The sequence below is a fragment of the Rhodococcus sp. IEGM 1409 genome (assembly GCF_030056735.1).
In the GTDB taxonomy this organism is placed as follows: domain Bacteria; phylum Actinomycetota; class Actinomycetes; order Mycobacteriales; family Mycobacteriaceae; genus Rhodococcus_F.
This window is the reverse complement of sequence record NZ_JASHKN010000005.1, coordinates 1-100,012: the sequence shown is the minus strand read 5'-3', so window position 1 is coordinate 100,012 and position 100,012 is coordinate 1. Positions and strand designations below refer to the sequence as shown.

The following is a 100,012-nucleotide window of genomic DNA, read 5'->3' as shown; positions in this document are numbered from 1 at the left end:
CTGGGGGGGGGGGGGGGGGTTGTTGGTGGGGCGCGGGCCGGCCGGCTGGCGGTTGCTGGGGGGGGTGGGGGGGGGCCCCCCCCCCCCCCCCCCCACCACACTTAGTGCGTTGCTGCCTTTTTCGACTGGCGGGAGGCAACCCACCCGGGCAGGCCGAGTGCCGCAACCAACCAGATGCCCAGAACGAGCGGGTGCGGTCCGGCGCCGTTGCCACCGAAGTAGATGACGGAGCGGATGGGCTCCATGGCCGCCGATCCGAGCCAGAACGAATGAATGTGCTGCCAGAATCCCGGCAGGAACGACACCGGGATGGCACCGCCCGAACTCGGGAAGTTGACGAAGACCAGCACCGTCAACACTGCAAAGATCGCCGCAAAACTCTGCGGTCTGGCGATGCAGACACTGATCGATCAGTACTGAGCGATGACCTCGTCGGCGAACCGTCGAAGCGAATCGCGATCACGAACACCCGTCGGCGGGGCGTTGATACCGAAGGCGCCGAACGAACCGTGCTCTTTATGAACGAACGAGGCGAGCGATAGCTGCCTGAGCTTCCTTGATCTTGACGTCCGCTTCCGGACCACCCTGTTTGGCAGCTTCGACGACGCAACCTGCAAGGTGGGCGTCGAGAAGCTTCAGGGATACGGACTGCAGCGCGCTCGTCGCGGCGGACACCTGGGTAAGCACGTCGATGCAGTACCGGTCGTCTGCGACCATGCGCGAGATTCCGGCTACCTGACCTTCGATACGACGAAGGCGTTTGAGCAGATCGTCCTGCTCGGGGCTGTAACTACTCATACTGCAACTATACCCCCTACCCGTATGAGGGCTACCGGGATGCGACGAAGCCCATACGGATTCGGCGCACGACATCGATGGTCATCAGCCCCGCAACCAGAATCGACAGCCCGGCACCCGAGATCCAGAGGCCGTCGTAGTGCGTGCTTTCGAACGGCGGAGCGCCCTCCAAGATCGGGCCGAAGTCGGTGGTCGTCGTACCCGCTCGCCAGCACACGATCCCCAGAATCGTGGCGGCGAGGATACCGAGGACACCGATCCACGTCTTCACGTCGACGAGCGGAGATGGCTGCGACTCAGTCATCGGCAGACCGGTCCGGTTCCACACCAACCGTGACAACCTGGCTCAACGCGTCGCGAAGTGCCTGATCATCTTTGGCCCACGCCCGCACCAATCCCCCGGTGGTCAGACGCATGCCGATACCGTGCCGACGCCGGGGCACTCCGGACAGCTCACCGAGTGCGCGTGCCGTTTCCCACGGTTCCATTTCGTCCTCGTAGGCCGCGTCGTCGGACTCTGGGAACACCTCGGCGATCTCGGTGAGCGGCACCTCTTCGGTTCCCTGACGCAAAGTAGTCGCGGTCAGAAGTACGCTCGCATGTCGGCGCGCGGCAATCACCTGCACGTACACCAATCCGGTGAGAATCACAGCGAACATCGCCAGACCGAACCAATGAACAACCGGGCCGGTGAACAGCTCGATGACCAAGGCGACCAGGCAGAATATAGGACCGAACGCGATGGCCCACCACCGCGAACCCGGCTCGTAGTAGAGAACGTCCGGGCCGCTTTCAGGAGCACGGTCAGCCACGGGCAAACCAACTTCGTGTGGTGTCTCGGTAGATCGCAATGCAGGCACAGATCAACATGACGGGAACAACAAGCGCGATCACGGTACTGATCCCGGCCACGACCAGCGCAATCTGCAGCACCGCGAATACTCCGGACACGATCACCAGGATCCGTCGACAGAGAGGTTTTCCGGCGCGCGTGGGACCGGCGAGGCCGCCGGTCACGAGACCGGTCAACAACAGAACCAACCCGGACACCCGTACGAAGGTGACGTAGATGTCGATGTTTCCGGCCGATACCCCTTGATCGGTGAACTGCTCACGCAGCGAATACGACGCGCTGGTGACGTTGATCAGGCCGAAGAGTATGAGTAGGAACGCGCTGGCGATCCACAGCCAAAATGCTGCCTCGACAGCCGTCGGGCGCCTGACCTTCGTAGAGATACTCACGGGTTCAAGTGTGCGCTATCCGCTGACGATGCCCGGAATCATGAGCACCAGGAGTGTCACCAGAACAGAGGCGCCGAGGATCGCGAACAAGATCACTTCGGTGCGTGAACCACGCTGGCGCAGTGGCGCGTCGTGGGTGCTTTCTGTGCGCAGGGCTTCCTGAGAACTCATCGCGTGCGACCTCTCCCCTACTACTGCAGTGACCCGTTTCACAGTACCCGAGCTACCTACCGGTTCCCCGCCGGGGGGAAACGAAGGAAGTACGGATTGGACTCTTTTCGGTGCATCATCACAATCGCGCCGACAGCAGCAACAGCCTGCAAGATTTCCGCGCCACCGAACAGCAGAGTGGCTGCGCCGCCGTCACCGCCGAGCCCGAAGATCACCGGGATCGCGGAGACCAGCATGAAGACGCCACAGAACGTCAGCAACATCCGAGCCCAGTTCTTGCCGCGACTCATCGAGCGCACGAACAGAAGGAACACCGCGGTGACGATCACGACCAGCACCGCGGAGAACACGATGACCAGTGGGAACATACCGTCCACGTCGGAACGCGTCAGGCCCGCGTCGACAGCCGCTTGGTTTTTGAGCATCTCGTCGACGAACATCGACTTCTGCCCGAGCAGCATCCAGATCATCGCGCCGCCCTGGACCAACCCCAGCGCCGTCACAGCCCACCACAACTGAATCGCAGTCACGACGTCCGTGGGCGGCTCAGGTTTCGGCGCAGACCCCGGGTATCCCTGGTATCCCGGCCCGTATCCCGGGATCTGACCGGTAGGCATAGGTCCGAGTTCCCGGTACGGCTGATTCTCGAAGGGCTGGTTCTCGTAGGGAGGTTCCCGGCGGGGCGGTTCCTGGCGCGACGGCGGCCACTGCTCGGTCATGACACCAGCGTATCGGTCGATACCGGCGCAGCCACCATGCGTGACACCGTCACAGCCATCCGGCGACTTCCGACGCCCAATACGTGAGGACCACGTCGGCGCCGGCGCGGCGAATGCTGGTGAGCGATTCGAGAATCGCAGCATCCCGATCGATCCACCCGTTCTGCGCGGCGGCGGTGATCATCGAGTACTCCCCCGAGATCTGGTACGCCGCGACGGGAACCGGAGACCGGTCTGCGGTCTCACGCAGAATGTCGAGGTAGGACATTGCGGGCTTGACCATCACCATGTCGGCGCCCTCGGCGATGTCGAGGTCTACTTCGCGCATCGACTCGCGGCGATTGGCACCGTCCTGCTGATAGGTACGACGGTCACCTTGCAAGGAGGATCCGACGGCTTCACGGAACGGACCGTAGAACGCCGACGCATACTTCGCGGCATAGGCGAGCTGACCGACCTCGACATACCCGGATGCGTCGAGCGCACCTCGAATTGCGGCCACCTGACCGTCCATCATACCGCTGGGTCCGAGCAGGTGAGCACCCGATTCAGCTTGTGCGAGAGCCATTTCGACGTATCGGATCAAGGTCGCGTCGTTGTCGACGGCACCGTCGGCAGAGAGCACACCGCAGTGGCCGTGATCAGTGAACTCGTCGAGGCAGGTATCGGCCATGATGACCGTCGAATCGCCGAGTTCGTCTGCCAGAGCGCGCAATCCGACGTTGAGGATGCCGTCGGGATCGGAGGCGCCGGAACCCTGCGGGTCCTTGTCCTCCGATTTGGGGACACCGAACAACATCAGGCCACCGACGCCGGCTTCCACCGCTTCGACCGCGGCGGACCGCAGTGAATCGAGGGTGTGCTGGAAAACGCCTGGCATGGAACTGATCTCACGCGGAGCGTCGATGCCGTCGGCGACAAACATCGGCAACACGAGGTGCCGGGGTTCGAGCGAGGTCTCTGCCACGAGTCGCCGGAGCGCAGGCGTGCGCCGGAGCCGGCGAGGGCGATGAGCGGGAAACACGGAAGGGGCCCTCCTTCGTCGGGACCTGTGAGTGGTTGGGGAGTCCGCAGACTCCCCAACCACTCACGGGTGCGCTAGCGCCTTCGAGACTTCTTACGCGGGGGCGGCAAGGCACCTTCGGCGCGCAGACGAGCTGCGTGCTCGGCCAGAGCCTCCACCAGCGGTCCCACCTGCGAGGTCTCGGGCTGCACGTCGACGCGCAGACCGAACTCGATAGCGGTTTCGGCCGTCTTCGGGCCGATGCACGCGACCAACGTGCGGGCGTGCGGCTTGCCGGCGATGCCGACGAGGTTGCGCACGGTCGAGGACGAGGTGAAGCAGACGGCGTCGAATCCACCGGTCTTGATCATCTCGCGGGTCTCGGCCGGCGGCGGCGCTGCCCGGACGGTGCGGTAGGCGGTGACGTCGTCGATCTCCCAACCGCGTTCGCGCAGGCCCTCGGCGAGGGTTTCGGTCGCAATGTCCGCGCGCGGCAACAGAACCCGGTTGACCGGATCGAAAACGTCGTCGTACGGGGCGAATTCGGCCAACAGTCCTTCGCTCGACTGCTCACCGGTCGGGATCAGCTCGGGGTTGATGCCGAACGAGCGAACTTTGGCTGCGGTTGCTTCGCCGATGCAGGCGATCTTCACACCGGAGAAGGCGCGAGCGTCGAGGCCGAACTCTTCGAACTTTTCCCACACTGCGCGAACAGCATTGGTGGAAGTGAAGACGACCCACTGGTAACGACCGTCGACGAGGCCCTTGACCGAACGCTCCATCTGAGCCGGGCTGCGGGGCGGCTCGACGGCGATAGTCGGAACCTCGATCGGGATGGCTCCGTGAGTGACCAGACGGTCGCTCATCTCGCCGGCCTGATCCTTGGTTCGCGGCACGAGAACGGTCCAGCCGTACAGCGCGCGCGATTCCCACCACGACATCTTGTTGCGCTGCGCGACAACCTTGCCGACGGTGACGATGAGCGAGCCCACCAGTTCGGATCCGGCTTCGTTGAGCGTGGCGAGAGTTGCCTCGACGGTTCGCTGCTGACGAGTGGTGCCGCGGACGGTGATGGCGGCGGGCGTCTGCGGAGCCAAGCCGTTCTCGACCAGCGCGCTGGCAGTCTCGGCAAGATGTCCGGACGTCGCGTGCAGAACCAACGGTCCCGGCGCAGCGGCCAGAGCAGCCCAGTCGACTTCACCGCGAACGTCGGCCTCGGTGTGACCCGAGCCGAGCGCCATACCGGCGTAGCTCGGCACTGCCGAACCGGACGGAAGACCGGGGAGGACCTCGAACTGAACCTGCGTGCGAGCGACTGCGGTGACTTCTGCGATCACGGAATCCGTGGTCAGCGGGTCACCGGAGACCAGACGCACGACGTCGTGGCCGTTCTTGGCCTCGTGCACCAATGTCTTTGCAACCTCGGCCGGCTCACCGAGTGCCGGACGCACGTCCGCGATCAGCTCGCCGGTCTCCTCGTCGCGACCCATGTCGATGCCGACGAGCGCGACGACGCCCTTGTCGACATCCGGATCGGTGAATGCCATTGCGGCGCCGGTGAGGACGTCACGTGCGCGAACGGTGAGCAGGGCGGGGTCGCCCGGTCCCGATCCCACGAACAGGATCCGTCCGGGAGTGTTCTTTCGGACTCGGGTCATCGGTGATTCTCCAGTGCGCTGTATCGAAATGGGAACTTGGTGCAAGTGCAAAGTGGGGCGTCAAACATCGGCTGCCTCGCCTGTAGTCACGTTCATCAACTCTCGGGCGCCGAGTTCGAGTAACTCGCGCGCTACCGCTCGGCCGAGTTCCTCGGCCTTGTCCGGCGCACCGACGGCGCCGGTACGGATGACGTCCGAGCCGTCGATGGCGGCTGCGCAGCCGCGTACCGACAGTTCGTCGAAGATTCTGCCGTCGTCGTCGAGGGATTCGACGATTTCCGCAATCGCACCGACCGGCGCGGTGCATCCGGCTTCCAACTCGGCGAGAAGTGCACGCTCGGCAGTGACTGCCGCTCGGGTACCCGCGTCGTCGTGCTCGGCCAGGATCGCCGCCAATTCCGCATTGGCAGAAAGGCATTCGACAGCCAGGGCGCCCTGCGCCGGCGCGGGGAGCATCTGTACGGGCTCGATGTTCTCGGTGATGAGATCGAGCAGACCGATCCGGGACAGGCCGGCGTGGGCGAGGATCACGGCGTCGAGTTCACCGGATTCGACCTTACCGAGGCGACGTTGCAGGTTGCCCCGCAGCGGCACGATGTCGAGACCGAGCCCGAGTGCCTTCAGCTGCGAAACCCGTCGCGGCGCAGAGGTTCCCACCTTGGAACCGGCCGGAAGCTCACCGAGGACCAGACCGTCGCGGGCAACCAATGCATCACGCGGATCCTCACGAGGCGGAATCGCAGCGATGACAAAACGCGGATCCTGCGCGGTCGGCAGGTCCTTGTAGGAATGCACAGCGACGTCGACGCGGTTGTCCAGCAGGGCTTCTCGAAGTTCAGCGGTGAATACTCCGACGCCGATCTTCTGGACGGGATCGGTGGACTGGTCGCCCTTGGTCTTGATGATGACCAACTCGGCGGGATGCCCGGCGGCAATGAGGGCATCGCGCACGGTTCCCGCCTGGGTGGTCGCGAGAAGACTTCCGCGAGTGCCGATCCGCAGCGGACTCCCCGATTGCGGGGTGGTGACGCTCATGCCTGCAGGTCCCTTCCAGTGCGGTCGCCGTCCACCAGATCGGTGGGTGTGGCCACGGCCGCGGGAGATCCGGGGCTGAGTTCGAAGAGTTCGCGCAGCGCTGCTGCGTAGGAGTCGCCGCCGGGGGCCGACGCCAGTTGCTTGACGCGCACGGTCGGGGCGTGGAGAAGCTTGTCCACGACGCGTCGCACGGTGCGTGCAACCTCGTCTCGCTGCGGATCGTCCAGGCCGGGCAGACGCGAATCGAGCCGCATCAGTTCGGCTTCGACGACGTCGGCGGCGCGCTGACGCAAAGCCGTGACGGTCGGAGTGACCTCGGCGAGACGCTGTCCCGCAAGGTACGTCGCAAGCTCGCCGGCAACGATCGTGCGTGCGGCATCTGCGTCGGAAGCGGCGGCGCCTGCCGCCGGATCACGCTGCAGCGTCTCCATGTCGAGAACGGTGACACCCGGCAGGCCGGCGACGGCGGGATCGATGTCGCGCGGCAGTCCGAGGTCGCAGATGACCAGGTGCTTGGTGTTGTCGCGATCGGGCTCGGCGAGTGCGCGGTGCACATCTGCCAGGGTGACCACTGCCCCGACCGCGCCGGTACAGGTGACCATGACATCTGCCTGCGCCATCGCGGCCGAAAGCTGTTCGAAGGCAACACCGTCGGCGTCGACGCCGTTGGAGCGTGCCGTCTCGGCGAGATGCTCGGCGCGTTCCTGCGTCCGGTTGACGACGACGATGCGTTCGATTCCGGCCCGGGTGAGGTGCGCAACCGACAGACCGCCCATCGAGCCTGCCCCGACAACCACGGCGGTGCGGCCGACCAGGCCGCCCTCGCCGATGATGCCGGCTGCACGATCGAGAGCCACGGACACGACTGATGCTCCGGCGGAGTCGATTCCGGTTTCGGAATGCACTCGCTTCCCGACGCGAAGCGCTTGCTGAGCCAGTTCGTGGACGACGCGTCCAGCGGCTTGCTGCGCATCCGAAGATGCGTAGGCCGAACGGATCTGTCCGAGAATCTGCTGTTCGCCGATCACCATCGAGTCGAGGCCACTGGCCACCGCGAAGAGGTGTTCGACCGCTGCTTCGCTGTAGCGGACGTAAGCGTGAGCGTGGAGCGCCGTCAGGTCGAGACCCGAATGGTCGGCCAGAATTTCACCGACTTCGGTGAGAGCACCGTGGAACGCGTCCACCACCGCGTAGACCTCCACCCGGTTGCAGGTGGAGACGATCATCGCTTCGGAGATGTGCGAGGACGCCAGAAGCTTGTCGATCAGCTTCGGACGATCGGTGTCGGTAACAGCTACTCGCTCGAGCACCGGGACGGGCGCAGTTCGATGCGAGACCCCGACAAGCAGAACACTCACGGCGCGATCACTGATCCGTTTCTTGTCGAACCTGCTCCGACCGGAGCGGGTGAACTGGTGGATGGAACTGACGAAGCGGATGCGGCGTGAGCCACGCGTACTCGCGGCGCGCTGGATGCCTGATCGGCATTGCGCGCACTGTTGAAGGAGAGAACCTGCATCTCGACGGCTAGATCGACGCGCCGCAGTTCCACGTGATCGGGAACGTCGAGGGCGATCGGCGAGAAACTCATGATGCAGCGCAGCCCGGCGCTGACGAATTGGTCGCACACGCCCTGCGCGGCCTCGTCCGGGGTGGAGATGACGCCGATGGTCGCGTTCAGTTCACGGCAGGCGACGGTCAGTTCCTCGGTGCTGCGCACGACGAGGTCGCCGACTCTGCTTCCGATTCGATCTGCGTCACTGTCGAAGAGTCCGACCATTTCGAAACCGCGGCGGCTGAATCCGCCGTAGCCGACCAGCGCCTTGCCGAGGTTTCCGACTCCGACGAGAACGACCTTGTGCCCACGATCGAGTCCGAGTGCGCGCTCGATGCGGATGCGGAGCCTGTTGACGTCGTACCCGACGCCGCGGACGCCGTTGGGTCCGAGGAACGACAGATCCTTACGCAATTTCGCTGACCCGACGCCTGACGCCTGGGCAAGTTCCTCGCTCGAGACGATGGAGGTACCCCGGTCCGACATCACTCCGAGGACCCGCAGGTATGCGGCCAAGCGCGTCACCGTAGCCTGGGGGATGACGCGATCCTGAGCGATCGAGTCGGTGACCGAGGCGCTGGCAGCGTCGGTGACAGAAGAGCCCGCAGCGCCGGTGACGCGCTGAGCCACAGGCTCATGCGTCTGGTGCGGTTCGGTCACGTCGCTGGCTCCTCGTCCGGTCGACACGACTGTCGACCTCCACGATGCTCCGGGGGAATGTTCACACCACGGTAACCGCTTGTGAACCCATGCACAAAGTTGCTCCAGACGGGTTCGATGTGCCGTTCACCTGCAAAGCGGCTCCGCGGACAACTTTGAGGGTTGCCTTACTTGCGTAAATCGTCGCGAAGGCGTTCTTCGTCAACTTCCCAATAGCCGTGCTCGCGTCCGTCGAGAAGAATGACCGGCAATCTGTCTCCGTACTCCGCTCTCAGCTCTGGATCCGTCGCGGCAGCATCGTCTACGTCGATGCACGTCAATTCCAGCTCGAACTCGGAACAGACCCGTCGTAGTACCTCCGCCGCGCCGACACAGGACGCGCATCCTGCGCGTGTCAACAGGGTTACTTCATGCGTAGCTGCAGTCATCGACGCACACCTTTCTTCAGCTGGGATGCCATCTACTTGATCGGTCGAGTGTGCCTCCAGAGCCCCACTCGATACCAAATCGGCGGAGAGGAACGTCACACACCACAGGGAAGGTCGCCATCCAACCCATCGGGCCTCATCGCGGAGGATAGGCTGACTCGAAGAGTTCTCTGCTCGAGAGTGCAACACGGGAGGTGCGGGTGCCTGCGCGATCACTACCGAACGGCTCCGGATTCGGATCAGGGCTGGCCGGGGTCATACTCCCCGGGCGTCGCCAGGTGAAGAATCCGCTGGGCCCGAGTGAGTCGGAAGTTCGAGCCAATCTCGCCGGCGAGGCGAGTGCTGATGCAGCTCTGGCGTTGCACGAAGCTGCCAACCCCACAGAACCCGAAACTGGCGAAGAGCCGCCGACCGTTCCGCGCGACCTCACGGCCGCCGCATTCTTCGACGTCGACAACACCATGGTGCAGGGTGCATCGATCATCCACTTCGCCCGTGGTCTCGCTGCTCGCAAGTATCTCAAGACCTCGGATCTGGTCGATTTCGCGTGGAAGCAGATCAAGTTCCGCGTTACCGGCAGAGAAAGTAGTGACGACGTCGCGGAAGGCCGCGAGAAGGCACTGTCCTTCGTGGCCGGTCGATCCACCGCCGAACTCGCCCGCCTCGGCGAGGAGATCTACGACGAGGTCATCGCCGACAAGATCTGGCCAGGCACGAGGGCGTTGGCCCAGATGCACCTCGACGCCGGACAACAGGTGTGGTTGGTGACGGCAACTCCAGTCGAACTGGCTCAGGTCATCGCCGAGAAACTGGGACTGACCGGCGCCTTGGGCACCGTCGCCGAGAGTGAGGACGGCGTCTTCACCGGCCGACTCGTCGGCGACATCCTGCACGGTATGGGCAAGGCGCACGCCGTGCGGACTTTGGCCGTACGTGAAGGACTCAATCTCAAGCGCTGTTCCGCATACTCCGACAGCCACAACGACGTACCGATGCTCTCGTTGGTGGGGACGCCCGTGGCGATCAATCCCGACGCAGATCTTCGTGAACTCGCGAAGAACCGTGGTTGGGAAGTTCGCGATTTCCGCACCGGACGCAAAGCAGCCAAGATCGGCGTACCGACGGCGCTGGTGCTCGGAGCGGTCGGCGGGGCGCTCGCGGCAATTCTTGCCAGGCGCAAAGAACAGAACGCCTGAGCGGGTTCGGTCCGGATCGCCTGGCGATCCGGACCGAATTCAGCCGAGAAAGACGTTGCGACGCTTGGCCAACAGCCGATACAGCGTCTGCTGAATAGTTTCTCGAACGTGGTCCGTGACCTCGAACAGGACCATCGGATCGTCGGCGGCACCGCTCTCGAAGGTATCGGTGACGATGGGTTTTCCGAACTCGATGTACCACTTCGACGGCAACGGAACCAGGCCGAGTGGCCCGAAGTGCGGAAACAGTGGTGTCACCGGGAAATACGGCAAACCGAGAACGCGTGCGAGCGTGGTCAGATCACCGATTTTGGGATAGATCTCCTCCGAACCCACGATCGAGCACGGAATGATCGGAACACCGGTACGCATTGCGGCTGACACGAAGCCACCGCGCCCGAACCGCTGCAACTTGTACCGCTCACTGAACGGTTTCCCGATGCCCTTGAATCCTTCGGGGAACACCGCCGCGACTTCACCGTCGTTGAGCAGACGCTCGGCGTCGGGGTTGCACGCCAACGTATGACCGGCCTTGCGCGCCAGACCGCCCACCACCGGCATCTCGAAAGCCATGTCCGCAGCCAACATTCGCAGTGGACGATGCGCCGGATGATGATCGTGCACTGCAACCGACGTCATCAGGCCGTCGAGCGGGATCACACCGGCGTGATTGGCAACCACAAGCGCTCCCCCGGTGAGGGGAATGTTCTCGATCCCACTGACCTCGACGCGGAACCACTTCTCGAATAACGGCCGCAACATCGGCATGACGACGTTGTCCGCGAAATGCGGGTCGAATCCGAACTCGTCGACCTCGTAGTCACCGGACACCCGGCGTCGGAAAAATTCTGCCGCCGAGGCGATCTGGTCGACGATCGCGGACCTGGCCGCATCGACGAACGTGTTCTCACCGCCATGGTCGGCCGCCGACGAAACTCCGGACGGATGCCGACGCTCACTTTGTTCACGGATGTCACGCTCCGTGCCGGTGACGGACTCACGCGAGCGAGAGGTTGCCGACTTTCCAGTGTGAGTTGCGCTGGACCTCAGGGGAATTACCTTTGCCACGTCAGTCACCCCTTCACCGCACTTCGTCCCGACAACGGCATGTGCATCACGTCTGCACTTGCTGCCGCATCGGCGGTGTCACCGCCGAGGATGGTGGTCAGCGCATTCTCTGCCCGATCGATCCACTCGGACTTGATGATCCGGCGGGTCTGCGTCGCACGCATGAAATCGTCGAGTGCCTGCATGGTGGTCCATCGCGGCTCGAACCCCAATTCGCTGCGCATGCGAGTGGTGTCGAGTCCGCAGCCGAACCGGAAGTACTCGAGTTGCTCGTCGGTGTACAACCTCATGGACGATCCCACCAACGCGCTCCCGACACTGCGGAACAGTGCGAGCGGCATCGGAACTTCGACCCTGCCTGCCCGGCGGATCGCCTGCGACATCATCACCACTCCGTCGCCGGCGATGTTGTACGTACCCGACGCGTGTCCGATGGTCGCCTTCTCCAACGCTGCGAGGGCATCCTCGACGTGGAGCAATTGCAGGCGCGCGTTGCGCCCGACGATGGTCGGCACTAGCGGGACGGTGACGTAGTGCCCGACAGTTGCCGTCAGCTGAGGTCCGATCAGCGGCGCCAACCGCAGAATCCCGACCGAGATGTCGGGACGCCGACGCCCCATCCCGCGGAGGTATCCCTCGATCTCGAGACTGTCGCGGGCATATCCGCCCGGCGGTCGGCGGCGCGCACTCATTTCTTCCGTGAACTGAGCGGGGTCCTTGGCACTGCACCCGTAGACGACCGAGGCCGAGCGCAGGATCACCTTGCGAACCATCGGAGCTTTCTGGCAGACCGCGAACAATTGCATGGCGCCGATGACGTTCATGTCCTTCATCGCGGCGCGACTGCCGGCTTTGGGGGCCTTCTGAAGTGTCGACGCATGCACGACGGTGTCGACCTCGGCGTTTCGGATCACTTTGCCGATCAGCGGATTGCGGATGTCTGCTCGCACGAATTCGGCGCGGCCCATTCTGCGCATCATGTCCTTGCTCGGACTGACGGCGTCGACGGCGATGACACGCTCGATCGACGGATTCTGCGCAAGCCTGGTAACCAGGTAACCGCCGAGGAATCTGCTCGCCCCGGTCACCAGTACGACGCGAGGCGCAGTGCCCCCTGAAGTGCTGTCACCTTCAACCACCAAGTACCCCCATATCCAGTAGAAACGCGCTCTGCCGAAGCGTCCCTCCCGCGATTTTCCCCCACTTTACGGGCAGAGGGGGTCCCGCGCTGACTACCCAAATTTCGGCCATTCAAGACAAACCGCCCAGCCAATGAGACGGCCCCCACATCTCTCCCCCCGAAATACATCGCCCTCCCCTGAAATACATCGATGCCCGCCACCCCGGAAGGGGTGGCGGGCATCGACAGGTATTGCTTATTTACCGAGTTTCCTGCGCTGTACTCGGGTACGACGAAGCAGCTTGCGGTGCTTCTTCTTCGACATGCGCTTGCGACGCTTCTTGATCACTGAACCCATAGCGGGTGTCCCTCACGTTCTTCTCTAGCGTTCCTGCGCACGCCGGTCACGTACGCCTGCGCCAAGCAATTGGCGCCTGGCCCTCGTTTTAACTAGCTCAGCGCCTTACGACACCAGCTTGCTGGTACGACAGTGACTCATCGTACCGGTGTGGAGTCACTCGGCATAAACCGAGCCTCGGCCGCAGCAACTGCTGTGCCCGCGACTCGGCTCACGCCGAGGTCATCCTCTTCGAACCGGCTGGTCAGCCGGCATCGAAGTACGAGGTTTCGAGGTAATCGTGTACTGCCTTCGCATGTACACGGAACGAACGGCCCACTCGTACAGCGGGCAATTCGCCACTGTGTACCAACCGGTACACAGTCATTTTCGACACCCTCATCAAAGTTGCTACCTCAGCAACAGTGAGGAATTGCGTGCCGGCCACTGCCGGCTTTCCGTCGTGGGACGAACCCATGGACGGCTTGTTTGCAGACACCATTAATCCACATACCTCCAGCACGACTCGCGCCGCCGGCTTCCCCTCCGGCGGAACAGACACGTACGTACTAAGTCGAGCTTAGCTGTACTGGTGGGGTTAAAGCGACGGGTGTGGCTAAACGGACGACTATTCCGCAGCTGCACCCATCGCGGCCGAGCGCGACTTGGCGGCATCCAAGGCATCGAAGAACGCCGTCCGCAAGCCGCCTGCTTCGAGCTGACGCAGTGCCGCAGCCGTCGTTCCGCCCGGTGACGTCACCGCGGCGCGAAGATCCGTCGCACTGTCGCCGGTGCGATCGAGCATCGCTGCGGAACCGACCATCGTCTGCACCACCAATTCGGTAGCGACCGGGCGCGTCAGGCCGAGACCGACTCCCGCGTCGATCATCGCTTCGGCAACCAAGAAGAAGTAGGCCGGCCCGGAACCCGAGACAGCCGTGACCGCGTCGATCTGCGATTCGGGAACTGTGACTACCTTGCCGACGCTGCCGAGGATGCCGCGTACAAGCTCGAGATGCTCGGCCTTGACGTGGCGTCCGGGTGACAGAACGCTCACGCCCTCCCCCACCAACATGGGGGTGTTCGGCATGACGCGGACGACCGGGAACCCTGCCGGCAGACGCGTTTCGAAGAACCCGGTGGGGATTCCCGCCGCGAGAGAAACGATCAACTGCTCGAGGTCACCGTCCAGATCGACCTTCGTCAACGCCGTGAGCGCTGATTCGACATCGTTGGGCTTGACCGCGATGACGATGACGTCTGCACCTTCCGCGGCGTCGGCGACCGAACTGACTCGGATGGAGTATTCGGCAATCAATTCGTCTGCGCGAGGCTGATACTGCTCGGCGACAACCAGATCCTTGATGGCGTGGCCGGCCTGCAACAGCCCGGAGATCAGCGCCTCGCCGATCTTGCCGCCACCGATAATCGCAATTCTTGTCATGAGACAAGCCTGCCACGACCGCAGCGGTCGACCTTAGCGGGGCATCATCGCCAGCTGACGACTCTGCACGACAACCGCTCCCGTCGAATCGAGAACGGCGTGATCCTCTTCGAACCACGTGCTGCCCAGCACATCCGAGCTTGCCCGCACACGAAGCCATCCCGGCGTCGGCAGTCGGCGCAGGTACGTCGTCAACTGCACTGTCGGCGCCCACCCGAACAAGCCGCGGTTCATTGTCACCGGCGCGCTGATGTCACCCGCCATGATGGCGAACAGCACAGCGGTATCGAGATCGTTCTCGTCCTCGGGTCGGGGGCGGACCCACATCCTGACCTCGGCCTCGCCTTGGCTCCCTGTGAGGAAGTGCGCCGAGGTGGTGTCGATTCGCATGTCACAGCCCTGCCCGACGTGCACGACCTGCGCCATCGGATGATCACCGATGACTGCCACCGCATTCTCCGGCGGTTCCGGTGACATGTCGTCGATCGACGAGGCTGTGACAAATGTCGGGTCGCCGTCGTCCGGGAATCCGAGCGTGACCGCCGCGCGAACGGCGCTGCGACCGGCCTGGCTCAATTCGACGTCGATCAACGCGACCTGGCGTCCCTGCTTGCGGACGGTCACTTCCAAGTCGACTTCACCGGGGTCGGGAGCGGACAGATAGTTGGCGCTCACGGCCAGCGGCTGCATGGTCAGAAGCGAGTCGATCTCGCCTGCGCCGTCTCGCAGGCATTGACGCGCGGCAGCAGCACACACCGCCATCATGGAGCCGCCGTGCACCTTCGGCCCGATGGTCCAGATCGGGTCGATCGTTGCGGTGTATCGCCCGTCGCCTAGCGAGGTGAGGCGATTGAGATCTTGAAAGGGGCTGGTGCTCATCGATTTTCCTGTTCGGTACTGTCTCGGCGTTGTGGGAAATGTCGTGCGGCAAGGTCTTGGTGCGTCAAGCGTCGCAAAGCGGTCAGGACGGGTTCGTACATGGCGGTGCCGAGGACTGCATAGCGAATGCCGTCCTCGGTCGAGCTGGTGGGCATCAGCTCGATTTCCACTTCGGCAATCCCTCGGATGTGCTCGCCGTAGGCGCGCAATCGCTCGTCCGAGAGGCTCAATCCGGCATCCTCGAGACCGATCAGTGCACGTTCGAGGTGAGCAACCGCCACGTACCTCGGCTCGTAGACCTGACCGAGAAACTCCAGAACTTTGCGAGCCCTGGGAAACTGTTGATCCGGCACCGGATCGACGTAGGGCGGTAGCTGCGCGATCGCGCGACCGAAAGTCTCGAATTCGGATCGCTCGTCGCTCTCCACCAGTTCGAGCACCGCGCGAATTCGTGGGATCGCGAGTCCCGCCCCGGCCAGGGCCCTGATCAACGCGAGTCGCTGGACGTGCTGTTCGCCGTACCTCGCTCCCGTTGCGCTGGTCGGCTCCCCCGGCATCAGCAGACTTTCACGGAGGTAGTACTTGATCGTGGCCAGAGCGACGCCGGACTGGGCGGCCAGTTCGGAAACCTTCACCGTTCCTCCATCCCTCGACTCACCCTGAGCGCCATTGGATAGTGATGCTATCCAATGGCTGCGGCACGCCAGTACAGAGGGCACGCGTTGCGCTAGGGTTGAACCTTCTTTGCGCACACCACCAGAAATTTCCGAACGGAGCGAACAGGCGGAATGACGGATTTGCAGTCGGAGGCTCAGCCCGACGAACAGTGGCGCATCGTCGAACCACTGACGCTGACTCCCCTGCTTACCGCCGCACTCGAGGTGTTCCACGAACTCGGCTACCACGGAGCTTCGGTTCGTGACATTGCCAAACGCGCCGGCGTCACCGTGCCGACGCTGTATTACCACCACGGCAACAAACAGGGCATCCTCGTCGCACTGATGGAACCGGGAATCGAGAACGTCACCGCGCGCGCGAGCGCTGCCGTCGACGCTGCCGGACCGTCGCCGACGACACAGTTCGGCAATCTCATCGAGGCCTGCGTCCTTCACATGACCAGTCGCTCCGACATTGCTTTCCTCGATTCCGAACTCCGATACCTCGAGGACACAGAACGAAAGAGCTACGCGGCCAAGCGAAAGAAGCTCGAGAACCTACTCGTCGATGTACTGACTGCAGGCGTCGAGAGCGGTGAGTTCACGGTCGCGGACATCACGGGTACCGGCCGCGCATTGCTGGGCATGTGCCAGTCCGTCGTGCTCTGGTATCGACTCGACGGACCGCAGACTCCACGCGAAGTCAGTGTCCTCTACCGCGAAATAGCCCTGAAAGCCGTCGGCGTCGCCTCGTGACGTCCGAACCACTGTCATGCCCGAAACACCGTCATGTCCGATTAGCCCTTGACTGACGAACGTCACACATCCCGGCTGACGCCGAAACCGGGACGCGCCCACGGTCACGGGTCCACACTGAGAAGCAGAGATGCGCGGGGTGATCCGCAGACCGAGGGAGTTCTTGACGTATGGCCAACAGCAATCCATTTGTTCCTCCTAGCGCGGTCGACGTCGACCTTTCCGCGGTCGCCTGGGGGGCGAACCGCACGATGTCCGACTTCGAGACTGGAATGTGGCGGATGGAAGAGGCGCAGCCACAACTGCGCTCACCGATCGTTGCGGTAGAGGTTCTCGATCGTGCCCCGGACTGGGACCGTCTGCTCGACGCAGTCGAGTGGGCATCGCACGTGGTTCCGCGCATTCGTATGCGGGCAGTGGAACCGGCGATGCAATTGGGCAATCCGGTGTGGTCCGTCGATCCGGAATTCGACATCGGCTATCACCTACGACGCGTTCGCTTGCCTGCACCCGCGGATTTCGATCACGCGCTGCGCATGTGTCGGCACCTTGCCACCGAACCCTTCGACAAGGCACGGCCACCGTGGAGCGCGCTGCTCATCGAAGGTCTCGACGACGGTCGCGCCGTGTTCGTGGTCAAGACTCACCACTCGATCACCGACGGCATGGGCGGCATCCAGATGATGACGCTCCTGCACAGCAGGCGCCCGGATCCCACCCCGAACAAGCCCGACCGCACGCCGCCCGCGCCTGAGCACCTGTCTTCGGTAGGCGCCTTCGGCGAGGAGGTCGTCAGCGAGATCCGGCGGGCGCCCTCGCGGATCGCCAAGCTGGTCCGTGGCGCCACCAATATTGCGACCACGGCGATCTCGAGTCCGATCACGACGGCTTCCGAGGTCCTCGGGTACGCCAATTCACTCCGCAAGATCGTCACTCCCCCAGCTCGTTCCGGTTCCCCGCTGCTCCACGATCGCGGTCTCGGACGATGGTTCGGAACTCTCGAAGTGAGTGTCCCCGAACTCAAGGCCGGCGCGAAAGCTGCCGGCGGTTCACTCAACGACGCGTACGTTGCTGCCCTGCTCGGCGGGTTCCGTCGCTACCACGAATCGTTCGGACAATCCGTCGACAGCATTCCGATGGGCATGCCGATCAGTATGCGTACCGGCGCGGATGCCAACGGCGGCAACCGGTTTGCAGCAGTCCGCTTCAACGGCCCGGTCGCCGAGACCGATCCGGCCAAACGCATCAGGCAGGTACGAGAAATCGTCCTGGGTCTGCGTGAGGAACCGGCGTTGGACGCTCTCGACGTCGCTGCCCCGATCCTCGCCCGCCTACCAAATTATCTACTCGCGAACTGGTATCTCTCCCAGTCGACTGGACTGGATCTGCAGGCGAGCAATGTCGCAGGCGTACCGGTGCCGGTGTATCTCGCCGGCGCGAAGATCGAGCGGATGTTCCCGTTCGGCCCGGCGCCCGGTTGCGCGGCAATGGCAACACTGGTCTCCCATGTCGGAATGTGCTGTATCGGAATCAATCTGGACACCGCTGCGATCACGAAGCCCGCCTTGCTGATGCAGTGCTTGCAGGAGAGCCTGGACGAGATCGTGGCTCTCGGCGTTCCAACGGAAGGTGCGTGAGTCATGAGTGAAAACACGACCAACCCGCGCGTGTACCTCACCGAAACCATGACAGAGGCCGAAGCCGGCGTGCTGCGAAAGTGGCTTGCCGACAAGGCAACCGCATCCGAAACGCGGCCGGTCACCATCAATATCACCGACAAGACCCTGGCAGAACTGGCGGCGCGGACCGACGACCCGATGCTCGCGCCGCTTCGCGTTGTGTGGATTCCGGACAACCACACCAAACACAACGTCGCGGTGCGGCTGCGCGATGCACTGGCACCACGCGATCCCCTCCACCCCGGACGCGGCGCGCAGCGCAGAACCCTGCGCACCGACCCGTCACGGTGCCAAGTCATCGAAGGCGAACCCGCGCCACTGAGCGATCTCGAGCGTCGACTCGAAAAGAGCGGTGGCGGTTCGCTACCCGAGTTCATCCGTCGTCAGGCCGCGCTGGCGCTCGAGCGCGCCGAGTTGGGCCTTCTGGGTGGCCAGTACAAGGTGTCGCGGTTCGTCGTCGACGAGATCACCGACACCCGCCGGTTCGCCACCGAGGTCATGGCTTTGGCCGACCGCTTGAACATCGCCGTCGCCGACGTCGATCGCCGTGCGCGTGAAGCTCTCGAAGAAATGGTTGCCACCCAAAGTCGCCAGGCCATCGCGGTGTGGGATCGCCTGGGCCGCTACTTCGCTCGCGCGTACAAACTCGACGTGGACACGAGCCGCTTCGAGGAGCTCCGTGAGCTGAACAAGGAACACTCACTGGTCTTCCTCCCCAGTCACCGTTCGTATCTCGATCCCCTCGTCCTGCGTCCGGCGTTGATCGCGAACGGCTTGCCGCTCAATCACGTCATGGGCGGTCTCAACATCAGCTTCTGGCCCATGGGATCGATCCTCAAGCGCAGCGGCACTGTTTTCATTCGTCGAAGCATCGGCAACGACGAGGTCTACAAGTGGTCGATGCACGAGTACATGCGCTATCTCCTGACCAAGCGCTTCAATCTGGAGTGGTACATCGAAGGTGGACGCGGGCGCACCGGGAAACTGCGCCCGCCGCGCTTCGGTCTCCTGACCTACCTGACCAAGGCATTTCAGGTAAGCGGCGCATCCGACGTGTACCTCGTTCCGGTCGCGCTGAGCTACGACCAGCTCTACGAAGTCGGCGCAATGGCTGCCGAGGCTCTCGGCGCCGAGAAGACACCGGAAGGCCTGCGCTGGATGGTGGGTTACGTACGCGCACAGGGGAAACGCAACGGCGTCGCGCACGTGACCATCGGTCGACCACTCTCACTCGCGGACGCACTCAGCCAAGAAACCGACCAGCGTCTCGCCATTCAGAAGGCCGGAATCGAGGTGTGTCACCGAATCAACGAGGTCACACCGGTGACCGTGTCGTCGCTGGCGATGTTGGCGTTCCTCGGAATCGAGGACCGGGCATTGACCGTTCGTGAACTCACGGCGATTCTCACGCCGCTGTTCGGGTACATCACCGCGCGCGATCTTCCGATCGCCGGCGACGTCGAACTGTCCGATCCGCATGTCATCGAGAAGGCATTGCAGACACACGTCGATTCCAATGTGCTCGAGCGTTTCGATCGCGGTGGCGAGCAAGTCTTCTACCTCGGCAAGGACCAGCATCTTGTCGCTGCCTTCTACCGCAACAACACAATTCACTTTCTCGTCGTGCGTGCCATCACCGAACTCGTACTCCAGGCAGCCGTCGAAGAACGGTTCCAGGATCCCATCGGGGACGGTTGGGCCGAGGCCAAGCGCATCCGTGATCTGTTGAAGTTCGAGTTCTTCTTCAGCGATCGGGACACCTTCGAGCAGGAGATGCGGACCGAACTGACCCTGATCGACCCCGAGTGGGAAACCGCCATGGCAGACGACAAACGAACCGAGCACATGATCGAGACGGTCCGGCCGTACCTCGCGCACCGTGTGCTGCAACCGTTTCTCGAGGCGTACCAGGTTGTCGCCGATCAGCTTGTGCTCGAACCGATTTCGACGTCATTCGACGAGAAGTCCTTCATCAGCAACTGCATCGATGTCGCACATCAGCGTCGCCTACGGCAGCAGATCGCCAGCAATGAATCTGTCTCCGGTGAATTGTTCGCCACTGCACTGAATTTGGCGCGCAACCGCAACTTGATCGAAGTCGACGACGACGGAGTCCGGGCCCGGCGCCTGGCATTTGCCGCGGAGATCAAGGTTCAGGTCGAGCGTCTGCGCCACCTTCGAGCACTCGCGCATGCACGGCTCGATCAGGTGGCCATGCCGGTGCCCGACGCCGCTGCAGTAGTAACCGTTCCAGAAGCAAACCGAGCGCCCGCCGAGAACGAGGAAGTAGGACTGTGACCGGACTCGAGCGTCTGCACTCCGCCATCGAAGCCGCGCCTCCCGGGCCCGGAACGATCGCCGCCTTCGACCTCGACGGCACCTTGATCAGTGGATATTCGGCCAGTGTCGTCTACCGAGACCGCCTGCGACGCTTGGATATCAGCGTCGGCGAATTGTTGCGCACCACCGGCGCCGCGATCGACACCCAGTTCCGTGGGGCCGATGTCGGAGCATTGATGGACATCGGCGTCCGTGCCCTGGGCGGACGTACCGTCGACGAACTGAACGACTGGGGGCGACGGCTGTTCAAGCAGGAGATCGCCGCGATGATCTACCCGGAAGCCCGTGGACTACTGGCGGCGCACCGACGCGCCGGCCACACGATCGTGATGGCCACGTCGGCGACTCCGTTCCAGGCCAAGTACGTCGCCGAAGATCTCGACATCGAAGACGTGCTGTGCACCGAACCCGAAGTCGTCGACGGAATGCTGACCGGCGAACTGTCCTCACCCGCTCTGTGGGGTCCGGCCAAAGCCAATGCCCTTGCGGGATATGCCGAGAAGATGGGCGCAGACTTGAAGAACGCGTTTGCGTACTCCAACGGTGTCGAAGATGTTTTCATGCTCGAGGCCGTCGGGCGACCTGTCGCATTGAATCCCGATCGTGGTCTGGCCAAGATCGCGTTGCGCAATCACTGGCCTTCGGTCAGCCTGCGTAAACCGCAACGAGGCGCAACGCCGATCTCCACGATCCGAACGGCAACGGCCATGGGTGCGCTGGCGGCAACCGCCGCCCTCGGCGCGTCGGCGGGCATCGTCACCGGCAACCGACAACTGGGCGCGAACCTCGTCGGAACGTACGGCCCCGACATCTCGCTCTCGCTGCTCGGCATCGACGTCGAGATCGACGGCGAGCACAACGTGTGGGATCACCGCCCGGCGGTGTTCATGTTCAATCATCAGAGTTCCCTGGACATGTTGGTTCTCGGCACCGTCATCAAGCGTGACGTGACCGGTGTCGCGAAGAAGGAGGCGGCAAGCGATCCGCGGTTCATGCCGGTCGGCGCATTGCTCGACGTCGCCTACATCGACCGCACCGACACCACAAAAGCGAAGGCTGCATTACAACCGGCGGTCGACAAGTTGAAGAACGGTGTCTCGATAGTCATCGCTCCGGAGGGCACCCGATCTCCGACGCCACGCCTGGGCCCTTTCAAGAAGGGTGGATTCCACTTGGCGATCCAGGCCGGTGTGCCGATCGTGCCCGTGGTGATTCACAACGCGGGCGAAAGGATGTGGCGCAATTCGCTTGTCGCCCATCCGGGCCCGGTCTACGTCTCGGTGCTCGATCCCATCTCGACCGAAGGCTGGGAGACGAAGGACCTCGACGCGCACGTCGAGACGGTGCGCGCGCAGTTCGAAGCTGCGCTACTTGCCGGCCATCGCTGAACGTGCCAGGTGCTCGCGTGCAAACGCGAGCGCCTGCGCCAGCATCGACGACCGCTCCCGCCGGGTGCGCGCGTTCTGAGTGTTGATCTCGATGACGGCCTGGCCGCTGAATTCGCTCGCGGCCAACTGCTGACACAACTCCGCGCACGGCTGTGAACCATGCCCCGGGATCAAGTGCTCGTCCATCGACGCCCCGCGACCGTCGGCCAGGTGCAGATGCTCGAGTCCCCTGCCCATACGGGAGGCCAACTCCAAGGCATCCATGCCCGCCGTCGCGGTGTGCGACAGGTCGAGTGTGTAGTGAGCGTGATCGGAATCGGTCGGGTCGTACGACGGACTGAACGCAGACAGCGCCGCGCCCGGACCGCCACGTTTACGCAGACGCTCCGCAGACTTGTCCTTGCCGCCGAAGAAGCTGTCGGCACGCATGGGGAACATGTTCTCCACCGCCACCACGACGCTGCTCTTCGATTCGAGGTCTACAACTTGTTCGGCGAATCCTTCGGCGTATTTACGCTGCCACCGGAACGGTGGGTGCACGACCACCGTCGTCGCACCCAAGGTTTCGGCGGCGCGAACCGAACGCTCGAGCTTCTCGACCGGATCTGAACCCCACACGCGCTGCGAAATCAGCAGACACGGCGCATGCACAGCCTGCACCGGGATCGCATATTTGCGAACGAGGGCAGCAACAGCACCGACGTCCTGGCTGACGGATTCGGCCCACACCATCAGTTCGACACCGTCGTATCCGAGATCGGCGGCGTAACGAAATGCCGCTTCCGTGTTCTCCGGATACACCGAAGCCGTCGACAAGCCGACGGCTATCGGCCGACGAATCATGCGCTGCGATCCCCCGATCATCGTCCGATCAACCCGAAGTCAACAAGAACGCCAATGGACCGAGCGTCACGATCATGCCGACGACCACCGCGATCACAAAACTTGTGATGTCGTCCGTCTTGCGCAGAACCCGCACGACGGCCACCAAGCCGACGATCACGATCAGCGCGAGCACCAACGCCACCCACGGCAGCATGTCCCACAGCTTCTCGAAGCCCTTGAACATCGCGCCGCCGACGATCAGTGCAACAACGACCTGACCGGCAAGCACTGCCCATTCACGGATCGAGTTACGTTCGCCGGCCTCTTCCCTTGCCGGTTCGGCTTCGACATCAGTCTCGGGCCCAGCGACGGCAGTGGACTTTTTCGAACTGTCAGCGACTGCCGGCGCCTTGACCAGATCGACCACGGCGGTCGATTCGGCCTCGCTGGAATCCGCGTCTGCGATCTTGTCGATCAGTTCGGTGCTGTCGTCCGGAGCGGCCGGAGCAGGAGCAGGTGTCTGGGCGACGGGAGTGGGGACACGCGGCGGCAGGATCGGCGGACGCAACGACGGCGATTGGGTTGCGGCACGCTCCTGACGCATCAGGTCGCCTGCCAGGGTCTGACCTGACAGCAGTGCTGGTTCCTGCGTTACCTGCGTCGGCGACGAGGAGTTGAGCGGTGCCCGGCTCACCCACTGTCCTGGCGAGGACTTCGAGGTCTGTCCTGGCGAGGACTTCGAAGTCTGTCCAGGCGAAGGTGTGGAAGTCGGCTTCGGAGTGGTGACCGGCCGATCGACAACCGGCTTCGACTCGGCCTTGGGTGCCTGCGGCTCGTCATCGTCGTCGTCATCGAACGAGACGGCGAAGGCGGCGGTGCGGTCGGCGGGAACCTTCGGTGCCGGCGCGGTGGGCTTTGCGGTTTCCGCAACAGCCTCGGCCGGCGCAGAAGGTGCAGCGGTTTCAGGTGCTGCGGTTGCCGGCTCGGACGCTGCTGGTTCAGCCGACTCGGGCTCGGCGGCCGCGCGCGATCCCGACTGGCGAACGATCGGGATCTCACCCGTCAGTTCGGCGACGGAGATGCCACCGGCTACGCCGCGCCGGCGTCGTCCACCTCGGGATTCGACGCTCTGACCGTTCCGCTTGAGCAGTTCCGCTACGGAAATCTGCTGACTGTCTTCGGTCATCAAGCACTCACCACCAATTCACCGCCCATTTCTGTGTCGAGCTTTCGCAGAATCAGACCCTCACGCAGTGCCCAGGGACAAATTTCCAGTTCGTCCACTCCGAGCGCCCGCATGGTTGCCTCTGCGATGAGCGCGCCGGCCACAATCTGCTGTGACCGATCCGAGCTCACTCCTTCCAATTCTGCACGGTCCGCTGCCGTCATCCTGGATATGAAGGCTATGAGTTGCCTGAGTCCGCTGGAAGTCAGGGTCCGTTTTGCCCGGGGGCCTGCGGCAGAGGGGGCCGCGCCGGTGAGCCGAGCCAACGATCTGAAGGTCTTCGACGTCCCGACCGTGCGGTCCCAGTCGCCTGCGGCACGCAGTTCCTTGGCTGGTCCGACCAACTCCGCGTCGAGCCAGTCGCGCAGGACAGCGACCCGGCGCTTGCCCGGCGGATCGGCCTGGAGCCAGTCGCGCGTCAATCGTCCTGCACCGAGTTGCAGTGAGAAGGCGACATCCGGATCCTCGTCACCACCTGCGGTGAGTTCGAGCGAGCCGCCGCCGATGTCCAGGTTCAGGATGCGCCCCGCGCTCCAGCCGTACCAGCGGCGCACGGCCAGAAAGGTCAAGCGGGCTTCGTCGACCCCGGAGAGAACCTCGAGATTGACTCCGGTCTCCGCGCGAACGCGGGCGAGCACGGCTTCGGAATTGTTGGCGTCACGGACGGCGGAAGTGGCAAAAGCCATCATTTCCTCGCAACCGGACGTCGTGGCGATACCGGCGAATTCGGAGACCGTCGACACCAACCGATCGGCTCCTGACGAGGTGATATCGCCGCTCTCGTCGGTGTTCTCTGCCAGCCTCAACGTGGACTTGGTCGAGCTCATGGGTGTTGGGTGGCCGCCCCGATGGGCGTCCACAACCAATAGATGGACGGTATTGCTTCCGACGTCGAGTACCCCTAGTCGCACATCGCCACGTTACTGGGTCTACGGTCGGCCCTTGTGACAGCAGGTAACCCAGACCGGTCCCACAAGATGACTCCGAGCCCCGAGGTCGATCTCGATTTCCCGCGCGAATGGGTCGAATTTGTCGATCCGGAGAACTCCGAACACCTCATTTCCGCTGATATGACGTGGCTGCTCTCGCATTGGACCTGCGTGTTCGGCACGCCGGCATGTCAGGGCATCATCGGCGACCGCCCGGACGACGGCTGCTGCTCGCACGGCGCTTTCCTCTCCGATCAGGAGGATCAGGACAAGCTCGATGCGTCAGTGAAAATGCTCACAGCCGAAGACTGGCAGTTCATGGAAAAGGGTCTCGGCAAGAAGGGCTACGTCGAAGAAGACGACCTCGAGGACGAGCCCGCACTACGCACCCGCCGCTACAAAGGCGCGTGCATCTTCCTGAACCGGCCGGGTTTTGCCGGCGGCGAAGGCTGCGCTCTGCATTCCATGGCGCTCAAGAAAGGCATCGAGCCGCTCGAGGTCAAACCGGACGTGTGCTGGCAGCTACCCATCCGCCGCACCCAGGACTGGGTCGACCGGCCGGACGGCGTCCAGATCCTCAAGACCACGATCACCGAGTACGACCGCCGGGGCTGGGGTGAGGGCGGCGACGACCTCGCCTGGTACTGCTCCGGTTCCCCCGACGCTCATGTCGGGGAGCGGCAAGTCTGGCAGTCCTACGGGCCGGAACTGACGGAGCTTCTCGGAAAGCGCGCGTACGACGAGCTGGCTCGCCTCTGCAGGCGTCGCGCCGGCCTCGGCCTCATAGCAGTCCACCCGGCGACCACGATCGCTCAGAACAAAGCTCAGAGCTGACTCCACGTAAACCAAAAGATTTCAGCCGCTCACACGATCGTGTGAGCGGCTGAAATCTTTCTCGACGAAGTTCGATCACGCTTCGAGCTTGTAGCCCAACCCGCGGACGGTGACCAGATGTTCCGGCTTGGCCGGATCCGATTCGATCTTCGAACGCAACCGCTTCACGTGTACGTCAAGGGTTTTGGTGTCACCGACGTAGTCGGCTCCCCAGACGCGGTCGATCAACTGTCCGCGGGTCAGCACCCGGCCGGAGTTGCGGAGCAGGTACTCGAGGAGGTCGAACTCCTTGAGTGGCAACGTCACCGGGTTACCGGCGACCTGCACGACGTGACGCTCGACGTCCATCCGTACCGGTCCGGCCTCGAGCACGCCGTTGTCGGAGGCGAGGTCTGCCTCGTTCTCCACTCCGCGGCGCAGCACCGCACGGATGCGGGCGATCAGCTCGCGCGCCGAATACGGTTTGGTCACATAGTCGTCCGCACCGAGTTCCAGGCCGACGACCTTGTCGATCTCACTGTCGCGCGCCGTCACCATGATGACGGGAACGCCGGAGCGCGATCGCAGCGCCTTGCAGACGTCCGTGCCACTCATGCCGGGCAGCATGAGGTCGAGCAGGACGATGTCCGCTCCGGAGCGATCGAATTCCGCCAACGCCGACGGTCCGTCGTTGACGATGGTGGTCTCGAAGCCTTCCTTGCGGAGCAGGAACGCCAGCGGGTCCGCCAAGGACTCCTCGTCCTCCACGATCAGCACACTCGTCATCGTTTGGCCTCCATGCCGTTTTCTCTACTGCCTTGTTCTCGTCTGCCGATCCGCGTGGAACCGGCGGTTCCCGCGTCGTCAGAGTCGATGTCGTCGTCCGACTCCACGTGTGCCGGTATCTGCAACGTGAAGGTAGACCCCGTTCCCGGTTTGCTCCACAGTTCGATGGAGCCGTTGTGATTGGCCGCGACGTGTTTGACGATCGCCAGCCCCAGACCAGTTCCACCGGTCTGCCGTGACCGCGCCTTGTCCACGCGGAAGAATCTCTCGAACACTCGCTCCTGATCCGCTTTCGCGATGCCCTCTCCCCGGTCGGTGACCGCGATCGCGACATTGTCGCCGCGCACCGACCGACTGACGGACACCGGAGAACCCTTGGGCGAGTAGGCAATAGCGTTCTCGATGAGGTTGGACAGTGCTGTCACGAGGAGGGTCTGATCCCCGAGCACTTCCAACCCGCTCGGATGGTCCGTGGTGACGGTGATCCCGGCGGCCTCGGCCGACAGATTCGACCGCGACAGCGCCTCGGACACCACCGTGTCGACGTCGACCACGTCGAGATCCGGCAGCTTCTCGGCACCTTGCAGACGCGAGAGAGCAATCAACTCGGTGACCATCTTGCCCAGACGAATCGACTCACCGAGCACCCGTTCGCCGAAGTGGCGCACCGACTCCGGATCGTCAGCAGATTCGAGCAGTGCCTCCGCGAGCAAACTCATCGCGCCGACCGGAGTCTTCAGTTCGTGGCTGACGTTCGCGACAAAATCGCGTCGTGTCGCCTCCATGCGGACCTGCTCGGAATCGTCGTCGGCGAACAGGACCACGAAGTTGCGGTCGTCCTTGCTGAGCAGCCGAGCGGTGCCACGAACTGCAATCTTGTCGCGGCCGCGCTGCGCGGTCTGCGCCGTCAGATCCACCTCGACGGTCTGACCTGTCCGCAGGACTTCCTGCGCTGCCCGCCACGCTCGCTCGTCGACCAGACGATTCTTGACCAGGCCGAGTTCTTCGGCGCGAGGGTTGAAGAGAACGACGTCGTGGAAACCGTCGACGACGGCGATGCCGCTTTCCGATGCCAGCACGATGAGGTCGAGGACCTGGGACATCGTGAGCCCGGTCTGTTCGTCGGAGCGCTGACTCTGGCGCGACGACAGCCTCGGCACCAGCACCCCGCCGACGAGGTAGCCGACCAAGCCGGCGACCACGACCAGCAGCACTGCAATCACGACACTCACGGCGCAATCGTACGTTCGCGCGAAGTGTCGGTTGCGGCGGGTTCGGACGTTCCCGCCCGCGTAATCCGCCAGGTGGACGGCGTTGGTTCGTCGTTCACCTGTTGTTGGCCGAGGCCCCCCGAAAACACTGTTCGGGGGGCCTCGACGCACATCATCGGGTTGCTACTTTCCGCCCTGATTCGCCACCGCGGCGGCGCCGGCAGCGGCGGCCTCCGGATCCAGGTAGGTGCCACCCGGGTTGAGGGGCAACAGGTTCTCGTCGAGGTCGTAGCGCAGCGGGATGCCGGTCGGAATGTTCAGGCCCGCGATGTCCTCGTCCGAGATGCCGTCGAGGTGCTTGACCAATGCACGCAGCGAGTTGCCGTGCGCGGTGACCAGCACGTTCCGGCCGGCGAGCAGCTCCTGCGAAATGGTGTCCTCCCAGTACGGGATCAGGCGCTCGACGACGTCGAGCAGGCACTCGGTCAAGGGAACCTCGTCGAGGTTCGCGTACCGGGGATCCGTGTCCTGGCTGTACTCACTGCCGGCTTCGATGGCGGGCGGCGGGGTGTCGTAGCTACGACGCCAGAGCATGAACTGCTCGTTTCCGTACTCTTCCTTGGTCTGAGCCTTGTTCTTGCCCTGCAGAGCGCCGTAGTGGCGCTCGTTGAGGCGCCAGTCGCGAACTACCGGGATCCAGTGGCGATCGGCGGCGTCGAGTGCGAGGTTGGCGGTGCTGATCGCGCGGCGCAGGAGAGACGTGTAGAGAACGTCGGGCAACAGGTTGTGCTCGGCGAGCAGTTCGCCGGCGCGCTTGCCTTCGGCCATGCCCTTGTCTGTCAGGTGTACGTCCACCCAGCCGGTGAACAGATTGAGTGCATTCCATTCGCTCTCGCCGTGGCGGAGCAGGACCAGGGTTCCGATACTCATGGCGTTCATCCTGGCACGAGTACCGGAACCCTTCTTGATCAACCCTGTCTGGAAATCAGCTCGAGGCTACTTCCGCAGTTCGCAGATCCTTGCGGAGGATCTTTCCGGCCGCAGATTTCGGCACGGTGCTGATGAACGAAACCTGGCGGACCTTCTTGTGCGGCGAGACGCGCTCGGCGACAAACGAGATCACGTCGGCTTCGGTCAACTCGGCGCCGTTCTGGAGCACGACGAATGCCTTCGGAACCTCTTCGCCTTCGGCGTCGAGCACACCGATCACAGCGGCGTCGGCGATCTGCGGATGCGTCAGCAGCAGAGCCTCGAGTTCGGCCGGGGGAACCTGGTAACCCTTGTACTTGATCAGTTCCTTGAGGCGATCGACGATCTTGACGACACCGTCGCCGTCGACGGTCGCGATGTCTCCGGTGTGCAGGTAACCGTCGTCGTCGAGGGTGTCCTTGGTGGCCTGGTCGTTGCCGAGGTAACCCAGCATGATGTTCGGACCCTTGCACCACAGTTCGCCAGGCTCGCTGACGCCGTCCGAGCCGAGCGCGGGGTACGCGACCTCTTCGCCCGTTCCCGGGTCGACGAGCTTGCATTCCATGTTGGCGATGGTGGGACCGCAGGTGTCGAGTGCAATGTCGTCACGATCGAACGGGATCGCGTGCGAGACGGGACTCATCTCGGACATGCCGTAGCCCTGGCGGACGTGGCAGTTCAAACGGTCTGCGACGGCCTTGCCGAGCGCCGCGTCGAGCGGGGCCGCACCGGAGAAGATGGTGTGCACGCTCGAGAGGTCGTACTGGTCGACCAGCGGGTGCTTGGCCAGCGCGACGGCAACCGGCGGCGCGACGAAGATGTACGTCGACTTCTGCTCGGCGACGATCCGCAAGAACTCGACGAGATCGAACTTCGGCATCGTGATGAGGCTCGCGCGGCGATACAGCGCGGCGTTGAGCAGCACCGTCATGCCGTAGATGTGGAAGAACGGCAGGACCGCGAGGATCTTGTCGTCGGTCTCGATCCCCATCCGCGGGATGATCTGGCAGACGTTGGCCACGAGATTGCGATGGGTGAGCATGACGCCCTTGGGCCGGCCGGTGGTGCCCGACGAGTACGGCAGCACCGCGAGCTGGGTGGCCGGGTCGAAGGAGACCTCGGGCGCCGCAGCGCCCTCACCGAGCAGATCTCGCAGCGACAGGTGGCCTTCGGCGCCGTCGAGCACGAACACGTTCTCAGCAGGGATGCCGACCTGATCGGCGGCTGCCTTGGCCTGCGGCAGCAACGGCGAGACGGTGAAGAGGAACTTGGCCTTGGAATCGGTGAGCTGCTTGGCGATGTCCTCGGCGGTGTAGAGAGCGTTGATCGTGGTCGCGACACCGCCGGCACGAAGGATGCCGTGGAAGACGGAACCGAAGGCCGGGACGTTGGGCGAATGCAACCCGACCACGTCTCCGACTGCGAGTCCACGCGCAGCGAGAGCGCCCGCAACGCCGTTGATCTGTGCGATCAGCGAAGCGTATGTGGTGACCGCGCCAGAACTGCCTTCGACGAATGCCGTCTTGTCGAGGTCTGCGGGGTCGGTGTTTCCGAACAGGAAGTCGTAGACGCTGAGGTTGGGGATTTCAACGTCGGGGAACGGACTCTTGAAGCTCACTGTGCTCCTCGAAAAGTTGCGCGGCAGGGTGGTGTGACCAACTTACTGTGACTCACAGGAACAGTATTATTCCGTGACTGCAGTCACAAGTAAAGGCCACTTTACGTGACACATCAGCGATGTGTCTCACCCCGCTCGGTCAGCTTTGCGCGGGCTCCTCCTCGATGAGGTGCTTGAACGGTTCGAGGTTCGCCAGCGACTCACCTCGCGACACCCGCCACGCCCACTCCCGCTTGATCGACGAAGAGAAACCGAGTTCGAGGATGACGTTGAAATCGCCGTCGGCGGCTTCGAGAACCTGACCGAGCACTCGATCGAGTTCATCGCCGCTCACGGCATGCTCGGCGATCTTGCCGACCAGGTAGATGTCCCCGACCTTGTCGAGTGTGTACGCCACCCCGTACAGACGACGGTTGCGCTTGAGCAGGAACTTGTAGACGCCTTCGAAGTTCTCGTCCACTTTGCGGCACACGAAGGCCTCGACCCGCACGCCGTGATTACCGACGGTGAGCAGAGTCGACGTCTTGAGTTTGTGCTCGCCGGGAAGTTCGACGATGAAATGCGCGTCGTCTTTTCTGGTGAATTCGAGTTCGCGCTCGGTGAGCGCCTGCTCGATGATGTCCGAAATGCTGCTCATGTACGCACTCCCCCGGTCCGGCGCAGACGCCACAGACCCCGCGCGCGGCGGGGCGAGAAGTCGCTGGGACCGGTTCCGTTGTTGTAGTTGACTGCGGCTTTGCGATAGCTCTCGAGCAAACCGTCCGCGGTGTGTTCCCACGAGAAATTCTCGGCGTGACGCGGTGCCTGCGCGGCGAGTTCGGCCAAGCGCGTCGGCGTTGCCACCAAAGATTCGAGGGCGCCGGCCCAGTCTTCGGTGCGGTGTCCTTGAACCAGCAATCCAGTCTCACCGTTGCGTACAGCCACTCCCAGTCCGCCGACGTCGGCGGCGATCACCGGGGTTCCGCAGGCTTGAGCTTCGATGGCGACCAACCCGAAGGACTCCGAATAGCTCGGCACCGCAACCAGATCCGAGGCACGGTAGACATCGGCGAGACGCTCCGGTGCCTGCGGCGGCAAGAACGTCACTTGCGCCGTGATGCCGAGTGAACGTGCCAGTTCGATCAACACGTCCGGCCGCGCGAGGCCGGTTCCGGAAGGCCCACCGACAACAAGGATGCGCAGGGGCAAACCGGGCCGGCGGCTGATCACTTCGGCTGCAGCACGCAGCAGAACGTCCGGCGCCTTGAGCGGTTGAATGCGGCCGACGAATGTCACGACCACTTCGCTGGGGTTCAATCCCAACAACGCGCGGGCAGCATCGCGGTCACCTGGTCGATAGCGGGTCAGATCGGCGCCCGGAGCAACAACGTCGATACGCGTGGGATCCGCGCCGTACAACTCGTGCAGCGCTTTGGCTTCGTCGGTGGTGTTGGCGACCAACCGATCGGATTCGGCGACAACTTGCTGCTCGCCGATCTGCCGCGCTGCGGGCTCCGGGGTGTCCCCCTCGGCCAGCGAAAGATTCTTCACTGCCGCCAGGGTGTGGGCGGTATGGACGAGGGGCACGCCCCAACGGTCGCGGGCCAGCCAGCCGACCTGCCCGGACAACCAGTAGTGCGAGTGAATCAGGCTGTAGTACCCGGGTTCGCGGCGCGCTTCCTCCCGCAGAACTCCCGCGACGAAGGCACACAGTTGAGTCGGCAGATCTGCCTTGTCCAGTCCTTCGAAGGGGCCGGCTGCGATGTTGCGAACCCGCACCCCGGGAGCGGCGTCCACGACGGGAGCGTCCGCGGAAGACGTCGCGCGGGTGAATATCTCCACCTCGACGCCACGTTTGGCGAGCTGAATGGCGGATTGCAGAACGTAGACATTCATCCCACCCGCGTCACCGGTGCCGGGTTGCGCCAATGGCGAGGTGTGGACCGAGAGAACGGCCACCCGGCGAGGGCGCGAAATGTGCATGGGCGTCACCACTCCATACTGCCCCCTCACCGGGCGCGAACTCTAACCGAGGCTCGAGATGAAGGTTCGGACTTCGGACACGAATCGTGTCGGATCCTCCACGAACGGGCCGTGATTGCAGCCTTCCCAGTACGACGCCTGCGACTTGGGAATCAATTCCTCGGCGTGCTTACCTGCACTCACGTCGACGACGGAGTCCTCGGTTCCGTGCAGAACGAGGACCGGGATGTCCAGGTTGCGGAGCAGGTCGTCGTGACCGACGGCACGGTTGAACAGTGCTGCGCGCACCCGTGGACGCGTCGAGAGGCTGTACCCGAACAACGCCTGCGAAGCTGCGCCCTTGCCCTCGGGTGGGCCGGTGAGAGCGTTGCCGAAAGCACCCAGAGCCCGGATCGCCTCGCGGGGATCTTCCGACATCGCGCCGGGAACCGCACTCCGCATCGCCGAGCCGACCTTGCCGCCCTTCTCACCGCGCCCGATGCTGGTGATCGCACCGACCAGAACCGCACCCGCCACCGCTCCGGTTCCGTGCGCTGCCAGGTAATCGCAGATCACCAGACCGCCGTACGACCAGCCGAGCAGGATCGCGTTCTCGGTGACGCCTTCGGCAGCGAGAACCGCCGCGACGTCGCCGGCCCAGTTCGCGGAGTCGTCGTATCCGGATTCTGGAGCATCGGAGTAACCGTGGCCGCGCAAATCGACGGCGATCAAGCGGTAGTCCGCAGCCAGGTCCGCGAGGACCTGCTCGCCCCAGCACTGTGACGACTGAGCCCAGCCGTGCAGCAGCACCAGCGGGGTCCCAGCCGAACTTCCGGTTACTCGATAGACGATGGACGTGCCGTCGACGCTGACGGCTTCACGAATAGACATGCCGTCACGATAGAGGCTGCGACTGCGGCGCCGACGGCGAGCATGTAGGCGGAGGAGACGTCGTAACGGTCGATCAGCTGCCCGGCCAGCGCAGACCCGAGCGCCACACCGACGCCGAGGCCGGTGACCGTCAGGGTCATTCCCTCCGTGAGCTTTTCCGGTGGGACGATCTGCTCGACCAGGGCTGTCGCGATGATGAGGGTCGGTGCGATGGTCGCGCCGGCCAGGACGTACGCGCCCGCTAGTGCGGCCACGTTTCCGACCAGGAGAAGTGGGACGCTGAGAAGGGCGACCGCCGAGGACGCGATCATCAATTGCCCACGCAGCGATCGCGCCGGGTGCATCGACCCGAAGATCAGTCCCGCGATTCCCGAACCGCCGGCGAACAGCGCGAGGACCAGCGTCGCGGAGCCAGGTGAATTCTGTTCCTCGGTGAACGCGATGGCGCCGACATCGATGACACCGAAGATCGTTCCGAGCATCACCATGATCACGATGACGATCCACATCACGTGATTACCGAGTACCGATCGTCCGCGGCCGGGTCGACGCGGATGCACCTTCGGCTCTGTTCCGCGCTGAATGACCAGCAGCAGGGTGCCGGTGACCAGCAGAATCAATCCTGCCAGCGGTCCTGCCTCGGGAAAGAGGCCGATGCTCAGGCCCACCGAGATGACGGGGCCCGCCACGAAACAGAGTTCGTCCACCACCGATTCGAATGCGAATGCGGTGCGCATCTGAGGTTTTCCGACGTAGATCGCGACCCACCTGGCGCGAATCATCGCGCCGATCGTCGGGGTGGCGCCGCCAGGCACAATCAGCACGAACAGCAGCCAGTCGGGGGCTTCCATCCGGACTGCGAGCAACAGAGCCCCGATCGCGGTGACGCTGACGCCTGCGGCGATCGGCAGGACCGCACGCTGTCCGAAGCGGTCGACCGCACGCGAGACTGCCGGCGCGATGATCGCAGACGAGAGCGCAAAAACCGCGGCCAGCGCGCCGGCGAGCGCGTAGTCACCACGAAGTTGCGAGATCATCGTCACGATTCCGATGCCGATCATCGCCATCGGCAGCCTTGCGACAAATCCGGCGGCCGAGAAGGCGACCGATCCGGGGGCCGAGAATATCTCGCGGTAGGCGCTCAGCAGGCCTTTGTTGGTGAATTCGCTCATGTCAGCTTCTCGTGCACTGAACAAGGTTCACAGAGCCGAGGCCGACTCGACAAATCGTTTTCACTGTGCGCTCGGGTTGACCTGTCGGTAACTTGCCTTACGATTGCGCGAATGAGTGTCCTGGTGTGTTTCCACGCCCATCCCGATGACGAAGTTTTCACTACCGGTGGCGTGATGAGAATGGCCGCCGACGCAGGTCACCGCGTCGTAGTCGTCACCGCTACCGACGGTGCTCTCGGTGAATTCCCCGACGGACTGTTGGACGAGTACGAGACGTTGGCTCAGCGCCGCAGCCGTGAGCTCGAGGCGTCCACCGACGCGCTGGGAGCCAATCGCGTCGTGTCCCTGCACTACCCGGATTCCGGGATGGTGGGTACGCCCGAGAACGAGAATCCGGAAGCGTTCTGCAACGTCGACGTCGAGAAGGCAGCCGAGCGTCTGGCCGAGGTTCTTCGTGAGGAAAACGCCGATGTCCTGACCGTCTACGACCCCAACGGCGGATACGGGCACCCGGATCACGTCCAGGTTCACCACGTCGGAGTTCGGGCTGCGGAACTCGCGGGCACGCCGTTCGTCTACGAGGCATCTACCAACCGCGATCACATGAAGATGCTGATGCAGGCCAACCCCGAGTGGACCGAAGAGGCGCAGCCGCCGGACATCGAATCGTTCGGGCTTCCGGCAGACCAACTCACCACCGCCGTCGATGTCAGTTCGGTGATCTCGTCCAAGCGTGCGGCCATGTACGCGCACGCAACGCAGGTCGGCGATTTCGGCCCGTTCCTCGAAATGCCGACGGAGCAACTCGCCGCGGCATTCGGCACCGAGTGGTTCCGTCGCCGCAACGCGCCGGAGGGACTGTCGGAAACCGCCCTTCCCCTCTGAGTCTTCACCCTCGATAAACCGAAGTCCCGACGGAGGTTTCGGCGGCTCGTTACCATCGGTAGGCATGGACCTCGAACAACTTGTCGCGAGCATGCCTTTTGCAGTTCACACCGGAATTCAGTTGGACAGCGCGGCACCCGAACAGGTTGTCGGCCATCTGGATTGGGACAGTCACCGCACCACCGCCGGCAACGGAATGCACGGCGGCGCCTTGATGACGCTGGCAGACAGCGTCGGCGCCGTCTGTGCATTCCTCAACCTTCCGCCCGGTGCTGGTACGTCCACCACCAGTTCGTCGACCGTGTTCACCCGCGGGGTTCGTAAGGGCACGGTCACCGCAACCGCCCGACCACTGCACGCGGGGCGCAGCACCATCGCGGTCGTGACCGAGATTCGTGACGACGAGGGCCGCCTCGTCGCTCAGATCACCGCATCACAGGCAGTACTGGGACCGTGAAGCTTCCCGCGTACCGCGCCTCGGGTGCCACCCTGCCGTTCGGCAATCTGCTTGCCTCCCATGACGTTGCGATGGAGGGTTACTTCTGGCGATTCACGATGCCGGACAGCGGACGGGTGGTGATTGCGCTCGCCGGAATCAACCAGTCCGACGGTGGCAACTGGTCCACGCTCGGTCTCGCGGCGCATCCGGGCGGATTCCTCCGGACCGCCGAACATCCGAGTGGATCGGCGGATTCCCGTATCCTGGGGGCTTACGCCGACAACGCTTTCCGCGGCAATGCCGATCGACTGCAGGCGGAATTCGGCGACAGCCATCTCGACGTGCGGATCAGCAATCAGCGGTTCTGGCCGCACCGCCGCTTCGGTGGATCGAGCTACTTCCAATCCGTTCCCGCACTCAATCAGTATTGGCATCCGTGGCTTCTCGGCGGCCGGGTCGAGGGAAGCGCGGTCATCGACGGGCAGAGCTGGGATCTCACCGGAGCACAGGTGTACGGCGAGAAGAACTGGGGAAAGGGAGGATTCCCGGAATCCTGGTGGTGGGGTCAGGCCCAGGGATTCACCGATCCACGGGCCTGCGTGGCTTTTGCCGGCGGCCAGGTCAGCGCCGGGCCTCTGCGCACCGAAGTCACCGCCGTGGTGGTCGCCTTGCCAGACGGCACGGTGTTGCGGTTGGGCAATCCGCTGACCTCACAGGTGGAGACGACCGTGTCCGACGATCGCTGGACGCTTCGGGGTTACAGCCGAAAGTGGCGCGTCGACATCGACGGGACCGCTCCCATCGCCGACGCGCACATACTTCCGGTTCCCATTCCCGCCGAGCGTCGAAACGTACCCGGAGCGCTCGAGCATCTCGGTGGAACCATGTCGGTCATCGTCCGGCGGCGCGGGACGATCGTCTGGAAGGACAGGTCACGGCTGGCCGCTCTCGAGCACGGCGGATTGGATCGGGCTCAGGCCGAACTCACTCGGCGGGAACAGCTCTCGCAAGATCGATGAGAGCGGAAGCCGCCGGGTTCTTGCCGCCCGACGAACGCCAGACCAATTCCAACCGAGATCGAGCTTCAGGCTCGAGATCGATCCGATGCAACTCCCCCACCGCCGACTCGGGAAGCACAGCCATTCCCAGCCCCTGCGCGGCCAAGGAAACGATGATGCCGAGGTTGCTTGCCTCGAGCGCAACCGTCGGCTTCGTGCCGGCCGCGGCGCACGCGAAGTCCAGACACGTCCTGATACCGGTTCCCTCCGGAAGACAGATGACCGATCGCGTGGCGAGTTCGGCAAAAGGCAGAGACGACAACTCGGCCAGCGGATGATCCGCCGCCACTCCGGCCACCAGTCGTTCGTCGGTGATCACCCTCGATTCGAGGCCTTCCGGCAGCTCGCCCGCAACCCCGATGACGGCTATGTCGAAGGTTCCGTCCACCACTCCGGCAAGCAGGCTGCGCGAATCGTCCTCGGCAAGCGAAATCTCCAAACCTGGGTGCCTGGTGTGTAGACGACTGAGCAGATCGGTCAGATCGGCGGAAGCGCAGGCGGTGACCATCCCGACCGAAACGGAGCCCCGAACCAGTCCGCTCAGGGCGTCGACAACGTCGCGGCTGCTCTGCACGGAAGCAAGTGCAGCGCGGGCGTGTGGGAGGACGGCTCGCCCGGCGTCGGTCAGACGAACGGTTCGACCACTACGATCGAGCAACTCCTGCCCCAGCTCACGTTCCAGTCTTTTGACCTGCGCACTCACACCCGGCTGCGCTATGTGAAGCCGCTCGGCGGCGCGAGTGAAATTGGCTTCCTCCGCTACCGTGACGAAGTATTCGAGCTGCCGAAGTTCCATAACTGTTGATTCTAGCTTTGAGACAAACTAGATCTTGGACTTATTGAAACTATGCTTGCACGATGGAAGCATGACAACAACAAATGAAGTTCAGAAGGCCGCAACCCCCGAAGACATTGCCCGACTCTTCGTCCAGTTCGCGAACGCCGGAAACGCAGACGCTGTCGCCGGACTGTACGAGGAAAACGCTGTGATGGCCTTCCCACCCGGATCCCTCACGATCGGCCGGCAGGCTATCCGCGAAGTGATTTCTCAGATGCTCGCAGCGGCACCGACATTCACCGTCGAGGAAGCCCTACCGACCGTGATGAGCGACGACCTCGCCATGACCTCGACCAAACCTTCCGACGGAACCGGCGGACGCACACAGGTGGCGCGCCGCCAGCCCGACGGTTCGTGGTTGCGGGTGCTCGATCGACCGGAACTCTGACTGCCTTCTTCGCAGTCAGACGGCCGATGCACGCCGCATGGCCGCCGCCGGATCGGCGAACAGCGAACTCAGTGACACGACCGTCGAGGCGTATTCCTGAACGCGATTGCCGAAACCGGTGATGCGAATGTCCTTGCGCTCCAAGGAGGATGCCGACGAGAAAGCCTCGGCGACGTGCGGCACGCCGGCCGTATAATCGGTGAACGCCTGGCCACCGAGGATCACCCGATCCGGGTTGAACAGGTCACGCAACATCGCCACTGTCCGGCCGAGCACGCGTGCTCGATCGACCAGAAGTTCGTGGGCCGGAATGGAACCCGCCGACGCAGCACGATAGACATCGGCGATCGTGACACGCTCACTGCCCTGGATCACTGCGCCCGAAGACAGCGCCTGCGCGACGACCGCGCGGTCGCTGATCGTCGCTTCCAAGCAACCCACCGCGCCGCAGGTGCACCGCGCCGACGAACCGGTGGGAAGGTGCGCGATCGAACCGGGACCGCTGGACGGGGTGTGCACTCGTCCTTCGAAAGTGATTGCAATACCGGCAGTTTCACGGGCGTAGAAGTACAGACCGGTGGTTCCCGGTGTCGGAGCCTCGGCGCGGTCGTTACTGAGCAGAAGTTCCGACGCGGCCATCGCCTCGACGTGTGCGGCAACCGAAACGGGGAGGTCCAAGCCGGCCCCGATGATGGATCCCACCTTGGCGCCCTTCCACCCCAGGCGCGGGTGATCGACTACTCCGGTCGCTGAATCGACGCGACCGCCGATTGCCACGCCGACGGCGAGCGGGCGACGCTTGTGCCACCGTGAGGCAAACGATTTGGCCGACCGCGCAATGGTGGCAAGTGCGACAGCGGAATTGGTGGCGGGCGTCGGAATCTCGACGGCGCCGAGCACCTTGCCACGAATGTCGCTGGCGATGATGCTGGTGACTACGGCACCGATGTGGATGCCGACGGTCAGGTACGGCTCGTGATTGACCTCGAACGGAACCCGCGGACGCCCGATGGCGCCGGAGGCTGTCAGGTCTGCGCGTTCGCGCAGGATTCCGAGGTCGAGCAGGCTCGTGACCTGCCGGTTCACGGTGGCAATACTCAGCCCGGACGCTTTCGCGGCGGTATCGCGAGAGAGCGGTCCACGGGATCGAGCAATGCGCAACACAGTCGCGGACGGACCGTCGGCAATGCGCAGTTCGGGCGCAACAATCTGGGTACGGGTCCGGGTTCCCGAGAGTGCGGTTCGCGATCGAATGTTCGGAATGGCGGAGATGGTGGGTGTCGACATGGCTGTCCCTTGCAGAAGGAGGAGAAGGCGCATATCTCTGTCGACCGAGAAATCAGCGTTTCCACTGGTCACACGAAGAAGTAGACAGAAAAGGCGCAGAAATTAGCTGCAGAAAGAACGGCGGCGACAACACAGCTCTCGCGCCAGAGGCAGACGCGAACCAAGCGCAGCGGTCACATAGGTGACCCGCAAAGCGGCAGGCTGGTCGGTCGACATGGCTTCAAAAGTAGCAGCTTCACCGAGATTCACAAATCAGGTGCGGTAACGATCACACTGAACACAACCCTGTCGTGGCGAAATCTCGCGTGTTTGGGTGGGCACACTCCCCACGAAAGGTGCACCATGTCTACAGCTTTCGCCAAGCCGACCCTCACCAATGCGGCGTCAACGAACGGAGCGGCTGCTGACGCCGCTCGCGGCACTGTCACCACCCTCGGCGCGCATATCGGCGCCCGAATCGACGGGATCACCCTCGGCGGGCACCTCGACCCGGCGACGATCTCGCTCATCCGACAGGCAGTTCTCGAACACAAGGTGATCTTCTTCCGCGGGCAAGACCACCTCGACAACGATTCGCAGTACGAATTCGCCCAGCTGCTGGGCACCCCGACCACTGCCCACCCCACGGTGAAGTCGCACGGTGCAAAAGTCCTCCCCATCGATTCGGACCTCGGCAAAGCCAACAGTTGGCACACCGACGTCACCTTCGTCGATCGCATCCCCAAGGCGTCGATCCTGCGCGCGGTGCAGCTCCCCGAATACGGCGGTTCCACGACGTGGGCGTCAGGGGTAGCCGCGTACAACGGACTGCCGGATCCGCTCAAGGTGCTCGCGGAGAACCTCTGGGCCCGCCACACGAACGTCTACGACTACGCGGCCACCAGCGCCGAGCGGCTCACCGAAGATCGCACGGCCGCCTACCGCGAAGAGTTCCAGTCCACGTACTTCGAGACGGAACACCCGGTGGTACGCGTCCACCCCGAAACCGGAGAACGCACGCTCGTCCTCGGACACTTTGTCAAGAACTTCGTCGGGTTGAGCACCGAACAGTCGAACGGTGTGTTCAAGCTCCTGCAGGATCACGCCGTCAAACTCGAGTACACGACGCGCTGGAACTGGGCGGCGGGTGATGTCGCCATCTGGGACAACCGCGCCACCCAGCACTACGCGATCGCCGACTACGACGATCAGTACCGCCGTCTGGAGCGAATCACACTTGCCGGTGACATCCCGGTCAACATCCACGGGGAACGAAGCAGCAGCATCGCCGGTGACGCTTCCGAATACTCGATTATCGAAGGTGCCTCGACTCTCCCATGACTTCACCGGATTCCGCCCTTCCTCCGCATGCCCGCGGTTACGAAGGCTTCGAGGGCCGAATCGGCCGCACCGCAGCCGATTCGGCCCCGTCGTGGCCCACCGCCACGACCCCGACTCCCGGATCACCCAACATCGTCGTGGTTCTGATCGACGACATGGGATACAGCGACATCGGGCCGTTCGGCTCCGAGATCGAAACTCCGACCCTCGATCGTCTTGCCGCGCAGGGTGTTCGGTTGACCAACTATCACACGACACCCCTCTGCTCACCCTCACGCGCCGCGCTTCTCACCGGCCTCAATCCGCACCGCGCCGGGTACGGCTTCGTCGCCAACGCCGATCCGGGATACCCTGGACTGCGTCTGGAATTGGCTGACGACGTACAGACACTCCCCGAAATCCTGCGCGGCGCAGGCTATGCGACCTATGCGGTGGGCAAGTGGCATCTCGTGCGCGACGCAAATCTCGCCCCGGGGCGAAGTCGCGACTCCTGGCCGACGCAGCGTGGATTCGATCGATACTACGGCTCGCTGGAAGGCCTCAATTCCTTCTACTATCCCAATCAACTGATCTCCGACAATTCAGTGGTCGACGTCGACGAGTATCCCGAGGGCTACTACCTCACCGACGATCTGACCGACAAGGCCGTCGGGTACATCAAGGATCTGCGCGCCCACGATCAGGACAAGCCGTTCTTCCTCTACTTCGCACACGTCGCGATGCACGGACCTTTACAGGCCAAGCCTGCCGATCAAGCAAAATACGGCGGGCGCTACGACGAGGGCTGGGATCGAATCCGGGAGTCGCGGTTCGCCTCTCAGATCCTGCAGGGACTCTTTCCGGAAGGTACACGGCAGGCACCGCGAAACTCCGAGCCCGGCTTCGACGTCCCCGAATGGGATTCACTCGCCCCGGACGTACAGTCTCGCTTCGCCCGCTACATGGAGGTGTACGCGGCGATGGTCGACTCGATCGACCAGAGCGTCGGACGCATCGTCGACACCCTGGACGAGCTGGGCGAGTTCGACAACACGATCATTGTCTTCACCTCGGACAACGGCGGCACCGCGGAGGGCGGTTCGGACGGGACCCGAAGCTACTTTGCACAATTCGCGCATATCCAGGATCCGGACTGGGTCGGCGATGTCCCCCACGACGAAGCCCTCATCGGCGGACCCGAGTTGGGCGTCCACTATCCACGTGGATGGGGGCAGACGTCCAACACCCCCTTCCGGCTCTACAAAGGGCAGTCCTTCGCGGGCGGAATTCGTGTTCCCTTCGTCCTGTCGTGGCCCGCGGGATTGAACCCTGGAGCAGACGACAACGGGATTCGCGACCAGTTCACGTACGTCACCGACCTGACCCCCACGCTTCTCGAACTGGCTGGAATCGACGCACCCAGCGTGCGAAACGGGCTCCCGGTGAAGGAGTTCGACGGGGTGTCAACCGCACCGGTTCTGCGTTCGTCCACCGCTCCGAGTACCCACACCGAGCAATACACCGAGATGACCGGGAACCGCGGCTACTACAAGGACGGCTGGAAACTGCTGGCGCTCGCGCCGGACAACTTCGACCAACCGCAGAGTATCGACCAACCACAGAGTATCGACCAACCACAGAGTATCGACCAACCACAGTGGCAATTGTTCGACGTCCGCACCGACCCGACCGAACTCGACGACCTCGCACCACGGTTTCCCGACAAGGTCCGTGAACTCGCTGAAGCCTGGGACCACTCGGCGTGGGCGAACACCGTCTTTCCACTACTCGGCAACTCGGTGGGCGCAGTCCGGCGGCCGGCAGAGGAGGCACTCTCGCGCACGGTCCGCCTGCTTGCCGGAACACCTCCATTGGAGCGCTACCGGTCGAGCAAACTGATCGGGTTCCGCGACTTCGACATCACCGTCGAACTCGACGGTTACCGCACCGGTGACGCCGGTGTCCTTGTCGCTCACGGTGATCCACAGGGCGGATATCTTCTCTACGTCGAGGACGGGCACCTACATCTCGGATACAACGCATTCGGTTCCTACTCCGTGGTCGACGCAGGCCCATTGGCTGCCGGCAGCAAGCGCATCGACGTGTCCGTGACGGTGGTACCGCGGCTGCGTTGGGATCTCCACGTCAGCGTCGACGGAGCTCATACCGGTCAACTACTCGGGCAGGTACAACTGGTCGGGATGGCGCCGTGGACCGGCATTTCAGTCGGAGTCGACGCAAGAGGGCCGGTGTCGTGGGATGTGCGCCGACGCCACGGACCGTTCCGGTACAGCGGCTCTCTGCGTGCCGTCACCTACTCACCCGGCCGGATACAAGTACCGCGTCGTCACATCGAATCCATCGAACGGGAAGCAGAGTATGCCGCCGACTAGCCCTACGATTGCCTCATGACCATTTCTTCCGATGCCCGCATCGCCGTAGTCACCGGAGCCAGCTCCGGAATCGGTGAGGCCACCGCCCGCACCCTGGCAGCCCAGGGATTCCACGTCGTGATCGGTGCTCGCCGCGTCGATCGTCTAGAGAAGATCGCCGAGGAAATCGGCGGTACTGCTCTCGAACTCGACGTCACCGACGAGGATTCCGTCGACGCGTTTGCGGCCGTGGTCCCCCGTGTCGACGTGTTGGTCAACAACGCGGGTGGTGCAAAGGGTCTGGCGACGGTCCTGGACGCCGATCTGGACGACTGGCGGTGGATGTGGGAGACCAATGTCCTGGGCACGTTACGTGTGACGAAGGCACTGCTGCCCAAGCTGATCGATTCGGGTGATGGTCTGATCGTGACCATCACCTCGGTGGCTGCCCTGGAGGCATACGACAACGGTTCGGGCTACACCACCGCCAAGCACGCTCAAGCCGTACTTCATCGGACATTGCGCGGTGAACTGTTGGGCAAGCCCGTTCGTCTGACCGAAATCGCGCCGGGAGCCGTCGAGACGGAGTTCTCACTCGTCCGGTTCGAGGGTGATCAGGACAAGGCAGACAAGGTGTACGAGGGAATCACGCCGTTGGTGGCGCAGGACATCGCCGAAATCATCGGTTTTGTCGCGTCGCGGCCGTCGCACGTGAACCTCGATCAGATCATCGTCAAGCCGAGGGATCAGGCAAGCCCCGGTCGGTTCCACCGCACCACCAGCTAGGTCGAATCGTTCTGACTAACCAGTACGAATCGCCCGGTGCAGGACCAGGCCGAGATTGCGTGCAATCTCGGCCTCCGTCATTTCCGCGGAAGCGCCGCGGGCACTCACGGTTTCACCCGCGGTGATGATGTACCGACCGTCACCGGCATAGTCGTACCAGTGGAACGTTATTCCGGCGTCGGTCGGCCTGCTGTCGACGGCTCCGCCCGGGTATGCGGTGACTTCACCGATCGAGGTCCGTGCTCGGCCGAAGAACCGGCGCACTTCCTCGCTCCCGCGTGCACTGCCTGCGCTGCTCAGAAAGCTCTGTGCCCCGGCAGGTTTCGATCTCTCGATGCTCACACCACGCTCCGATCCGGCGGAGCAGGCAGGCAGCCGATCGACCAGCATCCTCGGAATTGCCGACGGACGCGACACAGTAAGAACCACGTCGGAGCCACAGTCCGGAGCCCTGCCGGGCAGTTGGGTTGCGAGCACGCCCAGGTCGCCGGCAACAACCCCGTGCAATCGCGTCACTGTACTCATGTTCTGTCCGTGAAAACCGGAAACCTCCACGCGAGCAGCGGGATTCGCAAGGGCTCCGAGAACGTGATGCAGCCGATCGTCAAGCATGGAAGACAGACGCGCTCCCGCTCGACGGCGCTCCGTTGTCAGCTCGTTCATTGTTTCGGCCGTCGGACGAAACCGCAGCGGGTACGGGAGTCGGTCACGTCCGACCGCTTCCCAGAGGATCGAGAATTCGAGGCCGGTGAATTGCCACTGCTTGGTTGTCATTCGCCCAGCACCGCCGGGGAGACCATGGGTAGGTCGCCGATCAGGGCGTTGCCGTTCTCGACCGTGACGAGGTAGCCGGGGGTGTCGTGCACGTTGTCTTCGTCTTGCCCTTGGCCGCGTCCCGGTGCCATGCCGCCGACGCCACCCATCGCGCCCCGACCGCTCTGCGCACCCGTCGCCGAGGTACCGCCAGTTCCGCTGACGCCCCCACGCCCGCCGCCGGCGAGGCCGCCCACGCCGCCAGGGCCGAGAGCACCACCTCCGGTGCCGCCTGGCCCGAAGCCGCCGGTACCGATTCCACCTGCGGAACCACCACCCGATCCGCTACCCATGAGGCCTGACGGCACTCCGGAACCGAGCTGAGCACCATTCGGAGTTGCACCTGCCAGGCCACCTGGCGCTGCACCGGCCGGCAGTGGACCGACACTTGCAGCGGAGGTCCCGGCCGGGCCGGAAACGTTTGCGGACCGGGCTGCATCGGCACCCGAATTCCCTTGGCCGTCAAGATCGCTGCCGTTTACCCCACTCCGGGGGTCGTCCCCAGAAAACCCCTGACCAGAACCGTCCTGCCCAGCACTGTCCGGGCGAGAACTGTCTCCGGCCGGGTTTGCATCGCCGAGGTGTCCACCGTCCGCCCCTCCACCAATTCCGCCACCTGATGTGAACGGCGCGCCGAGACCGTTCCCTGAGCCCGAAGTGTTCCCGGCGCCGGAACCACCACCGAATGCGCCGCCACTTCCAGCACCGCCGCTCCCGGTGACCGGATTGAACGCGGCCGAAAGGATCGGTACCTGGTCGTCCGCGCGCTTCATGTACGGCAGATACACGTCCTTCATCACCTGGCGCGCTTGACGTTCGGCTTCTTCCGCTTCGTATTGGGCCTGCTTCCAGGTCGAACCTGGAACCAGGCTGAGGATTTGCTCGACCGTCGAGGCGCCGTCAGGTGCCGGAATCGAGCGTTTTGCCTCGTCGAGTGCGATCTTCGCCTCTTCGATCTTGTTCGAGATCAGATCGACCCGCACCTTCAGCTCACCCGCGTCCGCCGAGTAGCCCAGCACGGCTTCCAACGCAGCCGAGCCGCCGCGCCCCTGCCAGCCTTCGGAGATCGCACCGTTCACGTCGTTCTGGAACTTCCCGATGCCGGCTTCCACCCGGCCGGCAATGGCTTTCCAGGCCTCACCGATTGCACTCAGGGTTGCCGGATCCATCTCGTTGACGTGATCGAAGATTTCGGAGTGCGACATCGCATCGAACGGATCGTCGTCCACGATTGCATGTTCGCTGTACTCCAGCGAGGAGGTCTGGGCGGAGAGGGCATCGCGCTCGCCCCAGGCTCGTGCGCGCTCTGCATCGGCGTCCGCGGTGGCAGCAACCATCTCGCCGTCGAACGCGCCGCGGTCGTCGGTCACGGATTGAATCAGGGCGGATACGCCGACCATGGGGCCGACAACGGGCAAGGCCGCCGCTGCCCCCTGCGCCACGTCGGAAATCCTGCCGAACACGTCGCCCAGATTTGGAATATCCACCGTTGTCCCCCGAATCCGAAACCCGCCTTGCTCCCCCGAGCCGACAGCACTTACCTGTACTGACGCACCCTGGGCCCGGACGGTTCCCTTCGTCGACCGATTTCTCGGTTCACAGCAGGAGAAATTTATGCCAGTGCGGACATCGACTTCCAGGTCGGCAGATCGATCGCCCAGTCGTAGATGTCGCCGTCCGCAGGAGACAGGTCGATCGACGTGCCGGTCACCTCGACGGGGTCACCGTAGAGGGCCGTTCCGAAGTACTCCTGCGCGTCAGACGTCGACAGGTTGATGCAACCGTTCGTGACGTTCGACGAGCCCTGCACCCCGGTGGTTTCAGGATTGGCGTGGATGAATTCGCCGTTGTTGGAGATGCGCACCGCCCAACGCTCGCGCACGTTCTCGTAGAACGGCGGGTTGGACATCATGAAGTCTTCGTACTTCTCGGTCACCATGTGAATGCCACTGCGCGTGACGTTTCGGGGTTCGTTGCCCTCGCCGTAGCTGACGGGAATGTCCATGATCGTCTGGCCGTCCCGCACCACCTGCATGCGGTGGCTCGGTGCATTCGCCTTCACGATCTGGCTGCGACCGATCGTGAAATCGAGCGTGAGATCCTGGTCGCCGTAGGCGCCACCGCCGTAGTTCAAGCCGTAGAGCTTGGCATCCAAATGGACAGTCGTTCCTGGCACCCAGTAATCGGCCGGGCGCCAATGGGCCCGAGATCCGCCGTTGTCGTCAGCCAGCCAAGCCCACGATCCGGCGGTGGGCGGCACTGTGGTCACGACAAGAGCCTTCTCGACGGCAGCCTTGTCGACGACGGAGTTGTCGAACTGCAACGTGATCGGTGCCGCGATGCCAACTTCTTGGTCGTCGGCGATGTTGAGGGTGGCGACGGTGGTCGACTCCGGGGCAACCGTCGTAAAGCTCCCTTGGACCGGCACGGATTTACCGTCGGTTCCGGTTGCCGAGCCCGACCACGAATACGTGGTGCCGTAGCCGAGTGCCTCACTGACGGTGAACGATGTCTTGTCGGGCGACAGTTGTCCGGCGACGGCCTTGCCGGCCGCGTTGCTGAGGTTGACGTCGGACAGCGTTCCCTGGGTCACCGCTACCGAGACGGGGGCGACCGGGCTGACATCTTTGGTGCCGGGCGCCGGCGTCGAGACCACGGTCGCCACCGGTGCTGGTTCGGCGGCCGCCGCGCCGCCCTGTCCGTCCTTGCCGCCGATCGTGCAGCCGACGAGGGCCACCATCACAGCGAGCAATACAGCTACCAACGCAACAAGACGCGAACGACTTCTCCGACCACCCAGCTCATGCACTTCAACAGGCTACCTGCGGGCTCTGTCAGGAATCAGACGGTGCAGCCCACAGTTACCGGTTCTGGTTCCAGTCGGACGCCGAACGCGGCTTCGACGCCGTCGCGCACTGTCCGCGCGAGCGAGACCACATCCGCACTCGTTGCGGACCCTCGGTTGGTCAATGCCAAGGTGTGTTTGGTCGACAGCCTGGCCGGTGCATCTTCGCCGGGATAACCCTTCGAGAACCCGGCACGTTCGATCAACCATCCGGCCGAGAGCTTGGTTCCACCACTGCCGGGGAACTGCGGCACGGTGACGTCTCCGAGTTGTTCGGCGATGGCGGAGAGCACGACGGGCAGCTTGTCGTCGGGCACCACGGGGTTGGTGAAGAAGGAACCCGCGCTCCAGGTGTCGTGGTCGTACGGATCGAGGACCATCGCCTTGCCTGTCCGGAGCCCCAGAACTGCCTCGCGGACCTGCGACGCAGGCAACCGCGCGCCTTCCTCGGCTCCGAGTGCAGTGAACAGTTCGCGGTACGCGAGCGGGGCGCTCAATCCGTCGGTCGAGGCATCGAATTCGACGGCGAGAACCACTGCTGCATCCGAATGCTTGAGAACGCTCGACCGGTAACCCAACTCGAGTTTCGACGGTTCGGCCCACGACACTTCGCCACTGCGTCGGTCGAGCAATTGAACTCGCCGGAGCCGCGAACCAACCTCGACGCCGTATGCGCCGACGTTCTGTACCGGCGTCGCACCAGTGGAGCCCGGAATGCCGGAGAGGCACTCGAGGCCGCCCAACTCCGCGGCGACCGATTGCCCGACTACTTCGTCCCAGACCGCGCCCGCTTCGGCAACGACGCGGTCCGTGTCGAGGCTCACGGTGGTGTTGGCCACACGAACGACAACTCCGTCGAATCCCGCGTCGGAAATCACGAGATTCGATCCGCCGGCGAGAATCAGCGTCGGAATCTGCTCGCGATCGAGCAGCGTCACGACGTCGATCAACGACTGCGTCGTCGGGCATTCTGCGAGCAGCCGCGCCGGTCCCCCGATTCGGAGCGTCGTCAATCCTGACAAGTCAACGTTCTCGGACACGAAAGCGCCTGATTCCACGACGCGTCTGCCAATGGTTACGTCCCACACATCGATAAACGGTAGCCTCCACAATCGTGAGCCGTCGCATCGAGCATTTGTCGAAGTACACAGTCCCCGCCGAGAAGGTCCACGAGGCGGTGACCTCCGAGCAGTACTGGCGCGACCGAATCGTCGCTGTCGGTGGTCCCGGCGCAGCGATCGAAGAGCTGACCGTGCGCGACGAGACCGTCGCAGTCACGATGTCGCAGATCATTGCCGCCGAGCACCTCCCGAGCATGGTGTCCAAGGTCGTCAACGGCGACATCGTCATCAAGCGCAGTGAAACGATGGCGCCGTTCAAGGACGGCAAGGCCACCGGCACCTTCTCCGCCCACGTCGACGGCGTTCCCGCCCGTATCGAGGGCACCCAGGTCCTGACGGGTGACGAGAACTCCGCCACTCTCGAGATCGACGGTGAGGTCGAAGTCAAGATCCCGTTCCTCGGCGGAAAGATCGAAAGCGCGATAGTCGACGAGGTTGTCCGGCTCATCCAGGCCGAACAGGACTTCACCCGGGAGTGGACCGCGAAGTAAAATCCCGCGGGCGGCGATAGTTGTGGATGCGGCCAATTTGCCTCGTCTGCGGATACAGCCAATTTGCCTTGTCACAGCGCGTAACCGGTATTCTTTTCGATCATGGCTCGCCGCATCGACTACTCCGCCCGCTATCAGCACTCCCCCGAGCAGGTCTACGCGGCGCTGGCGGACCGCTCGTACTGGGAGGCCCGCGTCGACGAGATGCGCAAGCATTCCGAGAACCATGTTGAACATTTCGAGGTCACCGACTCCGGAATCGATCTCGTGCTCCACCACATTCTTCCGCGTACCGATTTGCCGGACATCGCCCAGACTGTGATGAAGAAGGACCTGGTCATCACTCGTAAGGAGTCGTACGGCGCCTTCGGTGACACAGTGACCGGAACATACGAGGCTTCCATCCCCGCCGGGCCGGGAAGTCTGTCCGGAACCATGGAGTTGTTCGCCACCGATACCGGGTCCACGCTGCGAACCACGTCCGAGGCCAAGGTTTTCATACCGTTCATCGGCGCGAAGTTGGAACAGCTCATGCTCATCAACCTCGTCGATCTTTTCCGTACCGAAGCTCAGGTCACGGCGACCTGGCTCGCCGCTCGCTGAAGCCGGCGTGAAGAAGGCTCCACCCCCGAAGATCGAGGGGGTCATCACCCGTGGCACGACGGGGATCAACCGATTGCGACGAAGTGACCGGTGGATCCTCCACAACCGCACGATCGCGCACGCCCTCGACAACGCTGCCGATCCGTTGATCGTCGACCTCGGATACGGGGCGAGGCCGGACACCACCTTCGAGATGGCAAGCCGCCTCTCCGCTGTCCGGCGGGACCGACGCGTCATCGGACTCGAGATCGACCCCGCCCGCGTGGTCGAGAGTCGTGACGGTGTCAGCTTCGCCCGCGGTGGATTCGAACTGGCCGGTCTCACACCCATTTTCGTGCGCGCATTCAACGTTCTCCGGCAGTACCCGGAGGACGCGGTTCATTCGGCCTGGTCGCACATCCAGTCCGGTCTCGCACCGGGCGGACTGTTACTCGACGGCACCTGCGACGAACTCGGGAGGCGTTGCGCCTGGGTACTTCTCGACGCCGATCGTCCTTTGACTCTGACATTGGCTTGGGACCCCTTCGACGTCGAGCGACCGTCCGACATCGCGGAACGACTGCCGAAGGCTCTCATCCATCGCAATGTTCCGGGCGAGCCGATCCATGCGTTGCTCAGCGCTGCCGATCGAGCCTGGGCCACTGCTGCGCCGCACGCCTCGTTCGGCCCTCGCCACCGCTGGGCCGCCGCCTTGGAAATTCTTCGGGCGCAAGGAATTCCCGTCCAGCCCGCGCGTCGACGCCTTCGTGACTGCATCTTGACCGTGCCCTGGCATGTCGTGGCGCCTAACCCCTGACCTCACAGACGGGAAACGCCCCGCCGCGGAGGTGCTCTCCGCGGTGGGGCGTCTTTGTGCAGGCGTCGGGCTAGGACCCGAAGATGTTGCCGAGGCTGTTGAGCGAACCGGTTCCGCCGTTGCCGGGTTCTCCACCGTCGACGGGTGCGGCGATCTGGACTGAGACCTGATCGGACGACGCCGTCACGGTTCCAGCGCCCGAGTACTCCGCCGCGACAACGCGCTGACCCTGAGTTGCGGGCTTCCACGAAAGGCTGGCTTTTCCGGACGAATCGACCGTTGCCGTGCCGATGACCGACTCGCCGTCCTTGAAGGTGACTGTGCCACCTGCATTTGCGGGGCTGATCTGAGCGGAGATGGTCTGCGCTACGCCCACCTGCCCCGGCACTACGCTGAGATCTGTTGTGGAGCTTGTTGTTCCGGCGGGTTGTTCGGCGACTGTCACATTTGCGGTGGTACTCGACCCGGTGACACCGGATCGGCCGGCGAACACAGCTTCCACCGTCTGCGCACCTGCAACCGTCGGAACCCAGGCGTAGGTGGCTTCACCGTTGCCGGCCACCGGTACCGAAGCCAGCACCGTTCCACCGACCTTGAACGTGACTGTTCCACCGGTGCCCGACGCGGACACAGTCGCTTTGAGAGTGGTCGACTTGCCGACCTGCGCGCCCGAGATCGCCGTCAGGGCCGTGCTGGACTGAGCATCGGCCTGCGAAACGTTCACGTTCACCGGTGCCGAAGTCGAACCGACGGCGCGCGCCGTGTCGGCGAACTTCGCTGTGATCGAATGATCTCCACGGGTGGTCGGCGTCCAGGCCAGTGTTGCAACACCATTGGCGAGCGTGCCCGCACCGATCTTGGAACCCGCGTCGAAGAACTCCACCGAATCACCGTCGGCACCACCGGTTACCGTCGCACTCAACGTCACCGGTTGTCCCACCTGAGCGCCACCGACGGGAGCAAGCGTCGTCGTCGACACGTTCTTCTGAACCTGCACCGACGGACCACGGCCGTTTGTCGTGTCATTCACCCAAGCCGAACCGTCGAAATGAACGGTACTCACCAAGTCCGCTCCGCGTTCACACCCTGCACCGACCCGATACTGAAACTCGAACGACTTCGTATTGTTCTGATACAACGGCCAATCGGTGATGCTCGCACTGACACGCACAGAATCAGCGCTCACCGGCATCTCCGGGGAATACGCCTTCCCGTTCACCTTCGCCGAACCCTCGACATAAGTCATGCACGACGGATGAAAATCCCGAACCGCGTAGAGGTAATTGACCAGAAAGTCGGTCCGCTTGAACACCGTCGCAGAGGTGATCACATCACCTTCCGACGGCGTCGCGTTACTGATCGTTCGCGTGATCTTGTAACCACTCGAATTGAACTCAGCCGTCACCGGAGCCGCACTCGCAACCCCGACACCCGCAACCACCGCGAATCCCGCAGCAACAGCAAACACGCTCAAACCACCGATAACACGACGAACACCACTCACGGACATCCACAACCCTCTCGACAACGGGGGCAGACAGCCGTCCAGGACAAGCGTCCGTCTGCTTTGATGCCGTGACGTTATCCCATTGACTGTAAAGTAACTACGCTTTTCGCAGATTTGGTTCATAGGCGACATCGCTGAGCTGCGATAACCATAGGCGGAAAGTCCCGAACCGCCGGACTAGATATTGTCCTACCTGCGCGAAAGACAAAACATTCGCCCCGAAGTAGCGCGTTTCAAATCTCTGATATCGGCGTCATGTTCGATTTCCGGCATGATGCCGGAAGGTCGCAGCGGCATCAAAATCGATCTCGATTACAGGCTTGCGGCGAGCGCCAACTCCACCCGAACGGCAACGTCGACACTCGCGTTTTCACACGAGAGATACAACTCGTGCGCGTCGAGTCGGCCTATCGCCACCGCATCGGCGACTACTTCGTTGAGCAGAACTTGAGAAATTCCACCGGAAGCGAGGTCGTGCACGGTACGCAGCGGTGTGGTGATGCGGATGGGCCCGATCTGTTCACACTCGTCGTCTGCGAGCGGCAGTCGGTGCAGAGCGACCTGGCGGGTCGGCGCTGCGAGAGGGTGCGCAACGGAGAGATGAATGAAGCGAGGTTGCAGGTGCCCGAGGCCATGTAGATCTGCGGCGCTGTAATGCGAGACAGTTGCGCTACCGGCGAACCACGTGCACCACTTCGCAAACTCGTCCAAGGCAGTATGTCTGACGCGTTCGAGACGGAAGAGTCCGCGACACTCACACGTCCAAGCTCCCGATTCCGCCATCTCGTCCATCAAGGCCAGACCGAAACCCAGTTCGGATGCCTGGAGAGCCGTGACAAATCCGCACTGTCGCAGCGCCAGCAGCTCGAGTGATTCGTAGTCCGAAGCCATGACCACCTCCGGTGACCGTCGAAAACGCCGTTTCGAACAGACTACGGGCGACTGTGTCGCGCATCACATGAATGAGGAAGTACGTATTCACAGAGTTCGTTCAGACTCGTCGGGAAGAATCTGGCGAATGACTGTCGCAGCGAACAACCCTCGTCCGCGCAATCGAGTGCTCATCATCCTTCTCGTGGTGATCGCCGTACTCGTCGCGGCACTCGTCGGTGGAGAACTGTACGTACGCAACCAGGTGAAGACCTGCATGGCCGACCAGTTCCAGAGCGAACTGGGATCCCAGGTCGATGTCGGGTTGAGCTGGAAGCCCGTACTCCTGCAGGCAGTCGACAAGAAGGTGCCGTACATCAGCATCGACAGTGACGACTCTTCGTTCGGTCCCGCAACGGGAATGCAGGTTCACGCGAAGGTGAACGACATCAACTTGCAGCCCTCGGCGGGTAACAGCGGCACCATCGGCAGCTCCAGCGCCGACGTCACCTGGTCTACCGCAGGTATTCTCGCCACGTTGCAGGAGCAGACCTTCGGTGGCCTCGTCTCCGGCGTCACCGCCGACTCGAGCGCCGGAACACTCGCATTCGACGTCGGACCGGTCGGGCTCGCGAAGCTCACGGTCAAGCCCACCGTCACGAACGGTGTGGTCGACGTTCAGACCGTCGGCGCCGAGATTCTCGGATTGGGTCTGCCGACCGACCTGGTCGACGGCATCGTCCAGACACTCACCGACAGCCTGCAGACGTACCCGCTGGACATGAAGCCCACCAAGCTGACCGTCACCGACGACGCTATCGAGATCTCGCTCGAGGGCGGCGCTTACGCCATGCCCGTCGCCGACGCGAACAACCAGAACACCTCGGCGGTGCCGGACAGCTGCGGCCTGCTGACCTAGTCGGTCAGACCGTCCAACACTGCTCGGGTTCCGGATAATCCGAGGCGGGTGGCGCCGGCCGCGATCATGTCGAGTGCCGCCTGCGTCGTACGTATTCCGCCGCTGGCCTTGACTCCCACGCCCGGACCGACCGTCTGCGCCATCAGTTCGACGGCCTCGACGGTTGCCCCGCCCGCAGGATGGAATCCGGTGGAGGTCTTGACGAAGTTCGCCCCGGCACGCACAGCTGCGCGGCAGCATTCGACGATGGCCTCGTCGGACAGCGCTGCGGTTTCGAGGATCACTTTGAGGATCGCACTCTCCCCCATCGCCTCACGGACGGTGAGGATGTCTGCGAGCACAGCGCTATAGTCGCCGGCAACCGCCGCTCCTACGTCGATGACCATGTCGATCTCGGCTGCGCCCTGATCGACGGCCAGTCGCGCTTCAGCGCCCTTGACCAGCGAATGATGCTTCCCCGACGGGAATCCGACGACGGCCGCCGTCACCAGTCCGTCGGCGCGAATCGGCAACATCGACGGCGAGACACAGACAGCCAGCACACCGAGGCTGCGTGCTTCGTCGATCAGGGCGGTCACATCGGCCGCGGTGGCTTCGGGTTTGAGGAGAGTGTGGTCCACCATCGCGGCAACCTGGGAACGAGTGAGCGCAGCTTCAGACATGATGGAAAGCTTGGCACACCACCACTCGACCGTCGCCGCAGCCGCACCTGAGAGACTAGGCCGCATGACCGCTGCGCCTTCGATCGACGATCGTCGCTATGTTCTGTCCCTCGGCTGCCCCGACACCACGGGCATCGTCGCACGCATCTCGACCTTTCTCACCGACGTCGGTGGATGGATCGTGGAAGCGGCGTATCACGCCGATGCCGACACCGGATGGTTCTTCACGCGTCAGGCGGTCCGTGCGTCTTCGGTGAGCGTGAGCATCGACGAGCTTCGTGAACGGTTCAAAGCTGTTGCGGCCGAGATCGGTCCGGAAACCGAGTGGACGCTTCACGACTCGGGCGCACCCAAGAAGATCGTGCTGCTCGTGAGCAAGGAAGGTCACTGCTTGCATGACCTCCTGGGTCGCGCTGCGGGCGGGGAACTTCCGGCAGAAATCAGCGCCGTCATCGGAAACCACGAGGATCTGCGCAGTGTCACCGAGCGCCACGGGATCGATTTCCATCACGTTCCGTTCGCCAAGGACCCGGCCGAGCGCGGACCGTCCTTCGAGAAGGTCCGCGCCCTGGTCGACGCTCACAACCCCGACGCCGTGGTTCTTGCACGCTTCATGCAGGTGCTGCCCGAATCACTGTGCGAGCACTGGACCGGCCGCGCGATCAACATCCACCACAGCTTCTTGCCGTCGTTCATCGGTGCCCGCCCGTACCACCAGGCCTTCGCGCGCGGTGTGAAATTGATCGGCGCCACGTGCCACTACGTGACCGCTGAACTCGATGCCGGTCCGATCATCGAGCAGGACGTGATCCGCGTCGACCATGCCGACGATGTCGCCGACATGGTTCGTCAGGGTCGAGACATCGAAAAGCTCGTGCTCTCACGCGGACTGCGCTGGCACCTCGAGGATCGTGTGCTGGTCCACGGGCGGAAGACGGTTGTCTTCAGCTAGAGCAGCGATGCGCTAGAGGTTGCGCAGTCGCACGATTTCCTTGTCGAACTCGTCGATGTTCTCGATCGAGGAGATGTGACCGACGCCTGGCAACACGATCAACCGTTCGAGGTTGCCGGCGTCGTCGAGGACCCGCGCAAGCTTGCGCGCATGGACCGGCGGAGTGAGCCGATCAAGCGAACCGACGAGCACGGTGGTGGGCACCTCGAGGTTGTCGAGTCCCTCGTGAATGTCCAGGGTGCTCAGCACTGCTCCCCAACCGCCACGGATGTGGGGCTCGCACTCGCGAACGATGTTCTCGCAGAACTGAATCTCGGCCTTGGTCGCGTTCGGTGACATCGAGAAGTATTGGATCGCCTTCGTCATCGCGCCCGACGAGACAAACGGAACGGGCGAGCTGAGGAGGGCGCGGCCCACCGGAACCGGCACCCGAGGAAAACGATTGGGCAGTGGAATGACCGTGGTCTCGGCGATCAACCTCTCGCTCGCGGTGCTCGCGAGCATGACCGCCGACGCGTACTTCTTGACCTCGTCGGGGTGGCGACCAGCCCAGGCGATGATGCTCATGCCGCCCATGCTGTGACCGACGATGACTGCCTTCTTGTCCTCGCGAACCGTGGCTGCCAGCACGGCAGACAGGTCGTCGGCAAGGACGTCCGGACCAAGCGGGAGATTGCCGACGGTGCTGCGGCCGTGACCACGCTGATCGTAGGTGATGACGCGATATTCGCCGGCAAGCGCATTGACCTGCGGGTACCAGAATTCGGTTGAGCACGTCCAGCCGTGACTGAGAACGATCGGATCGCCGTCGACGGGACCGTAAGCCCGGACATGGATGATCGCACCGTCGTCGGTGGTCAGTTCGCTGATATCGGCTTCGAGCGTCGGAGTCTTCAGGAGTGCGTTGGGCTCGACGTCGCTCGAGAGAGTCAAACCGCGCGTGGATCGGCGATGACGGATCCCAGCGACCGCCGCGACGAGTGCTCCCACTCCGACGGCGCCGGCCAGTACTCGAAGTTCTGTGGCACGCGAACGACTGGACATGCATTTACCCCTGACCGCTACTGACGACAGACGGATTCAATCTATGTGTGACTGCCGTTAACTGACACTATCACTCGAACAACGCTCGTTGTCAGCGTTGGAGCGAAGAGTGGGACAGCACACGATGCGAGAACCGCGGCACACTACCAGCGAGAACCGCCGTGCTGGATGTCATCCACGCGCGGGCGAACGTCCACGAGATACACGCACACGGCAACGACCGCGATGATGCCCAGCAGACCGACAGGAGACGTCGCCAAAAGGATCAACGCCGCGACGATCAGAATTCCCAGCCAGATCGGCTTGGTCAATTTGTTGACGGCGGTGAAGGCGTCCGGGCGCTGCCTGACAGCATGAACGATCGCGTAGACAGCACCCACCAGCGCGAGCACTTTGAGTGCGAGAAAGATCAGACCGACTAGCCCATCGACTTGAGTCACAACTACATCCTAAGTTCTCATCCGGTTCCCGACGAACACGAAGGCTCCCACACTCGGCTGAGCGCGGGAGCCTTCGTCAGTTGGAGCTGGGCAAATCAGGCCTTCTTGGCCGGAGCAACCTTCTTGGCCGGAGCCGGCGCGGTGGCCTTGGCCGGTGCAGCCTTCGCGGGAGCAGCCTTGGCCGGAGCGGCCTTCTTGGCGGCGGTGGTTGCGCGCTCCTGGACGTCGGAAGCAGCAGCGGTCACGCGAGCGGCAGCTTCCTTGGAAGCCTCGTCAGCCTGGTCACCGAGGTCGAGGACCTTCAGTGCAGCCTCGTCGCCGGCGTCGGCAATCTTCTCGCCGGCGTCAGCGATCTTCTCGCCGACCTCTTCTGCGGTGTCGGAGATGCGTCCGGCAGCGCGGCCGGCCAGCTTGGCAGCCTGCTCGCCCACGGCGCGCGTCTGACGAGCAACGGTTCCGAGTGCGTCTTCGGTCAGCTCGACGGCGTCGCCGAGTGCCGACTCTGCAGCAGCGATGCCCTCTTCGACTGCGGGCTGCTTGCGGATGCGCTCGACTGCGTCTTCGCCGCGCTCTGCGAGGGAGTTGTACAGATCGCCGGCAACCTTGAGGTATGCCTCGGCGACCTTACGGAGCTCCTCGGGTGCGAACTTCTCGCGAAGCTCGGCAAGCTCTTCGGGGAGCTCGGACGGCAGGCCGGCGAGACGCTCGCGCAGTGCCTCGACGCTCTCGGCAACGTCACCCTGGACGGAAGCGAGCTTCTCTCGGGCACCGTCGACACGGCCGTTGACGTCGCCCTGAGTGTTCTCGGCGCGCTCACGAACCTGAGCAACAACGTCGGCTACGGCCTGGACAACGAGGTCGCCTGCACCGACGGCGGCGTAGAGCGAGGTCTTGACGCTGTCGATGGTGTTCTTGTCAGTCATCTTTTTCTCCTAGTGAAGTCTCGGTGTCTGGAATTGCGGCCGATTCAGCGGAATCGGGCGCTGCGGCTGGTCTGGACGACTCGTTCTCGCGACAGAACGAGTCGTAGATTTCGAGCAGTACTTGCTTCTGCCGTTCGTTGATGGCCGTCTCGGCCAACACCGCGTCCCTGATGGGACTGTGCGGGCGTTGTTCGAGATATCCCGCTTGGACGTACAGAACTTCCGAGGAGACTCGAAGGCCCTTGGCAATTTGCGCCAGTACGTCTGCCGACGGTTTACGCAATCCGCGTTCGATCTGACTCAGATACGGATTGCTGACGCCGGCGAGTTGGGCAAGTTGGCGCATCGAAACTTGGGCGGCTTCCCGCTGTGCACGAATGAACCCCCCGATGTCGTGTGCCGCAGAGCTGACGACGCGAGCTGCCAAGTCGCTTGCTCCGGCTGCGGCACCGGATGATTCACGATCTCCGTCATCGGAGTTCGTCGACTTCGCTGGCATTGCGTCCTCCCTTTCCAGTGGACATTTCCCAGGATAGGAGAGGGTGCTAACTATTGCAAGCACTACTGCTAGCACTCGTGGCGGACGTCACATACCGGACAGTTCAGCCGAAGATGAGCGTCGAGATCGTATAGATCAGCAGACCGGCGATCGACCCGACGACGGTGCCGTTGATACGGATGAACTGAAGGTCTCGGCCGACCTGCAATTCGATCTTTTCGCTTGCTTCGTCGGCATCCCACCGCTCGACCGTGTCGCTGATGACCCCGGTGATCTCGTCGGTGTAGTTCTCCGCGATGTACTTGGTGCCCTGCACCAGCCAGCCGTCGACCTTCGCGCGCATGGAGTCGTCGTCACGCAGCCTGACTCCGAAGCCGGCCACGTTCTCGGCGACCTTGGTCCGCAGGGTGCTGTTCGGATCGTCGACGGACTCCATGATGAGCCGCTTGGCCACCTGCCACGTCGACGACGCCAGACCGGTCACTTCCTCGCGGCCCATGATCTCGGCCTTGATCCCCTCGGCCTTCTGGATGGTCTCCGGGTCGTTCTGCAGATCGTCCGCGAAATCGATCAGGAAGCGATTGGCAGCGAGGCGCACCTCGTGCTCGGGGTTGGAACGAACTTTCCAGGTGAACTCGACGATCTCCTTGTAGATCTTCTCCCCCAGCATGGCGTCGACGAACTTCGGCGACCATGCCGGCGAATCGCGAACGATCACGCGGTCGATCGTCTCCTGGCTGCCGAGAGCCCACTGATGCGCGCGCTCGGCCAGCAGTTCGATGATCGGTAGTTGCTTGTTGTCCTTGAGAAGCTCACCGAGCACTCGGCCGATCGGCGGTCCCCACATCGGCTCGGCGAGACGCTTCACGATCGTGTTGTCGATGATCTGGGCGATGTCCTCGTCGCGAAGAACCTCGACCATGCCGCGCAAGACCGTCGACGTTTCGGCGGCGACGCGAGCGGCATTGGCAGGTTCAGCCATCCACGTGCCGAGTCGGAGCGGAATCTGCGCCTGCTGCACCTTGGCCGACACAACTTCGGGAGCCAGGAAGTTCTGTCCGACGAACGAACTCAGACTGGCCCCGAGCTGGTCTTTCTTGCGCTTGATGATCGCGGTGTGCGGGATGGGAAGCCCCATTGGATGACGGAAGAGTGCGGTGACGGCAAACCAGTCGGCGAGTGCGCCGACCATGCCGGCCTCCGACGCGGCCCGGACGTATCCGACCCACTCTCCGGCACCGCGGGATTCCTGCCACCGGCAGAAGATGTAGACCACCGTCGCGAAGCCGAGGAGGCCCGTGGCGAAGACCTTCATCTTGCGAAGGTCCCGACGCTTCGCGGCGTCGTCGAAGGCGGAGAGGCTCAGTTGCTGCACCCTCGCCATTGTGCCGAAAGGTGTGACGCGGCGTAGCGCGAGCGACACGATGTCTGATTCTGCAGGACCTAATCCCCCTAACTGCGGATGTGAGTGCCCGAGACAAAGGCACGGACATTAAGCTGGAACGGAAAAGTAGACCGATCGGACGTGGCTCGCACCACAGATATGAGATGACTCGTGGCCAAGAATGCCGTGCAGGACAACGAGCAGGTAGACGGCACAGGCGTTGCTGATGCGAAGCCCGAGAAATCCGACGGTCGCAAGCGTCGTTGGCGTGAGCACAAGATCGCTCGCCGCGAGGAACTCGTCGACGGCACCATCGCCGCAATCCGGGCGCGCGGCCGTGAGATCGGCATGGACGAGATCGCATCCGAGATCGGTGTCTCCAAGACAGTCCTCTACCGCTACTTCGCCGACAAGAGCGACCTCACCACCGCCACGATGATGCGGTACGTCGAGACGATCCTCTCGCCGCGTATCTACGAAGCGATCAGTGGTGATCTCGACGATTTCGAACTCACTCAGGCCAGCATCACCGCATACGTCGAGACGGTGGCGTCAGACCCGGACATCTACCTCTACGTGATGGCCAACGGCGCCGGCGCAAACCGCGACGTCGTTGCCGACTCCGAGCGCATGATCGCCGAATTGCTCTCCACGGTGTTGGGCAATCGTCTTCGCGAGATGGAGATGGATTCCGGCGGCTCCTTGCCGTGGGCATTCGGGATCGTCGGCGGAATTCAGCTCGCGACGCACTGGTGGATCTCCAACAAGTCGATGTCCGCAGAATCGCTTATCGACTACCTCACGATGATGACGTGGGGCGGCATCACCGGTATTGCGGCGGTCAACGGATCACCGGCCAAGTTCAAGTCGGTTCCGCACCCCCTCGTCAAGCCTGCCGAGAACTGACTCGCCCGAGACCGAACTTTCGAGCCACAGGGGTCAATCCTGTGGCACTCTTTCGGCATGGCACAAGATTCGCTGTGGGAAACACCGGCCGCCAAGACCCTGCGGGCAGAGCCCGGGTTCGAACTCGATCAACTCGATCGCAACAGCACTCCGGGATTCACCGGAAACAAAGCTGACGGCGAACGTCTGCTCGAGGAGCGCGGCGCGGTTCTGTCCGACCTGCAGGAGTTGCTGTACGCCAACGGCCGGTCCGGGGACAGCCGCTCGATCCTGCTGGTCTTGCAAGGAATGGACACCGCAGGCAAGGGCGGCATGGTCCGACACGTGATCGGTCACGTGGATCCTTCGGGAGTTCAGCACGCGGCATTCGGTGTCCCGACCGAAGAGGAGAAGCAACACCACTACCTCTGGCGAATCAAGAAGGAACTCCCCCGCGGCGGCTATCTCGGCGTGTTCGATCGCTCCCAGTACGAGGACGTCCTGGTCGTGCGCGTTCACGATCTTGTCCCGGAGGACGTCTGGAGCAAGCGCTACGACGAGATCAACCAGTTCGAAAAGGAACTCGTCGACGCCGGAACCACCATCGTGAAGGTCGCGATGTTCGTCTCGCTCGACGAACAGAAGAAGCGACTCGAAGAACGTCTCGATCGTCCGGACAAGTACTGGAAGTACAACCCGGGAGACGTGACCGAGCGCGGTTTGTGGCCGGCTTATCAGCAGGCGTATCAGGCAATGCTCGACACGACGTCGACCGAGCACGCACCGTGGTACGTCGTACCATGTGATCGCAAGTGGTACAGCCGAATTGCGGTCACGGAGCTACTGATCGACGCTCTCGAAAAGCTCGATCTCGACTGGCCGCCTGCCAACTTCGACATCGAGGCGGAGAAGGCGCGACTCGCACAGTCCTGATCAGAAGCAGTCCTGATCAGAAGCAGTCCTGATCAGGAACAATCAGAACAGGTGCGGGGATTCGCGGTGCACTTTGTGGTCGTGACGCACGGTGCTGGCGTACAGGGCCACCGCGAGGCCGATGGACGCGACGCCGGCGAGCCCGGCGATCAATGCCCAACCACCTTGACCTGAGCCTGCTGCCACCAGGAAACTGCCGAGGCAGACCACTGTGGCCAACACCAGGAAATACGACGCCCACGCTGCAAAGAGATTGAGCTTCATCGTTCGCTCCTCCGGTCGGATCTCTTTCGTTTCGACCGTACGCCGGAGCATGACGGTCGACAAGACACGCTCGTCGCGAGGTTTCCCGACGACTACGCCGGGTAGCCGAATTACATGGACATCGGAACTCTTTACGGCGGAATCGAATCGGCGCGCGGACTGGACGGTCCGTCCACTGGCATGAGGCGCAGAATCCTCGCGATCACCGAGCGATCCGACAAGTCACGTGCTGTCGCAGCGCTTCTCCGCGGCGCTGCAGTCGGGCACCCCATCCATCCCGCCCTCGTGGCCGTTCCGGCGGGCGCCTGGACGGCGTCGCTGATCTTCGACACCGTTCTCCGCGACCCGCGGACCGCACGACGATTGATCGGGCTCGGGTTGGTCTCGACGCCACCGGTTTTGCTGACGGGCTGGCTGGACTGGTCCGAACGTGGCGACGTCGCCCGCCGTGTGGGACTGGTGCACGCTGTGTCGAATGCAGTGGGTATCTGGTCCTTTGCCGCGTCATACCGGCTACGCGGAAAGGATTCACTGGCGCTGGCGCGAGTTCTCTCGGCGCTGGGACTCGCCGCGGTCGGCGTCGGTGGTGCGCTCGGCGGTCACATCGTCTTTCGACTCATGGACGATCCGGGCGTCGAAGCTGCCTCGACGCCCGTTCTCGATCCCATCCTGGACGTGGTCAACTGAGCTGATCGAATCCGAATACTGTTCAGGCGTAAGTACTTCCGGAATAGCTCCGCAGTTCTCGCGCGGTCTCGTCCGAATCCGCCAGCGGCCTGTTCATGACCCAGTGCGGGCTGCGGGTGCCCAGTGTCGCGGCAAAGTCGGCAACGGCGTCAGGGGCAGGCACCGCGTGTTCGCCCAGATATCCGAGAACGATGAGGTCCTCCCCTGAACGAGTCTCCACGGCCAGGGCCCAACCGCACGTCTCCTCCCAGAGCAACGCCACCTCACGCCCGGGAAAACGCGGCACCGTTCGGTCCAACGCGATGTAGGCCTCCAGAGGGTGCTCGCGCCTGCAACACCATTGCTCGATGCCGGCTCCCACGCCGACCGCCACACGTTGTACGTACCGCTCGAACCCGAGTCCGACGGTTGCGTCGACCAGCATTTGTTCTGTCATCGAACCTCACTCCTCGCCATCGTGTTTGGAATGTGCCCAGCGCCGACCGCACCGAAACCCGGTTCAGATCATGGACTCCGGGTATCCCCAGACGAACCGATCAAGTGGAGAGGGGACCCGATGAAGTACTCGCCCGCTATGGCTCCCGGACGAATGCTGAAGATCTCCATGGTGTCGGTGAACGCCGATCCACTCGCACCGGTGGGCTGCTCGGCAGCTGGTGCACAGAATCTTCACGTCGACGAACTGTCTGCGGCCTTGGTTCGCGCCGGACACGACGTCACTGTCTTCACTCGTAGGGCACATGTCGGTGGACCAGACCGCGTTCGCGCTCGCGCCGGGTACTGCGTCGACTATCTCGAGGCCGGCCCGACACAGGCTCTCCCGGATGCCGAAATCCTTCCTCACTTGGGAATCTTTGCCAGCATTCTGCGCGCTCAGTGGAGTACCGACCGACCTGATGTGGTGCACTCGCACTTCTGGATGTCTGGTGTAGCAACGGAACTCGCGACCCGCTCGCTCGGCATCCCCGTACTTCAGACATTCCATTCCCTGGGATCTGCGGCGCACCGCCACCTCGGCGCAGCCGACGACAGTCCCTCGGAGCGGACTCACCTGGAACCGTTGATCGCCAGGGGCGCAACCCATGTCATCGCGACCAGTTCCGACGAGATCTTCGATCTGGTTCGGCAGGGATCACCACGATCACGGACCACCATGGTGCCCTCGGGAGTCGACACCGAAGCGTTCACCCCTGAGGGACCCGCCGCGAAGAAGACCGCACCGCATCGATTGATCTGCGTCGGAAGGCTGGTGGAGCAGAAGGGCTTCGATGTTGCCGTCGCCGCGCTGGCTTCGCTGCCGGATACGGAGTTGGTGGTGATCGGCGGGCCGCCCGTCGCACAACTGAGCACCGACGAGGTGGCAATCCGCTTGGTCAAGCTCGCCGAGCGACTCGGCGTCGCAGATCGAGTCCAATTATTGGGACGGGTTCCGCACCGCCAACTACCGAAATTGATGCGATCGGCCGACGCCCTCGTCTGTACCCCCAGATACGAACCGTTCGGAATCGCGGCTCTGGAGGCGATGGCGTGCGGAGTACCTGTCGTCGCGACTCCTGTTGGCGGACTGCGCGATACTGTGATCGACGGGCTCACCGGGCGGCGGGTCCCGGTCAACAATCCGGTGGAAACCGCGCGGGCAGTCCGGCATCTTCTCGACGACGAGGACGAAGGCGCGGCGTTTGCACGGCAGAGTCGGGCCCGCGCGTGCGAATCGTATTCGTGGGATCACGTCGCCACCGAAGTGGTCCGAACCTACGGCCGATGCGTCACAGCACCGCCGAGAGCCCGCCAACACAAGGGCACTCACCGAAGTGAAGTGCACTGACGCTGACGGGCTCTACGAACCTGATTTCACGAAGCTGTGGGTGACGGAGCTGTGGGTGACACGGCGAAATCAAGCCGGGAAGCGTCGGGTCTCCTCGAGGCCGATCGCGTGATCCAGCGACTCGTAGCAGGCAAACATCGACTCCTGACCAGCTGCTTTGAGCAGCCTTTGAACCGGGCGGGCGCAGACGAGCGCCAGTGTGCCGCCCACGTCGCGCGATCGCGTCGACAGCACCGACAGCACGGACAAGCCGCACGTTCCCATGAATTCGAGTTCGGAGAGATCAACGACTAGTGTCCGGTCCGCGGCCACGTGGTACGTCAAGTAGTCACGAAAAGCATTGGCGCTCATCAGGTCGATCTCGCCACGAACTTGAATCACAGCGGTCTGTGCACTGATGCGGTGCGCGTGAAATGATGCGGTCGCTGTCCCGGTCGCGGGAGGTCCGTAATCAACCGATCCCTTCGCCGCGTTCGTAAAGCCTGAAATAGATGATCCTGGAACAACAGTCATGGTTCTCCCATCCCGCAACGGTTTACACTCTGCAAAAGAGAAGGGACCTCCGAAGGAGCCGCACGATGAACGGGTCTCCAGAATTGCGGATAAATCCCTCATCGGCTGTGTGCTCAACCTCGGTTTGAAACAGTACGCCAGCATGACCGACGTCACAAGTGCGTTGCGACCATTCGTTTCGGTGTTCCGAACAAAAATGTGGTTTGGTCTGCGGTTCCGCGAGGTAATCCGATGTTGCGACCGCCAACGGTCGTGAGCAGAACTGTGTCGATTACCCCGGCACCACCATCGACAAAATTTCGTGTTCAGGGGTCACTGTGAAGGTCGAGATGGGTATCGTTCTCGGCACCAGACTTCACGGCGACCCCTGGTACGACGATCCGGAGAACTTATGGCACACCTCAGCGCACTCGAGCCCGATCAGGATCAGACTCAACCGGTCGTGGAGTTGAGGATTCAAGCGACTCTCGATCAGCTGTCGATTTTGCGTGCACTGGCTGCCACCGTTGCCATTCAGGAAAACTTCGATCTCGACGCCATCGCCGACATCAAGCTGGCCATGGACGAAATCTGTACGCATCTGATTGTTCGTACTGCACCCGATTCTGTTCTGGTGTGTCGGTTCGTCTTCACTCCCCCACAACTGCACGTGTCCGTTTCGACGACCACCACGGAGTACGAGGACGGCAGTCAGCGCTCGTTCGGGTGGCACATCCTCACCGAACTCACCGATTCGATTTCGCTCGACCAGGAAGAGAACCTCGGCGGTGCCGGCTACACCACGACCATGAAGTTCACCAAGGCCCTCAGCGGGCGCCTGTGACCGCTTCCGCAGACGGCCCGTCACGCCCGCGTCGGCGGTCCACCGACGAATATCGGGACGTTATACCAGTTTTCGAGGAAATGCGGACCCTCGAACCACACAGCCCCGAGTACGAACGAGTGCGTACTGCACTCATCACCAGATGCCTACCGCTGGCCGAGCACATCGCCAGGCGATTCGACGGGCGCGGCGAAGCGCACGACGATTTGGTTCAGGTGGCGCGGCTCGGTCTGGTCAACGCCGTCGACCGTTTCGATTCCACGCGCGGCTCCGATTTCGTTTCGTTCGCAGTTCCCACCGTGATGGGTGAGGTTCGGCGACACTTCCGCGACACCGGCTGGGCGCTACGAGTTCCGCGTCGGATGAAGGAGTTGCACTTCCAACTCGGGCAGGCCATCAGCGAGCTGTCTCAACAACTCGGGCACGCGCCGACCGTCGACGAGTTGGCCGAGACGTTGGGCATCGAACGCGAAGAAGTGGCCCAGGCGTTGATCGCCGGCAATGCGTACCAGACCGTCTCGGTCGACGGTGCCGCGTCCAATCACACCGATGATCTCCCGCTCGTGGAAACACTCGGCGACTATGACGCAGCACTCGAGAACGTCGAGAATCACGAGGCGTTGCGTCCTCTTCTCGACAAGCTTCCCGAACGAGAGCGGACGGTGTTGATGCTCAGATTCTTCGGAAACCTGACGCAAACACAGATCGCCGAGAAAGTCGGTGTATCCCAGATGCACGTGTCGAGATTGCTCGCGAAGACACTGAGTAATCTCCGCGAGCAACTCGACTGAGCTCCGCGAACAACTCGACTGAGCGGGTCAGATTGTTGCGGTGTCGATCACGAATCGGTATCGCACATCGCTCTTGATCACGCGCTCGTAAGCATCGTTGATGTCGCTCGCCGGGATCAGTTCGATTTCTGCGCCGATGCCGTGCTCGGCGCAGAAGTCGAGCATCTCCTGTGTCTGCGGGATACCGCCCACCATGGAGCCGGCGAGGCTACGACGGTTTGCTGCGAGCGAGAATGCTCGAACTTCGATCGGCTTCTCCGGCAGGCCCAATTCGACGAGAGTGCCGTTGATGGCGAGCAAGGACATGTAGGCGTCGATGTCGAGATTGACCGAGACCGTGTTGAGGATCAGGTCGAACTCGCCGCGAAGTGCCTTGAACGTCTCACGGTCGTTGGTCGCGTAGTAGTGATCGGCGCCGAGGCGAAGCCCGTCTTCTTTCTTGCCGAGCGTCTGACTCAGGACGGTGACTTCCGCTCCGAGCGCCTGGGCGATCTTCACACCCACGTGACCGAGGCCGCCGAAACCGATGATGGCGACCTTCTTGCCGGGACCGGCGTTCCAGTGCCGCAGCGGTGAGTACAAGGTGATGCCTGCGCACAGCAGCGGCGCGGCAACGTCGAGTTCGATGCCCTCGGGGATCGAGAGAACAAAATGCTCGGTGACGACGATGTGCGTCGAGTAGCCGCCCTGAGTGCGCTCGCCGTCGCGGCCGGTGGCGTTGTACGTACCCGTCACACCCTTGCGGCAGTACTGCTCTTCGCCGGCGGTGCAGGCGTCGCACTCCCCGCACGAGTCGACGAAGCAGCCGACGCCGACGCGGTCGCCGACCTTGTGCTTGGTGACATCGGAACCCACGGCGGCGACGACGCCGGCGATTTCGTGTCCGGGAACGATCGGGTACTTGGCTCCGCCCCACTCGTTTCGGGCGGTGTGGATGTCGGAATGGCAGATGCCGGCAAATTTGATGTCGATGAGAATGTCCAGTGGACCGAGCTCACGACGTTCGACGGTGGTCTTCTCGAGCGGACCGTCAGCGGACGTCGCGGCGTAAGCAGCAGCAGTAACCATGCACACATGCCTACCCGTGCATGGAGGGACCTGCAAGTTGCAGGTCCCTCCATGACTAGTTCTTTACGTGACTTACCCGGCGTCGCGCTCGGCTTGTTCGGCGCGACGACGCAAGCGCCTCGCGGCTGCAACCATGTTGCGCAGCGAAGGCTCGAGCTGCCAAGGATGGCGGGTCTTGAGGCCGCCGTCCGGATTGGCCCACAAGCGATCGAGAGAGATCGATTCGCTTGCCTGCGTGAGCAATTCGTCAAGCTCGTCGATATCTGGAATCCGAGCCGAACGAGATTCGTAGACACCGGGGCCGACGCCGTGCGTGAGCGCGCCTTCCTTGAGTGCTTCGAGAACCCACGTGATGGAGCGGGTCGCGACGATAGCCGTCACATCGGCGTCCAACCGTTCGATGGCGTCGACCACCGACGACCGAGCGGAGTACGTCAGATGTGTGTGGATCTGTGTTTCCGGCTTCGCTCCACCTGTTGCCAGACGGAACGCGTCGACGGCCCACTCCAGGTAGGCCTCCCGGCCGTCCTCACGCAGCGGCAGCAGTTCACGAATTGCCGGCTCGTCCACCTGGATGATGGCGATTCCGGCGGCTTCGAGATCCGCGATTTCGTCTCGAATGACAAGTGCCAGTTGCTCTGCCGTTTCGTAGAGCGGCTGATCCTGACGCACGAACGAACGAGCGATCATGGTGACCGGACCCGTCAGCATGCCCTTGACCGGTTTGTCGGTCAGCGACTGCGCGTACGCAATCCACTCGACCGTCATCGGCTTCGGACGTGCGATGTCGCCGTAGAGAATCGGCGGACGCGTACAACGAGATCCGTAGGCCTGAACCCAACCGTTGTGCGTGAAGGCATAGCCCTCGAGCAGTTCGGCGAAGTACTGGACCATGTCGTTGCGCTCGTGCTCACCGTGCACGAAAACATCGAGACCGATGTCCTCTTGCAAGCGGATTGTGCGCTCGATCTCTTCCTGGATGCGCTTGTAGTAGTCGTCCCACTCCAAACGACCCTGGCCGAGTTCGTAACGAGCCTGGCGAATCGCGTCGGTCTGCGGGAACGAACCCAGTGTCTGAGCCGGCACCAAAGGCAGGTTCAACCGTTCCTGCTGAGCTTTACGACGCTCCTCGTACGGTGCACGCACACGATCTTCGGGCTTGATCGCGTTGACCCGAGCACGGACTGCATGCTTGAGCTTGAAGTGCACCTTCGTCGGACGCTTACGCCACTTGTCCGAAGGACCTTCGGTGAGCGCCTTTGCCAGTGAGACGACCTCGCCGACCTTTTGCTTCGCAAAAGCCAAACGGTCTGCGACGTCTCCCGGGATGTCGTATTCGGAGAGCACGTCGTACGGCACGTGCAGCAGCGACGACGACGTGGAGACGACGAGGTCAGGCACGACGTCCTTGAGTTCGTTCAGGTACGTCAAGGTGTTGAACCGGTCGACGCGCCACACGTTGCGACCGTCGACGACGCCTGCGTAGATGCGCTTGCGCTTGATGTTCGGCACCGCGGCCAGTTCCTCGGCCGTGATCTTGCCGTGCACCAAGTCCAGACCGAAGGCCTCGATCTTGGTGGGCGCCAAGATGTTGAGGGCTTCGCCGAACTTGCCGTACGGACCCGTCACCAACAGACGCGGGCGCAGCGGGGCCGTCGAAAGCTTCTCGTATGCACGCCCCAGAGCGGCGAGTTCCTCGGCGGTGCGGTCCTCGGTCACCGAAGGCTCGTCCAACTGAACACAGGTGGCACCGGCCTTGGCGAGCTGCTCGAAGAGCTTCTCGTACTCGGGCAGGATCGCGTCCAACAGATCGAGTGGGGTGAAGTTCGGATCGGACTTCTCGGTGGCAGGCCCGACCTTCGAGAGCAGAAGCAGCGAAACGGGCCCCATGATGACGGGGCGCAATTCGATGCCGCGCGCCTTCGCACGTTCGAACTCGTCGAGCAGTGCCTCCGAGTTGAGCGAGAACACCGTGTTCGCGTCGATTTCGGGCTGACGGTAGTAGTAGTTCGTGCCGAAGAAGCGCACCAGCTCGAGAGGCGGGAAGTCCGGGCGACCGCGGGCCATCGTGAAGTAGAAATCGAGCGGATCGAGTGCGCCCTCGAGCGGCTTGAAACGCTCCGGCACTGCGCCGAAAAGCAGCGCATTGTCGAGCACGTGATCGTAGAAGGAGAAGGTGTTGCCGGGAACCTGGCTCAACCCCGTCGCAGCCAATTCGCTCCAGGTCGATTCCTGGAGTTCCTTGGCGACCGCGAGGAGTGCGTCCTTGTCCGAAGTGCCGTGCCAGTAGGACTCGAGGGCGCGCTTGAGCTCACGGCGCGGCCCGATGCGCGGATACCCCAGGACGCTGGAGCCGAATGCTGCAGTGCTGCTGGACATGCGGTCGACCTTTCTAACCGAGGGGCGCGAGCGCCCTGTGCGCGTTTATGGAGTCTCTACTCTCCACAAACGCGCACAGGGGGCTTTGGGCCTTAGCTTGCCTGCTTGGTGGAGCGACCGTTGTCGGCGTATTCGTAGAAGCCCGCGCCGGACTTCTTGCCGGTCAATCCGGCTTCGACCATACGCAGGAGCAGCGGCGGAGCGGAGTACAGCGGCTCCTTGAACTCCTCGTACATGGAGTCGGCGATGGACTTGACGGTGTCGAGTCCGACCAGGTCCGTCAGAGCCAGCGGACCCATGGGGTGCGCCAGGCCCAGAACCGTTGCCTTGTCGATGTCTTCCTTGGTTGCGAAGCCCGACTCGACCATGCGGATCGCCGAGAGCAGGTACGGCACGAGGAGTGCGTTGACGACGAAGCCGGAGCGGTCGGCACTGCGGACGACCTGCTTGCCGAGGATGTCGCTGGCAAAGGCCTCGGCGCGCTGCGAGACGGAGGCACTGGTCTTGAGCGTCGTCACCAACTCGACGAGCGGCAGAACCGGCACCGGGTTGAAGAAGTGCATACCGATGACTCGCTCGGGACGCTTGGTCGAGATGCCGAGCTTCATGATCGGGATCGACGACGTGTTGGACGCGAGAACCGCATCCGGGTCCGTCACGACCGCGTCGAGCTCGGCGAAGATTTCGCTCTTGATCTTCTCGTCTTCGACGACGGCCTCCACGACGAGCTGGCGGTCCGCGAAATCTCCCAGATCGGAGGTGAAACGCAGACGCCATGCGGCCTGCTCACGCTCGCGTTCTGTGATTTTTCCGCTGCTCACGCCGCGGTCGAGCGAACGCAGGATGCGTGAACGCCCGGCTGCTGCAAGCTCGCGAGTCTGCTCGAAGACCAGAACATCGACATGTGCGCGGGCGCACACCTCGGCGATTCCGGCACCCATGATTCCGGCGCCGATAACGCCGACGCGCTGAATTTTTTCGCTGGTCACGTCAGCTCCTTGTTTGTCTCGTGGAGTTTGTCTGGTGAAGGTGTTGCAGTCTGAAGAAGGTGTTGCAAAGAAAGCACTTCGAACTGCGTCGACGCTGGTGGCCGATGCAATCGGAACTGCCTTGAAGACGAGAGAAAGTAGATCGGTGATACAAGCAGGGGAGAGACCCGAAGCCGAGCCTCTCCCCCACCCGAAGTCAGTTCTTAGTGGAACTGGCCCTCTTCGGTGGAGCCCTTGAGAGCTGCCGTCGAGGTGTTGGGGTCAACGGTGGTGGCGATGGTGTCGAAGTAGCCTGCGCCAACCTCACGCTGGTGCTTGATGGCGGTGAAGCCACGCTCTTCAGCAGCCTTGAACTCGCGCTCCTGCAGGTCGACGAATGCCGTCATGCCTTCGCGGGCGTAGCCGTAGGCCAGGTCGAACATGCCGTAGTTGAGCGAGTGGAAGCCGGCCAGCGTGATGAACTGGAACTTGAAGCCCATTGCGCCGAGCTCCTTCTGGAACTTCGCGATGGTCGCGTCGTCCAGGTGCGCCTTCCAGTTGAAGGAAGGCGAGCAGTTGTAGGCCAGGAGCTGGTCCGGGAATTCGCTGCGAACGGACTCGGCGAACTTCTTTGCAACCTCGAGGTCCGGCACGCCGGTCTCCATCCAGATGAGGTCTGCGTACGGTGCGTAAGCCTTGGCGCGAGCGATGCAGGGCTCGATGCCGTTCTTGACGCCGTAGAAGCCTTCAGCCGTGCGGGTTCCGTCGAGGAACGGGCGGTCACGCTCGTCCACGTCGGAGGTGATGAGGGTTGCGGCCTCAGCGTCGGTGCGGGCGATGATGACGGACGGAACGTCCGCAACGTCGGAAGCCAGGCGAGCCGAGGTCAGGGTGCGGATGTGCTGCTGCGTGGGGATGAGCACCTTGCCACCGAGGTGGCCGCACTTCTTCTCCGAAGCGAGCTGATCCTCCCAGTGGACACCGGCAGCGCCGGCGCCGATCATGGCCTTCTGCAGCTCGTAAGCGTTGAGAGCGCCACCGAAGCCGGCTTCGGCGTCGGCAACGATCGGAGCGAGCCAGTTGCTGACGGAGGTGTCACCCTCGGTCTTGGCGATCTCGTCGGCGCGCAGCAGTGCGTTGTTGATGCGACGGACGACGGTCGGAACCGAGTTGGCCGGGTAGAGGCTCTGGTCCGGGTACGTGTGGCCCGAGAGGTTCGCGTCGCCGGCAACCTGCCAACCGGAGAGGTAGATGGCCTTCAGGCCGGCGCGAACCTGCTGCACAGCCATATTGCCGGTAAGTGCACCGAGGGAGTTGATGTAGTCCTCGTTGTTCACGAGATCCCACAGGATCTCGGATCCGCGGCGAGCGAGGGTCTGCTCCTCGACGACGGTGCCCTGGAGCTTGACGACCTGATCGGCCGTGTAGTTACGAGTAACGCCCTTCCAGCGAGGGTTGGTGTCCCAATCCTGCTGAAGCTCAGCTGCGGTCTTCGGGGTGCCGGTGGTCGACATCAAGACTCCATCTCTTTGATCTGCTGGTCCGGCCTGTTGCGAGCAGTACATGCGTACTACTTCACATACTTGCCAGGCCCTTCTTGTGTACTTATCGAGAATGGCACATCGAAAAAGTGCCGTCTACCTGTTGCTAATGCCAATCTTCGCTACCTTTTCAACGCACTTTGCTAAGTCTGTGAAGATTCCTACACGGCGAGCACTACCCATTCGGACAGGTTCCGTACTGGCGAGTAGCAATGAAACCGCAGGCTGTGAACGAAATGCACTCAACTCCGCCACTGGTGAATTACGCCTGTTCGCGCAGCGCACGGAACGGGCCTGTCCGCTACTTCGGAGCCAACTTCGACACCCGTACGTGACCGCAATCACTCAGTGGCAACAGCCATCACTCGGCCGATTCCCCGAGATGGAGGTCTCACAAAGCCCCCGACAACCCGTTCGCCGGCAATATGCTGTCGAACCATGACTTGTCGTTCGACGCCCTCGACACCACTGACCGGGCGATAAAGCTGTGCCGGACAACTATCAGCAGCCACCGAACAACCAGGCATGGTCGCAATCCGGGCCTCAACCGCCGCAGTTGGGATACCGGGCCGCGCCGCAGTCCTATCCCCCACCGCAGGGATTCCCGCCTGGTCCGCCACGTGGAAATCCGCCGCCACGTCGACCCGGTTGGGTGATTCCGGTATCGGTCATCGGTGTCATCACCGTGTTGGCTCTCTTCGGCGGGCTTGCATGGGTTCTGTGGCCGAAGGACGTCCCCAACTCGACAGCCGGTGGAGCCGCCCACACCACCACCGCCGCCGCGAACACACCTGGCACGACCGGTGCCACGACAACTGCTCCCAGCACGAGTTCCCCGACGACCACACGCGCCGCGAACTTTCCAGCAGGTGCGTCCGCCTGCCCCGGCGGGCAGCCGGCCGGAAGTTACAAGGAATCCGCGACCGGTGGGGGCAAAACATCGTGCGAGTTTGCCGAAGCAGTTCGGATCGCCTACGGAAACTCCGGTGCCGCTGGTAGATCCGGCTCGGTCTCCGCACGTAGTCCGGTGACCGGCAAGGAGTACACGATGGCGTGCAAGGTGGCCTCCGGAATCGTCACGTGCACCGGCGGAGACAACGCGGTTGTGTACTTGCGCTGACGTGCGCACTTGCGGCGGCAGCAACCCGGTGCTCTTCGTTCCAGTGTCGTACTGACGGATCCTCCGATAGCGTGACCGCATGCCCCTGTACGAGTTTCGCTGTACCGGCTGCGGCCCGCTCGAGCGGTCGTTCGCGATGGCCGAAGTGCCCCAGTCGATCAGTTGCCCCCAGTGCAGTCTCGAGTCGAGGCGGGTGGTCTCGTCTCCCCGGTTGAGTCACGCGTCGTCGGCCGCGATGGGTCTGCTGGACAGCACTGCTCGATCGGCTCACGAGCCTGCCGTGGTCAGTGGGTCACTACCCGGCCGCGGCAGAAAAACTGCCCCGACCACATCCAATCCGTTGCACCGCAAGCTACCTCGCCCCTGAGCACCCTCGCCGCGAGTCACGATCCGACACGAAAGTCCTGCCGCCACGAGTTTTCCGTTTCTTCGAGAATGAGGAGTGCATATGCCTGAACTGCTGTTTCCACTCGATTCCGCCAAGAAATTCACCGAACAGGCGATCGTCGGCCACAATCGGTGGCACCCGGACATCCCGGCAGCGGTGACGGTCAAACCCGGTGATGCGTTTCGTGTCCATTGCCGCGAATGGTTCGACGGCGCAATCCACAACGACGACTCAGCCGACGACATTCTCAATGCACCACTGACCACGGTCCACACGCTGTCCGGCCCCTTTGCCGTCGAAGGCGCGAAACCCGGCGACCTGTTGATCGTCGACATCTTGGATATCGGGCCTATTCCCCAAGAGGATTCGGGTCCGTTGGCCGGCCAAGGCTGGGGATACACCGGCATCTTCCCGCGGAACAACGGCGGCGGCTTCCTCACCGAACAGTTCCCCGACGCGTACAAGGCTGTCTGGGATTTCTCCGGACAAACGGCGACGTCGCGTCACATTCCGCACGTCTCGTTCACGGGCATCGTCCACCCGGGACTCATGGGCACGGCTCCGTCGGCAGCCCTCCTCGCCAAGTGGAATGCCCGCGAGGGTGCCCTGATTGCCACCGACCCCAATCGGGTTCCCCCGCTTGCACTTCCGCCCGAGCCCCGCGATGCCGTCCTGGGAACCTTGACAGGTGACGAGTACACACGCGTGGCCGGCGAGGCGGCTCGCACTGCTCCCCCGCGTGAGAACGGCGGAAACCAGGACATCAAGAACCTCACCAAGGGCAGCCGAATCTTTTATCCAGTGTTCGTGGACGGTGCGAACCTGTCGGTCGGCGATCTTCACTTCTCCCAGGGCGACGGCGAGATCACTTTCTGCGGTGCCATCGAAATGGGCGGCTTCATCGATCTTCGTGTGGACATCATCAAGGGCGGCATGGATACCTACGGCGTTTCCGAGAACGCCATCTTCATGCCGGGCAACACTGATCCGCAGTATTCCGAGTGGCTTGCATTCTCGGGCACTTCTGTCACGTTGGACGGCGAACAGAAGTACCTGGATTCACATCTGTCGTATCAGCGTGCGTGCCTGCATGCGATCGAATACCTGACCAAGTTCGGGTACGCACCGGAGCAGGCGTACCTGCTACTCGGTGCGGCACCGATCGAGGGCCGCCTGTCGGGCGTCGTGGATATCCCCAACTCGTGTTCGACGGTGTATCTCCCGACCGCGATCTTCGACTTCCCGCTCGCACCGTCGTCGAGTGGACCGTTCCAGATCGATCCCGGAATGGGCGCCCCACGTTCGGAGAACAGGGTCTAAGCCTTCGGCCCGTGAGTGGTTAGGGAGTGCCAAGGCTCCTTAACCACTCACGGGGGCGGAGCCCCTGTGCGAAGACTGCGAACCCACCTTTGCGAAGCCGGACCGTCGCTCGTATCCTGGGAAAATGTCGAAAACCTTTGTCGGTGTCCGGCTCCGCCAACTGCGGACCGAGCGCGGGTTGAGTCAGGCTTCGCTGGCCAAGACGCTGGAGATCTCGGCAAGCTATCTCAATCAGATCGAGCACGACGTCCGGCCACTCACCGTGCCGGTCCTCCTGCGAATCAGTGAAGTCTTCGGTGTCGACACCACCTTCTTCTCCCCACAGGACGACACGCGCCTGATCGCGGAAATGCGCGAAGTCGCCCTCGATCAGGAGATGGGTATCGACGCCGACGCCCACGAAATCGCGGAGATGGTCTCCACGCACCCGGGCCTCGCCAAGGCGATGGTGAACATGCATCGCCGCTTCCGCAACACGACGGCCCAGCTCGCCGCAGCCACGGAGGACCGTTTCTCGGACGGCAGCGGCAGCGGTTCGATCACCATGCCGCACGAGGAAGTGCGCGACTACTTCTATCAGCGGCAGAACTACATTCACGATCTCGACACCGCGGCCGAAGAACTCACCGCTCGAATGCGCTTTCATCGCGGCGACGTCGCCGGCGAGATCGCCAGACGCCTCGAGTCCGTCCATGACGTGCAGATCGTTCGACGAGTCGATCTGGGCGAGAACATACTTCATCGCTACGACCCGGACACCAGGGTCCTGGAAATCTCCGCAAGGCTCTCCGGCGGGCAACAGGTCTTCAAGTTTGCGACAGAACTCGCGTACCTCGAGCATGGCGACCTGCTCGACTCGTTGGTGGCCGAGGGCAACTTCACCAGCGAAGCGTCGGTCTCCCTGGCGAAGCTTGGCTTGGCCAACTATTTCGCCGCGGCCACCGTGCTGCCCTACAGCCAGTTTCACGAGGTTGCCGAGGACTTCCGTTACGACATCGAGCGCATGTCTGCCTTCTATTCCGCGAGCTACGAGACGATCTGCCACCGCCTCTCGACCCTGCAGCGCCCCAAACTTCGCGGGGTTCCCTTCATGTTCGTACGTGTCGACCGTGCCGGAAACATGTCGAAGCGTCAGTCCGCCACCGGATTCCACTTCTCCACCAGCGGAGGCACATGCCCGCTGTGGAACGTCTACGAGACGTTCTCTTATCCGGGCAAGATCATGCCGCAGATCGCGCAGATGCCCGACGGTCGCCGATACCTGTGGGTTGCACGCACAGTCGAACGGCGAGCGGCTCGATACGGACAGCCCGCGAAGATTTTCGCCATCGGATTGGGATGCGAGATTCGCCACGCGCATCGACTCGTCTACAGCGACGGTCTGGATCTCGACGAGTCGAATCCGGGAACGCCGATCGGCTCGGGCTGCCGCGTCTGCGAACGCCTCAACTGTCCGCAGCGTGCCTTCCCTCCGTTGGGTAAAGACCTCGACATCAGCGAGCACCGGAGTTCTATTTCGCCTTACGTGATTCGCTGAGCGCTAACGCACGTGCGCGCGTAGGAACGCGACTGTGCGATCGAACGCGATCATCCCGTCCACCGTATCGAGGTCGAACTGATATTCGTGGTCGAGTGCAGGCTCGTGATCGTCGGGGTAGAACAGTGCGTCTACTTCGACGCCCAGATCGGTGAGCCGTTCTGCCATGGGTTTCGACTGGCTGGCGGTCAGTGGGTCGACATTTCCGCCGGTGATGAACGTCGCTGGAAAGTCCGAGGTCACATGGCCCAGCGTCGACATCTGACCCACTGCAGTCGACCCGTCGAAGTCCTTCGTTCCGAGGTACCCCCACAGCGACTGCTTGTCGACGCCCCAACCGAAGTACTTCCCCTGTGACAGTAGCGGTTTCAGATCGAAGACCCCGCAGTCGAGGACAACTCCGCGTATCTGCTCGGGACGCAATGCCGGTTCCAGCCCCATTTCCGACGCGTAGTCAGGGCTGGTCGTGACGGTCGCCAATTGACTCGACAATTGCGCGCCTGCCGAATCTCCCGCAATAAACAGATTGTTCGAATCGACATGCAACCTGTCCGCATTGCTCACGATGAAGCGATACGCGTCGTTCAGTTGATTCACTGCGGTGGGGTAATACGCCTCCGGCCCCAGTGAGTAGTCCACCGAAATCACAGTGAAACCTTGATGTGCCAACAGTTTGTAGTAACCGTCGGCATCAGTTCTCGATCCCGAGATCCAGCCACCGCCGTGCACCCAGACCACCGTCGGTAGCGCCGAAGTGGACTCCGACGGGTAGTACACGTCCAGTTGCGCATCGTCGTCGCCGTCGCGGTACGGCTGATCGAGGATCGAGACGATTCCTGGCGGTGCTTGCCTGTCGAGTTGTGCGTGAGTCGCTTCGGAGCCGCCCGCTGACATCCACCGTACGAGGAGAACTCCTGGCCAGGGACTGACGAGCGCAGCGGTTATGCCGGACAGAATGACGACGAACACCGTCATGATTCCGACAAGGCGTCTTCGCCGTCTGGCGGGGGAAGACGCTCGCACAACAACTCCTGGTGTCGGATCGGATCTACCCAGGCTAGACCAAAAGGACTAACTGGGAATTCCCTGCGAACACGCCCCCGAAACTTTGTCTGAAATGACCATTTTCGCAGTGGTTCAACATAATTCGACATCTAGCCGGTGTGAGCGTCGAGAAACTGAACCGTACGATCGAGCGCCGTGAGACCGTCGGCCGTGTCCAGATCAAACTGATACTCATGACCGAGCGCCCGAATGTGATCGGCCGGATAGAACAGTGTGTCGACCGCAACTCCCAACCCCGTCAATTTCTCAGCCAACGGTTTCGACTGAGAATCGGTCAACGGATCCGCGTTCCCGCCGCTGATATAGGCAGGCGGAAATCGATCGGTGACGAAGGTCAAGGTCGACATCTGATCCGCTGCATCGGTACTCATGAAGTCACGCACACCGGTATACGCCCAGAGGGACCGATCAACTCCCCAACCGATGATGCCGGGCCCGCCGACCATGTTCCCGACGTCGTAGATTCCACAGTTGAGGACTACTCCGCGCAACTGATCCGGCCGTAGCGACGGGTTCACGCCCACGCGGTCCGCATACGCAGGATCAGTGACGAGAGTGGCGAGCTGACTCGAGAGTTGCGCTCCCGCAGAATCACCGGCGAGAACGATCGTCGTCGGATCAACATGCAGCCGTTCCGCATTCGCGACGACGTACGCATGTGCGTCGTTGAGCTGTCGCACCGCGGTCGGATAGTGATGCTCGGGCCCGAGTGAGTAGTCCAGGGAGACAACGGTGTATCCGTGAGAAGCCAGCAGCTCGTAGTACGACGCGTAGTTGGACTTGCTTCCCGAGATCCAGGCACCGCCATGAGTCCAGATCACCGTGGGCAGCGCGGTCGTCGTCGCTGCAGGAAAGTAGACGTCGAGATATGCGTCGTCGTCATCGGCGCGATAGTGCTGGTCTTTGATCGAGTCGACGCCATCCGGTGCGTGCTTCTCGAGCGCCTCGGTGACTTTCACAGCATCGCGATCGAAAACCCAGCGCACGGCGAGCGCGCCGGGTCTCGGGCTCAGAACAAAAGCCAGAACCACGGCTCCGACAAGGATAATCACTACCCCGAGAGTCCACAGTGCTCGCTTTCGCCATCGGGACGGTGAAGGGTTCGTCATCGGGTTTCCTTCACTCTCGGCAAAATGTCCGAATCAGCGTAACGCGAAGCCGATACCGCCAGGCGTGATCAGCTGAGTTCTGCGATCCGCCTCTGCGCGAGCGCCTTGACTTCACCCTTGGCTACCTTGCCGCCGGCTGCCATCGGCAATTCGGCGACCGCCGTCACGTACTCGGGTATGTACTCACGGGTCACTCCTCGGCTCTGCAGCCACGCGGTCAGGTCGTCCGAACTCAGATCGTCATCGGCGGACACGATGACGGCACAGACCTTCTCACCGAACAGCGGATCGTCGACTCCCACCACGGCGACCAGTTCCACCGAGGGGTGCGCGCGAACACACTCCTCGACTTCGACCGCGGAAATGTTCTTGCCGCCTCGAATGATGATGTCGGCTTTGCGCCCGACCACACGCACCCGGCCAGTCTCGTCGATCTCGACGATGTCGCCGAGAAGCATCCAACCTTCGTCGGTGTACAACTCGTCGTTCGCATCGACGTCACCCCAGTACCCTTGGCACATCAGTGGGCCGTTGACCGCAGGCTGACCTCGACGGACGGTTTCGGTCACTTCGCTTGCCGCATCGTCGAATACACGAACGTGCATGCGATCGATGACGTGGCCGCACGTCTTCAGCCGGGTGTCGGAATCGTCCAAGACCGTCGTCACCGAGACGGCGCCGGTTTCGTTCGATCCGTAGAACTGCAGGACTGCCGCACCGGTACGTTGCTCGAAAGCCAGTGCCTCCGAATAGGGCACGGCTTCACCACCGGTGAACATGAAACGAAGTGACGAGAGATCGGCCGATTCCGCAGCCTGCGAGTGCAACAGCATCTTGAATTGTGTACTCACACAATTCAAAGCAGTTACCCGTTCGCGCTCGATCAACTCGATCATCACCGAAACGTCGAAGCGTTCCATGACGACGTTACGAGCACCGAGTAACGCCGGCAGGAAATGCGAAGTCCAGAGACCGAATCCGAAAGGTGCCGGGACCGCGCCGAGAAACACCTCATCTGCACCGATCGACGCCGCCTCGGCTGCAATCTCGGAGAAGGCAACCCAACGATCCTCGGTTTGTGTCACCAGCTTGGGCAGGCCCGTTGTGCCAGAGGTCGAGTTCAGCATCGAAACGCCCGAGGTGACAAAACACGGGCTGGTTGCGGGGAAACGCTTGATCTCGACCGGCAACGAAGTGAGTTCGCCACCCGCGCCTGCGCGTTCGAGCATCACGTTGGCGCGTTCGTCGGCGAAGACGACGTCCAGTCCGGGATACTCGGCCCGCAGACTCGCCACGAGTTCGGCGGTATCGACGCCTCGCAGCGTGCGTGCGGTGACCAGAACAGAGGCTTCGGAGCGGGCGATCAGATGAGAGATCTCGCGAATGCCGGAGCGCGAACCGATTCCGACGGCGACGCGGCCGGTACGAAAGGCTGCGCAGAGCGCCGCATGGAAGACAGCGGTGTCGGGAAGCAACACGGCCACGTGCCCGTATCCCTCACCAGCTAGGTCCAGTGCCGACGCGATGGCATCGGCAGCGGCGTCGTACTGTTTCCACGACACCCTCGATTCCGGGGTGACAAAGGCAGTTTCGTCCGGGATGGTCTCAGACCAATGCCTGACCATCTCACTGATGCTGACACCGGCGAACCGGGCCGGATTCGTGGCGAATTCACCGACAGTGAAGTCGAGTGTCTTCGTTTCAAGCATGATCGTCGATCATCTCCCGTCGGCGCTGAGTACGCCCATCGATTGTTTGTACGCGTTGTCCAGTGTCGCTGCGGAATCGCATTCGCGGACGAGTTCGCCGCGTTGCATGACATATCCCGCGGTGGACAACGGCCAGGGCGGTGAAGGAGACGTCCCTGACGGCAATCGCGGAGCCGTATCGAACTGTGACTCTGTCGAGTTCGAGCATCGTCAGGCACCTTCCTCGTAGTCGGAACCGAAATAGACTTCGCGCATCGCCTCGCTGGCAAGCACTCTTGCGGCGGTCCGTAGAACGCCACCGATCCGAAATCGAGCAGAACGATCCTGGTTGCGAGCGCCGCGATGAGATCGACGTTGTGATCGACCAACACCACTCCCTTGCCCTGCGCAGCAATCGACCGAACGGCACCGCGGCGATGCCGTCGTGATCTGCACCGGCAAACGGTTCGTCCAACAGGAGGACATCGGGTTCGGTCGCCATCGCGCGCGCTACCTCGACCAGACGCTGCGCGCCCAAACTCAGATCCCCGCAGGCATTCTCGACGCGCTCGCCCCGAAGACCACTGCCGCACAGACCGCAATCGCCTTTCCGAGTATCACATCAAACTCCCGTCCAAACTCTGCTTGGTGTATCAAACAAGCGCTTGATTTACGACGGTGGACAGAAGTATGCCCTGGGTCACACCGATAGTCAAAATCCGAATTACACGCGCGGGAACTGCGGTGTTACGGCTTCTGCAGCTGCCGGATCGAGGAGCTGAGTTCGCGAATGACGGACTTCAATTCATCGACATCAGAGCGGAGTTCGGCCATTTGGGAGTCCGAACGGAGTTCGGCAAGTTCAGAGTCGGGAGATTCGGTCTGCGCGTCCTTCTTCCCCGCGGGACGGCGAACCCGTGCCACGGGTTCGCTTTCGCCCGAACGCGCGGCGAAGCCGTCCAGAAACACCGAAATCAGATTGCGCTGCAGATCGTCGGCCAACTCGGAAAGCTGCGGGCGATACTGCGCGACTGTGGACCAGACGGATTCACGCATGAGCCGATGAAACTGCTCAGGGTCGATGTCCTCCCGAAACTCCCCGTCGGCGATTCCGCGCGTGATGGCCGATCGCCAATAACTGTGCGCCTTCTGCACCAGGACGGTGATGGGAGCGTCAGCCGGCTGCGACGAAAGAATGGCCTCGCCCTGATACACCTCTGTGGCGTACGGGTGATCCACCGCGGAGGCGAATGACACCGAAACCATCGTGGCCAGGCGATCGCGAGCCGAACCTTCCGGCTCGATCGAGTCCTCGTACCGGACGTTGAGGTCTTCGAGGAACCGGACGACGATCTCGTTTGCTATCGCATCCTTGGAGTCGAAGTAGTGATAAAGGCTCCCCGAAAGGATCCCGACTTCGTCGGCAATGTCTCGTACCGTCGTCGCGGCGATTCCCCGCTCGCTGAACAGCTTGGCCGCATGAGCGAGTATTTCGTCCCGTCGGGTCGAGCGCACGAGAAGTTCCTTCCGACGTTCCGATTGTCAAGCGAGTGCTTGATCGATTTCTCGTCGATGCTAACACCGCACCCCCGCTGACCTGCGGTGTGAGGTCCCGGACATCGAATGGAAACACCGGACACACACTTGTCACCGACAGTCACTCCACCGCAACAACTTCCACCTACTGTGTGCACTCGACGAATACAGCGTTGTATACGCAACCCGGATACATATCTGTCAGAGCCATCGATAACGAAAGGCCCGTACATGCGAACCTTCTCGAAGCGCACCCTTGCCGCGCCGGCCGCTCTAGCCGCACTGGGCTTGGTTCTCACCGGCTGTGGAAGCAAGGCAACAGACACCGCAGCAGGAGAATCGACGGCTACGTCGTGCGTCGACACCTCTGGGGACACGATCAAGGTCGGTTCCCTGAATTCACTCTCGGGCACCATGGCCATCAGTGAAGTGACGGTCCGCGACTCCATCTCGTTGGCGGTGCAGGAGATCAACGATTCCGGCGGTGTGCTGGGCAAGAAGATTCAGATCGTGGCAGAGGACGGCGCGTCGGAGCCGACGGTGTTCGCCGAAAAGGCCGAGAAACTGATCAGCAGCGATTGCGTTGCAGCAGTTTTCGGTGGCTGGACCTCCTCGAGCCGCAAAGCCATGCTGCCGGTGTTCGAAGACAACAACTCCCTGCTCTACTACCCGGTCCAGTACGAAGGACTCGAAGATTCGAAGAACATCTTCTACACGGGTGCAACGACCAACCAGCAGATCATCCCGGCTCTGGACTATCTGAAGGAGAAGGGGGTCAAGTCGCTCTATCTGGTCGGCAGCGACTACGTGTTCCCGCAAACCGCCAACCGCATCATCAAGGCGTACGCGGCAGCAAACGGTATCGAGATCAAGGGTGAGGACTACACGCCATTGGGCTCGACCGACTTCTCCACCATCGTGAACAAGGTGCGCACCGCCGACGCGGATGCCGTGTTCAACACACTCAACGGCGATTCCAACGTCGCGTTCTTCCGTGAATACTCGAATGTCGGCCTGAAGCCCGCCGACATGCCCGTCGTCTCCGTTTCCATCGCGGAAGAAGAGGTTGGCGGTATCGGAGTCCAGAACGTCGAAGGTCAGCTGACGGCGTGGAACTACTACCAGACCATCGACTCCCCCGAGAACAAGAAGTTCGTCGCGGCGTACAAGGCGAAGTTCGGCCAGGACAAGCCCACGTCCGACCCGATGGAAGCGGCATACACCTCCGTCTACCTCTGGAAGAACACCGTCGAGAAGGCCAACTCGTTTGCGGTCAAGGATATTCAAGACAACGCCGACGGTGTGACCTTCCAAGCACCCGAAGGACTCGTGACCATCGACGGCGACAACCACCACATCACCAAGACTGCTCGGATCGGCGAAATCCGTTCCGACGGACTCATCTACACGGTCTGGGATTCGGGACAGCCGATCGAGCCGGATCCGTACTTGAAGAACTACCCCTGGGCCGAGGGACTCGGCAGCTGATCGACGAAAGGCGGAATTGACGGAATCGACGAGTAGAGAGGTGGAGCGCCTGTCATGGATGTTGTGATCGGACAGTTGTTCACGGGTTTGAGTATCGGATCGATTCTCCTGTTGGCAGCGTTGGGATTGTCTCTTACGTTCGGGCAGATGGGTGTCATCAACATGGCACACGGCGAGTTCATCATGGCCGGCTCGTACACCGCATACGTAGTGCAGCAGGTGATCTCGAATGCAACGGGATCGTTGATCATTTCTCTGCTCGTCGGTTTTGTCGTCGGCGGGTTGATGGGCGTCGTACTCGAAATGGTCCTGGTATCGCGGATGTACCACCGTCCCCTCGACACCCTGTTGGTGACGTTCGGCGTCGGATTGATCCTTCAGCAGTTGGCACGAGACATCTTCGGGGCGCCGGCCGTCAATGTCTCGGCACCGACTTGGCTTTCGGGTGGGGTCGACATTTTCGGCGCCGTGGTCCCGAAGACCCGAATCTTCATTCTGGTATTGGCGATCGCTGCGGTGATCGCGCTTTCGGTCGCGCTGAAGCAGTCGTCGATGGGTAGACGCATCCGCGCCGTCGTACAGAATCGCGATCTGGCCGAGACGAGCGGAATCTCTTCTCGTCGTACGGACATCACGACCTTCTTCCTCGGATCCGGACTCGCCGGTGTCGCGGGTGTGGCGTTGACGCTCATCGGTTCCACCAGCCCGACCATCGGCCAGTCGTATCTGATCGACGCCTTCCTGGTCGTTGTTGTCGGCGGTCTCGGTCAGATGAAGGGAGCCGTGATCGCCGCCTTCGCCCTCGGCATCTTGAACTCGTTCATCGAGTACTCGACGACGGCGTCGATCGCGAAGGTGATCGTGTTCGTCATCATCGTCGTCTTCCTTCAAGTCCGGCCACAGGGCCTGTTCGCAGTCAAGACGAGGAGCCTCGTATGAGCATCCTGAACAATTCCCGAATGCGGGTTTGGGGCGGTTTTGCACTCGCCGCGATCGTGCTGTTCGCCATCGCTCCGGCTGTACTCTCGGACTTCAGGCTGTCACTGTTAGCCAAATTCCTGTGCTTCGCCATAGTCGCTGTAGGCATCGGCTTGGCTTGGGGCCGAGGCGGAATGCTCACGCTCGGCCAGGGCGTGTTCTTCGGAATCGGCGCATACGTGATGGCGATGCACCTCAAGATCGCTGATGCCGAACTCAAGGGCGACGCGGTCCCGGACTTCATGTCCATCGCCGGCAAATCTGAACTTCCGGGATACTGGCAACCGTTCGCTTCACCTTTCGTGGCGATCTTCGCCATCCTTTTCCTGCCGGCCGCTGTTGCCTTTCTCCTCGGACTCGGTGTGTTCAAGCGGAGAGTCAAGGGCGCGTACTTTGCGATCCTGTCGCAAGCACTTGCCGCGGCTTTTGCGATCCTCTTGATCGGCCAACAGTCGATCGGTGGCAGCAACGGCCTCAACCGTTTTCGTACGTTCTTCGGTTTCAACCTCAATGATCCGGCGAACAAGCAGATGTTGTTCTTCATCGCCGCCGGCGTTCTTCTCGCGTCGGTAGCTCTGATTCGCCAGCTGATGAACTCCCGATATGGCGAACTCCTCGTCGCGGTCCGCGATCAAGAGGAGCGCGTACGTTTCCTCGGATACGATCCGGCGAACATCAAACTGGTCGCCTACGTGACCGCGGCGTTCCTCGCCGGTATCGCCGGCGCGCTCTTCGTTCCGATCGTGGGCATCATCTCCCCCGCCGACGTCGGGATCGTGCCGTCCATCGCATTCCTCATCGGGGTCGCGATCGGTGGCCGCGCAACGCTTCTGGGTCCGGTACTCGGTGCGATCGGCGTCGCATGGGCACAGTCGGCATTCTCGGAGAGACTCCCATCGGGATGGATCTACGCACAAGGGCTTATGTTCATCGTCGTGGTCGGGTTCTTCCCGGCAGGTGTGGCCGGATTGTTCGCTCTGATGCGCCACCGCAAGAAGCGTGAGACACCGATCGGCCCGCCGGTCAAGGTCTCCCAACCCGAACCAGTTGAGGTGTCGTCATGACCAACACAACCGCCACCAGCGAGCCCGCACCCGCACTGGGCGGCAACGCCGGAATGTCGTCCGAATACCTCGAAGTTCGGAATCTTTCCGTCAGCTTCGACGGTTTCAAAGCAGTTGACGGCGTCGACTTGACCCTCATGCAGGGCGACCTGAGGTTTCTGATCGGTCCGAACGGGGCTGGAAAGACGACGCTGGTCGATGCCATCACCGGACTGGTTCCCGCTACCGGTTCAATCACGAAGTCCGGCGAGCAGTTACTCGGCAAGAAAGTTCACAAGATCGCCCGTCTCGGCGTCGGGCGAACCTTCCAAACGGCAAGCGTCTTCGAAGAACTCTCGGTGCTCCAGAATCTCGACATCGCGGCCGGAGCCGGCCGATCACCGTGGAACTTGCTCAGAAAACGCAAAGGTGTGCTTCCCGAGATCGAAGAGGCACTGGAGACAACCGGTTTGGAGGACCTCAGGGACACTCCCGCGGGCATTCTCGCGCACGGCCAGAAGCAGTGGCTCGAAATCGGAATGTTGTTGGTACAGAACTGTTCCGTACTTCTGCTCGACGAACCCGTCGCAGGTATGAGCCTGGAGGAGCGCGAGGAGACCGGAAACCTTCTGCGGCGCATCGGCGGTGCGCGAACCGTCGTCGTAGTCGAGCACGACATGGACTTCATGCGATCCTTCGCCACGTCCGTCACGGTGCTCGCCGCTGGGAAAGTGCTCGCCGAAGGGACCGTGGCCGAGGTCCAAGCCGATCCCAAGGTGCAAGAGGTCTACCTCGGCACAGCCGCTGCCGGAACCGATCTCGGCGCCGACACCGAACCGACCCCGGAGGACTGAATCATGCTCGAACTCGTCGACATCCGCGCCGGCTACGGACGTACCGAAGTGATCCACGGCGTTTCCCTGCTGGTTCCCGGCGACGGGGTTGCGGCAGTCATGGGTCACAACGGTGCGGGTAAAACCACATTGCTGCGCGCCGCCGTCGGACTGATCAAACCCACACGGGGAAAGGTACTTCTGAACGGTGAGGACATCACCGGTCTACGACCGAGCGCCCGCGTCGCTCGCGGACTCGCCTACGTACCGCAGGGTCAGCAGTCGTTCGGACAACTGACGACTGCCGAGAATCTTCGAGTGGTCGCCGACGGGCGCAAACGCGGAAAAGCACTCATCGCAGAGGCATTGGATCTGTTTCCCGCACTCACCACGCTGCTCGATCGACGGGCCGGGCTTCTCTCCGGTGGGCAGCGACAGCAGCTTGCCATCGCTCGCGCACTGATCACCGAACCCAAGATCCTCATCCTGGACGAACCGACCGAGGGAATTCAGCCCAACGTGGTCGCCGAGATAGAAAGGACCGTCATGGAACTCACCGAGCGAGGCGATCTCGGTGTCCTCCTCGTGGAGCAACACATCGGTTTCGCGCTCCAATCAGCGCAGCATTACAGCATTCTCGCGGCCGGACACGTGACCTCGACCGGTGAGGGCGGCACCACGTCCACCGAAGCGGTTCGTCGAGCGATGGCAATCTGACATGAGTGTGCGGCCGCCGCTGCGCGAGCAGGTCTACCGGTCGATCCGGAACGATCTGATGTCGGGTCGGATTGCGCCATCCGAACGACTCGGCGAAGAACGGTTGGCTCATCTCTACGGCGTCTCGCGAACACCGGTCCGCGAGGCGCTCGCAAAGTTGGAATCCGACGGGCTCGTCGAACGCGACGAACACGGCCTCTTTCCGTACCGACCGCACCTCGACGAGTTGGGTGGCCTCTACGAGCTGCGCATACTTCTCGAGGTGCACGGGCTTCGGCGGGTGCTCGACGGTGAAGCCCCCGTCCATGATCGAGACAAGCTCGGTTCCGAACTCGACAGGTGGTACGCGTTTCGCAAACAGATGCCGTCGCCGGACGCCGGTTTCGTGACGCTCGACGAGGAGTTTCACATAGCGCTCCTCGCCTCGTCCGGAAACCACGCACTGGTCGACGCACTGCAGGCAGTCAACTCGAAGCTGCGCCCCGTGCGGATGTTCGACTACCTGACTCCCGACCGTATGAAGGCCACCGTGGAGGAACATATCTCCGTCGTCGAACTGGTTCTGGACGGCAAGATTCCGCAAGCACACGAGGCACTGGTGTCGCACATCGACATTTCTCGCACGGTTGTACTCGACCGTGCTCGGCAAGCCCTCTCGTTAGCCGCTATGGCCAATGCCGTGCGGAATTGATCAGGTTCGTGTCGCTGACTCGAGGGTGACGACTTCGGTGACGTGGTCTCTCGTCAGCGGGATCAGCAGAGACTCCCCCGGTACGGTTGGCTTCGGACCGAGTTCAGAGCCTGGGACCGTACCCGTTGTGCCGTCCGAGCATTCGACTGCAACTTCGCTCGCGTAGTCCGCATCAGGCGCAACTTCGCAGGTGAGTCCGTCATCCGTAGTGAAGGCGGAGATGCTCGAATCGACGGGCCCGTGAATTACCGTCCCGCTTGGATCCACCTGCGTCGACGTGGTGAGCGGTGGACTGGTCGGCATCGTGGTCGCTGCCGCAGCGGTGGTGGTCGTGGCCGTACTGGTGGTTGTGGCCGTAGGCGCAGATGTTTTGGTGGGTTCACCCGTCGTAGGTTCAGGCGTCGTAGATTCAGGCGTCGAAGGTTCAGGAGTCGTCGTTCCCGTAGGCGGCGTGGTCGACAGGGGAACATCTGTCGATGTTGTCGATGTCGGCTCGGCGACTCGCGCTGCCTGTCCGGTGACAAGGCTCAGCGGCGTCACCGGGGGTGAAGAATCGAGTCCGCACTGAGCGGCCGACAGATTAACGGATATGTTCGTCGATCCGAGGATGACTGTGACCAGTCCTTCACCCAAGATCGACAATGCGACGGTTACGGCCTCAACAGTGAAACTCACCGAAACAGCGGAGGAAGCAACAAAAGGCGCGGAACCGGATGCCGCTCGGGTACTGGTGACCTTGATGTTCGAGAAGCGCGCTTCTACCCGCGCGAGCAGTGGAACATTCGCCATCACGAAGGTGGCAGTAGTCGGCGACGTCGACGTGGCCGAACCGTTTGCACCCACCGCCGGGATGGCAACCGCGGCGCCGCCGACTTTCACGGTTCCCGTCGGCTGGTCAGTAGCCGCCGACGTACTCGCACAGCGTGCGTTTGTCTTGACGCTCGTGCTCGTGATCGCGTCCGCCGGTATCAACGTGATCCCCAGTACCGAAAGCAGATTCAATTGCAAACCCAATGTAGAGGTAGTTTCCGCGTCCGCATCCGACCCGGCCGCTCCACAAGGGGTCGATGCCGACGCTCCTACGAGATACGCGGCGCACTGAACGGCGCTACCCGTGCGGCTGAGTGCGGGCAACCCCAGCAATACACCGGAGTTGTCCGCCAACGAAACGGTCCCCGTGGTTTTGCCCGGCGCGAGTTGAGTTTGCACGGTCGGATGTTCGATCAACGAACCGCCGAGATTTCCTCCGAGAGTTATCAATCCGCCGGTCGCTGTTCCTTTGCCCGACGTCGATCTGCCGTACCCGCTGGTTGTCCAGGTTCCGGTGGAAATCGGGCCGGTCACGTACTCCGAGTCGGTCCACGCCGCTTCGGTCTCGCCCAGAAGTGGGTGAGCCGAAAATCCGGAGCCCAGAAATACCGCAACTGCCAATACGACGACTGAGAACAGGTGGCGACGCTTCACTGCCTACCGCCGCCCGGCGGTAGAAGAACCTGAATGGGTTCGGTTTTCGGGTCGGCCGAGTCGGCATCAGCGTCGTCATCGGTATTGCGCGGCCAGAATACCGCGACCACCAAAGTGGCCATGGTCAGCGTGATCGCCCCCAGAACAACAGGATTCGAGAAGTAGACGATCACGCGCGCCAATCCCGGAACGTGCCAGAGCACCTTCCGAACCGTGGTGACCTCGTAAACCGCGGGGTCAGCCGAGGCGTTGGCATCACCCTTGAGATCGAGAATCGTGATGCCGTTGTCCTGGGTACGAGCGGAGACGACCCGGTGGGTCACCGGCAGTTCGGACCCTCCCCGATCGACGGTGACGACGTCGCCCACCTCGACGGAATCCGCAGGTACTTCGCGCACAACGGCGAGCGAACCCGTCGGAATGGTCGGCGACATGGAGCCCGTCTTGAACATGATCAGTGTGATGTCGAATGCAAAGGCACAGATCACCAAAGCGATACAAGCGACCCCACCGGCCGCGAGAACCTGAAGGATGCAGTCCCCTATGATCGTCGGGACCGAACGCTTCTTCGTCCGGGCATGTGTTGTCCGGGCACGTGTTGGCATTGCAGCTCCTTCAGGGTGTTGCACTGAACTGCCAAGTGGGAGTTGCCGTTTTACCGATCAACGCCGAGTTACTCCAATTGACCGAGGTACCGGGCAGTGAAATCTCGAAGCACAGCGCCACCGCAGCGCCCGGGGACGCTCCACCGGTGGGTAGCGCGATGGCCCCGACTGCGGAACCAGTTGAGAGCGACGGAAACACCGTCGCACTTCCCACCACGAATTGTGGTGTTCCCGTAGAGAAGGCTGACGCATCACAGGTGGTCGACTTGACCACCCGATACCGCAGCGCCGACGCCAGAGTGGAGTCGCCGGCAACCGTGGCCGCCTGCAGAGTGACGGATGCTGCCGGCGAGACCGGCACCGTTCGAAGAGATATCGGGCCGTACGAGGACGCACCGGGGCGAATCAGGAGCGCCGATGGTGTGTACGTGAAAACGCCAGGGGCACTCGATGAATGCGAGGACCATCCACCGCCGACGTTCGACTCGATTCCGAATGTTCCGGTGCGAAACGATGCATCTCCCATCGTGCTGTCCACCCAACTTGCAGCCACGGTGCTTACACCGATACCCAGGACGATCCCCGAGGCCGCCAGTGCGTACACCTGACGCATTCGCCGTGTGACCACTCAGGCGTCAGGGGGTGGACTGGCCGGTGAACTGCCAGAGCAAGCGCCCGGTGTCCGTGCCCGACACGATCGAAGGGTCGACTCCGGCAGGCAGCGTGACCGCGAAGCACAGTTCGACCGGCACACCCGTGCCCAGCAAGGTGACATCCGAACCCGAACCTGCCGTCAAGGCCACGGGACTAGCTGTCGTGCCCACCCATGCTGTGCCTGCCCCAATTCCCGCCGCAGTGCAGGTCGCGGAGGGAACACCTCGATACACCGAGTACCGCAGGGCAGGTTTGAGTACGGCATCGCCGCCTGTCGCACCGAGCAGTTGTACCGTCGCACCGAGAGTGCTGGCGGTGGGACCGATCCGAAGCGCTACCGGTGCATACACCGTCGTTCCTGGCGAGAGTGCGGCGAATCCAGTGCTGAATGCGAAGTGGCCGGCGGAGGCGTCGACCTGGTACTCACCCCAGGTCGTCAGTCCGTCGAAGCTGCCTTGGAGGTTCCAACTTCCAGTCTGGAACTGAGCGTCACCAAAAACGTTGTCTGTCCACGCCGCCAAGGTGACGGCGGCGCCGATACCGAGGACAAGTCCTCCGGCAAGTAATGCACGTACTTTGCGCTTGTTTACGGCCTTCCGATCAGTGGTCATGCTGGTCTCGATTCACTTGGAATGCGAAAGAACCTCCGATTCGGGAAATCTAGCCCCCACTTTCACCCGAAATATCCGAAATGACCGAAATTGTGACAAAGGCTTGACGCTTTCTCCGCCTCGCAGCCTTCCGTAGGCGCTGACCAGGCGGAAATAGGAAAGCCGGCCAGATGGTTGCACCTTCCAACGACACTTGCGTTCTATTCGCTGAGAAAGGCACCACATTCATGGCCGTCCCACTTTCCATCCTCGACCTCGCCCACATCGGCGACAACGAAACCGCCAAAGACAGCTTCGACGCCAGCGTGACGTTGGCGCAGCGCGCCGAGGAGTGGGGCTACAAGCGAATCTGGTACGCCGAGCACCACAACATGGGTTCCATCGCGTCCTCGGCTACGAGTGTTCTGATCAGCCACGTCGCCGCACACACCAGCAAAATCCGCCTCGGCGCCGGTGGGATCATGCTCCCTAACCATGCACCGCTGACGATCGCCGAGCAGTTCGGCACGCTCGAGACTCTGCATCCGGGTCGCATCGATCTCGGCCTCGGCCGTGCGCCCGGCAGTGATCAGAAGACGATGCAGGCTTTGCGACGCGACCCGAGTTCTTCGGACAGCTTCCCGCAGGACGTACTGGAGCTTCAGGGCTACCTCGGCGACACGTCACGCGTCCCCGGAATCAACGCCGTTCCCGGTAAGGGCACTCACGTTCCGCTCTACATACTCGGATCGTCACTGTTCGGCGCCAAGCTCGCCGCGATGCTCGGCCTGCCGTATGCATTTGCCTCGCACTTCGCCCCCAACGCCCTGCGCGATGCCGTTGCGATCTACCGACGCGAGTTCAAGCCGTCAGAGCAATTGGCGGAGCCGTACGTCATCGCCGGCGTCAACGTCATCGCCGCCGACACGCATGAGCAGGCTCAGCGAGACTTTCTCGCGGCCAAGCGTTCGCGAGTCAGCCTCCTTCTCGGACGTGGACGCAAGTTCACGGACGATGAAGCGGACATGCTGCTCGACTCCCCCGCCGGCCAGCAGGTTCTGCAGATGACCAAGTACAGCGCCATCGGCACGCCCACGGAGGTCCGCGCCTACCTCGACGAGTTCACCGAGCATGCGCAGGCCGACGAGCTGATCACAGTGTCGACCGGCACCAACCGCGAGGCATGGTTGCGCACGTTCGAACTCCTCGCCGACGTGAGCGATCTGGTGCCCGCCTAAGCTGCCGGTATGGGCGATCCTTCCCGTCGCGGGTTCATCTCGGTACTGGCCGTTCTACTTTCGACGGGTTGGGCCGCCAACCACTTTGCCTCGCTCATCCCGGTTCTCCGGGTGGACGAAGGCCTCTCACACACCGTGCTCGACGGCGTTTTCGGCATCTACGCGCTCGGACTCCTACCCGGCCTGTTGACCGGTGGTGCGTTGTCGGACCGCGTAGGCCGAGCTGTCGTTGTCCTGCCCGGTGCGCTCATAGCCTCGCTCGGAACCTTGGTTCTTCTTCTCTGGCACGACGCGCCGGGACTCATGGTCGGACGCCTCGTTGTCGGTATCGGTGCCGGTCTGGCAATCGGCGCCGGTACCGCGTGGGCGGCCGACCTTCGCGGCAAATCCGGAACCGTGATGGCGGGCGTCATACTTACCTCGGGTTTTGCACTGGGACCGCTATTCTCGGGTCTGTTGGCGCAATTTGCCGCCTTCCCGCTCGCCACGCCCTTTGTCGTCTCGGCCGTGTTGTCGGTTGGTTCGGTTGCCGCGGCGGCTGTGTGGAGTCGTACTCCTGCTCCCGCAAAAGCGGCAACCTTCACACCCGTTCCCGACGACATTGAGCAGTCGGTCAAATGTGCGCCAGACGGCGCGGAGCGCTCCCTCGCATCTGCGCCAGACGGCGCGGAGCGCTCCGTCGCATCTGCTCTGTTCTGGGCACTTCCGTTGGCTCCGTGGGTTTTTGCCAGTGCAACAGTCTCCTTCGTGACCATGACTACCAGGCTCAGCGACCGCTACTCCGGGCCACTCCTTCCTGGTTTCGCCGCGGCGTTGACCCTCGGTGCCGGGATCCTGGTTCAAACCGTTGCGCGCCATCGCAATTGGGGTCCCCAGGCGGGCACGGTCGGCGCCGCACTCGCAGCGCTCGGATACTGCCTGGTCGCGGTCGGTGGGGCGCACCCCGCGCTCGGGTTGTTCATCGTCTGCGCGCTTGTCCTCGGTACGGCCTACGGACTGTGCCTGCGTGAAGGCCTACTCGATCTCGAGTCGCTCGCTCCCCCGGCCTCTCGGGGCGCTTTGACCGGGATCTTCTACGTCGGCACCTATCTCGGATTCGGACTACCGGTGCTGCTGGTCGTCATCGAACCCACGATGGGTCCGTCACTACCGTTGGTGATCCTGGCTGCTGTTGCGGCCGCCGTTGCCGTGATCCGTTTCCGCCGATTGCGGTCGACACAGGCTTCCGCGTCACATCCGCGTCTCGAAGCCACATCGGTCTGAGCGTCCATTCGGACAGAGTTGGCGGTACTTGCAGTCGCAGCTACTCGGCGGTGTTAGCGTCGGAGGACCAGAAGGTAACTGCGTAGGGACACAGCAATGGGCAAGAGCGAGGCGGGCAAGGCCGAATCGGCCAAGAGTAGTGCGGACGACCTGACGGGTCGGCGCATTCTGATCACCGGTGCCGCCCGCAATATCGGTTCTTCGCTCGCCAGACGCCTGTACGACCGCGGTGCGTCCGTGGGACTCCTCGGCCTCGAGCCGGAACTTCTTGAACAAGTCGCCACATCCTGCGGCCGCGCGCCCTGGCAGTTGTGCGACGTCGCCGACCTCGAGCAGGTATCTCGCGGCGTCGACTACATAGCCGAGAAGTTGGGCGGCATAGACGTCGTCGTCGCCAATGCCGGCGTCGAGGCGAACTCGTCGATCCTCGGTGGCGACCCTGCTGACATGCGCCGCGCGGTCGAAGTCAATCTCATGGGCACGTATTACACCCTGCGCGCAGCCGGTCCCCACATCAGTCATGAAAACGGTTACGCCCTGGTTGTCGCCTCGGCCCACGGCGCCGCCAAGCACCCGTTTCGCGGACCGTTCAGTGCTTCGCGCTCCGGCGTCGAAGCGCTGGGAGACGCGTTGCGCCTGGAAATGAAACACCTCGGCACCAAGGTGGGCGTCGCGTACATCGGGGACATCGACACCGACACCACCGCGCTGTCGTTCGACGGAGCACGCGGAACTCTCGCCAGCTCCGGGACCACGACCATCGCTGACGCCGTCGATGCGTTCGAGCGCGGTATCGTCGGCCGGAAGTCGCGCGTACACGCACCCCGTCGCAGCGCTGCTGTTCGCCACATCGCGCAACGAGCTATCGACCTCCGTCCCTCTCACATCCGTGGAGTCGCATGAACCCCCGCATCCCGCCCGGCCGATTCAAGGACCTCGGTCCGATCAACTGGGGAATCTGGCGTGTCCTGTCGAAGGCTGCCGGAGCACCCGATGCGCATCTGTTCAGCACATTGGGGCGCACGGGCGGACTCTTCCGCGGTTGGCTGCACTACTCCGGCTCACTCATGCCCGGCGGCAAGATCTCTCGCCACGACACCGAACTGATCATCCTGAGAGTCGCGCACCTGCGGGACTGTGGTTACGAGATGGATCACCACATCAGGCTCGGCCGCAAAGCCGGAATCGACGCAGAAGAACTGGCCCGTATCGTCGAGGGCCCTGGCGCTTCCGAGTTGAGTCCACGTCACCGTGCGATCTTGACTGCAGTCGACGAGTTGGTCGCCAACAAGGACATCACCGACACCACGTGGGGAACGCTTTCACAGCATCTCGACGATCGTCGGTTGATCGAATTCACCTTGCTGGTCACCCAGTACGACGGCCTGGCCACCACGATCGGAACCTTGCGGGTTCAGCGCGACTTCTTCTGAAGTCGTACGGCGGTCGTAACTCAGCTCTAACCCGAAGACATCTGTACGAAACACCTGATCAATAGCGTATACAGGTATGTCGACAGGGATGAATACGGCACCGGAGCCACTTCGTGAGGTGGTCTACCGGGAACTACGCACCGAACTGGTCAACGGGACCATCGGGTTCGATCAGCGTCTGACGGAACCGAAGCTCTCCACGCGTTTCGGCATCTCTCGCACTCCTGTGCGGGAGGCGCTGACGATGCTGTGCGCCGATGGACTCCTGCGCCGGGAAGAGTACGGATTCTCCGCCGTGCGTCCGAGCATCCCGCGGATCCGAGATCTGTACGAACTCCGAATCACTCTGGAACTACAAGGAATTACCCGGGCGATCGCAGATCCGACAATCCGACACGATCGAACAATTCTCGACGGCGAGTTGGCGCGGTGGCGTGCCCTTGCTCTCGATCCTCCGGCTCAGGAACCCGGGTTCGTCGAACTGGACGAGGAGTTCCACGTCGCTGTACTGAGGGCGTCAGGCAACAACGAACTGGTCGCATCACTGTTGTCGGTGAACTCCCGTATCCGGCACGTTCGGATGTACGACTTCATGGTCAACGGCCGCATCGACACCTCGATCGCGGAGCACATTCGAATCCTCGAAGAACTACTTGCCGGCAACCTGCCCGAGGCCCGCACGCTTTTGCACCAACACATCGGCGAGTCTCTCGACGTCGTTCTCGACCGAGTGACCCGTGCGATCACCGCGCTCTCACTCGCCCACATCACGGACTGATCGGAGCAGCACACACATGACCAACGCAGCAGAAGTTTTCACCCCGACTGCCCGGGTCGAGCAGGCTTTCCATCGGATCGAGGAAGTAGATCGCCCCGAAGTGTGGATCACGTTGCGCCGCAAGGAAGATGCGCTTGCCGACGCAGCCTCGGTCGAGGCCAGACTCGCTGCGGGCGAACAGCTTCCCCTGGCCGGGCGTCTCGTCGCCGTCAAGGACAACGTCGACTTTGCCGGTCTGCCGACCACTGCGGCGTGTCCCGAATTCGCCTATGTACCGGATGAAACGGCCAGTGCCGTTGCACGGTTGATCGAGCACGGCGCCGTTGTCCTGGGGAAGACAAACCTCGACCAGTTCGCCACCGGACTGGTCGGAACGCGCAGCCCGTACGGCGCGGTTCGCTGCGCCTGGAACGAAGAGTTGATCTCGGGAGGTAGTAGTTCCGGATCCGCCGTCGCCGTCGCACTGGGGATCGTGGACATCGGAATCGGTACCGACACCGCCGGTTCCGGCCGGGTGCCGGCAGCGTTCCACGGGATCTACGGACTCAAGCTCTCGCTCGGCATCATCCCCGTCCACGGAGTAATTCCCGCCTGCATCGACTACGACGCGCTGACGGTGTTCGCCGGCGACCTCGAATCGGCCACCACGGCCGCGGCACTCATGGTCGGCAACGAACCGCGTGATCCCCGCAGCCGAGTCTGGCCTTCGGATGTTCGTCTCGCGGCGGCGCCGAATCCCCGTGTCGCAGTGCCCCGAATCGAGGATCTGGCGCAACTGAGCCCGTCGTACCTGGCAGCGTTCCAGGACACCGTGGCGGCTCTGGTCGCCGGCGGCGCCGAGACCGAGACGGTCGACATCTCCGGGCTGCTCGACGCGGCCCGATTGCTCTACGACGGCGCGGTGGTGGCGCAGCGGTACGCGGCTGCGGGCGAGTTCCTCGAAACTCATCCTGCCGGAGCCGATCCCGCGGTTTCCGACATCGTGCTCGGCGCGAAGCACCCCACCGGATACCAGTTGGTCGACGATCTCGACGCGCTCACCCGCGCAAAGGCCGCTGCCCGGGCACTCCTCGCCGGGTTCGACGCCCTACTGCTTCCCACTACCACCGAACATCCGACGATCGCCGCCGTGGCCGAAGATACGTTCGGAATCAACCGCCGGATGGGAACTTTCACCAACTTCTGCAACCTGCTCGACATGGCGGCCGTCGCGGCGCCCGGGCACCGCACTGCCGAAGATCACCCGTTCGGCGTCATGTTCGTCGTACCCGCGTTCGGCGACCAGATCGCGATCGACCTCGCTGCGCGACTCGGCGGTGTGCCTTCACCCACCCTCGTGAACACCGGAATCGACCTCGCGGTGTTCGGCGCTCACCTGCGCGGGCAACCACTCAACAGACAGTTGGTCGACCTCGGCGCTCGGTACGTCGAAACCGTCACAACCTCGGATGCCTACAGACTCTTCGCCCTCGACACGACGCCACCGAAGCCCGGCCTGGTGCGCCGCGGTCCTGGCCTCGGCGCACCGGTCGTCGGCGAGATCTTCCGGATCTCACCGGCAGGTCTCGGAACGTTCCTCGCCGAATTGCCTGCGCCGATGGCGCTCACGAGCGTCGAATTATCCGACGGCAGAACGACAGTCGGTTTCAGCTGCACTCATGACGCCGTCGTCGGCGCGAATGACATCACCGACTACGGCGGTTGGGCTGCATACCTCTCTCGCTGACAGCTAGGGCTTGCAGATTCGAGTGACTGCCTCGCGCAACACTTCGCGTCGGCGCGCAATCTCGTCGGCATCGACGTTCTGGTTGTCAGCCACGCCGGGTGCCACCACCCAGCCGAACACAAGGCCGAACAGCATTGTTATCAAGTCCTGGGGATCCCAGTGCTTCGAGATGATGCCGTCATCCTGCGCCTCGCGGATCATGGCCATTCGCGGAGCCCAACTGGAATGTTCCTCGGCCAGCTTCTTCATCCTCGGTGCCTCGCCCTGCAATTGGCCCCAGATCATCATCCGTTGAATCTGTGGCTTGCCGAGCATGGCGTCGAACAGTTCGACGGCATGCTCGGGCATGTCTTCACCGGTGAACTCGATGGACTCCATCGCCTGCTCGAAGTCGACGTCGAGCACCGCGTGGAACAACGCGACCTTGTCGCCGAAATAGGCGTAGAGGCGCTCCTTACTGGCGTTTCCGTTCTTCGCGATCCGATCGATGCGCGCACCGGCAAGCCCGTAGGTGCCGAATTCTTCTTGCGCAGCGTCGAGGATTCGCTGTTTCGTCGCGGTCACATCAGTGGGAGCCATAGTGATGATGGTAACCGAACGAACTATTTCGTTTGACTCACCCGAGAGGGCTGGAATACCTTTTTCGAATGACCACCACGTCCCACGTCGACGGCGGCACTCTGCCACCGATCCCGGCCGCCTCCGAGAATCCGAATCATCAACGTCGCTGGCTGGTGCTCTGCATCGTCGCCTTCGCTCAACTCATGGTGGTGCTCGACGGCACCATCGTCTCGATCGCATTACCAGCGGCCCAGGAGGAACTGGGCATCAGTGACCTGGACCGCGCGTGGGTGGTCACGTCGTACGCCCTGGCGTTCGGTGCGCTGTTGCTCCTCGGCGGACGTATCGCCGACTACTGGGGCCGCAAGCGCTCCTTCATCGTCGGCATGGCGGGCTTCGCGGTTGCCTCCGGCATCGGCGGCATCGCGCAGAGCGGTATCGAACTGTTCATCGCCCGCGCCGGCCAGGGCGTCTTCGCCGCCCTGCTCGCGCCTGCAGCACTGTCGATGCTCACCACCACCTTCATCGGAGAGAAGGAGCGCGCCAAGGCTTTTGCGGTCTACGGCGCAATCTCCGGCGGTGGCGCTGCCATCGGCCTGCTCCTCGGCGGAGTGCTGACGCAGTACGTCGACTGGCGCTGGTGCCTGCTCGTCAACATCCCGATCGCTCTGATCGCCATCGCTGCAGCCGTCCCGATCGTCAAGGAGACCAAGGCGCACGGTGACACGAGCTACGACCTTCCCGGCGCGATTCTCATCGCCCTGGGCCTCGGCTCACTGGTGTACGGATTTACCCGTGCCGAGCACGGCTGGGGTCAGGCTGACACTCTGCTGTTCATCGCACTGGGCCTGGTCTTCCTCGTGATCTTCGTGGTCGTCGAGAGCCGCAGCAAGAATCCGCTTCTGCCGCTGAGCGTTCCGTGGCATCGTGATCGCGGCGCTGCTCTGATCGGCTCCATGTTGGTGGGCGCTGCCCTGCTCGGCGGCACGTTGTACCTGACGTTCTACCTGCAGATCGTGCTCGGGTTCAGCCCGGTCATGGCCGGCGTCGGATCACTGCCGATGGCGTTCTTCATCGTCTTGGCGTCGACCATCGCAGCACAGTTGTCCACCAAGATCGGCCCCAAGCCGCTCATGGTCGCCGGACCGCTGGTGGCGGCGGTAGGACTGCTCATGCTCACGCAGATCGAGGTACACAGCTCCTACTGGACCCATGTGTTCCCCGGCCTCGCGATCTTCGGCTTCGGACTCGGCCTGCTGATGGTGCCGATGCAGAACCTCGCACTGATCGGTGTTCCCGACCACGACGCCGGCGCTGCCAGCGCCCTGGTCAACGCCACCCTGCAGATCGGCGGCGCGCTCGGCACCGCACTGTTCACCACGATCTACGCTTCGGCCAAGTCCGCCTTCAGTGCAGACAACGCGATGCCGACGCCTCCCGAAGGCATGCCCGTCGACATGTCGAACGCGACCGTCCCGACCGGCGACCAATTGGCGCTACTCCCCCAGCCAGTGCAGGACTTCGTCGCCTCGATGACGGACTACTTCTTCGGCGCCGAGGTATCCGGATACTCTGCCGCATTCGGTTGGGCGGCAATCCTGTTGGCGATCATCGCACCGGTAGTGCTGGTACTGGTCCGCGCCAAGAAGGGTGATCTGCCCGCCGAGGGTGCAGTCCACATGGGGTAAACCCCTGTGCGCCTTTTTGGTAGTTCCCACTACTTGTGAAGTGTCAGGACATCGTGGACACTTTCATGTGTCATGACCTTCTGGACGGT

103 protein-coding genes are annotated in these 100,012 nt (G+C 62.8%); 41 read left to right on the top strand and 62 right to left on the bottom strand.

Translation table 11 applies throughout. The annotated features are described in order from the left end of the window. Positions 1-101: 101 nt before the first annotated feature. The 13 genes from QM716_RS15510 to QM716_RS15450 form a co-directional block, all read right to left on the bottom strand. Entirely contained in the window at positions 102-305 is a 204-nt protein-coding gene (locus tag QM716_RS15510; protein WP_283304937.1) for a hypothetical protein, read from the bottom strand. A gap of 211 nt (positions 306-516) precedes the next feature. After that, complete coding sequence (locus tag QM716_RS15505; protein WP_003942012.1) at positions 517-798, bottom strand: metal-sensitive transcriptional regulator; 282 nt, start codon at positions 796-798, stop codon at positions 517-519. A gap of 31 nt (positions 799-829) precedes the next feature. Then, a complete protein-coding gene (locus QM716_RS15500; protein ID WP_283304936.1) occupies positions 830-1,102 on the bottom strand; it encodes a hypothetical protein in 273 nt (90 codons plus the stop codon). Then, positions 1,095-1,610 carry a transport-regulating membrane protein Mce1N gene (gene mce1N, locus QM716_RS15495; protein ID WP_283304935.1) on the bottom strand — a complete coding sequence of 172 codons (516 nt, stop codon included), beginning with the start codon at positions 1,608-1,610 and terminating at the stop codon, positions 1,095-1,097. Before mce1N ends, QM716_RS15500 begins: the two co-directional genes overlap by 8 nt. Beyond that, positions 1,603-2,040, bottom strand: coding sequence for a hypothetical protein (locus QM716_RS15490; protein ID WP_283304934.1), 438 nt, complete (start codon positions 2,038-2,040; stop codon positions 1,603-1,605). The genes mce1N and QM716_RS15490 overlap by 8 nt, the downstream gene beginning before the upstream one ends. Positions 2,041-2,055: 15 nt before the next feature. Beyond that, positions 2,056-2,211 (bottom strand): hypothetical protein, encoded by a 156-nt coding sequence (locus tag QM716_RS15485; RefSeq protein WP_019744371.1) that lies wholly within the window; start codon positions 2,209-2,211, stop codon positions 2,056-2,058. 56 nt (positions 2,212-2,267) lie between these two features. Continuing rightward, positions 2,268-2,930: a hypothetical protein gene (locus QM716_RS15480; RefSeq protein ID WP_283304933.1), complete on the bottom strand. Its 663-nt coding sequence runs from the start codon at positions 2,928-2,930 to the stop codon at positions 2,268-2,270. A 49-nt stretch (positions 2,931-2,979) separates the two neighbouring features. Next, on the bottom strand, positions 2,980-3,954 hold the full coding sequence (hemB, locus tag QM716_RS15475; protein WP_283304932.1) for a porphobilinogen synthase: 975 nt from the start codon (positions 3,952-3,954) through the stop codon (positions 2,980-2,982). Positions 3,955-4,028: 74 nt separating this feature from the next. Continuing rightward, positions 4,029-5,591, bottom strand: a complete 1,563-nt coding sequence (locus QM716_RS15470; RefSeq protein ID WP_003941969.1) for a bifunctional uroporphyrinogen-III C-methyltransferase/uroporphyrinogen-III synthase — start codon at positions 5,589-5,591, stop codon at positions 4,029-4,031. Positions 5,592-5,651: 60 nt separating this feature from the next. Next, positions 5,652-6,626 carry a hydroxymethylbilane synthase gene (gene hemC / locus QM716_RS15465; RefSeq protein WP_283304931.1) on the bottom strand — a complete coding sequence of 325 codons (975 nt, stop codon included), beginning with the start codon at positions 6,624-6,626 and terminating at the stop codon, positions 5,652-5,654. After that, positions 6,623-7,984, bottom strand: coding sequence for a glutamyl-tRNA reductase (locus tag QM716_RS15460; protein WP_283304930.1), 1,362 nt, complete (start codon positions 7,982-7,984; stop codon positions 6,623-6,625). Before QM716_RS15460 ends, hemC begins: the two co-directional genes overlap by 4 nt. Continuing rightward, positions 7,981-8,868, bottom strand: a complete 888-nt coding sequence (locus QM716_RS15455) for a redox-sensing transcriptional repressor Rex (RefSeq protein WP_283304929.1) — start codon at positions 8,866-8,868, stop codon at positions 7,981-7,983. Before QM716_RS15455 ends, QM716_RS15460 begins: the two co-directional genes overlap by 4 nt. A gap of 140 nt (positions 8,869-9,008) precedes the next feature. After that, positions 9,009-9,269, bottom strand: coding sequence for a glutaredoxin family protein (locus tag QM716_RS15450; RefSeq protein WP_283304928.1), 261 nt, complete (start codon positions 9,267-9,269; stop codon positions 9,009-9,011). 200 nt (positions 9,270-9,469) lie between these two features. Here QM716_RS15450 and QM716_RS15445 point away from each other — a divergent pair, with 200 nt between their 5' ends. After that, a complete protein-coding gene (locus tag QM716_RS15445; protein ID WP_283304927.1) occupies positions 9,470-10,465 on the top strand; it encodes an HAD family hydrolase in 996 nt (331 codons plus the stop codon). A gap of 39 nt (positions 10,466-10,504) precedes the next feature. On the opposite strand, the gene QM716_RS15440 is transcribed toward QM716_RS15445, so the two are convergent. The 7 genes from QM716_RS15440 to QM716_RS15410 all read right to left on the bottom strand — a co-directional run bounded on the left by QM716_RS15440 (position 10,505) and on the right by QM716_RS15410 (position 15,948). After that, positions 10,505-11,542 carry a lysophospholipid acyltransferase family protein gene (locus tag QM716_RS15440; protein ID WP_283304926.1) on the bottom strand — a complete coding sequence of 346 codons (1,038 nt, stop codon included), beginning with the start codon at positions 11,540-11,542 and terminating at the stop codon, positions 10,505-10,507. Further along, a complete protein-coding gene (locus QM716_RS15435) occupies positions 11,539-12,672 on the bottom strand; it encodes an NAD-dependent epimerase/dehydratase family protein (RefSeq protein ID WP_283304925.1) in 1,134 nt (377 codons plus the stop codon). The genes QM716_RS15440 and QM716_RS15435 overlap by 4 nt, the downstream gene beginning before the upstream one ends. Before the next feature lie 237 nt (positions 12,673-12,909). Continuing rightward, positions 12,910-13,011, bottom strand: coding sequence for a 30S ribosomal protein bS22 (locus QM716_RS15430; RefSeq protein ID WP_003402602.1), 102 nt, complete (start codon positions 13,009-13,011; stop codon positions 12,910-12,912). 244 nt (positions 13,012-13,255) lie between these two features. After that, on the bottom strand, positions 13,256-13,492 hold the full coding sequence (locus tag QM716_RS15425) for a helix-turn-helix domain-containing protein (RefSeq protein ID WP_003941845.1): 237 nt from the start codon (positions 13,490-13,492) through the stop codon (positions 13,256-13,258). Between the two features lie 126 nt (positions 13,493-13,618). Continuing rightward, positions 13,619-14,434 carry a pyrroline-5-carboxylate reductase gene (gene proC / locus QM716_RS15420; RefSeq protein ID WP_124568185.1) on the bottom strand — a complete coding sequence of 272 codons (816 nt, stop codon included), beginning with the start codon at positions 14,432-14,434 and terminating at the stop codon, positions 13,619-13,621. 33 nt (positions 14,435-14,467) lie between these two features. Continuing rightward, the gene (locus QM716_RS15415) at positions 14,468-15,313 is read right to left on the bottom strand and encodes a thioesterase family protein (RefSeq protein ID WP_283304924.1); all 846 of its coding nucleotides are present in this window, start codon (positions 15,311-15,313) and stop codon (positions 14,468-14,470) included. Beyond that, positions 15,310-15,948: a MerR family transcriptional regulator gene (locus QM716_RS15410; RefSeq protein ID WP_283304923.1), complete on the bottom strand. Its 639-nt coding sequence runs from the start codon at positions 15,946-15,948 to the stop codon at positions 15,310-15,312. Before QM716_RS15410 ends, QM716_RS15415 begins: the two co-directional genes overlap by 4 nt. A gap of 153 nt (positions 15,949-16,101) precedes the next feature. Between QM716_RS15410 and QM716_RS15405 the strand changes: the two genes are divergently transcribed. The 4 genes from QM716_RS15405 (at position 16,102) to QM716_RS15390 (ending at position 22,132) form a co-directional block, all read left to right on the top strand. Next, positions 16,102-16,725, top strand: a complete 624-nt coding sequence (locus QM716_RS15405) for a TetR/AcrR family transcriptional regulator (protein WP_283304922.1) — start codon at positions 16,102-16,104, stop codon at positions 16,723-16,725. 170 nt (positions 16,726-16,895) lie between these two features. Beyond that, complete coding sequence (locus QM716_RS15400) at positions 16,896-18,362, top strand: wax ester/triacylglycerol synthase domain-containing protein (protein ID WP_283304921.1); 1,467 nt, start codon at positions 16,896-16,898, stop codon at positions 18,360-18,362. Between the two features lie 3 nt (positions 18,363-18,365). Next, complete coding sequence (locus QM716_RS15395) at positions 18,366-20,702, top strand: glycerol-3-phosphate 1-O-acyltransferase (RefSeq protein WP_283304920.1); 2,337 nt, start codon at positions 18,366-18,368, stop codon at positions 20,700-20,702. Beyond that, positions 20,699-22,132, top strand: a complete 1,434-nt coding sequence (locus tag QM716_RS15390; RefSeq protein WP_283304919.1) for an HAD-IB family hydrolase — start codon at positions 20,699-20,701, stop codon at positions 22,130-22,132. Before QM716_RS15395 ends, QM716_RS15390 begins: the two co-directional genes overlap by 4 nt. Here the strand turns inward: QM716_RS15390 and QM716_RS15385 are convergent. The 3 genes from QM716_RS15385 to QM716_RS15375 are packed head-to-tail and all read right to left on the bottom strand — an operon-like array spanning position 22,112 to position 25,093. Continuing rightward, positions 22,112-22,996 carry a sugar phosphate isomerase/epimerase family protein gene (locus QM716_RS15385; protein ID WP_283304918.1) on the bottom strand — a complete coding sequence of 295 codons (885 nt, stop codon included), beginning with the start codon at positions 22,994-22,996 and terminating at the stop codon, positions 22,112-22,114. The two genes, QM716_RS15390 and QM716_RS15385, sit on opposite strands and share 21 nt — an antisense overlap. A 7-nt stretch (positions 22,997-23,003) precedes the next feature. Next, on the bottom strand, positions 23,004-24,143 hold the full coding sequence (locus QM716_RS15380; RefSeq protein ID WP_283304917.1) for an Rv0497 family membrane protein: 1,140 nt from the start codon (positions 24,141-24,143) through the stop codon (positions 23,004-23,006). Further along, positions 24,143-25,093, bottom strand: coding sequence for a Ppx/GppA family phosphatase (locus tag QM716_RS15375; protein WP_283304916.1), 951 nt, complete (start codon positions 25,091-25,093; stop codon positions 24,143-24,145). The genes QM716_RS15380 and QM716_RS15375 overlap by 1 nt, the downstream gene beginning before the upstream one ends. Before the next feature lie 66 nt (positions 25,094-25,159). Here QM716_RS15375 and QM716_RS15370 point away from each other — a divergent pair, with 66 nt between their 5' ends. After that, positions 25,160-25,945 (top strand): DUF3109 family protein, encoded by a 786-nt coding sequence (locus QM716_RS15370; RefSeq protein ID WP_283304915.1) that lies wholly within the window; start codon positions 25,160-25,162, stop codon positions 25,943-25,945. Positions 25,946-26,020: 75 nt separating this feature from the next. On the opposite strand, the gene QM716_RS15365 is transcribed toward QM716_RS15370, so the two are convergent. The 8 genes from QM716_RS15365 to QM716_RS15330 all read right to left on the bottom strand — a co-directional run bounded on the left by QM716_RS15365 (position 26,021) and on the right by QM716_RS15330 (position 34,512). Continuing rightward, positions 26,021-26,710: a winged helix-turn-helix domain-containing protein gene (locus tag QM716_RS15365; protein ID WP_003942020.1), complete on the bottom strand. Its 690-nt coding sequence runs from the start codon at positions 26,708-26,710 to the stop codon at positions 26,021-26,023. Then, positions 26,707-27,942, bottom strand: a complete 1,236-nt coding sequence (locus tag QM716_RS15360; protein ID WP_283304914.1) for a sensor histidine kinase — start codon at positions 27,940-27,942, stop codon at positions 26,707-26,709. The genes QM716_RS15365 and QM716_RS15360 overlap by 4 nt, the downstream gene beginning before the upstream one ends. 162 nt (positions 27,943-28,104) lie before the next feature. Further along, entirely contained in the window at positions 28,105-28,860 is a 756-nt protein-coding gene (locus tag QM716_RS15355; RefSeq protein WP_283304913.1) for a phosphoglyceromutase, read from the bottom strand. 46 nt (positions 28,861-28,906) lie between these two features. After that, positions 28,907-30,508, bottom strand: coding sequence for an AMP-binding protein (locus tag QM716_RS15350; protein ID WP_283304912.1), 1,602 nt, complete (start codon positions 30,506-30,508; stop codon positions 28,907-28,909). Positions 30,509-30,647: 139 nt separating this feature from the next. Then, the gene (locus QM716_RS15345; RefSeq protein WP_283304911.1) at positions 30,648-31,145 is read right to left on the bottom strand and encodes a type III secretion system chaperone family protein; all 498 of its coding nucleotides are present in this window, start codon (positions 31,143-31,145) and stop codon (positions 30,648-30,650) included. Next, on the bottom strand, positions 31,142-32,470 hold the full coding sequence (mshA, locus tag QM716_RS15340; protein ID WP_283305149.1) for a D-inositol-3-phosphate glycosyltransferase: 1,329 nt from the start codon (positions 32,468-32,470) through the stop codon (positions 31,142-31,144). Before mshA ends, QM716_RS15345 begins: the two co-directional genes overlap by 4 nt. Positions 32,471-32,512: 42 nt before the next feature. Beyond that, positions 32,513-33,340, bottom strand: coding sequence for an alpha/beta fold hydrolase (locus tag QM716_RS15335; RefSeq protein WP_283304910.1), 828 nt, complete (start codon positions 33,338-33,340; stop codon positions 32,513-32,515). Continuing rightward, positions 33,286-34,512, bottom strand: a complete 1,227-nt coding sequence (locus tag QM716_RS15330; RefSeq protein WP_283304909.1) for an MFS transporter — start codon at positions 34,510-34,512, stop codon at positions 33,286-33,288. Before QM716_RS15330 ends, QM716_RS15335 begins: the two co-directional genes overlap by 55 nt. A gap of 111 nt (positions 34,513-34,623) precedes the next feature. Between QM716_RS15330 and QM716_RS15325 the strand changes: the two genes are divergently transcribed. The 3 genes from QM716_RS15325 (at position 34,624) to QM716_RS15315 (ending at position 36,855) form a co-directional block, all read left to right on the top strand. After that, on the top strand, positions 34,624-35,397 hold the full coding sequence (locus QM716_RS15325; RefSeq protein ID WP_283304908.1) for a PIG-L family deacetylase: 774 nt from the start codon (positions 34,624-34,626) through the stop codon (positions 35,395-35,397). 64 nt (positions 35,398-35,461) lie between these two features. Continuing rightward, positions 35,462-35,854: a PaaI family thioesterase gene (locus QM716_RS15320; RefSeq protein WP_283304907.1), complete on the top strand. Its 393-nt coding sequence runs from the start codon at positions 35,462-35,464 to the stop codon at positions 35,852-35,854. Further along, a complete protein-coding gene (locus QM716_RS15315; RefSeq protein WP_283304906.1) occupies positions 35,851-36,855 on the top strand; it encodes a tocopherol cyclase family protein in 1,005 nt (334 codons plus the stop codon). The genes QM716_RS15320 and QM716_RS15315 overlap by 4 nt, the downstream gene beginning before the upstream one ends. Here the strand turns inward: QM716_RS15315 and QM716_RS15310 are convergent. Next, a complete protein-coding gene (locus QM716_RS15310) occupies positions 36,821-37,690 on the bottom strand; it encodes a LysR family transcriptional regulator (protein WP_283304905.1) in 870 nt (289 codons plus the stop codon). The two genes, QM716_RS15315 and QM716_RS15310, sit on opposite strands and share 35 nt — an antisense overlap. Before the next feature lie 70 nt (positions 37,691-37,760). Here QM716_RS15310 and QM716_RS15305 point away from each other — a divergent pair, with 70 nt between their 5' ends. After that, positions 37,761-38,120: a YybH family protein gene (locus QM716_RS15305; protein ID WP_283304904.1), complete on the top strand. Its 360-nt coding sequence runs from the start codon at positions 37,761-37,763 to the stop codon at positions 38,118-38,120. A 15-nt stretch (positions 38,121-38,135) separates the two neighbouring features. On the opposite strand, the gene QM716_RS15300 is transcribed toward QM716_RS15305, so the two are convergent. Beyond that, positions 38,136-39,407, bottom strand: a complete 1,272-nt coding sequence (locus QM716_RS15300; RefSeq protein ID WP_283304903.1) for an ROK family transcriptional regulator — start codon at positions 39,405-39,407, stop codon at positions 38,136-38,138. A gap of 342 nt (positions 39,408-39,749) precedes the next feature. Between QM716_RS15300 and QM716_RS15295 the strand changes: the two genes are divergently transcribed. Genes QM716_RS15295 through QM716_RS15285 form a run of 3 tightly spaced genes read left to right on the top strand, consistent with a single transcriptional unit; the run spans position 39,750 to position 43,864 of the window. After that, on the top strand, positions 39,750-40,727 hold the full coding sequence (locus QM716_RS15295) for a TauD/TfdA dioxygenase family protein (protein ID WP_283304902.1): 978 nt from the start codon (positions 39,750-39,752) through the stop codon (positions 40,725-40,727). Beyond that, positions 40,724-43,099: an arylsulfatase gene (locus tag QM716_RS15290; protein ID WP_283304901.1), complete on the top strand. Its 2,376-nt coding sequence runs from the start codon at positions 40,724-40,726 to the stop codon at positions 43,097-43,099. The genes QM716_RS15295 and QM716_RS15290 overlap by 4 nt, the downstream gene beginning before the upstream one ends. A gap of 15 nt (positions 43,100-43,114) precedes the next feature. Continuing rightward, the gene (locus tag QM716_RS15285; RefSeq protein ID WP_283304900.1) at positions 43,115-43,864 is read left to right on the top strand and encodes an SDR family NAD(P)-dependent oxidoreductase; all 750 of its coding nucleotides are present in this window, start codon (positions 43,115-43,117) and stop codon (positions 43,862-43,864) included. 15 nt (positions 43,865-43,879) lie between these two features. Here the strand turns inward: QM716_RS15285 and QM716_RS15280 are convergent, their stop codons facing one another. The 4 genes from QM716_RS15280 to QM716_RS15265 all read right to left on the bottom strand — a co-directional run bounded on the left by QM716_RS15280 (position 43,880) and on the right by QM716_RS15265 (position 48,562). Further along, on the bottom strand, positions 43,880-44,638 hold the full coding sequence (locus tag QM716_RS15280; protein ID WP_283304899.1) for an ESX secretion-associated protein EspG: 759 nt from the start codon (positions 44,636-44,638) through the stop codon (positions 43,880-43,882). After that, entirely contained in the window at positions 44,635-46,164 is a 1,530-nt protein-coding gene (locus tag QM716_RS15275) for a hypothetical protein (RefSeq protein WP_283304898.1), read from the bottom strand. The genes QM716_RS15280 and QM716_RS15275 overlap by 4 nt, the downstream gene beginning before the upstream one ends. Before the next feature lie 125 nt (positions 46,165-46,289). Then, entirely contained in the window at positions 46,290-47,486 is a 1,197-nt protein-coding gene (locus QM716_RS15270; protein WP_283304897.1) for a L,D-transpeptidase, read from the bottom strand. A 32-nt stretch (positions 47,487-47,518) separates the two neighbouring features. Further along, positions 47,519-48,562 carry a UDP-N-acetylmuramate dehydrogenase gene (locus QM716_RS15265; RefSeq protein WP_283304896.1) on the bottom strand — a complete coding sequence of 348 codons (1,044 nt, stop codon included), beginning with the start codon at positions 48,560-48,562 and terminating at the stop codon, positions 47,519-47,521. A 74-nt stretch (positions 48,563-48,636) separates the two neighbouring features. Between QM716_RS15265 and QM716_RS15260 the strand changes: the two genes are divergently transcribed. The 3 genes from QM716_RS15260 to QM716_RS15250 all read left to right on the top strand — a co-directional run bounded on the left by QM716_RS15260 (position 48,637) and on the right by QM716_RS15250 (position 50,533). After that, on the top strand, positions 48,637-49,134 hold the full coding sequence (locus tag QM716_RS15260) for a DUF2505 domain-containing protein (protein ID WP_283304895.1): 498 nt from the start codon (positions 48,637-48,639) through the stop codon (positions 49,132-49,134). Between the two features lie 102 nt (positions 49,135-49,236). After that, positions 49,237-49,737 (top strand): DUF2505 domain-containing protein, encoded by a 501-nt coding sequence (locus QM716_RS15255; protein WP_095970401.1) that lies wholly within the window; start codon positions 49,237-49,239, stop codon positions 49,735-49,737. Between the two features lie 7 nt (positions 49,738-49,744). Beyond that, positions 49,745-50,533: a class I SAM-dependent methyltransferase gene (locus tag QM716_RS15250; RefSeq protein WP_283304894.1), complete on the top strand. Its 789-nt coding sequence runs from the start codon at positions 49,745-49,747 to the stop codon at positions 50,531-50,533. A 70-nt stretch (positions 50,534-50,603) separates the two neighbouring features. Here QM716_RS15250 and QM716_RS15245 read toward each other — a convergent pair whose 3' ends face one another. After that, entirely contained in the window at positions 50,604-52,043 is a 1,440-nt protein-coding gene (locus QM716_RS15245; protein WP_283304893.1) for an Ig-like domain-containing protein, read from the bottom strand. Between the two features lie 309 nt (positions 52,044-52,352). Continuing rightward, positions 52,353-52,931, bottom strand: coding sequence for a type IV toxin-antitoxin system AbiEi family antitoxin domain-containing protein (locus QM716_RS15240; RefSeq protein WP_283304892.1), 579 nt, complete (start codon positions 52,929-52,931; stop codon positions 52,353-52,355). Positions 52,932-53,058: 127 nt separating this feature from the next. Between QM716_RS15240 and QM716_RS15235 the strand changes: the two genes are divergently transcribed. After that, the gene (locus QM716_RS15235) at positions 53,059-53,829 is read left to right on the top strand and encodes an LmeA family phospholipid-binding protein (RefSeq protein ID WP_283304891.1); all 771 of its coding nucleotides are present in this window, start codon (positions 53,059-53,061) and stop codon (positions 53,827-53,829) included. Here the strand turns inward: QM716_RS15235 and deoC are convergent. After that, positions 53,826-54,491 (bottom strand): deoxyribose-phosphate aldolase, encoded by a 666-nt coding sequence (gene deoC / locus QM716_RS15230; RefSeq protein ID WP_050656712.1) that lies wholly within the window; start codon positions 54,489-54,491, stop codon positions 53,826-53,828. The two genes, QM716_RS15235 and deoC, sit on opposite strands and share 4 nt — an antisense overlap. Before the next feature lie 64 nt (positions 54,492-54,555). Here deoC and purU point away from each other — a divergent pair, with 64 nt between their 5' ends. Beyond that, positions 54,556-55,443 carry a formyltetrahydrofolate deformylase gene (gene purU, locus QM716_RS15225; RefSeq protein WP_283304890.1) on the top strand — a complete coding sequence of 296 codons (888 nt, stop codon included), beginning with the start codon at positions 54,556-54,558 and terminating at the stop codon, positions 55,441-55,443. A gap of 12 nt (positions 55,444-55,455) precedes the next feature. On the opposite strand, the gene QM716_RS15220 is transcribed toward purU, so the two are convergent. The 5 genes from QM716_RS15220 to QM716_RS15200 form a co-directional block, all read right to left on the bottom strand. Beyond that, a complete protein-coding gene (locus QM716_RS15220; RefSeq protein WP_283304889.1) occupies positions 55,456-56,487 on the bottom strand; it encodes an alpha/beta fold hydrolase in 1,032 nt (343 codons plus the stop codon). Positions 56,488-56,630: 143 nt separating this feature from the next. Further along, the gene (locus tag QM716_RS15215; protein WP_003941505.1) at positions 56,631-56,927 is read right to left on the bottom strand and encodes a DUF2516 family protein; all 297 of its coding nucleotides are present in this window, start codon (positions 56,925-56,927) and stop codon (positions 56,631-56,633) included. A gap of 95 nt (positions 56,928-57,022) precedes the next feature. Further along, positions 57,023-57,850 (bottom strand): heparin-binding hemagglutinin, encoded by an 828-nt coding sequence (locus QM716_RS15210; protein WP_283304888.1) that lies wholly within the window; start codon positions 57,848-57,850, stop codon positions 57,023-57,025. Next, positions 57,843-58,349: a helix-turn-helix domain-containing protein gene (locus QM716_RS15205; RefSeq protein WP_283304887.1), complete on the bottom strand. Its 507-nt coding sequence runs from the start codon at positions 58,347-58,349 to the stop codon at positions 57,843-57,845. The genes QM716_RS15210 and QM716_RS15205 overlap by 8 nt, the downstream gene beginning before the upstream one ends. A gap of 103 nt (positions 58,350-58,452) precedes the next feature. Beyond that, positions 58,453-59,733: a DUF445 domain-containing protein gene (locus QM716_RS15200; RefSeq protein WP_283305148.1), complete on the bottom strand. Its 1,281-nt coding sequence runs from the start codon at positions 59,731-59,733 to the stop codon at positions 58,453-58,455. Positions 59,734-59,904: 171 nt separating this feature from the next. On the opposite strand from QM716_RS15200, the gene QM716_RS15195 reads away from it, so the two are divergent. Further along, positions 59,905-60,639 (top strand): TetR/AcrR family transcriptional regulator, encoded by a 735-nt coding sequence (locus tag QM716_RS15195; protein ID WP_502942059.1) that lies wholly within the window; start codon positions 59,905-59,907, stop codon positions 60,637-60,639. A 57-nt stretch (positions 60,640-60,696) separates the two neighbouring features. Next, the gene (locus tag QM716_RS15190) at positions 60,697-61,551 is read left to right on the top strand and encodes a polyphosphate kinase 2 family protein (protein WP_283304886.1); all 855 of its coding nucleotides are present in this window, start codon (positions 60,697-60,699) and stop codon (positions 61,549-61,551) included. Between the two features lie 42 nt (positions 61,552-61,593). Here QM716_RS15190 and QM716_RS15185 read toward each other — a convergent pair whose 3' ends face one another. Beyond that, positions 61,594-61,815, bottom strand: coding sequence for a hypothetical protein (locus QM716_RS15185; RefSeq protein WP_230816894.1), 222 nt, complete (start codon positions 61,813-61,815; stop codon positions 61,594-61,596). Positions 61,816-61,929: 114 nt separating this feature from the next. On the opposite strand from QM716_RS15185, the gene QM716_RS15180 reads away from it, so the two are divergent. Further along, positions 61,930-62,502: a DUF2231 domain-containing protein gene (locus tag QM716_RS15180; RefSeq protein WP_283304885.1), complete on the top strand. Its 573-nt coding sequence runs from the start codon at positions 61,930-61,932 to the stop codon at positions 62,500-62,502. A gap of 22 nt (positions 62,503-62,524) precedes the next feature. Here QM716_RS15180 and QM716_RS15175 read toward each other — a convergent pair whose 3' ends face one another. Beyond that, positions 62,525-62,938: a DUF6292 family protein gene (locus QM716_RS15175; RefSeq protein WP_283304884.1), complete on the bottom strand. Its 414-nt coding sequence runs from the start codon at positions 62,936-62,938 to the stop codon at positions 62,525-62,527. A gap of 120 nt (positions 62,939-63,058) precedes the next feature. Here QM716_RS15175 and QM716_RS15170 point away from each other — a divergent pair, with 120 nt between their 5' ends. After that, positions 63,059-64,327, top strand: a complete 1,269-nt coding sequence (locus QM716_RS15170; protein WP_283304883.1) for a glycosyltransferase — start codon at positions 63,059-63,061, stop codon at positions 64,325-64,327. A gap of 69 nt (positions 64,328-64,396) precedes the next feature. Here the strand turns inward: QM716_RS15170 and QM716_RS15165 are convergent, their stop codons facing one another. Then, positions 64,397-64,840, bottom strand: coding sequence for an STAS domain-containing protein (locus QM716_RS15165; RefSeq protein ID WP_283304882.1), 444 nt, complete (start codon positions 64,838-64,840; stop codon positions 64,397-64,399). A gap of 391 nt (positions 64,841-65,231) precedes the next feature. Between QM716_RS15165 and QM716_RS15160 the strand changes: the two genes are divergently transcribed. Next, positions 65,232-65,663 carry an ATP-binding protein gene (locus QM716_RS15160; protein WP_283304881.1) on the top strand — a complete coding sequence of 144 codons (432 nt, stop codon included), beginning with the start codon at positions 65,232-65,234 and terminating at the stop codon, positions 65,661-65,663. Continuing rightward, positions 65,660-66,454: an RNA polymerase sigma factor SigF gene (locus QM716_RS15155; protein WP_020906739.1), complete on the top strand. Its 795-nt coding sequence runs from the start codon at positions 65,660-65,662 to the stop codon at positions 66,452-66,454. Before QM716_RS15160 ends, QM716_RS15155 begins: the two co-directional genes overlap by 4 nt. Positions 66,455-66,481: 27 nt before the next feature. On the opposite strand, the gene QM716_RS15150 is transcribed toward QM716_RS15155, so the two are convergent. From QM716_RS15150 to aceA, 4 genes are all read right to left on the bottom strand, one after another. Next, complete coding sequence (locus QM716_RS15150) at positions 66,482-67,522, bottom strand: NAD(P)-dependent alcohol dehydrogenase (protein WP_283304880.1); 1,041 nt, start codon at positions 67,520-67,522, stop codon at positions 66,482-66,484. A gap of 72 nt (positions 67,523-67,594) precedes the next feature. Beyond that, a complete protein-coding gene (gene metE / locus QM716_RS15145; RefSeq protein ID WP_283304879.1) occupies positions 67,595-69,901 on the bottom strand; it encodes a 5-methyltetrahydropteroyltriglutamate--homocysteine S-methyltransferase in 2,307 nt (768 codons plus the stop codon). Between the two features lie 92 nt (positions 69,902-69,993). Then, on the bottom strand, positions 69,994-70,890 hold the full coding sequence (locus QM716_RS15140) for a 3-hydroxybutyryl-CoA dehydrogenase (protein ID WP_003941541.1): 897 nt from the start codon (positions 70,888-70,890) through the stop codon (positions 69,994-69,996). 203 nt (positions 70,891-71,093) lie between these two features. Beyond that, entirely contained in the window at positions 71,094-72,383 is a 1,290-nt protein-coding gene (gene aceA, locus QM716_RS15135; RefSeq protein WP_003941533.1) for an isocitrate lyase, read from the bottom strand. 514 nt (positions 72,384-72,897) lie between these two features. Here aceA and QM716_RS15130 point away from each other — a divergent pair. The 4 genes from QM716_RS15130 (at position 72,898) to ramB (ending at position 76,775) form a co-directional block, all read left to right on the top strand. Continuing rightward, a complete protein-coding gene (locus QM716_RS15130) occupies positions 72,898-73,530 on the top strand; it encodes a serine/threonine protein kinase (protein WP_283304878.1) in 633 nt (210 codons plus the stop codon). 79 nt (positions 73,531-73,609) lie between these two features. Beyond that, positions 73,610-73,897: an FmdB family zinc ribbon protein gene (locus QM716_RS15125; RefSeq protein ID WP_283304877.1), complete on the top strand. Its 288-nt coding sequence runs from the start codon at positions 73,610-73,612 to the stop codon at positions 73,895-73,897. A gap of 81 nt (positions 73,898-73,978) precedes the next feature. Then, complete coding sequence (gene fmdA / locus QM716_RS15120; RefSeq protein WP_283304876.1) at positions 73,979-75,238, top strand: formamidase; 1,260 nt, start codon at positions 73,979-73,981, stop codon at positions 75,236-75,238. 124 nt (positions 75,239-75,362) lie between these two features. Beyond that, complete coding sequence (gene ramB / locus QM716_RS15115) at positions 75,363-76,775, top strand: acetate metabolism transcriptional regulator RamB (RefSeq protein ID WP_003941547.1); 1,413 nt, start codon at positions 75,363-75,365, stop codon at positions 76,773-76,775. A 3-nt stretch (positions 76,776-76,778) separates the two neighbouring features. On the opposite strand, the gene QM716_RS15110 is transcribed toward ramB, so the two are convergent. The 5 genes from QM716_RS15110 to QM716_RS15090 form a co-directional block, all read right to left on the bottom strand. Continuing rightward, positions 76,779-77,798, bottom strand: coding sequence for an alpha/beta hydrolase (locus QM716_RS15110; RefSeq protein ID WP_283304875.1), 1,020 nt, complete (start codon positions 77,796-77,798; stop codon positions 76,779-76,781). A 131-nt stretch (positions 77,799-77,929) separates the two neighbouring features. Continuing rightward, a complete protein-coding gene (locus QM716_RS15105; protein ID WP_283304874.1) occupies positions 77,930-78,949 on the bottom strand; it encodes an alpha/beta hydrolase in 1,020 nt (339 codons plus the stop codon). Between the two features lie 68 nt (positions 78,950-79,017). Beyond that, positions 79,018-80,658, bottom strand: a complete 1,641-nt coding sequence (locus QM716_RS15100) for a class I adenylate-forming enzyme family protein (protein WP_283304873.1) — start codon at positions 80,656-80,658, stop codon at positions 79,018-79,020. Beyond that, positions 80,651-81,175, bottom strand: coding sequence for a hypothetical protein (locus QM716_RS15095; RefSeq protein ID WP_283304872.1), 525 nt, complete (start codon positions 81,173-81,175; stop codon positions 80,651-80,653). Before QM716_RS15095 ends, QM716_RS15100 begins: the two co-directional genes overlap by 8 nt. Before the next feature lie 209 nt (positions 81,176-81,384). Further along, a complete protein-coding gene (locus tag QM716_RS15090) occupies positions 81,385-82,152 on the bottom strand; it encodes a TetR/AcrR family transcriptional regulator (RefSeq protein ID WP_283304871.1) in 768 nt (255 codons plus the stop codon). Positions 82,153-82,404: 252 nt separating this feature from the next. Here QM716_RS15090 and urtA point away from each other — a divergent pair, with 252 nt between their 5' ends. Genes urtA through QM716_RS15060 form a run of 6 tightly spaced genes read left to right on the top strand, consistent with a single transcriptional unit; the run spans position 82,405 to position 87,923 of the window. Further along, positions 82,405-83,661: an urea ABC transporter substrate-binding protein gene (gene urtA, locus QM716_RS15085; RefSeq protein WP_283304870.1), complete on the top strand. Its 1,257-nt coding sequence runs from the start codon at positions 82,405-82,407 to the stop codon at positions 83,659-83,661. A gap of 54 nt (positions 83,662-83,715) precedes the next feature. After that, positions 83,716-84,600, top strand: a complete 885-nt coding sequence (urtB, locus tag QM716_RS15080; protein ID WP_283304869.1) for an urea ABC transporter permease subunit UrtB — start codon at positions 83,716-83,718, stop codon at positions 84,598-84,600. Next, positions 84,597-85,703: an urea ABC transporter permease subunit UrtC gene (gene urtC / locus QM716_RS15075; protein ID WP_283304868.1), complete on the top strand. Its 1,107-nt coding sequence runs from the start codon at positions 84,597-84,599 to the stop codon at positions 85,701-85,703. The genes urtB and urtC overlap by 4 nt, the downstream gene beginning before the upstream one ends. Further along, positions 85,700-86,536: an urea ABC transporter ATP-binding protein UrtD gene (gene urtD / locus QM716_RS15070; protein WP_283304867.1), complete on the top strand. Its 837-nt coding sequence runs from the start codon at positions 85,700-85,702 to the stop codon at positions 86,534-86,536. The genes urtC and urtD overlap by 4 nt, the downstream gene beginning before the upstream one ends. A 3-nt stretch (positions 86,537-86,539) precedes the next feature. After that, on the top strand, positions 86,540-87,232 hold the full coding sequence (gene urtE / locus QM716_RS15065) for an urea ABC transporter ATP-binding subunit UrtE (RefSeq protein WP_283304866.1): 693 nt from the start codon (positions 86,540-86,542) through the stop codon (positions 87,230-87,232). 1 nt (position 87,233) lies between these two features. Beyond that, positions 87,234-87,923: a GntR family transcriptional regulator gene (locus QM716_RS15060; protein WP_283304865.1), complete on the top strand. Its 690-nt coding sequence runs from the start codon at positions 87,234-87,236 to the stop codon at positions 87,921-87,923. Here the strand turns inward: QM716_RS15060 and QM716_RS15055 are convergent, their stop codons facing one another. The 4 genes from QM716_RS15055 to QM716_RS15040 are packed head-to-tail and all read right to left on the bottom strand — an operon-like array spanning position 87,924 to position 91,257. After that, positions 87,924-89,387 carry a hypothetical protein gene (locus QM716_RS15055; RefSeq protein ID WP_283304864.1) on the bottom strand — a complete coding sequence of 488 codons (1,464 nt, stop codon included), beginning with the start codon at positions 89,385-89,387 and terminating at the stop codon, positions 87,924-87,926. Beyond that, positions 89,384-89,992: a signal peptidase I gene (locus QM716_RS15050; protein ID WP_283304863.1), complete on the bottom strand. Its 609-nt coding sequence runs from the start codon at positions 89,990-89,992 to the stop codon at positions 89,384-89,386. Before QM716_RS15050 ends, QM716_RS15055 begins: the two co-directional genes overlap by 4 nt. 10 nt (positions 89,993-90,002) lie before the next feature. Then, complete coding sequence (locus tag QM716_RS15045; protein ID WP_283304862.1) at positions 90,003-90,605, bottom strand: hypothetical protein; 603 nt, start codon at positions 90,603-90,605, stop codon at positions 90,003-90,005. Positions 90,606-90,627: 22 nt separating this feature from the next. Further along, positions 90,628-91,257 carry a SipW-dependent-type signal peptide-containing protein gene (locus QM716_RS15040; protein ID WP_283304861.1) on the bottom strand — a complete coding sequence of 210 codons (630 nt, stop codon included), beginning with the start codon at positions 91,255-91,257 and terminating at the stop codon, positions 90,628-90,630. Between the two features lie 227 nt (positions 91,258-91,484). Between QM716_RS15040 and QM716_RS15035 the strand changes: the two genes are divergently transcribed. The 6 genes from QM716_RS15035 (at position 91,485) to atzF (ending at position 97,674) form a co-directional block, all read left to right on the top strand. Beyond that, positions 91,485-92,474: an LLM class flavin-dependent oxidoreductase gene (locus QM716_RS15035; RefSeq protein WP_283304860.1), complete on the top strand. Its 990-nt coding sequence runs from the start codon at positions 91,485-91,487 to the stop codon at positions 92,472-92,474. Positions 92,475-92,483: 9 nt separating this feature from the next. Continuing rightward, positions 92,484-93,737, top strand: coding sequence for an MFS transporter (locus QM716_RS15030; RefSeq protein WP_283304859.1), 1,254 nt, complete (start codon positions 92,484-92,486; stop codon positions 93,735-93,737). Between the two features lie 96 nt (positions 93,738-93,833). Continuing rightward, the gene (locus QM716_RS15025; protein WP_283304858.1) at positions 93,834-94,640 is read left to right on the top strand and encodes an SDR family NAD(P)-dependent oxidoreductase; all 807 of its coding nucleotides are present in this window, start codon (positions 93,834-93,836) and stop codon (positions 94,638-94,640) included. Continuing rightward, positions 94,637-95,170 (top strand): carboxymuconolactone decarboxylase family protein, encoded by a 534-nt coding sequence (locus tag QM716_RS15020; protein WP_283304857.1) that lies wholly within the window; start codon positions 94,637-94,639, stop codon positions 95,168-95,170. The genes QM716_RS15025 and QM716_RS15020 overlap by 4 nt, the downstream gene beginning before the upstream one ends. 88 nt (positions 95,171-95,258) lie before the next feature. Beyond that, a complete protein-coding gene (locus tag QM716_RS15015) occupies positions 95,259-95,948 on the top strand; it encodes a GntR family transcriptional regulator (RefSeq protein WP_283304856.1) in 690 nt (229 codons plus the stop codon). A gap of 16 nt (positions 95,949-95,964) precedes the next feature. Then, positions 95,965-97,674 (top strand): allophanate hydrolase, encoded by a 1,710-nt coding sequence (gene atzF / locus QM716_RS15010; protein WP_283304855.1) that lies wholly within the window; start codon positions 95,965-95,967, stop codon positions 97,672-97,674. A gap of 3 nt (positions 97,675-97,677) precedes the next feature. Here atzF and QM716_RS15005 read toward each other — a convergent pair whose 3' ends face one another. After that, positions 97,678-98,253: a TetR family transcriptional regulator gene (locus tag QM716_RS15005; protein ID WP_283304854.1), complete on the bottom strand. Its 576-nt coding sequence runs from the start codon at positions 98,251-98,253 to the stop codon at positions 97,678-97,680. Between the two features lie 68 nt (positions 98,254-98,321). On the opposite strand from QM716_RS15005, the gene QM716_RS15000 reads away from it, so the two are divergent. Beyond that, positions 98,322-99,923: an MFS transporter gene (locus tag QM716_RS15000; protein ID WP_283304853.1), complete on the top strand. Its 1,602-nt coding sequence runs from the start codon at positions 98,322-98,324 to the stop codon at positions 99,921-99,923. Positions 99,924-100,012: the final 89 nt, after the last annotated feature.

Coding starts and splice junctions, on each gene's coding strand:
- QM716_RS15505 (WP_003942012.1), bottom strand. CDS start 798: ATGAGTAGTTACAGCCCCGAGCAGGACGATCTGCTCAAACGCCTTCGT.
- QM716_RS15500 (WP_283304936.1), bottom strand. CDS start 1,102: ATGACTGAGTCGCAGCCATCTCCGCTCGTCGACGTGAAGACGTGGATC.
- QM716_RS15485 (WP_019744371.1), bottom strand. CDS start 2,211: ATGAGTTCTCAGGAAGCCCTGCGCACAGAAAGCACCCACGACGCGCCA.
- QM716_RS15480 (WP_283304933.1), bottom strand. CDS start 2,930: ATGACCGAGCAGTGGCCGCCGTCGCGCCAGGAACCGCCCCGCCGGGAA.
- QM716_RS15470 (WP_003941969.1), bottom strand. CDS start 5,591: ATGACCCGAGTCCGAAAGAACACTCCCGGACGGATCCTGTTCGTGGGA.
- hemC (WP_283304931.1), bottom strand. CDS start 6,626: ATGAGCGTCACCACCCCGCAATCGGGGAGTCCGCTGCGGATCGGCACT.
- QM716_RS15450 (WP_283304928.1), bottom strand. CDS start 9,269: ATGACTGCAGCTACGCATGAAGTAACCCTGTTGACACGCGCAGGATGC.
- QM716_RS15430 (WP_003402602.1), bottom strand. CDS start 13,011: ATGGGTTCAGTGATCAAGAAGCGTCGCAAGCGCATGTCGAAGAAGAAG.
- QM716_RS15425 (WP_003941845.1), bottom strand. CDS start 13,492: ATGGTGTCTGCAAACAAGCCGTCCATGGGTTCGTCCCACGACGGAAAG.
- proC (WP_124568185.1), bottom strand. CDS start 14,434: ATGACAAGAATTGCGATTATCGGTGGCGGCAAGATCGGCGAGGCGCTG.
- QM716_RS15415 (WP_283304924.1), bottom strand. CDS start 15,313: ATGAGCACCAGCCCCTTTCAAGATCTCAATCGCCTCACCTCGCTAGGC.
- QM716_RS15405 (WP_283304922.1), top strand. CDS start 16,102: ATGACGGATTTGCAGTCGGAGGCTCAGCCCGACGAACAGTGGCGCATC.
- QM716_RS15400 (WP_283304921.1), top strand. CDS start 16,896: ATGGCCAACAGCAATCCATTTGTTCCTCCTAGCGCGGTCGACGTCGAC.
- QM716_RS15395 (WP_283304920.1), top strand. CDS start 18,366: ATGAGTGAAAACACGACCAACCCGCGCGTGTACCTCACCGAAACCATG.
- QM716_RS15385 (WP_283304918.1), bottom strand. CDS start 22,996: ATGATCGGGGGATCGCAGCGCATGATTCGTCGGCCGATAGCCGTCGGC.
- QM716_RS15380 (WP_283304917.1), bottom strand. CDS start 24,143: ATGACCGAAGACAGTCAGCAGATTTCCGTAGCGGAACTGCTCAAGCGG.
- QM716_RS15370 (WP_283304915.1), top strand. CDS start 25,160: ATGACTCCGAGCCCCGAGGTCGATCTCGATTTCCCGCGCGAATGGGTC.
- QM716_RS15365 (WP_003942020.1), bottom strand. CDS start 26,710: ATGACGAGTGTGCTGATCGTGGAGGACGAGGAGTCCTTGGCGGACCCG.
- QM716_RS15355 (WP_283304913.1), bottom strand. CDS start 28,860: ATGAACGCCATGAGTATCGGAACCCTGGTCCTGCTCCGCCACGGCGAG.
- QM716_RS15345 (WP_283304911.1), bottom strand. CDS start 31,145: ATGAGCAGCATTTCGGACATCATCGAGCAGGCGCTCACCGAGCGCGAA.
- mshA (WP_283305149.1), bottom strand. CDS start 32,470: ATGCACATTTCGCGCCCTCGCCGGGTGGCCGTTCTCTCGGTCCACACC.
- QM716_RS15335 (WP_283304910.1), bottom strand. CDS start 33,340: ATGTCTATTCGTGAAGCCGTCAGCGTCGACGGCACGTCCATCGTCTAT.
- QM716_RS15330 (WP_283304909.1), bottom strand. CDS start 34,512: ATGAGCGAATTCACCAACAAAGGCCTGCTGAGCGCCTACCGCGAGATA.
- QM716_RS15325 (WP_283304908.1), top strand. CDS start 34,624: ATGAGTGTCCTGGTGTGTTTCCACGCCCATCCCGATGACGAAGTTTTC.
- QM716_RS15320 (WP_283304907.1), top strand. CDS start 35,462: ATGGACCTCGAACAACTTGTCGCGAGCATGCCTTTTGCAGTTCACACC.
- QM716_RS15310 (WP_283304905.1), bottom strand. CDS start 37,690: ATGGAACTTCGGCAGCTCGAATACTTCGTCACGGTAGCGGAGGAAGCC.
- QM716_RS15305 (WP_283304904.1), top strand. CDS start 37,761: ATGACAACAACAAATGAAGTTCAGAAGGCCGCAACCCCCGAAGACATT.
- QM716_RS15300 (WP_283304903.1), bottom strand. CDS start 39,407: ATGTCGACACCCACCATCTCCGCCATTCCGAACATTCGATCGCGAACC.
- QM716_RS15295 (WP_283304902.1), top strand. CDS start 39,750: ATGTCTACAGCTTTCGCCAAGCCGACCCTCACCAATGCGGCGTCAACG.
- QM716_RS15290 (WP_283304901.1), top strand. CDS start 40,724: ATGACTTCACCGGATTCCGCCCTTCCTCCGCATGCCCGCGGTTACGAA.
- QM716_RS15285 (WP_283304900.1), top strand. CDS start 43,115: ATGACCATTTCTTCCGATGCCCGCATCGCCGTAGTCACCGGAGCCAGC.
- QM716_RS15280 (WP_283304899.1), bottom strand. CDS start 44,638: ATGACAACCAAGCAGTGGCAATTCACCGGCCTCGAATTCTCGATCCTC.
- QM716_RS15255 (WP_095970401.1), top strand. CDS start 49,237: ATGGCTCGCCGCATCGACTACTCCGCCCGCTATCAGCACTCCCCCGAG.
- QM716_RS15245 (WP_283304893.1), bottom strand. CDS start 52,043: ATGTCCGTGAGTGGTGTTCGTCGTGTTATCGGTGGTTTGAGCGTGTTT.
- QM716_RS15240 (WP_283304892.1), bottom strand. CDS start 52,931: ATGGCTTCGGACTACGAATCACTCGAGCTGCTGGCGCTGCGACAGTGC.
- QM716_RS15235 (WP_283304891.1), top strand. CDS start 53,059: ATGACTGTCGCAGCGAACAACCCTCGTCCGCGCAATCGAGTGCTCATC.
- deoC (WP_050656712.1), bottom strand. CDS start 54,491: ATGTCTGAAGCTGCGCTCACTCGTTCCCAGGTTGCCGCGATGGTGGAC.
- purU (WP_283304890.1), top strand. CDS start 54,556: ATGACCGCTGCGCCTTCGATCGACGATCGTCGCTATGTTCTGTCCCTC.
- QM716_RS15220 (WP_283304889.1), bottom strand. CDS start 56,487: ATGTCCAGTCGTTCGCGTGCCACAGAACTTCGAGTACTGGCCGGCGCC.
- QM716_RS15210 (WP_283304888.1), bottom strand. CDS start 57,850: ATGACTGACAAGAACACCATCGACAGCGTCAAGACCTCGCTCTACGCC.
- QM716_RS15205 (WP_283304887.1), bottom strand. CDS start 58,349: ATGCCAGCGAAGTCGACGAACTCCGATGACGGAGATCGTGAATCATCC.
- QM716_RS15200 (WP_283305148.1), bottom strand. CDS start 59,733: ATGGCGAGGGTGCAGCAACTGAGCCTCTCCGCCTTCGACGACGCCGCG.
- QM716_RS15190 (WP_283304886.1), top strand. CDS start 60,697: ATGGCACAAGATTCGCTGTGGGAAACACCGGCCGCCAAGACCCTGCGG.
- QM716_RS15185 (WP_230816894.1), bottom strand. CDS start 61,815: ATGAAGCTCAATCTCTTTGCAGCGTGGGCGTCGTATTTCCTGGTGTTG.
- QM716_RS15180 (WP_283304885.1), top strand. CDS start 61,930: ATGGACATCGGAACTCTTTACGGCGGAATCGAATCGGCGCGCGGACTG.
- QM716_RS15175 (WP_283304884.1), bottom strand. CDS start 62,938: ATGACAGAACAAATGCTGGTCGACGCAACCGTCGGACTCGGGTTCGAG.
- QM716_RS15170 (WP_283304883.1), top strand. CDS start 63,059: ATGAAGTACTCGCCCGCTATGGCTCCCGGACGAATGCTGAAGATCTCC.
- QM716_RS15165 (WP_283304882.1), bottom strand. CDS start 64,840: ATGACTGTTGTTCCAGGATCATCTATTTCAGGCTTTACGAACGCGGCG.
- QM716_RS15160 (WP_283304881.1), top strand. CDS start 65,232: ATGGCACACCTCAGCGCACTCGAGCCCGATCAGGATCAGACTCAACCG.
- QM716_RS15150 (WP_283304880.1), bottom strand. CDS start 67,522: ATGGTTACTGCTGCTGCTTACGCCGCGACGTCCGCTGACGGTCCGCTC.
- metE (WP_283304879.1), bottom strand. CDS start 69,901: ATGTCCAGCAGCACTGCAGCATTCGGCTCCAGCGTCCTGGGGTATCCG.
- aceA (WP_003941533.1), bottom strand. CDS start 72,383: ATGTCGACCACCGGCACCCCGAAGACCGCAGCTGAGCTTCAGCAGGAT.
- QM716_RS15125 (WP_283304877.1), top strand. CDS start 73,610: ATGCCCCTGTACGAGTTTCGCTGTACCGGCTGCGGCCCGCTCGAGCGG.
- fmdA (WP_283304876.1), top strand. CDS start 73,979: ATGCCTGAACTGCTGTTTCCACTCGATTCCGCCAAGAAATTCACCGAA.
- ramB (WP_003941547.1), top strand. CDS start 75,363: ATGTCGAAAACCTTTGTCGGTGTCCGGCTCCGCCAACTGCGGACCGAG.
- QM716_RS15105 (WP_283304874.1), bottom strand. CDS start 78,949: ATGACGAACCCTTCACCGTCCCGATGGCGAAAGCGAGCACTGTGGACT.
- QM716_RS15100 (WP_283304873.1), bottom strand. CDS start 80,658: ATGCTTGAAACGAAGACACTCGACTTCACTGTCGGTGAATTCGCCACG.
- urtA (WP_283304870.1), top strand. CDS start 82,405: ATGCGAACCTTCTCGAAGCGCACCCTTGCCGCGCCGGCCGCTCTAGCC.
- urtB (WP_283304869.1), top strand. CDS start 83,716: ATGGATGTTGTGATCGGACAGTTGTTCACGGGTTTGAGTATCGGATCG.
- urtC (WP_283304868.1), top strand. CDS start 84,597: ATGAGCATCCTGAACAATTCCCGAATGCGGGTTTGGGGCGGTTTTGCA.
- urtD (WP_283304867.1), top strand. CDS start 85,700: ATGACCAACACAACCGCCACCAGCGAGCCCGCACCCGCACTGGGCGGC.
- urtE (WP_283304866.1), top strand. CDS start 86,540: ATGCTCGAACTCGTCGACATCCGCGCCGGCTACGGACGTACCGAAGTG.
- QM716_RS15060 (WP_283304865.1), top strand. CDS start 87,234: ATGAGTGTGCGGCCGCCGCTGCGCGAGCAGGTCTACCGGTCGATCCGG.
- QM716_RS15050 (WP_283304863.1), bottom strand. CDS start 89,992: ATGCCAACACGTGCCCGGACAACACATGCCCGGACGAAGAAGCGTTCG.
- QM716_RS15045 (WP_283304862.1), bottom strand. CDS start 90,605: ATGCGTCAGGTGTACGCACTGGCGGCCTCGGGGATCGTCCTGGGTATC.
- QM716_RS15040 (WP_283304861.1), bottom strand. CDS start 91,257: ATGACCACTGATCGGAAGGCCGTAAACAAGCGCAAAGTACGTGCATTA.
- QM716_RS15035 (WP_283304860.1), top strand. CDS start 91,485: ATGGCCGTCCCACTTTCCATCCTCGACCTCGCCCACATCGGCGACAAC.
- QM716_RS15030 (WP_283304859.1), top strand. CDS start 92,484: ATGGGCGATCCTTCCCGTCGCGGGTTCATCTCGGTACTGGCCGTTCTA.
- QM716_RS15025 (WP_283304858.1), top strand. CDS start 93,834: ATGGGCAAGAGCGAGGCGGGCAAGGCCGAATCGGCCAAGAGTAGTGCG.
- QM716_RS15020 (WP_283304857.1), top strand. CDS start 94,637: ATGAACCCCCGCATCCCGCCCGGCCGATTCAAGGACCTCGGTCCGATC.
- QM716_RS15015 (WP_283304856.1), top strand. CDS start 95,259: ATGAATACGGCACCGGAGCCACTTCGTGAGGTGGTCTACCGGGAACTA.
- atzF (WP_283304855.1), top strand. CDS start 95,965: ATGACCAACGCAGCAGAAGTTTTCACCCCGACTGCCCGGGTCGAGCAG.
- QM716_RS15005 (WP_283304854.1), bottom strand. CDS start 98,253: ATGGCTCCCACTGATGTGACCGCGACGAAACAGCGAATCCTCGACGCT.
- QM716_RS15000 (WP_283304853.1), top strand. CDS start 98,322: ATGACCACCACGTCCCACGTCGACGGCGGCACTCTGCCACCGATCCCG.